This window comes from Paenibacillus profundus (genome assembly GCF_021369635.1).
Classification (GTDB): Bacteria; Bacillota; Bacilli; order Paenibacillales; family Paenibacillaceae; genus Paenibacillus_B; species Paenibacillus_B profundus.
Genome location: NZ_JAJNBZ010000004.1, coordinates 230,686 through 332,500, shown reverse-complemented (window position 1 = coordinate 332,500; position 101,815 = coordinate 230,686). Strand labels below are relative to the sequence as shown.

The following is a 101,815-nucleotide window of genomic DNA, read 5'->3' as shown; positions in this document are numbered from 1 at the left end:
TTGTTTCGCCTGAGCCGTATGACTTCGCTTCTGCGCTTGCTCTTCCACAAGCGCGCCATCCTTAATAGTGATGATCCGATCACATAAATCCAATACACGTTCGTCATGTGTAACCATGACCGCAGCCTTGCGTCTGGCCTTTACTTCAGAAGCAAGCATTTCCACGACCGACCGTCCTCGCTTGGAATCTAAGCTCGCAGTAGGCTCATCGGCCAATATAACCTCAGGATCGTTCATTAACGCACGCGCAATCGCAACGCGCTGACGCTCTCCTCCCGACAGCTTATCAGGATAGTGATGAAGACGATGCAGCATGCCGACATCTTCTAATAATTGTACAGCTTTTCGCTCGGCTTCCTTCGCGCTCTTCTTACTCAACCGGGCCACTAGCAATAATTGATCCACAACGGTTAAATACGGAACCAAATTAGAAGTCTGGAACACAAAGCCGATATGGTCCAAACGGACACGATTCAGCTTCTGCGTTGTAATTCCCGCAATATCCGTCCCATTAATTAAAATGCGTCCGCTTGACGGCGTGAGCAGTGCCCCTGCAATCGATAAAAAGGTGCTTTTCCCCGAGCCAGAAGGGCCCACAACGATAATGTCCTTTGGGCATATCAGGATGTCGCTTCGGACTTTTATATTGTAGAAAGAGAACATGAACCGAATATGAACGACAGATTACAAATGAATGAAATGGATTGTTCAGCGGAGTCTTCATATATTGTTGCAAATGCTTTGCACCCGCTCCGGTTATGACTTATACTCTGGGTACTATTTTGCAAAGCGAGGACAATCCGATGGCAGTAACGATTATTCATGTAGCTGAAAAAGCAGGCGTGTCTCCATCTACCGTATCACGTGTCATCTCGAATGATTCGCGTATTAGCCAGAAGACGAGCCGCAAGGTGCGCAAAGCAATGGAAGAGCTGGGGTATCACCCGAATATGCTTGCGAAGAGTCTGGTCACGAAGACAACGAACAATTTAGGCATCGTCCTGCCTCGCCCTGCGGATGAGGTGTTTCAGAATCAATTTTTCTCCGAAATTATTCGCGGTATCGTTACGAAGGCAGCTTCCAGCCGCTATGATGTGCTCATGACTGCCGGAACAAGTCAGATGGAAGAAGAAAAGGCGGTCGAACGGTTAGTGCATGGCCGAAATGTGGATGGCATCATTTTATTGTCCTCTCGCAGAGACGATCAGATTATTTCCTTTTTACGGGACAAGCAGTTCCCATTCGTGCTGGTCGGCCGCAGCGATCAGTATTTGGACATCATTTCGGTGGATAACGATAATATTGCTGCATCGTATGACATTACACGCAGGTTGATCCAGTTGGGTCACCGCAATATTGCCTTTGTGAGCGGTCCATTCAATTTGACGGTATCGAAGGATCGGCTGGATGGATTCAGCAAAGCATTGATGGAGGCGGGAATCCCATCTCGCGAAGAGTACATATTGGAAGGCGAATTCACTCAGGAATCGTCGGCACAGATGACGGAGCGAATCTTAAAGCTGGAGGAACGTCCGACAGCCATTGTTGCGATCGATGATGTTGTCGCATTCGGCATCATTCGTTCATTGCGAAGCAACGGCTTGCGCGTACCGGAAGACTGCAGTGTGGTTGGCTTCAATAATACGTTGTTGTCTGAAATGTGCCTGCCTCCGATCGCCAGTATCGATATCGGTATTTATCAGATGGGCAGTTCGGCGGTCCAAGCGCTCATCCAGCGTATTAAGGGCGATGGCTTCGAGCAAGCTCGGATCATCATTCCACATCAGCTCATATGGCGCGACTCGGTAATAGCGTTCAATTCGGATTCGTAAGCAAGGGCGATGACCCGTGTTCATGTTAAGTTAAGCGATTAATCAATTATTTTTGGTGAAATAGAAATGTTTGGCGGGAAAAGTTATCAATAAAAAAAGCGATGGGACATCCCGGCCTCACAGCCGAATGCTCCATCGCTTTTTCAGTTCATTCTACTTTTACAATGTGATATTCAATTCGATTCCATCCGTAGTGTTAGGCAACTTCAACCACAGCTCACCGCGCTCGGCTTCATAAGCCCAGCCCGAAGCTTGCTGTGCCAGCTGCGCAGCCTGAACCTGCTCACCCGATCCAGCAACGCCCTTCGGAGCGGCCGCAAGGCCGATGATGCGGAATTGGACGCTTGCCCGCTGCGAATCGTAACCGCGAGTTGTATACTTCGCCGTCACGTTCAGCGCTTGCTCGGACTCTGTCGCTTCGATAAGCATCTTATTCCATTCCCCGTCTTCATAGGAAAATGTCAAGCCATCATCTTCGTACCATTCCAGACTGCTCGTCCCGCTTCTGCCCTGCAGATAGATGGATGCCGTCACGAACTCATCCGCAACCGCCTCATCCGCATACTGGCGAACCGGGCCTTCCAACAGAATAGCGCCTGCGCGGATAAAGATCGGCAGCTTCGCAAGCGGCGCATGCACATGAATGTGCTGCTGGCCCGCATAGCGCTCCCCGCTCCAGTAATCCACCCACTCGCCTTCCGGCAAATACACAGATCGCCATTCCGTATTCGGGCGGTACACCGGAGCAACGATAACTGAATCGCCCACGAGGAATTGGTCGTACAAATTATATACTTGTGGATCGTTCGGATATTCGAGCACAAGCGGACGCATAACCGGAAGCCCCGTTTTGGAGGCTTCATAGAACCAATGATACAGGTAAGGCATCCATTGGTAGCGCAATGAAATGTATTGCCGGCAAATGCGCTCGATCTCTTCGCCGAACGACCAAGGCTCCTGACGCAGCGTATCAATGGCACTATGATTGCGGCAGTACGGGAAGAAGACACCCATCTGCATCCACCGTGCCAGCAGCTCGCCGCTTGTATGATGGGCGAAGCCGCCGATATCCGGTCCCGCGAACGGAACGCCGGACATCCCCAGGTTGAGCACCATTGGCATCGCCATCGACATATGCTCCCAGAAGCTGCGGTTGTCGCCTGTCCATACGGCTGCATAGCGTTGAATACCACTGTAGCCTGCGCGCGTCAATACGAACGGACGCTTGCCGTCGAGCAGTGCCTTCAGTCCTTCATAGCTCGCCTGGGACATGCACATGCCGTACAGATTGTGCAGCTCGCCGTGGGTCTTGCGATCGCCTTCGTTGCCGTGCATGACATTGACGTCCATCGTCTTCGTCTCATTGAAGATGGCCGGCTCGTTCATGTCGTTCCAGATGCCGTCGATGCCCAAGTCCGTATAGAAGCGCTGCTTCTCCGTCCACCAATCGCGCACGCGCGATTCAGTGAAGTCCGGGAACGCGCTCTCTCCCGGCCAGACCGGACCGGTATATATGTCTCCTTCGGCCGTTTTGCAGAAGAAGTTCTCGTCGACGCCTTCCATATAGACGGCATACATCGGATCCTTCTTCACGCCCGGATCCACGATCGGAACGATATGGAAGCCGAGCTCGCGCAGCCGCGCCATCATCTGCTCCGGATTCGGGAAGCGGCTCTCATCAAATGTAAAGACGCGATAGCCGTTCATATAATGAATGTCGAGATGGATGACATCGCAAGGGATCTCCTTGTCGCGGAACGTATGCGCCAGATCCATCACTTCTTTTTCATCCATATAGCTGTAACGTGATTGGTGATATCCGAGCGCCCACTTCGGCGGCAGCGGCATGCGTCCGGTCAGCTCACTGTAGCGGACGATAACTTCCTTCATGGTCGGCCCCTCAATCCAATATAGATCAAGCTCGCCTGTCCAAGATTGAATCATCGCCATGTTCGCATAGGTACGCGTATCAAATACGGTCTTGCCCGGGTTGTCCAAGAACAATCCATAACCGTTGCCGTTATTCAACACCGTCAGGAAAGGAATGGATTGATATAAGGCTTCCATTTCCGGCACATGAGGGGCGTATACATCGGTATTCCACATCGTATAGCGCTCGCCGCGCTTATCCAGAAATCCTGTCTTTTCCCCGAGGCCATAAATATGGTCATCTTCACTCAGCGAAATAAATGCCGTATAGTCGCCTACAGACTCCCGATTTCGCTGCACACTGAGGATGTTCACCTGTTGTTCTCTGTTGCGGATGGACAAGGAACCTGTCTTCCGATTCATTTCAACCGTTGTGCTTCCGCTAACAACCGACACCCGCTCTTCATCGGCCGTCCACTTCAACGGCTCTTGAGTACGGGTCTCCGACGCTATAATCGCCGGAGTCGTCTTCCAATTCGGCTGCTGTCCGCAGAATGTCTTGATGCGAATCGAACCGCCGTCTACCGATGTTATGGCCAGATTAAAATGCTCTCCCATAAGCAGAAGCGCATTATTCTGTTCTGTAATCTGTGTAATCATCCCAAGCTGCACGCCCGTGCTTCTCTCTGTATGCTGGCTTGCATTCTCTGGGTGTATCGCTGCACTTGTGTCTAGCATCGTAATCCCTCCTGCTCCTACTTCTTTCTAATTTAATCCCATTCCAGCTCCTACTATCCTTTGCTCGCCCCGGCTGTAAGTCCTTCCACGAGGAAGCGCTGCAGGAATAAGTACAAAAGCGCAATCGGAATGGCTATCAACACGGCACCGGCCGCAAACATCGTAAAGTTGGTCGATGCGTTGTTGACCATATCCCAAAGTCCGATGGCAAGCGTCCACTTTTCTTTCGTCCGCAATACGAGGCGGGCAAAGATGAAGTCGCCCCACGCGCCGGCGAAAGTGGTAAGACCAACGTATGTGATCATCGGCTTGGAAAGTGGCAGCATAATTTTACGAAATACGGTCCAGTGGGAGGCTCCATCAATGCGAGCCGATTCCTCCAGACTCTTCGGAATGGTATCGAAGAAACCTTTCACGACAAACGCTCCTAACGGAGCTCCCGCCGAGTACACCAAAATCAAGGCCATATGCGTATCCAGCAAATTAAGCTGCATCAGCAGGATGTATATGGCGATCATGCTCATAAATCCAGGGAACATGCCGAGCACCAGCATCCCCGACATCAAATTTTTGCGTCCGTAGAAACGGAAGCGCGACAAGGCATAAGCGGTCATGACGACCAGAATAACACCGAAGATCATGTTAAAGGTCGCTATCTTTAATGTGTTCAAATACCAGCGGCCATACTGGTATTGGTCCGATGTGAATAAGCTGATATAATGCTCAAACGTCGGGTTTTTCGGAATTAACGTTTCGCTGTAAATAGACGTTCCCGGCCGGATGGAGGACATCAGAATCCAAATGGTCGGATAAAAGACGCTTATTGCAATGATGATTAACAGCAGGTAGCTAAATGTGAGACGCAGCTTTGAATTTTTCTTTTTCCCTACACTCATTGGATGAGATCCTCCTCTCGGAATGAACGTGTACGGCGATAGCTCCATATCGATAGCGAGGCCACAATAATGAAGATAATGATGCCTATGGCTGCCGCCATATTGAACTTGTTGTTATCCAGCGTCAACTTGTACAGCCAGGTGACAAGCAAGTCGGTGCTGCCCGCATATTGGTATTCGCCGTTAGGCGGGTTCCCGTTGGTCATCAGGAAGATGACGTTAAAATTATTAATATTACCTGCAAATTGCCCAATTAAAATAGGTGCTGTTGAGTACAGAATCATCGGCATCGTGATGGAGCGGAATTTGTGCCATGCCGTTGCTCCGTCAACATCCGCAGCTTCGTACATATCTTTCGGAATCGTAGTCAATATGCCGATGACAAGCACCATCGTAACCGGAATACCTACCCACATATTGACCATAAGCACAGTTACTTTGGCCCAGAACGGATCGGACAGCCAAGGCAGCTTGCCTAACCCGAAATAGCTCAAGTATTGGTTGATTGGACCGAATTCACCGTTAAACATGTTGCGCATAATGAGAAACGACAACATTTGCGGAATCGCATACGGAATAATAAAAATAGTGCGCCACATCGTCTTGAAACGAATTCCCGCCTGCTGCACCAACAGCGCTACTAGAATACCGCCAAAATAACAAGTGACGGTAGCCAAGATGGCCCAAATGATCGTCCACGTCAATACGCCGTAGAACGTGTCACTCCATGATCCAAGCTGCAGCAAATCTTTAAAGTTCTGCAAGCCGACCCAATCGACCAGCTTCGCCGGCGGAATATGCTCAGGCGCCGAATAGTTCGTGAAGGCAAGCAAGATCATGAAGATGATCGGCATAATCGTAAAGAACAATACAGCCGCTGTCGGCAGAGCCAAAAACAAATAGGCGAATTTGTTCTCTTTCACATATTCCAAGCTCTGCAGGAAACGATTCGGTGTATCGCCCCGTTCACGCAGACGTCCGACTGCAAAGGCGTCCTTCACAACTAAAATGTACATCCAAATAAATACAAACAGGACAACCAGGGTAATTAAGCTGCTAATAATGAGGTGGATGGAATGATCACCAGCCACCATCTTGTACAGCTTGCCGACCTTCTGCATTTGGGAAGGCGTCTCGCCGAGTGTGTATAATCCCCATAACGCACGCGGCAATTGATTGATTAAATAGTAAAGCCCCAAGGCTTCACACAGCATGAGCAGAATACCTTTGAGATACTGACGGTTAAATAGTTGCCCTAGACCCCAGAACATACCGGAAAGAACGGCAGCTTTACTGGCGTATTTCGCATGTGTCTCACCTGGCGTCGGCCCTGTCTGATGAAGTGCAGATGGCGCATCACCCGAAGAAGCCGATTGTCGAGTGCTCATAAAGGACTCTCCTTTCTCCATATCCAATATCGTTATGTCACGACGTCCGACCAATTTAAACGACCCGGGCAAGCGATTGCTCCCCCGGGCTTTTTTCTCTCTTTATTTATAGGAAGTTAATAAAGCTGCCTTCCATTTTTGATCATGAGTCAAGTTGACCTGTTTGGAGCACGTACTTTTATTTATTGGCGTCTTTAATTTGCTGTACGGCGTTGTCAAGCGCTGCTTTCGGATCTTTTCCTTTGTTCAGCACGTCTGCAAGGCCTGCCGCCATCGGGCTCCACACACTGCCCATCTCTGGAATAGCCGGCATTGGGTAAGAGTTCTCGAACTGCTCTAATACCGCAACGGTGAACGGATCGTTGGCTACTGTTGGATCGGCTGCCGCTTCTTTGTTGGAAGGGACAACGCCGTTCAATTCGAAGGCTTTCAGCTGAGCGGCTTTCGTCGATGCATATTCTGCGAACAGCTTAGCCGCGTTCGGATATTTCGTGTAAGAGTTGACATACCAAGCTTTCACGCCGGAGAACGTCTTGGAAGGCTGGCCATCGATGCTAGGGATCATTGCTGCGCCGAGGTTGATGCCTGCTTTCTTCAAGTCCGGAATCGCCCATGGTCCGTCGATATTCATCGCCAATTGACCGCTGGAGAACAAGCCCTTTTTCACATCGCCCGTTACATCGGATGTCGTCAATGGAAGCACCTGCTTAGCAAACTGCTGCAGGAACGCCGCCCCTTTAACCGCACCTTCGTTGTTCAAGCCAATGTCCGCTTTATCGCTGCCATTGTTGCCGAACACGTAGCCGCCTGTTGTTGCCAGATACATGTAGTCATAATAGAAGTTCCCAATTTCCCACATGTACGTGTACTTTTTGTTAGGTATGTCGTTCATTTTCTTGGATAGTTCAACAACCTCTTCCATGGTCTTAGGTGCCTCTGGCAGCAAGTCTTTGTTATAGAACATGATGAGCGTTTCTACAGAACGCGGATATCCGTACAGCACGCCATCAAAGGATGCTGCATTAACTGCTAATTCGGAGTTCGCTTCACGTGTCTGTGCCTCATGGAAATCATTCGGGAACACGAGACCAGCCGTTACCGCTTTACCCAGGTTGTCATGCGGGAAGACTACGATATCCGCTGCAATGCCGGCAGGACCGTCATTGACCAGCTTATTGACTTGGTCAGGAGCCGCCACTTCTTCAAACTTGACGGGAACGTTGTACTTCTCTGTGAATTCCTTGGCGATAGCCTCGATGAAAGGACGGCTTTCTTTACTCTCCCATACGATCAAGCTTGCTCCTTCTTCGGGAACCAACTGATCGCTTTCCGCTGCCCCGCTGTCCGTCGCCGTGTCTGTCGACTCCGCAGCATCTGTCGTTGCTCCCGCCCCGCTCGTCGAATTATTGCCGCCGCCGGAGGAACAAGCCGTAATTGTAAATACCATCATGACCGACAAAAGCGTTACTACCCATCTCTTCATGTGTGAATCCCCTTTCAATTGTGCAAGTTTGCTGATTTCAAAGCGTGCAAAGTTGAAGCTGAGGTACCATGGTGCAAAATTGTGCCTAGATCTATGCAAACCTTTGCACAAATAATTAAAAAAATAAATCCTTTCACACAAAGGCCTTGTAAGCGGTTGCGTATATGTGGATTATACAATTCAACTTTTATCTTGTAAACCGTTTGCACAAAAAAATATTTTATTTTATACTGTGATTCATACTTGAGAACATTTATAGTAAGTGAGGTTTTCCCGATGGCAGTAACCATAATTAATGTGGCCGAAAAGGCTGGCGTCTCGCCTTCTACGGTGTCGCGCGTAATCTCGAACGATTCGCGTATCAGCCAGAAGACAAGCCGCAAAGTACGCAAGGTCATGGAAGAGCTTGGTTACCACCCGAACCTTATGGCCAAGAGCTTAGTTACGAGGACAACGCACAATATCGGCATTGTTCTCCCCCGCCCCGCAGAAGAACTGTTCCAGAATCAGTTCTTCTCCGAAATTATTCGGGGCATCGTGACGAAGGCAGCTTCCAGCGGTTATGATATTTTGATGACCACCAGCACCAATGAAATAGAAGAATGGAAAGCGGTAGAGCGGCTCGTTCAGGGGCGCAACGTCGACGGCATTATTTTGCTCGCCTCTCAACGAGAGGATCCGAATATATCGTTTTTGCGGGAGAAAAAGTTTCCGTTCGTGCTCGTTGGGCGCAGCGAGGATTACAGCGATATCACTTCCGTGGATAACGACAACATTGCAGCCGCGCAGGCGATAACTCGCCATCTAATTGAACTCGGTCACCGCCGTATCGGCTTCGTCAGCGGGCCATTCGAATTGACGGTATCGAAAGACCGGTTGGACGGATATAGCAAGGCCTTGCTCGATGGGGGCATTCCGTTCCGGTGCGACTATGTTTTTGAAGGCGCATTCACGCCTGACTCGGCGATGCAAGTCACCGAGCAAATTTTGAAGCTTGAAGAACGCCCGACCGCCATCATTGCAATCGATGACGTCGTTGCCTTCGGCATCATTCGCTCGCTATGGAACAACGGGCTCCGAGTTCCGGAGGATTGCAGCGTCGTCGGATTTAACAACACATCGCTGGCTGAGATGTGCTTGCCGCAGATTTCGAGCGTCGATATCGGCATGTATCAAATGGGCCAATCTACGGTTCAGGCTCTAATCCAGCGCATCAAGGGCGACGGGTTCGAGCAGGCTCGCATCATCATTCCGCATCAGCTTATATGGCGAAGGTCAGTGACGTCTCCCGATTCCGAAGCGTAAACATCAATCGTTCGTTCGTCAGTCTGCAAGCAGTTCGATATAAGCCAAAGGAGAGGACATTATTATGCTGCTCGAAGCCATTTACCATCGCCCTAAACAGAACTGGGCATATGCTTATGACCACAAAACCATTCACGTTCGCATCCGCACGAAGAAAAATGACGTAAATCGTGTCACCGTCTATTACGGGGATAAGTTCAACAGCTGGGAGGGAATAGAGAAGACCATCTCTGTTCCGATGACGCGCCTGTATCAGGATGAGCTGTTCGATTATTGGCAAGCGGAGACGATTCCTCCATTCCGCCGTCTCGCCTACGCGTTCAAGCTGGAGGATGCGCATGACTCGGTGTGGATGACCGAACGCGGCTTCCAACGGGAAACGCCGGAGCCGACGAAGAGCTGGTTCGAGTATCCGTTCCTGAACCCTGCGGACATCTTTGCGCCGCCGGCTTGGGTGAAGGATGCGGTGTTCTATCAAATTTTCCCGGAGCGCTTTGCCAATGGCGATGCCAGCAACGATCCGGAGGAAGTGCTGCCTTGGGGCGGCGATCCGAAGCCGGACAATTATTTTGGCGGCGACCTGCAGGGGGTTCTGAACCACCTCGATCATTTGGAACAGCTCGGCGTAACGGCGATATACTTCACCCCTATTTTTGAAGCGACAACGAACCATAAGTACGATACGAAAAACTACATGAAGGTCGACCCGCACTTCGGCACGAATGAAAAGCTGAAGGAATTGGTGCAAGTGTGTCACGACCGCGGCATTCGCGTGCTGCTCGATGCGGTATTCAATCATTGCGGCCACACGTTCCCGCCGTTTGTTGACGTGCTCGAAAAAGGCGAGCAATCCGCCTACAAGGATTGGTTCCATGTCCGTCAGTTCCCGCTCGAGGTGATTGACGACGTGCCGACCTTCGACACGTTTGCGTTCACGCCGATGATGCCGAAGTTGAACACGGAGCATCCGGAAGTGAAGACCTATTTGCTCGATGTGGCGCGCTATTGGATTGAAGAGGTCGGCATCGACGGCTGGCGGCTCGATGTCGCCAACGAAGTGGATCACCAGTTCTGGCGTGAATTCCGCCAAACGGTTAAAGCTGTTAACCCAGACGCTTATATTTTGGGCGAAATGTTCCACGAGGGCATGATGTGGCTGCAGGGCGATCAGTTCGATGCGGTGATGAACTATCCGTTCACGTATGCAATGCATGACTTTTTTGCAAGCGAATTGATTGACGGACTCGGATTCGCGCAAGCGATCCAGCATCAGCTGGCAAGCTACCCGCTGCAGGCTAACGAGGTCATGTTCAACCTGCTGGACAGCCATGATACGCCGCGTCTGCTGACGCTGTGCGGCAACGACAAGCGCAAGATGAAGCTTGCTGCGCTGTTCCAGCTCACGTTCTTGGGCACGCCGTGCATTTATTATGGCGACGAGGTGGGATTAGACGGGGAGCATGATCCAGGCTGCCGCAAATGCATGGAATGGGACGAAAAGCGGCAGGATGCCGGCCTGCTGCACTATTATCGCAGCATGATCGCGCTGCGGCATGCGCACTCCGCGCTGCGGACGGGCAGCTTCCGCTTCGTTCATGCAGAGGAGAACGACCGGGTCATTGCGTATGAGCGGGCAGATGCGAATGGGCGCTGGCTCTTCGTGCTGAACGGATCTGAGCAAAGCCGGACGGTAATTTTGCAGATTTGTGAAGGTGTATGGCAGAGTGTCAGTATCGATGACAGGCCTGATTCGGGTGAAATACTGGCGGGAAATAACAGGGGCTTGCAGGTAGAAGTCGAGGGTATGGGCTGGCGGATATTGAAATTGAAGCAGTAGTTCGCACTTCGCAAGCAATGGAGGAGCACTCTATCTAGTTCAATTGGAAATATTATGATATAGTCATAGGAACACAATAATGGCTTATGGGCGGTTGGCTAATCTCCTGCAAAGGAGGTGATGCCAGTGAGCGTATTTGAAGCATTGAGTCTAATGTTCCTTTTCGGAATGTTCATTCTTGCTTTGCTCACTTACTTAAAGAAAAAGTAGACCGCCCTGTCTCAAAGGTCTGCGGTCTACTTTCGCACCTTGTAAAAAGCCAACCGCTCTTCATGCGGTTATTGTGGGAAGAAGGTCGTAGTTGACGTTACGATCTTCTTTTTATTATACGCAAATTGTATCATACATATTCTTACTGTTCAACGGTGTGGTCTATCGCGTGAAAATCTTTCACAGATTCAGAACTTACTCTATCGTATTTGCAATTTCCAGCAGTTGCTCGTTGCTATAGAGAGGGGACGTCGTTCCATTCGTCTCTTTTCCAGAGAACAGCACATAGGTGAGCCCATTATGTCTCCAATACAAAGCACTGAAAACTTCATTGGCTTGATCCCAAGTTTGAGCTTGATTGTCAAGCTTGCGGTATTTCTTGCCTTTCGGCCCTGTGTCATGCTGGGAATTGGTTATCGTCAACAGGAGATTAAGCCCTTGCTTGGTGTTGAGGTATGATATTTCGATCGCATCGAAATTCATCTGGGTATGAAATACTCTTGCTGATTTGTCCGTTACTTCAAAGGGGACTTCTGGCTGCATTACCGTAAATGGAACTTGCTTCACAGCATCCTTGATGGGGAGCGCATTTTCGGGTATGTTGTGTGCAGATTCGTTTGACTCCATATAGTTATTTGGTTGCTGATCGATGCTCGTTTCAGTAGAGGCTTGATAGTGGTAGCATCCGGATAAAATGATAAAAGGAAGCAGTAAACGAATTCTCAATGGCCTCATGATAATCACCTCAAAATAACTGCAACACACGCTTGTATGCCGATTATAAATTAATAGTGGCTCAACCCTAAAATCAATGCTTCGGAGACGATTTGTCCGGGCAGTGCTATTCGATGTCGAATGGCCTCTTAGGATGCATCATGATCAAAAGGGGACTTTTTAAACAACCGAAATAAGCAAAGGAGAGAACATTACCTGCTGGACAGCCATGACACGCCGCGTCTTCTGACGCTGAGCGGCAACGACAAGCGCAAGATGAAGCTGGCCGCGCTGTTCCAGCTGACGTTCATGGGCACACCGTGCATTTATTATGGCGACGAGGTCAGATTGGACAGGGAGCATGACCTAGGCTGCCGGCCTGCTGCACTATTATCGCAGCCTGATCGCGCTGCGGTACGCGCAATCTGCGTTGCGCACGGGCAGCTTCCGCTTCGTTCATGCGAAGGAGAATGACCAGGTCATCGCGTATGAGCGAGCAAATGCAGACGAGTGCTGGATTTTCGTGCTGAACGGGTCCGAGTCAAAACGGACGGTATGTTTGCAGATTTGTGAAGGTGAATGGCAAAGCGTCAGTATCGATGACAAGTCTGATTCGGGTGAAATGCTGGCGGGAAATCACAAGGGCTTGCAGGTAGAGGTCGAGGGTCTGGGCTGGCGGATATTGAAATTGGAGCAGTAGTTCGCACTTCGCACGCAATGCAGGAGCACACTACCTAGTTCAATTGGAAATATTATGATATAGTCATAGGAACACAATAATGGCTTATGGGCGGTTGGCTAATCTCCTGCAAAGGAGGTGATGCCAGTGAGCGTATTTGAAGCATTGAGTCTAATGTTCCTTTTCGGAATGTTCATTCTCGCTTTGCTCACTTACTTAAAGAAAAAGTAGACCGCCCTCCAACCAAGGTTTGCGGTCTACCCTTTAGATTGTTCACCTAATTAAGCCAACCGCTCTTCATGCGGTTATTGTGGGAAGAAGGTCGTAGTTAGCGCTACGATCTTCTTTTTATTATACGCAAATTATATCATACATATTCTTACTGTTCAACGGTGTTCCGAAGTGCAACGACTGTTCAATTTAGACTGAGCGCTTCATTCAACAGCCGTACGAGCTCGGTCTCGTCCGTAATGACGGGAATGCCCAACTGCTCTGCCTTGGCCAGCTTGCTGCCCGCCTTCTCCCCGGCGACGACAAGATCGGTCTTCTTCGATACGCTGCCTGTCACCTTCGCACCGCACGCTTCCAGCTTCTCTGTCGCTTCCTCACGCGTCATCAGGTGCAGCGTTCCGGTCAGCACGACCGTTTTGCCATAGAAGAACGAATCTTCGCTTACTGGTGCAGGCTTCTCTACTGCTTGCGGCTCTACGCCAAGCTCAAGCATCCGGTCGATGCTCGCCCGGTTCACAGGATCGGCGAAGTAAGTCACGATGCTGTCCGCTACGATGTCACCCACATCCGGAATAGTGATTAACTCCTCGGTTGTGGCTTGCATAACGCCCTCCAGCGTCCCGAAGTGATCCGCAAGCGCCCGCGTCGTCGACTTGCCCGTATTCGGAATGCCGAGCGCGAACAAGAAAGCTGCCAGGTCGCGCGTCTTGCTTTTATTCAGCGCCTCCAACAGGTTGTTCGCCTTCTTCTCTCCGAACCGATTGAGAACGACCAACTGTTCGAAGGCGAGCGCGTACAGGTCAGAGGGTTCATGCACGTTCAGCTCATCATGCAGCTGCTCCGCAGTCATGACGCTGAACGTCTCGATGTCCATCGCATCACGCGATGCAAAGTGCGCCAAGCGGGCGACGATCTGCGGCTTGCAGTTCAGCTTGTTGTTGCAGAACAAATGCGCGCCGCGCATTTCAAGCGTGTATCCGCAAGCTGGGCACTCCGTCGGATACACAATTTCTTCGCCATCCTCTTCATCTGGCACGCGACCGAGAATTTCGGGAATGACATCATTCGAACGGCGGATGAAAACACGTGCCCCCAGAGCATGCTTCAGGTTCTTCCGCTCGATGTCGCCGACATTGTTCAAGGTACAGTTCTGCACGGTCACCCCGGCCAGCTCAACCGCTTCTACACGCGCGACCGGCGTGATTTTACCCGTACGTCCGACTTCCCAATTGACCGACTCCAGCACGGTCGTCGTCTCTTCTGCCTCGAACTTGAAGGCAACGGCCCAGCGCGGGAATTTATCCGTGTAGCCGAGCACCTCGCGCGTGCGCATATCGGTAATCTTCACGACTGCCCCATCGATCAAATAATCCAAGGATGGGCGCTGCTCCTGCACGCGATGCAGTTCCTCGCGCACCTCTTCTATCGTATCGAAGTACGTAATGTACGGATTCACCTTGAATTGGTTCGACTTCAGAAATGCCATCATTTCTTGATGGGTGGTGAACGTTACGTCATCGGAGTAGCCAACATTATAGAAAAAAGCACTCAGCTTCCGCTGCGCCGTTACTTGCGGATTCAAGTTGCGGAGCGCTCCCGCCGCCGCATTGCGCGCATTTTTAAGCGGCTCAGCCGCTGTCTTATTATAGGCATCCAGCACAGACAGGTTCATAATGCCTTCGCCCTGCACTTCAATCGTGCCGTCCTTGTACGGAATCGTCAGCGGGACAGAGCGGATCGTCTTCACCTGCGGCAAAATCGCCTCGCCAACGACGCCGTTCCCGCGCGTCGACGCCTGGACCAACTGGCCATCCGTATAGGTCAGATTGACGGTCAATCCGTCATATTTCAACTCCACCACATAAGCGGGCGCAGGAAGAGGCTCTGCCTCTGGATTTTTCGTGTTGTAGTCTTGAATAAGGCGCAGGACCCGTTGATGCCACGCATACAGATCGTCTTCATTCTGCGCCTTGTCCAAGCTCCACAGCCGCGACAAGTGACGGTGCGGATCGAATCCCTTCAGGATCTCGCCTCCGACCCGACTCGTCGGTGAATCGGACAATACAACCCCCGTTTCTCGCTCCAACGCGACGAGCTCGTCATATAGCTTGTCATACTCTTTATCCGAGATGACAGGCTCGTCGAGCGTGTAATAATGATAATTGTAACGGTTCAGATCCGCCACGAGTTGTTCCATACGGGAATGTGCATTCGACACGGAGGGTGCCCCTTTCTTACTCATATCTACAAAGTCACTTCAAGGTCATCACCAGGATATTCTACCTGCTGTTCATTTATACTTTCGTAACCGGCGCAAATGCCGCCAGGAGACGCTTTACACCGACAGGCGCCGGGAAGGCAATCTGCAGCTCCGTATCGGTACCCGTCCCTTTGACGGAGACGATGACGCCGACGCCCCACTTGGCGTGGGACACTTTGTCGCCAGCTTGGATGCTGCCGTCTTGCGCTCCATCCTGCTTCTCCTTGTCGAGCGAAGTCGTGACAGTGACGCCACTGGCGGCCGGTGCCTTGCTTCCTGGAGTGGATGTGCGCCATCCGCCCGGCGCCTGGCTTGACGCGCCTGTGCCGGACGCTTGGTTCGCTCCTGCGCCTCCGGCGTAGCCGAGACCGCGCCCGCCATAGGAGGCGGAGGATGCATTGCGGCCGTAACGGTCGCCCCCGCCGTAGCGCGTGCCCGACGGAGATGCGTCTTCCATCAGTTCTTCCGGCACTTCCCTGAGGAAGCGTGACGGCGGGTTCGCATTCGTCCGGCCGAACAGTGTGCGCGTTCGTGCACACGTCAGGAAGAGCTGCTGCTCTGCGCGCGTAATGCCTACATACGCGAGACGGCGCTCTTCTTCCAGCTCCTCGTTGTCGCTGAAGGCGCGGCTGTGTGGGAAGACTCCCTCCTCCATACCGATGATGAAGACAACAGGGAATTCCAATCCTTTGGCGCTGTGCATCGTCATGAGGATGACCGCGTCTTCTTCCTCTTCGTCGGTATCATTCACCGAATCGATATCCGCAATAAGGGCCAGGTCGGTCAAGAACGACACGAGCGACTTGTCGTCATTGCGCTGCTCGAACTCCTGCGTTACCGACAGGAACTCCTCGATGTTCTCTAGCCGCGCCTTTGATTCCAGCGTGTTTTCCCGATGCAGCTCCAGCTTGTACTCTGACATTTCCAGTACTTTTTCCGTCAATTCCGTAACTGACAAATATTCGACCATATGATGCAAGCCATCGATCATCGCCCGGAATTCACGCAATGTGCCCTTAGTCTTCGGAGCGATGTCCAAGTCATCCATATTCGCTATGACTTCCATGACCGACGTGCCTCGTGCCGACGCCGCGTCGGACAGCTTGGCTAACGTCGTCGCCCCAATGCCCCGCTTCGGCACATTGATAATACGCTCCAAGCTGATATCATCGTTCGGGTTAGATATTAACCGCAAGTATCCGAGCAAATCCTTAATCTCTTTGCGGTCGTAGAACTTGATGCCGCCGACGATCTGATATGGAATTTCGGACTTGATGAGAATTTCCTCTATTACCCGGGACTGGGCATTCGTTCGGTACAAAATCGCGTGATTGCTGTACGATGTGCCGGTCATCTTGTTCTTCTTAATTTCCGCCGTCACGAAATAGCCTTCATCGTGTTCCGTATCCGCTTGATAGACTTTAATCTTATTTCCCTCGCCGGAATCGGTCCACAACTTCTTCGGTTTACGGCCCGTATTCTGCTTAATGACTTCATTCGCCGCATTCAAAATATTCGCGGTAGAACGATAGTTCTGTTCGAGGAATATTGTGGTTGCCTTCGGGTAATCTTCCTCGAAGTTCAGAATGTTCGTAATGTCCGCCCCGCGCCAACGGTAGATGGACTGGTCACTATCCCCCACCACGCAAATATTATGATGCTGATCTGCGAGCATGCGGCACAGCATGTACTGCGCGCGGTTCGTATCCTGATACTCGTCAACGTGAATATATTTGAACTTCTTCTGATAAAAGTCGAGCACTTCCGGCACTTCCTTGAACAGATGGATTGTCGACATGATCAGATCGTCAAAGTCGAGCGAGTTGTTGCTCTTCAGCCGCTTCTGGTACAGCTTGTACACCTTCGCGACGATACCGTCGAAAAAATCGCCAATCTTCTGCTCTAGCCGTTCCGGGGAGACAAGCTCATTTTTCGCACTGCTGATGGCCGCTTGCACTGCCCGGGGCTCAAACTTTTTCGTGTCAAAATTCAATTCCTTCATACAGCCTCGAATGACAGATAGTTGGTCCGCCGAATCGAGAATGGAGAAATTAGACGTATACCCGATTCTTTCGATATCTCGGCGCAGAATGCGCACACACATGGAGTGGAACGTCGACACCCAGATGTCCTGCCCTTCCGGACCGACCAGCTTAGCTACCCGATCCTGCATTTCGCGGGATGCTTTGTTCGTAAATGTAATCGCCAGGATGCTCCACGGCGCGGCTTTGCGCGTAGCGATAAGGTAAGCGATACGGTGCGTCAGCACGCGCGTCTTCCCTGATCCCGCTCCCGCCATAATAAGCAGCGGCCCTTCTGTCGCCTCTACCGCGCGGCGCTGCTCCGGATTAAGGCGCTTAATCGCATCCTGAATGTCAATACTTGCTCGTGAAGCTCCCGTTTGTGCACCTGATTCTAAAAATTCAAACATAAGTGCGCAATCTCCTTTCTGTTGGACAAGTAGAACAGGCATGATCAATCCGTGTCTAGGGATGTGCCGATTCTGCTAGATGAATCAGCAATAGATTTGTTCAATGAAAAATAACCTGACTGATTCATCGCTGATCCAAAAATAAATCTATCCTCTCGGCTGGTATGCCGATGTCTCATTCTTGTGTTCAATCATATTTCCTATTTTAATGGCGCTACCTTCACGGCGTCTACCGTAGCTAAGGCCGCATCCAAATCTTCATATACTATGTTACCCACCACGACCGTATCTGCCGCTGCGGCTGCTGCTCGTGCTTGCTCCATCGTGCGGATACCGCCACCGTAGAACAGCTGAGCCTGACGAAGAGCACGCTTAACCTCGCTCACCCGCTCCATATCGCCATACATGCCGCTATATTCGACGTACACGATGGGGAGACGCATTAGCTTGTCCGCTATTTGCGCATACGCGACCGTTTCAGCGATTGTTATACTCGCATCCGCCTCCGTAATCTTAGCCGCCGTCGCGTCAGGATTTAATATAATGTAGCCTTCTGGTATTAGCAAATCCCACGGAATCATGTAACCATATTGCTGTATCGCACGCTGATGCTGCCCGATGATCCAATCCGGATTCGGTGTATTCAGCACCATTGGGATGAGGTACGCGTCGAATCCCGGCACCACGGCATCCAGATTGGACACCTCCAGCACGACCGGCAGCTCATATCGCCGAATGCGCGCCAACAGATCCACCGTATTCTCAAACGTCACCCCACTCGACCCGCCGACTACGATTGCATCCGAGCCGGACATACATATCCTGTCCAGTGCTTCATCGCCAATTTCTTTATCTGGGTCCAATTTGAACACGTGCCGCCACGAGTCTATAGGTATAACAGGCGTATTCAAGGTTGTGTTCCTCCATGTCCGTCGCTCTTTTACGCATAATGCAATACACATGCCTCGATCAATATTGCTACATGCGTAAAGGCTGCATGCTGTTCAAAATTGCATGTCTCCGCCAAAGAGCGTTCGCTTCATTTATGCTCGTATATATAGTGTACCAAAGTTAAGTCTAAGGGTGCACGTAGGGGGTGTCAATGAAGAGAAGGATGAATATATAGGTTGCCTACAATAAAGAGAATGTATGTTCTTATTGTAATAAAAACGGGAAGAGTTGTCACGGTGAAAATGATGGAGAAGTGTATTGCGTTTGCGATTTGAAATACACAATGCAGAAGGATGCAATGACCGCATAGATTGAAGATTAGAGTACACGGACGACAATGACGGCAATAGCAATCCACATGGCTGAACCGAGTATTAGCGCGATAACCCAACCGCGTCCTACTTCCGTGTGGTCTGTTTCCATATCTTTTTCATGTTGGCTCATGATACAACAACTCCCCAAAGCGTGATGGTATTCACAGTTTGGGGAGAAAAAAGTTTAATTTATACCTTTTTCGTACAAGTATTTTAGTAGGCATTTTTATTAATAAATCCGTTCATAATTGTCTTCCAAATAATTTTAATATCAAATAATAAAGACCAGTTTTCAATATAGAATATATCGTAACGAATCCGTTCCTCAATTGAAGTGTCTCCGCGTAAGCCGTTGCTCTGAGCCCAGCCAGTAATGCCCGGGCGGACATGGTGCTTCACCATATATTTCGGAATTTCCTCTTTGAATTGTTCCACAAAATACGGACGCTCCGGTCTTGGACCAACTACGCTCATATGTCCGAAAAGCACATTGAAGAACTGAGGAAGTTCATCCAAGCTGGTCTTTCGTAAGAAAGAGCCAAACTTCGTACGACGCGGATCATTTTCCGTTGTCCACACCGTGTCTGATGTATTCTGCTTACTCACCTTCATTGAACGGAACTTGTACATCATAAAGTGACGCCGGTTCAATCCAACCCGCTCCTGCCTAAATATGATTGGACCCGGGGAGGTTAACTTTAGCCCTATCGTAATAACAAGCATAACTGGCAGCGTTATGATGATGGCCACTAATGAAAACGCAATATCAAAGGCTCGCTTGAGCACCCTGTTTCGCAGTACATCGAGCGGAATGTCACGCACGTTAATCATTGGCATACCCGCAAAGTTATCAAAGTATGGTCGTGAAGGCAGATAGTCGAAGAAGTCTGGAATGATAAGTGTGCGCACTCCTGCTTTTTCACATGTCTCGATAATGTCCGGGAATTTATGATGTGCGTCTAACGGGAGAGCAATAATGACTTCGTCGATCAACTTGTCATTCAGCACCTGCTCTAACTCATTCAAAGTCCCTAGGATTGGTTCATACCGTTTCTCTTCAATGGAATCCCACTCTGCCCGATCATCTAAAAATCCAATAACCTCATAACCCATTTCCGGGTAATTCCGCAAATTCTCATAAAAGCGTTTCCCCAGAGTCCCTGCCCCCAGGATAATAATGAATTGCTTGTTATACCCTTTGTGGCGCAAGGAGCGCAGCATAACTTTAACCGTATATCGATAGACGGTAGTTCCCGCTGTTGCAGTCCCTACGAAGACAGCCAGGAATTCACGGGATATATGGATTTGTTTGAAAAAGAACAACAAACTAAGCAACACGAACAAGCTAATCGCATGCGTTTGAATGATGCGAACAAGCTGATCCGAGAACCGCTTTTTCCGATGGAAATGATATAGCGAAGACATGGTGCCAACAACTATAACGGTTGCCGCGTATACCACTCCCCAACCCATATAAGTCCTATAAGACAATGAGCCATCGTTATCCAACCAGCCGCTATCGAATTTTACCCACCAAGCCAATCCGAATGCGATCGCGATGACGAGAATATCGAAAATCATATATATTTTCGACAAAAACTTCTGATTTTTGCGAATCATGTATAAGAACCTCATTTTACCGTATTTGATTAAGACCATTATACTAGAGATTCATACTGTAAGGGAATGGTTGTTATTTATTTGTTTGCGGTCTCCGAAAAATGGCCAAGCCTTTCGCTATCGCGTTCAATGTCAAAGCTGCAGCCAACTTTGCACCCATACCGGCATACATCAGCGCGTTCACCCAAAACGGATATTGCTTTTTGAAATGTTTATTGTAAAGGACATATATCGCTCTATGAAATTCATACGTGATTTTAAAAGGTTTATTCCGGCTGCTTGCCCGCTTATAGTGAACAATTTTCGTCTTTGGATAGTAATAGTTGACCCAGCCCGCCTGCTTTATGCGGTAACACCAATCAACATCTTCCCCATACATAAAAAAGTCTTCATCCAGCATTCCGACCTGCTCGATAGCCTCACGTCTCACCATCATGAAGGCTCCAATCAGACAATCAATCGGATAAGCCTCATCAGGATCTAAATCTTCACGGTGGTACGCATTGATTCGTGGATTCTTGGGGAACAGTTTAGATAATCGAGACACATAGAAGAAGGTTGCAGACGGTGTTGGAAATCCGCGTCGGCAGGCTTTGTCCAAAGAGCCATCAGGAAGGACGACCTTACACCCTGAAGCCCCCACCTCAGGATGCTCATCCATAAAGCGTATCATGATGTCGAGCGTATCCGGTTGAATAACCGTATCGGAGTTGAGAAGTAGAACATAACGCCCCTCCGCTACACGCATGCCTTGGTTGTTGGCTTTGGAAAAGCCAAGGTTGTCTTCATTGGCGATGAGTTTTACTTGAGGGTATTGCTCTCCAATGACTTGTACTGAATCATCGCGTGAAGCGTTGTCGATTAGGATGACTTCAGATTGAAAGTCCGTTACCGACTGGTAGACGGACTCAAGGCAGTTCAAAGTCAACTGCTTCGTATTATAATTGACAATGATAACGGATAGATCAATCATTTAAGTATGTCTCCTCTAATCATCATAAGACGGAGTACGAGATTGTCCAACGTAGACTGGCGGTATAGAGGTGTTGATAAGACATATTTCGTTCTTTTCAAAAATCCTCTATCAGGAAGCAGAAACCGGTGTAACTCTACTTTTAACTCGGGAGGGAGACGTTCTCCCCAGCAACACTCAAACTCTCTGGCTTGGTTCCACAATACTTTTTGAGCTCGATGCTTCTTGTAGCTGCTCCATTTTTTTACCCACTTATCAACAAAACCTTGTTGTCCACCAACAACATTATTTTGGTGCTGCCGGTAGTATATACTTGGATTTTCATCATAAATGACTTTACCAAATGCAGAAACGACTAAATATACCCACCAGTCATGCATGACGATGTTTTGAGGACATGGAACTTTATGCCTCATCATATCAATTGCTGGACGATTTATCATAAGCGTGGCACCAACTGCGATATTTTCTATCAAAGCATTTAAAAAAGAGGGCCCTCGCTGTGGAGCAGGGGGCCAACAATTGAGCGGTTGCAACGTTTCATCCACCATTAGGGTAGGAGTTAGGTGCATCAATGGTATATCGCCAGAAAACTCACTTAAAGAACATAAGCCCCTCTCCAACTTATCCGGCATCCACACATCATCCTGGTCACAGAAACATACGTAATCCGTATCATCATGGGTATAACCAGATAGGAGCTCAAAAAAACTCGCGATAACTCCAATGTTCTTTTCATAAAGGGCTTCAATTTTATTCGGATAGTTAGTTACATATTCATAAATGATTGCCGTTGTACTGTCAGATGAGCCATCATCTCGTATAGTAATAAAGAAATGAGAATGAGTCTGTTCCAGTAGGCTATCAAGCTGCTCCGCCAAGTACTTTTCCCCATTATAGGTCGAAACAAGAATCTGAACTTTGCCATGCTGCTCCCCCATACTCATTCACTTCCAATTCTAATGTTGGTTCATATAATCTTTCAGTGCCTCTCTCCAATGACGAATTGGTGCGAGGCCATTGACTCGTATTGCCATTGGTTCCATAGCTGAATAACGAGGCCGTGGTGCTGGACGTGGAAATTGTTCCGTCGTACATGGCTCAACCTTGACAGGCATTTTTGCCTCTTCAAAAATGGCTTGGGCAAATTCATACCATGTGCATATTCCGGTGTTAGAAGCATGATATATACCATACTTTTCAGTCATTACTAGTTCCTCTAAAAACAATGTCAAATCACACGTGTAAGTTGGCGAACCCCATTGATCATTTACTACTTGCAATGAGTCGCGTTCCTCGCCTATTTTCAACATCGTCTTGACGAAGTTGTTACCTGAAGCTCCGTACACCCAGGACGTTCTTACAATAAACCAACGAGAACATAAGGATTGTACCAATTGTTCCCCTGCCCGTTTCGATTTTCCGTACACGGTCAATGGATTGGTATTGTCATATTCATAATAGGGACTAGAGGACGTGCCGTCAAATACATAGTCTGTGCTAATGTAACACATTTTGGCCTTTATACGTTCTGCAGCAACGGCGATGTTTCTAGTTCCAATAGCATTAACTAAGTAGGCATTATCTTGATCCGTCTCCGCATTGTCGACCGCTGTATAGGCTGCACAGTGAATAACTGCGTCGGGTTGTATTTCATCAATTACATTGTTGCACATTATCGCGTTTGTGATGTCTAATTGTACTCTTCCTAGTCCAACTACATGGTGTCCTTTTTCAGAAAAAAGGCGGACTACGTCCGCCCCTAATTGCCCATTAGCGCCTGTTACGAGTATGTTCATTCTTACTCCCCCAGCCGTTTCCCATATTGTTGTTCATAATACGTCTGGTATGCTCCCGACTGTATTCTCTCCCACCATGTCCGGTTATTTAAGTACCAATCAATTGTTTCATTAATCCCCGTCTCAAAAGTATGCTTAGGCTTCCAGCCGAGTTCGGTCGTTATCTTGGTCGCGTCAATTCCATAACGACGATCATGTCCGAGTCGGTCTTCAACGTATTTGATTAAGGATTCTGGCTTACCCAGTTGTTCAAGAATCGTTTTAACAATGTGAACGTTACTTCGCTCATTATTTCCGCCAATATTATATACTTCACCAGTAACGCCCTCATGAATAACCAAATCGATTGCACTACAGTGATCTTCTACGTGCAACCAATCCCTAATCTGTAAACCATCCCCATATAATGGTAATGGTTTGTCGCATAACGCATTCGCTATCATTAATGGTATTAACTTTTCTGGAAACTGATAAGATCCATAATTATTAGAACAACGGGTAATATTCACTGGTAATCCGAATGTTTCGTGATAGGCCCGAACTAATAAATCACCACTTGCTTTACTAGCAGAGTATGGACTGTTTGGAGCAAGTGGAGTTTCCTCTGTAAATAACCCTGTCTCGCCAAGAGTTCCATACACTTCATCTGTCGAAACTTGAATAAATTTCTTCACGCCACTTCTTTTTGCGGCATTGAGAAGTACCTGTGTTCCTAATACGTTGGTTCGGACAAACGCTTCTGGTTCAAGAATAGAACGATCCACATGCGATTCTGCTGCGAAGTTTACTACAACATCAACGCCTTGTTCAAATACGGTATCCATTACATCTTTGTCTGTAATATCAGCCTTTACAAAGGTGTAGTTTGGATGATTCTCGACAGAAGTTAGGCTTTCCAAATTTCCTGCATAGGTTAAGGCATCAACGTTAACAATCCGATAACCTGGATATTTGTTTAGCATATATATGATAAAATTACTGCCGATAAACCCCGCACCACCAGTAATAAGCAACTTCATATTCACATTCTCCCATACTCAAAAGTTCAATTCTGCCTCTGTCAATAAGGGATGATTCTTATCTTTATCCGATAGGACAGGGTGTGTCACAGGCCATACAATACCTAGAGTAGGATCATTCCATAAGATGCCCCGATCATGTTCAGGAGAATAATATTCATCAACTTTATAGAGCACCTGTGTATTGGGAACTAATGTACAAAATCCATGTGCGAACCCATTGGGCACCAATAACTGATGTTTATTGTATTCGGTTAGTATTATCGCTTCCCATTTACCGAATGTAGGCGATTCCCGACGAATATCCACAATCACATCATATATGGCCCCAGACAGCACACGAACCAACTTAGCCTGTGCCATAGGATTCAACTGATAATGCAATCCCCTTAAGACACCTGGCTCTGTAGACAAGGAGTGATTATCTTGTATAAACTCATTTGTTATTCCTACTGAATAATATTTATTTTCATTATAACTCTCCATAAAAAAACCACGGTGGTCACCATGGACCACCGGTTCAATTCGCAATGCACCCTTTAAGGATAGTGGAGTGACCTTCACTATTACTCTACCTCCTCATAGCTTTAATTTTCCAAATTCTTCACCAAAGACAACATTTTTAGCTAATTCATTAGCTCGCGACAAAGAAGCATGTGTGCCCGCATCTGTCCACCAGCCCTGCAAAATATCATAGGTTAACTCATTACGTTGAATATAGGCATTATTAACATCGGTTATTTCTAGTTCACCACGTGCTGAAGGCTGCAAAGATTTAATGATGTCAAATACGGTATGATCATACATATAAATTCCTGTAACAGCCAAGTTGCTCTTGGGATCTTTGGGCTTTTCTTCTATAGACTTGATATGATCACCCAATAATTCCGCTACTCCAAAACGCTGAGGATCATGTACTTTTTGCAGCAGAATTTTAGCACCTGATGACTGTTCTCTAAAGTTTTGAACGTACTCTCCAATAGTGTCTTCAAATACATTATCCCCGAGAATGACAAGCATCTGATCGCGCCCGACAAACTGTTCGGCTAAACCTAATGCTTGAGCAATCCCCCCTGCTTCGTCCTGAACTTTATAGGTAAAGGAAACTCCCATTTCTGTTCCGCTACCTAAGAGGTTTACGACTTCCCCCATATGTTCCTTACCAGTTACAACAAGGATATCGTGTATACCTGCACTCATGAGCTTGTAAACAGAGTGAAATATCATAGGATATCTGCCAACAGGAAGCAAATGCTTGTTAGTAACTTTTGTTAGGGGAAAAAGTCGAGAACCCGTTCCACCTGCAAGTATGATTCCTTTCATTGATGATCACCACCCTTAATCTTAATTTTAAAATGCACCTAACATATTAAGCACTCATTTACTAACTATTCTATCAGTTATAGATTCAATTTGTTTATATATACTTTTATAATAATCATCAGTATAATGACAAGGACTGAGGCTCCAAATGTGTGCTTGATCTGCCAACCCTTCGTGAGATACTACATGTATTCCAGAGGCATGGGCTTTAATAAATGTATGGTATCTATTGAACATATTATTAACATTTTTAATCATCGCCAATTGATTGTTAGGAAATTCTATTATCTCGTAGTTACTTACATACTTCATTGACCAATAAGCTTCACATAAAATAATTTTATGGGGAGGAACAACTTTTAGAGGTTCTTGGAAAAATGACTTACATGGTCTCTCCCACAATAAATGTGTTGATTCTATAAACCTCTTAACATGTTCACAACCTTAAATTGGGTTATTAAGTCAGATTTTAACAACTCCACAGATCTCGTTATATATGATTCATCAATACGGAATAAGTCAAAACGTTCGTCAGTAAAATCCAACAATATGTCGTCAAAATCCTCGGCTTAATCTGCAAAGTTTCTTTAAATACTTGTAGTCTAGATCCATAAAAAAAGGTATATGGATATCTGCCTCAAGCATGATGGAACATGGCCTCATAGAACGATTAATCTCAAATGGCTCCCCAGCCTCAAAGCTTCAAGGCAATACTCTTCACTTTGTTTACTATCATATCTATTATATATGCCGCGATAATGAATATGAACGGCATGATATAAGCGCTATATCTAGGATGGGCCAAATAGAATGAATTTAGATAAACAAAATATATAACGATTAATAAAATCAAAAATATAGAAAAAAACATACTATTCTTTCTGAATTTATATAATCCAACTGATACTCCGATTGCTGAAAATAAAACTAATAATAACTGCATCCCTTTGACTATCGACCTATTTATGTCAAATATTTTAATGTCATAAAATGGTTCGCTCAGAATTTTAATTGGTTTATAAATTAAATAGCTATAAAAAAATCCTTTAGGATTATTATTAAACCATTCTTTTATCCTAGCATCAGCAATTTCACCTTTCTCCTTAAACTGAAAGTATCTATGCTTATATTCTCCCATGCTACTCTTATTATTTAAGTATTTCGCAATATCATCCATCTTAGGTTCATTGGGATAACCTATTCCTTGATATGTTCCAAGTAATTTTGTATCTCCTTGATTCCCGGTAAACGGCAGGAATTCACCTACTATTTGGTAATTCCTTACCCACCATGGTGTCATAAAAAGAACAACTATCACAACTGCAAATAATCCTCTACTTACAATTAACTTAATAGGCAGCTTTTTGTGTAAATAGTATGGAATAAAAGCAATTGGCAATAAGCCAATTGTAGGTTTGAATATTATTCCTATCAAGTATAGTGACAACAAAATTAAAAAATCATTATTTTTTTTACTATCGCAAAACCTTATAGAATAATATACAAAATAAATCGTAATACAAATAAATGGTGACTCTGTTAAAAACATATTATCTAAGGACACATGAGGAAATGATAATGCTAATAAAAATGCTGCAATGTATCCTGTGTGTTTATTAAAGATCCTATTACAAATCAAATACAGTCCAAATATCGACAATAGTCCTATAAATATAAACGGTAGTCTTGCCATTAATAAACCTAATTCAGTATATCCTGTAATACTAAAAATTAGGCTCAGTAAGAAAGCTAAGCCCGGCATCATAAATACAGTAGATTCTGTATTCCCATCATACATTATACGGCCTGTTTTCAAAAACTCTATTCCAGATATTACGTATCTAGAATCATCGCTAAAAAGAGTCATGTTATTCTGGTAATTAATCAAAACAAATAATCTTATTAAAAAACCAACTGTTAAAATTAATAGAATTGACTTGTTTTTAGACATATAACCTAGCAATTTATTTAACATATGAGCTTTTCACCTGTCTTATTATTTGAAAATGATATCCAAATCTTCCATTCTAAAAAAACCTTTCCCACTTTTTTCGGGATTTAGCTTTATTGCAATTTTAAAATACTTATATTTCGGTAATATATTAGATTTAAAAGAAAACGATTCTATTTTGTTTGTGTGGCTCTTATCTTTGTTACGTGGATTCCTTAACTGGATGGTTTTAACGCCATTCTTTAATCTGGTGTTATCATTATAAAACATAAGAAACACATTCGCGTCAGTCCCATATGTGCCTGCAAGTTTAACATCCACTTGAATAGCTTTAGCACTATCAGGAATACTAGCAGGGGAATAATATTTACTACTGGGCGGAGAACCAAAAGCATTGTCGAATAACTGGATGTAAAAAGGGACTTGACCATTTTCCCATTCAACAATATACGTTTTTTCACTAGTTTTTTCAAAAATATTTTTATCTAAAGAAGAAAATTTATATTTCAAAAAAGATTCATATACACTTGACAGATCAATTTTTTCTTGTGCTTTAGAGTATGTATATAACGAAAAAGACCCACTAAACATCAAAATAACTATCGCAAAGATTATCAAAGCCCTGTTCTTTTTAATAAAATGACTCATTCTCTTCCTCCTATCTCTGCTTATTTTGATTTCCATTACACTCTATTTTTTTTTCTAACAGAGCTATTGCTTGACTAAGTTCCTTTATTTTTTTAGACTTTCTTGATTCTGCAACAGTTAGTTGGAAGTTTATAATTAGGCTTGAAACCAGGCCCCAAAAGAATAACGCATTAATTGGTGTTATTATTCCCATCAAATTTGCCATCGCATTTATACTGTTTGGAAAAACACATAAAAATATAATACTTATACAAATAAATATCCACAGCAATGAGTACTTCAATTCTAATTTTTCTTTTCTAATCATATTAATAATGAAAACAAGAGTAGTGAGACAGCCAAGAAGTAGTAACATTTGAAGTTTAGCTTCCATGTAATAACTCCTTTTTTTTTCTGTTTCTTGTTTTTAAATAGTCGATAATGATAGCCAAGCTTACCTTTACCATATAATATATGGATCTAGAAGGGCTAATCGAGGATTTACCTTCAATTCTTTCATTCATTATTACAGGGACTTCACCAACCTTATATCCCATTCTGCATAAACTTACTATACTCTCTGGCTCAGGATAATCCATAGGATAGTACTTGCACAGACAATTTATTACTTGCTTATTAATAATTCGAAAACCTGAAGTAGGATCAGAAATATTAGTTTTAGTGATGCTTTTAATTAGTTCGCTCAAAAATTTTATTCCGATCCTTCGAACTGTTGAAGATTGAAAGCCTACATTATTAATAAATCTTGATCCTATTACCATGTCATATTCTTTTTCGAGCATAACACTACAAAGGGTCTCTATGTATTTCGCATTATGCTGACCATCTCCATCGAATTGGATGGCTATATCATAACCATTATCTCTAGCATACTTATAGCCTGCTTGTACACAACCACCTATTCCTAGGTTAGTTGGAAGGTTTAATACATTAAACCCTTTCTCTTTACATAAGTTAATTGTATCATCGGTTGAACAATCATTAACAATGATGTAATCAAACCCATTAACATTGTTCAAAATATCCTCAATTACTCTTACAATATTTTTTTCTTCATTATATGCAGGAATAATAATAAGCTTCTTCATGCTCGTAACTCCTATCCCCTTATATTAATTATAAATATACCTATAACGATCACTATAAAACCAATAACCTTTTGTAGTGTTATTACTTCATTAAAAATAACAGTACCTACAATGAATGTCATGATTGCTACTAATCCATTTAATATCGGGTAAATATAACTCAATTCATTCTTTTGTATTATTATCATAAATATGCTAAAACTAGCGATATAACAGAACATTCCAACAATAGTTAAGAAACCTATACCCAAATGTATACCTGTGTTTTTTATATCAAATAGCAAGCTATTTTTGTCCAACTTAACTAATGACAATCCTAATACAGTTAGTATTAAATACAGCACATATAGAAGCAAAGTATCTTTACTCCTTCACTTTAATATTTTTAACCAAATTATCGGTCCAGCCCCTTAATTTTGGACACTTCAGGAGATAAAAAGGACTTCTCTTACTAAAGCGCCAGTTTAAATGCTCTCACTTCGTTTTTTTCGAGTTTCGCAAGAAATTCCGTAGGAGAATAGCCGTACAAACTCATGTGGATTCTCCGGTTGTTGTAAAAATCCATAAACCGATCCACTGCGGCAAAGGCTTCCTCGAAGCTCATAAACATATGGCGCTTAAAGCATTCACGTTCTAAAATGCTGTGAAAGGACTCTACATACGCTTTTTTGTTCGGAGTTCGATTAGGTGTACGTTCATGGATCAGTCCGTCTATACCTTCGAAAAACTCTCTAAATTTGTTGCTTTTAAACTGTGGCCCATTATCCGTTCGGACGACTAGCGGCGTCTCTTGTACGAAGATGTTCCGACTCAACGCTTTCTGGACGGTGGCCAGGATATCCTTGGTGGTACAGTCTTTTCCACAGTGGTATCCTACAATCCTGCGATCATAAACATCGATCATATTCGCTGTGTAGAAGTAGCGCTGCAGGCCAGCCACGTAACCGTATTTCACGTCCAATTGCCACAATTGATTTGGCCCGGTTACCTCCATGTTGTTAGCTAGGCGGTGCGGACGGATTGCTTTCGGGGTTCTAGGCTTGTCTAGGATCCCCATCTCTTTACACAGACGGCATACCTTTTTCTTGTTAATCTGAATGTGATGCTCACGACGTAATCGTATCGTTATCTTATGGTAGCCGTAGGAAGACTCTTCGCCTTCCAGTATAGCTTCTTAATCCGCCAGTCGAGCACCTTGCTTCCTTTAAACGTAAAGGAGTATCCAGGTACTGGACGCCCCCCGCTAGAGGAACGCTTTTGCTTCGGGCCAGTCTTACGCTGATGGTAGTAAGTCGAACGAGAAAGGTTACAGACTCTCAGCACCTTCTGTACCGGATAACCTAATGCGATCCATCTTCGGGCCACTTCCATTGGATGTGCGGATGCTTTTTTTTTACAAGTTCCCGAAGAATGGCGATCTCCATTTCCTTCTCGCCCAGCAATTTGGCAGCCTGATCGTACTTTTCTTTCCACTCTTCTGTCGTCTGTGGTGGACTTAGGTTATCTATCTTTTTCTTTTTGCTCATGGTCATCTCCACCTCATCCCGATATTGCTTCACCCATTTGTAAAGCGAGTAAGGGGAGATGCCACGCTTACGTGCCGTTAGTGCCACGTTTCCCCTATCCAGCGCCTCTTCAACCACCTGAATTCGGAGTTCGTCGAATTTGCTGTGTTGGACTCTCATACTCGTAACCTCCAGCTAAGTTTATTGTACAGCGCTTAGTCCGGAAGTGTCCAAGGGGATTAGGGGGCTTAATAGTTATAAAAAGAAAGTGAATAACCCAAAAATAATCTTGTTTATGAGCTACTCACTTCTAGTAAACCTATCTAGACCTTAATTAAATCTATTTCGTTTAGTATAGTAGATTGATAGCCGCTCTGATTTTTAACACGATTTGCTGCTTTCATAGATAGTTTCAAAAAAAGTTCTGGTTCCATGTATAGCAATTTAATGCTTTCTGCCAAACCGACATAATCTTCTTCTTCAACTAGCAACCCGCACTGTTCATCAACAAATTCTGGGATAGCTGCTACTCGATTCGTTACAGGTACCAGGCCAGAAGACATTGCTTCATCACGAGAAACTCCTTGTGAGTCCATTCTTGTTGGAACCATGAATACTCCGTATTGTTTATGAATTTCCGCAATCTCTTCTTGCCTCAAAAACTTCTCTTCTATGGATACATTTTTATATCTCATTAGCGGCTTAAGTGTGGATTGGAACAACTCCCCTTGTCCAATAATCTTAAACTCCAACTCTTTGAAAAATGATTCTTTAGCTAACAATTGGATAGCTTTTACTGTTAAATCATTTGCATATTTACGGTTAGCAAAGGGTCTAATGGATAGTATTTTTTTTCTTAACTCTGGATCCTTCTCAGAATAACTAAATAGTCTATTATCGATATAATTATGAATAACACTGTACTTTTCTTTAGGCAGAACTATATTAATATCCTCGAATACTTCATGTGCAAAGTAGTTTGAAACAAACACAAAGTGGAATGAATATTGGCCACTCAAAGCAAGTTTGAATATATCTTTCCAAAATGCTAGGCGCTTTTCCGATTCAGCTTTAGCCTTATTTAATTGTTGGTCAGAGCTGTAATTATACTTTCTTCTCCACCATGGTTGAATTTCTGAACCATGAATCCATACAATTATTTTCTTGTCCACTACACTATTTTTAATACATCCCCAAATATTATCATTCAAAAAATGTATTAGAACTGTATCGTATGAAGCATAAAAAAGATTATTTCGCAATTCTTCGAAATAACCGCTTGCGACATCAATGCCTCCAAACTCCGAATATCCTTTGTTGTATTTTTCATTAAGTTTAAACACATCTACTAGTTGGCCTTGATTCTTGTACTCTATCAAGCGTGAATGGATAAAGGCATAACGATATAAATCTTGATAGTCAGGATAATTATCAGCTATCAACAATACATTCGATTTGTTTAGATAACAACCTGTATCTACATTAAATTGACCAATGATTAACTGTTTGATATAACACTTTCCTGCTTCTGCTACCCTAAACCCGAACTTCACGTATTTAACAGCAGAATCTATTGATACAGAAATTTTACGATTGCAAGGTTTAATAATATTCCTTAATTTATTTTTTTTATGGTCATAAAATACAGCGACTATATCTAAGGAAAAACGTGATTGGAAATCAACATCCAAATACATGTCCATCATAGAATCAAAATTGAATTCTTCTATAAAAAAGTAATTATCCATATATATATATTGATGCCCAGTAACTAATTCTGATTGAATTGCCACTGAATTGTTTTCTAAATTAAGGGATATCTTTTTAGACTTTCCAACCACTTTCACTATGTCATAAGGTGAAAGAATTGTGTTAGCAGATAGAAATTCACTCCCCTTAATATTACTTACGACCTCTTCAACGGCTGAGATGCTCGCACCTTTATCTAAGATATAAATGTCATCTACAATCACACATTCATCATTTATTTCATTCATGCAATAATTATATTCATCTACAGATAATGCTACTTTTTCTAAGATTGCATCATCAATAGAGTCAATAAAGGTAACTAAGCGATCTTCAGATAAGAGATTAGACTGAATAAGTGATTTTCTAACACTTGCTTGATCTATCTGCCGATACTGGTGTCCTTCATTCTGCTTCTTTATACCACTTTCTTTATTAGAATAGTAAGTTCCTTTCGTAATAACGGAATTATCCGAGTATTTTAACGCAAGAAGTAGGTCTGTAATATAGTTTTCCCCATAGTAGTCTATATTAGAAAAGAATGAGACATAGTCATAATTCTCTTGAATTCCAGCAAACTCCTTGGATAAATTTTCCCCAACAAAACTAATAGCCGAAGTATTGGAATAATCATCTATCCGTTTCGTGACGATAAATAAATGCTTTGATTCGTATTGTTGTCTTTCAAACTGCTTAATGGCGCGTGCAATTTCCTCGTCGGTAATTGCTGATACAAATATCGCTACATGAGGTTGTACTATTTCCAAAGCATTTGTATAGACTTTATTAACAAGATAATTCAACCTCTCTTGATAGGTATGATCCTGTAAAACTTTTCTAAGGCCCTGTAATCTGAACTTTTGATAGTATTCTATATCATCAAACTTTTTAATTTCATCTTTCAGACGCTTCCCATCATCCGTACAAATTACTAAATCACCGAAGAAATTACGGACAGCTTTTGAATAATTGCTTACTGTCACAGTGTTAGATGCAAGCAATTCAAAAACTCGACGTGCACACATGCTTTGAGATTGCTTTACTGAATTCATGTTGATATTATAACGATATCCTTTATATGCTTTATCAATTTCATCAGGCTTTAAATTGCCAACTATATAACGCTTATATGATTTTGGGAATGAATAATTAGAATCATTATTATAATAATTTCGGTCATAAATATCTATTACGTTGTTCTCGGTAATTGCGTCAATAAAAGTCTCTAGATCACGTATTCTTTCAGGGTAGCGCTTGTAATATGCTCCAGCGAAACAGTACTTGTCCTGACGATCATAATATTCCAACGGATTATGGAACTTGGTTTGCGCAGCAAACGGTAATAAATACACACGTTCATGTTTTAATATTGATTTATATTTTTTGATGCAATCAATATCAGTTGTAAACACAAAGTCTGCATATTTAGCAGTCGCAAGAAATGTATTGTAGTGCACAGGGTCTTCCTTATTCCAAAAAACGATTGGAACATCATTACTTCTTAAATAATTCAGCAGCTCAATTAACTCATCACTAATATGTGCAACCTGTGTGTTCCAAAGCCCCTTCATCCCTTTCCAAGCTGATTCTAGAAAGAAGAGATCTGGTTTAAATTCCTTAATCTCAGATAACCAATTATTTGGTGTCACTTGCATTAGTTTGCATTGCGGATCATAGGAATGAAAAGTAAAATCATCCATAATACATGCAATTTTCATATCTTGTAAATTTTCAAAGTTACGTTTATATTTTTTTGTTACGAATGTCATACCGTTGTTGTAATATCCGCCATCATCCCAGTCAATATCCATTTCCTTCATAATCTTGGTTTTAAGATTATGTAATTCTTTAAGTTTACGTTCTATATACCCAAGATCCATTGTACAGCCTCCGCATTTTGTTTCAGAAATCATTTGGAATTCTCTTTTTGTACTTCCAATAGTTCAAAGTTAATTTCCCTAACTTAGCCTTACTAAGCAGATCATACTTTTTAGATACGTTAGCGTATCTCGCCTCCAATTGATTGTATTGGAATATCGAATCTTTATACTTGGATAAGGTTTCTTCTTCGCTCTTAATCCGTCTCATAATAGTTTGATTTTTTTCCATTATGATACCTTTAGACTTAGATAAACTTAATGTAAGCTCTTCAATTTTCTGATTCAAACTAGCAATGTCATTATCCTTATGATCTTTAGGCAATTCGGTAGATTTTATCTCTAGCGTCTCGATTTGTTTTTTTAACGCAGTATTTTCTCGCTTTAGTTCTTCGAGTGTAGACATTACTTCTCTATATTGTGTATTTAGTTTAACTAATTTATTGGATTTCTCAGAAAGATTATCAACCAAACTTCTTTCAATAGCATAAAATTGTTTTTCTAGTTCCCTCACCATAATATCATTATCTACCGATGGCCTTTTCCTAGGACATTTTTCAGCTACTACCCCGATCCACTTTCCAAAAAACTTTACCTCAAAGACTGAAAAGTATGGAGCTAGGTCGTCTAGCAAGTTGAATAGATAATAAGTTTTCTTATGATCAATATAATCATTTATTCCAAATGGTACTGTTATGATCAGTGTGCCGTCTTGTTTCAAGAATCCAGATATTCGCTCTAACAAGGACTCCGATGAAGAAAAATGCTCTAACACTTCTGAAAGAATAACCGTATCAAACTGGTGCTCTGAATTGTAATCAAATATACTGGATGCTTCATAGGTTACATTTGCCTGAACAGATTCAGATTGGTTGCTTAATGAAGCCTTCGCATATTCAATTGCTTCAGGTTCTATATCGATCCCGACCGCCTTTTTTCCTTCTCGCGCTAAAATAATCTCAGTTATCCCTTGCGAACAGCCTATATCCAGGACATCCTGTCCTTTTGCTTGAGAGCATATCCAATGGATCCCCTCTCTTGTTTTTCTGGCGAAAACTTCTCCTTTACTACCATGATACGCCTCAGTTACTTCATCTAATAACTTCATAGATTTCTCCTTTACTGCTGCGTTTATATTGATAGATGTTTCCGTAATTGATCACTTCTAGGCCGGATCTTAACTGTGACTTTACTATATTCTTCGTATCTAATAACATTGGGGTTCGCATTCGCTTTGCTATCTTATTATGGTTTAATTCCATAAATTCATTGTGATCTGTTAGTACTAATATTAGATCCGCAGCTGTAACAGCTGTTTCTTCATCTACAAATTCTATATGGGAGACATGGGGATCATATATTGAGACCTGATATCCTCTTGCTTTAAGCAACTCAATGATTTCTAATGCAGGGGATTCACGCATATCATCAACGTTTCCTTTATAAGTCACACCAAATACAGCAACCTTCGGGCGATCGATCCCCTGTAACAATTCACTAGATAGTTTAACAACAAATTCCGGCATGCTGTTGTTTGTATCTCTAGCAAGTTTAATAATGTTTGCATAATCAGGTGACTTTGCATAAATAAAATAAGGATCTACCGCTAAACAATGTCCTCCAACACCAGGCCCCGGGCTATGGATATTAACCCTCGGATGTTTGTTAGCCATGTTAATGACTTCCAACGCATTTATATCTAGATCGTAACAAATCTTCACCAATTCATTCGCTAAAGCGATATTTACATCTCGAAAGGTATTTTCCATGCATTTAGACATTTCTGCTGTCTTCGCTTCCGTCCTAATAATCTCCCCTTGTACGAATGCTGAATAAACTTCCGCTGCAGCTTGTATACATTTCCCAGTAATGCCACCCACAATTCGATTATTATGGATTAATTCTTTCAGGATTTGTCCAGGGAGTACCCGTTCAGGGCAATGCGCAAGATAGATATCCTCCCCTGCCGTAAAACCATTATCTTCAAACAACACTTTAACATAGTCGTCCATAGATCTCGGAGAAATGGTAGATTCCACGATGATAATATTCCCTTTTTCCAAGTATGGGATAATGGATTGACAAGCGTTTAATACAAATGACAAATCACAGCTCATATAAGAATCATCATTATTATTTGGAGTAGGAACTGCAATAATAAACACGTCAGCCTTTTCAGGATGTAAGGAAGCCTTAAACATCTGAGAATGAACAGCATCTTTGATCAATTCTGAAAGCCCTGGCTCTTCAATATGTATGGAGCCATTGTTTAATGTCTCAACAATGCTCGCATTTACATCCACTCCAATAACTTCATGTCCATGACTAGAGAACATTGCTGCAGTTGGCAAGCCAATATAACCAAGACCTAGCACACAAATTTTCATCAGTATTCCCCCTACATTCAAGCCTTTGCTTTTATGATGTTTTTTAGAAATTCCAGATATTCTGACGACCTTTTGACCCAAGAATTATCGTATATAAAGGTTCGATTAACTTCAGTATGCTCATTCGATTGAGATAATTGTATAATAGCCCTCTCAAATTCTTGGTACTGGGAGTAAAACTTCAACCGATTATGTTTGAATTTATCAATTTCTTTCCAGTATGAACTTACAACTGGTTTATTTAACGAAATATATTCATATAATTTCACTGGATCAACGGCCTTTATAAGTTCATTTACCTGAAACGGTAATAACATTATATTTCCTGAATAGATATAGTCTAAAACCTCTTGGTGTGGTATGGCTCCTAACAATATGATGTTATCTGACAACTGATCAGGTTTATATTCACATGGGCCAATTAAATAGATCGAGTATTCAGGATGCTGCTCAGAAAAAAAAATAATGGTCTCCCAATCGAGCCAATGACTAATTGTTCCTATATAAACTAAGTTAGGTTCAGATAGAACCTTTTTTTGAGGTAATTTATTAAACGTAGCCTCATCCACTGCATTTGGAATGTTTGTAGCGGGCAAACAGCAATCTGGATTTCTCCGTTTCAATTCAAGCAATAATTGATGAGAGCTTGTAATAACTGCATCTACTTGATTCAGAGTAATACTTTCTTCTTTAATCATTCTATCTCGAAGTTTATCTATATAAAAAAAGGGCATGTTATCCATACATTCGTATATAAGAACAGCATTTTCTTTCATACTTTTTGAAATGTATCGATGCTGCAAGGGAGCTGTTAGCACAATGACATCGTATTCACGATGCTTTAACACCTTTTTAATATATCTAATATTTATAATTTCAATAACCTTCAGCTTCAGCGAAAAGGGTACTACATATGAATCTATAATATTTAGATTTCCTTTCTTCACCTTATGAACAATGCCCTTGCCAAACGGTGTTAATGAAAGATAATCGACCTCAACATTTTGTAAAGATAAATACTCTGCTATAAAATGAGGCCTCTGCTTAATCCATTTCCAATTAACAGTAGAGAAATATAGAATTCTCATCTTTCACCTCCTTGCAACACCAAACGCCATCAACATTTCATACACTTTCACTTACTCTTTGATGCCTCCTGGTATTCTTTAATCACCTTTTCAGATGCTCCAATCCTCATTACTTGTCCGTGTTCCATCCAAAGTACACGATCACATAAACTTTCCACTTGTCCTAATGAGTGTGATACAAATAACACTGTGGTCCCACCCTCCATCATGGAGCGAATCTTCTTTTCTGATTTTTCTTTAAAGTTTATATCCCCAACTGCCAACACTTCATCCACAATTAGAATCTCAGGTTGTACCACTGTAGCAATCGAGAAACCTAATTTAGCCTTCATGCCAGAAGAGTAATTTTTCAATGGGGTGTGTATGAATTTACCTAGATCAGAGAATTCAACAATTTCGTCTAGCTTTTCATTAATGAATTTTTTGGAGTATCCCAGTAACAATCCATTAAGTTTAATATTTTCAATACCTGTTAATTCACCATTAAAACCTGCGCCTAGTTCTATTAAGGGTGCTATACTCCCCTTTCTAGTAATCGCCCCGGTAGTAGGTTTTAAAACACCGGCAATAATTTTAAGAAGCGTACTCTTTCCAGCACCATTATTACCAATGATTCCAAATACTTCTCCTTTATTAACGGAAAAGCTCACATCACGAAGTGCAAAGAAATTTTCATATCTAATTTCTCTCTTTATCTTTTTAACAAAGAAATGTTTTAACGAATCAACTCGCTCTGTTGCAAGTCGATATCTCATCGTTATATTAGATACCTCTATAACTGTTTCATTCATAGTATACCTCTGTCTTATAAATGATAAATAAAACGATCCTGTGTCTTATAGAAAACAAACAAACCTAGAACGCCATATATAAGCATATATGCAATACAAATTAAATGCGACATAAAGTCAGGAACTACACCATACATCATAACGTCTCGAAACATATTTACGATTGTATACAAGGGATTTAACATTATTAACGGCATATACTTTTCAGGAATAATAGATGCTGGATAAAAAATTGGTGTCATATACATAACAACCATTAATATTATGGAATAAAAATGCTTCATATCTTTAAAAAACACATTAATTGCGGCTAGGATCAATCCAATACCGGCTGATATGATTAACAAATAAAACATAGGGAAAAGGAACATTAGGTTAACCCATCGAAATGAGAGTCCGGTAACTAGCATTACTGCCCCAAGCGGAACTAATGCCACAAATGTTGTAATAAATGACGAGCACACACGCGACAACGGGAAGAAGTACTTTGGAACATATACTTTCTTTATTAATTGACCGTTCGCATAAATAGAGTCCATTGCAAAATTTGTAGACTCAGAGAAGAATTGATAAACAATTCGACCAATCAGTACATAAACGGCGAAATGCGGAATCTCATGTTTAAATAATGTTGCAAACACAATACTTAACACGACCATCATCAATAGAGGATTTAACATGCTCCACAAAATCCCCAATACGGAGTTACGGTATTTTAGCTTTATATCTTTTCTAACCAACTCGAAGAACAGATCTTTATATTTAAATAGATTACTTAGATATTGATTCATTTTATCTCCCTTAGCTATATTTTATAGTATCGTTTTTCATCGAATAAGTACTGAGTTAGAGTACAAGCATATGAAACTAGAAAAGGAAGTAGAAAATTGTCGACTTATGGATACAACGGCTCCAAAGCCAAAAAAACGCCAAAGGCTCCAAAGCGCCTTGGTTGCTGCTTGGAGTCATTATCTTGTTCTTACTTTGGTCCACATTTAAAGTTGCACTATATTATCGGACGAATATCAGACTATGAGCAACCAATATGTAGCAGCACTTTTCTCAGCTAGTATTCACAGCCATCGTAGTTAGCTTGGAAACGATTCAATTGGTCTAGTCACAAAGATACATTGTCCCTACTAGAATTCTTATTACCCGCTAGTTTCACGTTATCAATGATAATAGCAGCATCGATAGTATTTGGCAGTGAATATGCTGCTTATCATGTTGATGTATGGCATATTTCTTGTCGCTTCATCCATTATAGCGCAAGATGATGTCGTAAATCGAACATTAAATCTAGCAGGTCATGATAATTTCTTTCATCTTTGTGTTATTTTAGATAATTCTATTGGTTAGGGGATGGGCCAACTGTTACACTGTTTGTAAAGTGGCTTGGTGTCACAACGACAGAGTCAGGAGGTGCTTAAATGCTGTTATGAGTGACACTAATGCTGAACATCTTACATCTGTCTTCCAATATGCGAATACATACGCCGGATTTCTTTGGCGAATCTCCGCCACGGTGCAATGTTAATGACATCGGATTTCAACCACTTCCATAGCCTTTCGACGCATATTAAGTTCAGGGCTATAAGGTGGTAGAAGCACCCTCGTAAGTCTTCCGTTCATTTCACTCCAAAATGGTTCCAGCATCTTTGCACGATGGGTTCTCAGCTTTCCTTTTTCAAACCACCGTATGCTGCTCGAATCACATTTCGTCTTCACACAAAATGTGATCAATTTCGCCGTTTTCGTATTTTTAAGCTTGGAAACGTGGTTTCGACAGACTCATTTTTGATATACCCGGAATAGAATACTCTTGCCCGAACTCACGGTTGATGTACGCTCCGATGATCTCCAGCGTCCAGTTACACTTGGCGGTGAACACGACCTTATGAGGCAACGAGTCAACAATGGTCTGCTTCAACTAGGTCTGTTGTTCCTCCGTTAATCGTTTTGGCGCTCCAGTTGAGAATTTCATGATTAAACCGCCAATTCCGTGTTTTCAGTTAGTGCGGATATACTCTTGAATCGTATCCACCCTTACACCACAGTGACATTAAAAAAAGAATTGGCAACAGCATGAAGCCACGCATCGCTCGCATCTGAACCAATTCCCTTGTCCGATTTTAAAGGTTTTCTGGAAATTCATAGAATCTAAATATGCTCGAAGTATGGCTATTAGGAAAGATCCAGTTGCATTTCAGTGAAATGGAAGTTTTCGACTACCTATGCTATTATTATTATCGTAATTTAATGCAAAGGAGAATAGAACTTTGTCTACATATGGCTATGGGGCTTCAAAGCCTAAGCAAAGAAACGACAAAAACGACAAATTCCCTCTTATTCATTGGGGAATGTTAATTACTCTTATTTTGTTCTTGTTCTGGTCCCCATTTCAGTTTGCTTTGTTTAACGGACAATTGACGTACTTTGAAAAACCAATATACTGGTCAGTCCTTATCGCTTCTATTCTATCATTCTTGGCGGCAGGATTCCTGCTTCAATTCAAAAAAAGAAATAATGAATCCGACATACTTACAACTATCGTATTCTTACTACCTATAACCTATGGAGTTTCGTCATTTTTTGCAGCTTCCAGTTATTTGGCGGTAAATGCTGTTTTGATCATGTTTACGTATGCCGTTTTCTTCACCCTTACCTATTTTATGTCTGGGGAAGGAAGATTAAATCGTATCATCCAAATCACATTAACGGGCACCGCCTATGCAATCGTCTGGTTCGGTCTGTTGAATTGGCTTGGAAACGGTAAATTTGCCGCTGCATTCATTGGATGGTTTTCAAGGCTTAATGCGGACGGTTTATATCAGCAAGCGATATGGATAGACGCAAACGGTCCGCGTCTTACCTCTGTGTTCCAGTACCCAAACACTTATGCGGCCTATCTAATGGCATTCTTATTTGTCGCTGTGTTCTATTTGACCTCAACCCGAAAGGCTGTAAGTCAGGTGGTTCATGGCTTTATGCTGGTACCTATTATCTTATCCATCTTTCTGACGCTCTCCCGCGGTGGCTTGGTTCTGCTGCCAGTCGTGTTTATCATTGTGTTGTTATTTGTAAAGCCAGCACGGCAGCTGCTATGGATTTTACATTTGGCGATAAGCGGTGTGGCAACGTTTATAGTATTGAATCCCGTTTCGGAAATCGGTATTCAAGCTCAACTGAACCCAACGGAGACTTCCTCCTTGAAAGGCTGGATGTACATCCTTGGAGCATCCGCTGTGTCTGCTGCACTGAGTTGGGTCATTCAGAGGTTTGTTGCTCCTTGGCTGGAGGGTAAGCTAGAGAACTTCTCGGCCAAGAAATGGGCGAATGCTCTCATTCCTGTCGGCGGCACTGTTGCAGTAGCCTTGCTTTTATTCATTTTCATCGGGACTAGCGCGAAAAATATGTTGCCAGAAAGCATTTCTTCCCGTTTAGGCTCAATTAATTTTCAACAGCACAGTGTCTTAGAACGTATAACTTTTTACAAAGACTCGTTGAAGTTGGTGGCTGATTATCCGCTGCTTGGCGCCGGTGGCGGCGCATGGAGCGCGCTCTATGAGAAGTATCAAAACAACCCTTACGAATCAGCGCAGGCACACAGTTATTATATGCAATATCTTGTCGAAGTCGGAATTATTGGTTTTGTCGTTTTAATCGCATTTTTGGCATTCGTATATTGGAAATACATTCGATCTTTCATTACGGCAAATGAAGAAAAACGCAACAGTTACTTTATGTACTTCATTCTAGCTACTAGTATCTTGATACATAGCGTTATGGATTTTAATATGAGCTATGTATACATTGGCATCCTCGTCTTCATGAGTCTTGGAGGTATGACAGCCTCGGTAGAATCGAAACCGTTTGAGAAACTCAAACCTAAATCGTTCCGGATAGCCATGACAAGTATCCTTGGCGTCGTTGGGCTTGGACTGTTTATTACGTCGCTACTATTCTTGCAAGCTTCCAGTTCCTTTACAAAAGCACAAGAAACTGTGTCTCTAACGAACGATTTTAATAAAACAATGGTCCATTTGGAAAAAACGATGAACATCCGGCCCACGGTTCCGGAATACGCCGATTTTAAAGCTTATCTGTTCCAACAGATGTATCAACTACAACAAGACGAAAAGTTTTTCACTATTGCAGAACAGACCTTAAAAGAAGCTCTGAAAAAGGAACCCTATAACAAACAATCTCTGCTTAAACGTCTTATTGACGGTTACGAAATGAAGGGTATGGAAACGGAGTTATATGAGGTTTATTCTGAACATGCGTCTAGCTTCCCGTGGGATATGGTATGGTACGATAAATATATGGAGGCTGCCCTGCGTCAAGGTGTAATTGCAAATAATGAGGCACCTGATAAGAAAAATGAATATATGGATGAAATCATTGCCGCATTTGAACATGTCAAAGCAGGAGTCGAGCATTTGAAGACGCTCCCTGAGGGGCAATTGCAAGGTAACGAGTTCTATGTCACTTCTCGCATGGCAATGAATGCAGGTCGGGCTTACATCATGAAGGGCGACCCAGGGCAAGCTGCAGAAGCGATGAAACCTTATTTGCAGGAAGACTTAAACGACGCCAATAATAAGGAGCTTGCACGCTGGTACGTTGCGGCAACCATGCAGCAAGGACAGGTCGACCAAGCATGGTATGATAAGCTCGTAGCTGCTGATCCTTCTGAGAAAGAACAAATCGAGCAAGCAGCGGCGATGCGCTTTAATGCAGAATAGCTCTTAAACCGAAAGACCCTAATCTCGATGAAAATTGAGATTAGGGTCTTCTTCATTCACATTCTGCACCAAAATCACTCGTTGGTCACTTCATTAGTACGACAGGTACGGCTGGCCGATGCTAAGATGATCGTTCACTGTTACAGGTGCAGATGTACTGTCATATCACAATTTATTCCGTTCCCTCATACTGCCCAATCATCCGTTTCATATAGACCAACAAATCACTTTGCAACTCCGGACGTTGTAACGCATAATGCAGCGTCGTCTCAATAAAGCCAAGCTTCTCCCCTACGTCATGACGATGTCCATCAAAGTGATACGCCAATACGGTTTCTTCCCGCCCTAATTGGGCAATCGCATCGGTAAGCTGGATTTCTCCGTTCACTCCTGCCTCCTGCTGCTCCAACAATCCAAATATGCGCGGTGTCAGCACATACCGCCCCATGATGGCCCAGTTCGACGGGGCCTTCTCTTGCGCTGGCTTCTCAATGAGTTGCTCCGCTTTGAGAATGCGTTCATGAATAAGCGATCCGGCAACCACACCATAGCGGTATACCTGTTCCCACGGCACCGGTTGGACACCAACGATGGACGATTCGTATTGCTCATACACTTCAAGCATTTGCTTCAAGCATGGCGTATCCGCTTGGACGATGTCATCGCCCAGCAGCACCGCGAACGGCTCATTGCCGATAAACTTGCGGGCGCACCAAATGGCATGCCCCAGTCCGCGCGGCTCCTTTTGACGAATGTAGTGAATGTCCGCCAGCTCTGACGGCTTTCGCACCTCTTCCAACAGCGAGAGCTTATCCTTCTCGCGCAGCATGTGTTCGAGTTCAAACACGTTGTCGAAATGGTCTTCAATCGCCCGCTTGCCCTTACCGGTGACGATAATGATATCTTCGATACCCGATGCAACGGCCTCTTCCACAATATATTGAATAGTCGGTTTATCCACTATTGGCAGCATCTCTTTCGGCATCGCCTTCGTCGCTGGGAGGAAGCGTGTGCCGAGTCCCGCCGCAGGAATGATCGCTTTCCTGATTTTCATGTTTACCTCCATATCCATCAGTAATCCGTTCCAAGCACTCCCTGTAAGTATACATGAATCTAAAGACTATCTGCACATCGATCTTATGCATCTCTTCCGAATTGTATGTAGCAACAAGCCGGAGTTATTACATTCAAAAAAAAGCAGAGCTCCGACGTCCGGAGCCCTGTTTCACCACTCTATACGTTTACAAGCTACTGATTTCCATACAGCCAAAACATCAAAGTTTCTACATTACTTAAAACCACCTGCTTGTTCGTCCTCCTTCCCTACTATTTATCACTCTCTATATCACTTCCCCGTCTTCTTCCTCCACTCATCCAGCTGGCGCTGAATTTCGCCCAGCACCTTGTCGATACCCGCCTGCTTGCGCTTGTCGATGTACTCCTGCAAGTGCTGCACTGGGTCGACCGTGCCCGTATCTAGGCCAGGGCCGTATTGGTCGTTCACAGCTTGAATGTTGGCCATTTCCGTCAAGACGGGCTGCGGGTCGAACGTGAAGCCGAGAATCGGCGAAGGGCGGGCGCTCTCGTTCTCCTTGATCGTCTGATCGCGCACCTCCTGCGACTGCCCTTCACGCAAGAACGCTTTAAACGTGTTGCCGAACACCCACGTCTGGTTCGGGTCATACCCGCCGCCTTCAATTGGCTTGACGGTGTGCTCGTTCACTTTTTCGTAGTGCTTGCCCTCCACCCCGAACGAGATAAGGTTGATAAGCCGCTCGTCCTTGTTCAGCAACTCGAGGAACATGAGCGCCCGTTCCGGATTTTTCGAATTTTTGCTAATCGCCTGCATCGATTGGATAATCGTATTCGTGCCGACATACGGCTCCGTCAGATGGACAAGCGCAATGTCTTTGCCGCCGAAAGAGGCCTTCTCTTCGATATCCCGTCCCGGCTTCAAAACATTATGGAAGACAGACGCGATCTTGCCGACCTTCTTCAAATCATTCACACTCTTCAGGTTCGCCGCATCCTGGTTAATAATCCCTTTTTTGAACCAACCGTGCATCAATTCGGTATATTCCTTATACTCCGGCGTCTGAATGATGTCGACCGCCTTCAATTCCTTGTCATCCTGATAAATACCGATAATGGCATGATTGTTAATGAACTCCAAGCGATTGAAGGAGTTTTTCATAACCTCGAAGGAACCGCCGCGTGTCAGCGCGAACGGGATGATGCCGGGTTCCCCGGTTCTCACATCCGTCAAAAACGGCTCCATGTCTTTGACTTGCTTAATAGAGGCCGGATCGAGCTTGTACTTGTCCGCATACTGCTTCTGTACGATGAATCCTTCCCGGTTCGTAATCGTCTGGTAGTTCAATATGCCGTACGTCTTCCCATCCACCTTCAGCGCTTCCCAGACGACGCCTGGCAGCGTCTTCTTCAATTCGGGCATATGAGTGTCGATTAAGCCGTCCAGATCCAGAAAAGCCCCTTTGCGCGCGTTCTGCGCATAGTCGAACATCCAGAACGAAGTCCAGGCGATGTCAAAGCTCTCGTTCGACGCGACCATCGTGTTCAGCTTCTGCGCGTAGCTGCTGTTCTCGATTGGCTTCAGCCGAATCGTCGCTTGAATTTCCTTCGTCGTTATGTCGTTGATCGCTTGCTCGACTGTCTTCAAGTCCCGCTGCGTGTTCCACTGCGGATAGTACCAAGTCAACTCGACTGGCTCCAACCCGCCACTGCCGGCCGATCCAGAAGATGTCTCGCTGGACGTCCCCTTGGCGTCACCTTTATCAGAAGTAGCTCCACCTCCGCCGCACGCATTCAACAGCAGCGTAAAGAGAAGCAGCATAACACTCCATATCCTCCATTTTCCGCGTACATGTTTCCCGTCTTGCCTCTGCATGTTCATTCCCCCATATCATTAACGTTCTATACTTTTAGAGGTCGTTCAAAAAGCCATTTTGATCACGAACTTTTAATCTCATTAACCCTTCATGCCATTAACACTTAACATAAGGAACGAATCCAGCCTTCACCTTATTCCTTCAAGGAACCAATTGTAAGCCCCGCCACGAAGAAGCGGCGGAACAGCGGGAAAATAAACATCATCGGTCCCGCACCCACAATCGCCAAGGCCATGCGCGCCGACATGCTCGGGAACTTCGACAGATCAACGAGGCCGTCGACGTATTGCGCATTGTTCGCGATAAATTCAATCGAGCTCATCGTGCGGTACAACAGCAGCTGCAGCGGCACCCATTGCTCGTTGTCGATGAACAGCAGCCCGAGCCACCAATCGTTCCAATACGCGAACGAGATGAACAAGCTGACCGTCGCCAATGCTGGCGCCGACAAAGGAAGGATGAGCTGAAAGAACATGCGCCACTCCCCGGCCCCGTCCATTTTTCCGGATTCAATCATCTCGTGCGGCAGCTTATCCATGAACCCTTTCATAATGAGCACATAGAACGGGTTCAACAAATAAGGAATAATGAGCGCCCAGACCGTATCCTTTATGTGCAAATATTTCGTCACCAGCATATAGAACGGAACCAACCCGCTGCTAAATATCATCGTAAAAAAGACGTAGAACGTCAGCATGCGCCGATACCGGAAGTCTTTGCGCGCCAGCACATAGCCCGTCATCGCCGTCAGCAAAATGCTGGCCAGCGTGCCTGCTATCGTCACCAGAATCGTCACGCCATAGGCGCGGATCAGATCGACCGGATATTGTAATATGACCTCATACCCTTGCATGCTGAACTCCTGCGGAAAGAATGAGTAGCCTGATAAAATAAGCTCCTCCTCTGCCGTGAACGAGGCGGACACTACCAGCCACATCGGCGCGATAATCGCGATGCTAAGCACAAGAAAGATCCCGTGTATTACACCTCTTGACCAACTCCATTTCCGTTCCATCCTGCCCTCCCTTTCCGCGCATCGAAAATCAAAATCCGAAATTTAAAAACCGCCATTCATACTGCCTGCAATCGTCACCTTACTTACCACATTGAGTTATCCCGATTAATCCTCCGCACGAGCGCGTTTGCGGAAATAACCAAAACAAATCCGACAACCGACTGATACAATCCCACCGCAGCCGTCATGCCGATGTCGCTAATGTTTTTCAAGGAGCGATACACATATGTGTCGATGACATCCGTCGTCGAATAGAGGAAGCTGGAATCGTTCGGAATGAAATAGAACAACCCGAAGTCCGCGCGGAAGATTCCGCCTACCGCCACAAGGAACAAAATAACGACGAGCGGCATCAGCATCGGTATCGTAATCTTGGTGGCCAGCTGCCATTTGGAAGCGCCATCAATTTGCGCCGCCTCATAGTAGCTCGGGTGAATCCCCAATATGCCTGTAAAATAAATAAGAGCGGACAAACCGACCGATTTCCATATATGGAACAAAGGCAAAATGAGCGGCCACCATTTCGGTTCCTGGTACCAGGCGACGGGTTGTTCGCCCATAGAGAGCGCCAGCTGATGCAGCAGCCCTTTGCCCGGTTCAAAGATGGCTAGCGCGATGTAGCCTACCACAACCCATGACAGCAGGTGCGGCAAAAAGAGCACGGTCTGGTACATCTGGATCCGCCGTCCCATAATCTCTCGCAGCAGGATGGCAAGCAGCAGCGCGCAGACCGTTGTAAGCAGGATGAAGGCGCCATTGTACAGCACCGTGTTGCGGGTAATGATCCATGCTGTCTGTGAAGTAAAGAAGAAGGTAAAGTTGTTGAATCCATTCCAATCACTCCCGAAAATACCTAAATCGTATCGATAGCTCTTAAAAGCAATGACCAATCCAATTAAAGGGAGATAGCTGAAGATGAGCTTGAACAAAATAGCCGGAGCGCTCATGACGAGGAGCGAGCGCTGCCGTTTCATCATTTTCCATTCATGCTTCCATTTTGAAAATCGTTTCGCAGGCTGCATCACATTCAACATTCCTCCTTTTTCGGCGTTCACGCCAAGCTAAAGCCTCATCTCCAATGTAAAAAAGCGGGCTAGGCCCGCTCAACCGTTCATATTAAACTCGACTCCTCAACCATACTGCTCTATTCGAACTGAACTGCTCAATTCAGCTTCGAGGGTATAAAAAGCATCGTCACCGCGCCTTACAAAGCATCTGAATCACTCAAGGCTTGAATCGCTTGGCGGGTGCGGCACTGCTTAGGCGTACCGCCGAACTTTTGCTTGAATCGCTTGAAAAAGTGACTCTCCGTCCGGTAGCCGACCTTCTCCATCACTTCTGCAATCGTCAAGCTGTCGTTCATAAGCAGCTCCATCGCCCGCTGCAGGCGAACATCATGCAAATAATCCAAGTAGCTTATACCTGTGCCCTGGCGGTAGACACGGCTAATATAAGCAGTGCTCAATTGCAGCGCATCCGCCACCGCAGCCAACCCGAAATCGGGGTTCGCCAGCTCCACCCGTGCCAATTCCTGCATGGCAGCGACGATCGCTTGTCTGCACCGTTCCTCCTCCTCTTCTGAAATAGGTCGGCTTTGCTCCAACCAATGTGCCAGCACACTACGGGCTTGCTCTAGATCTTCAGCCTGCTGCACCTCTGTTTTCAAATTACGCCATTGTATAAATCCCGACTCCGACTCTTTGCCGTAGCTAGGCCGTTCCTGCCAGACCGTGAACAGCTCCAAGGCAAGCAGCAGCAGCGCCGAGCGAACCATATCCGGCACACAGCCCCGGGCCGTATCGAACCAATCCGCCAGCGCATCGTCCAGCTGCGCCTGCCGGTTCATCCGCATTGCCTCGCATGCTTTCGTCGTGCATCGCGTGAGATCACGCTCCTTCACCTGCATCGTGAAGCTGCTCGTCGCATGATGACGCAGCAGCCCGGAATGGATGACGACACCCGGTCCGTAGACGAACCGGTACGTCCAACGTTCATCCACCTGTTGCTTGGCGTCAGGCACCTCCTCAATACTGCCGACGACATCACTGATCGCCACGGTGACCAAGACCTCTTTAAAGCGCCCATCAGACGCCGCCTGGCTCTGTTCTGCTGCCGACACAAGCTGCCGCTCTGCCTCAAGCTCCGTTCCAATAGCCGCTGCGGGAAAGGAGAACCAGAGCAGCTCCTCGCCGCTCCGTTCCGGCACCGAAGTCATGCGCCAACTGTCAGGCAGCCTCCGGACAATCTCTTCCTTCACCATCTCCAAGAGATCTTCATCCTCGACCGCTGCTTCATGTGTGTCAGCATCCGGCTTCGTGACCGAAATGCGCGCGAACAGATAAGGACCATCTGCAATTTCATGACATTCACGCTTCTCCAGCCACTGTTGAAAGTCGGCCGCATCGCCGCGAATATCTCCGGCAATCCACTTCCTCAGCTCTGCCTGTACGGCCAGTGGCCGATCCTGCTCGACGCGGTTATGCAAATGCTCCAGTCGGGACATCATACCGCGGTACATCTGCTGCAGCCTGGAGAACTCATCTTGGGTCTGCGAACCTCCTCGAGGAGACAGATTCCATTGTTGCACGAGGCGGGATAACGGACGATATAGCTTCAACGCAAACAAATAAGAAATGACAACCGAAGCGAGCAAGGTTCCCCCGCCCACGGCCACGAAAGTAAAGGCCAACCGATCCATGCGCGCAACAATTTGCCGATACGGCTGCATTTGATACAACGTCCAGCCGTAAAATTCCGTCGGCGCATAGCGAATAACCATCTTCCCCTGATCAGAAGAATGGACGAAGGAACCGGATTGGCCTGGATTATGGTGGACGTCCTCGTACGCAAGTGCAAAGGCTTCGTCCGTTCCGTCACGCAACCCCTTCCGATCGCGGTCCAGCCTTCGTCCGTCTTGATCGAACACGATGCCGTCCGGGGTGCCGACGAAAAATTGAGAGCTTTTAGAAAAAGGCCCGCTGTTGACAGACAACTGCTGAAACAACCAGCTAGGGCGGATAAACAGTAAGATGGAGCCAGGCTCTGGGTGCGTGGTATTTCGGTAGGCAACAGAAAAATCAAATAATCCATACAGCAAGCTATCGATTTGTTCAGTTGTGCCGGAGGCATTCGGAACCGAGAAAGGCATCAGCTTGAAGGAGGCGGGATCGGACAGGGTCAATTGCTGCAGAACAGCGTCCCTTTCACCGCGGGCGTTTTGTTGAATGACGGCGCTCGTGGAGAATAACTGCTCAGACGGCCCGTTATATATCGCAATCGATTCCAAATACCCCGTAGCGTTCGCGATTTGTTCCACCTTGCGCATCTTGGAGGCAATTTCGATAATAGATAGCTCTTCCCCATGCATCAGCGTGTACACTTCCGGGTCAACGTATAAACTCATAATTAAATTTTTAAGCGTGTCCCCCATGAACGTGAGCTGCGCATTGAACTGCTCCCTTTCCTGCACATATGCTTCCTGCTGCATGTCCAGCGCAGAGGAGTGAGCGACGATATATAGAGAAATGGTCGTAAACACCAAGGCGCATGTGACCAGGACGACCAGCGTGCGAATGAGACGATGCTGATATAGACTGCGACCTTTTGTAATCGCTTTCAATTTATGAGGGAAATTCCATCTCTTCACCACACACAACTCCTTATCTCTAATTGCTCCTATCATCCCCTTTGAAGTCTACTCTTGTTGATTGCTGTCACGTATTGCTGAAAAGAACCAAATATTCATGTAGTCTCATTTTACACTCCGATCGAGATCCAGTCTACGGTATCCTGCACCGCTTTCCTTCACTGCAACCTCAACCCTGTTCCCATTCCGAGGCGCTAACGCTTCTTATTATGGGGATGATATTGCCGGTATTCGCAGTTCGATGCTATTCATCCCTCTTTCTCCTCTGCTAAGAGAAAACGAAGAGCCGAATAACGGGTTCTATCTCCGGAGCCCCCTTGACTACCCCCGCATTGGATTTCGTACAGTCAAACAGCCACATAAACCTCCTAACGGCGGGTTCCATTGGAATTCATACAGTGGTTTGGCACCCATTCCGCAGCAATCACTGAAAAGCAGCCAGATCCGCTGGACAAACTACAGTCCAAGCGCCATTTAGCCGTCTCTTCCTTATATTCCACTGTACATTTTCCAATAGGATTCACTTCTGTCGCATAAACAATGTAACTCACCCTATCTAGTTTAGTCCGTTGTTAACGAAAGCACACAGCCTTGCCAAGACTCACAGCAATCGACTTGAGACATTCCATCTGTCAATAAGCAAAGCATTGATTCTTCAAACGAAATGTTCTGCTCGTGCAATAGCTCGTTCAGGCTGAAGGGGATTCGCTCCATCCGCCTCTTTGCTTCATTCTCCCCTTCCATCAGGAGACGGCACGCCCGCCCAATGACTCCTCTGGTTCCACTGCCATCACAAGCGGCCGCTTCATGACTTGATATACGAAACGACACGTGCCTTATCCTCAACGTTATCCCTCCTGACTGTAGGGGAGAACGGACATAAGGGCCATTGCACGAAAGCCAACAACGTATTCTCGTTTGAAAAAGAAAGGGCGGCTTCCATTCTGAATAAAGGGGAGAGTGAGGCAAAGGATGGAACAGGCATACCTTTTCCGGGAAGGGTAACGAGAGGAAATGAAATTCGTTTTGTCGCTTTACAGAACTTAAACATTCCTTAATGGCACAACAAGAACCCGAATGAATGTGCAGTCTCACTCATTGCACTTCCATTCGGGCTCCCATTTTCGCATTCTATTTACTCATGCTGCGCTATTCTTACTTCACCAATTGCCCGCGGGTCACGCCGAGCTGATTCGTTGCTTTCAGCTTGCGCCACACTTCAGTGCCGTTAATCTCGCCGCGCAGCGCACGTCCGTACAGGTCAATGACCTCGTGCACCTGTTCTGTCGTCTCTTCCAGGAATTCAACGCGGTATGAACCAACGCCAAGCTCAAGGAAATGCGTCAAATATTCCGCACCAGACTGCTCGATCGCGTTGTAGACCGTGTTGCGGCAGCCTTCATCCACCCGGACCGGGTGGGACATGCCGATGCGGTCGCGCAAGGAGACGCGGTGCTCTTCGCATGGACGGCCGCAGTTCGTGTAATCCGTTCCTTCGCTCAGGAACGTGCAGTATACGCAATGCTCCGTATGGAACATCGGCATATGCTGGTGAATGACGATTTCTAGCTTCGCTGTATCTGCATGCTGCAGCATATCCACCATCTGCTGAATGTTCAAGTCATAGGAAGGCGTGATGGTATCCAATCCTGATTGAGCGAACAGCTCCACGGCCTTATGATTGGCCACGTTCAAGGAGAAGTCGCCAATCAGCGTTGGGAACGGCTCGCCCTTGGCGGCCGCTTCCTCCTTCGCCTGCACGTAGAAGTGCAGCGCTCCCGTGTTCCGAATGAGCACAGCATCCGGCTTCAATTTCAAAATATTCCGGTGGTAGCCGTTCTCGTTCGGCATATGAATGCGCGGCGTCACGAGCGCAATTGGCTTGCCTGCAGCACGGCATGCTTCGACAGCTGCCGGGAACTGCTTGATGAACTCGAAGTCCGCATAGATTAACGCGGCTTCCGTCTTCACCGCAGCCTCCACCTGCTCAAGCGAGCGGCACAACGCCGTTAGCTGCGCGCCGCCAAACGGCACGGCGACATGCTCGTTCACGGCATCGCCGTACACTTCGGTGTCGCGCTTCACGTATACCGGCGGCTTCGGACGCTCGCCAGCCAACTGATCGACCGCGTCGCGGCGAATCGCGTTCAGCTCGCGCATCGGTACGATGACGTCGCCCTCAAGCGCCGCCTCCAGCCGCTCCAGCTGGTACACCGTTCCGCCCAAGCGGCCGAACTGCTCCTCCAGCAGCGCCGAATCCATCGGACGCTTCTGCGCCACGTCGAGCTCCAGCTCGGAATCGACCTGCACGGTCGTTCCCTTCTGTACGTCGGTCCACCATGTGCGCAGCGGCTCGCCAGCGCGGCCTTCCACGCGCACATGCACCGGGAACACCCGATACGGCTTCTCCGTCTCGAATGTCGCGCGCATGCGCTTCTCCAATGCCGGGTCGCTCGTCTTCCAGATGCGATCGCCGACGTGAACCCGGCGCAAGTCCACATCCTGCCGCCCCGGCACGATGTCGACGAGCCAGCCTTCTTCCGCCTCGCCTTCCACCTTCACGCCTTTGCGGCGCACGTCATATACGCGTCCGCCTTCTTCCTTCTTCGTCGGATCGCCCGCATCGAAGCCGATGCCGTCGCCACGCTTCAGCGGAGCTTCCAGCTTGCAGACGACACCATCGCGCAGCACCTGCTGCACCGTGCCGAGATAGACGCCGCGGCTCTTCGGGAATGTCCCGTCCACGAGCTGCTTGTTGTTCGTCCCCTTCAGGAAGCCGTGCGTAAAGCCGCGCGAGAAGCTCTGCTGCAGCTCGCGCACGTCTTCCTTCGTCGGCCCCGTCCAGCGCCCGTCGAAATAATCGTCGATCGCCTTGCGGTACTTGCTCACCACGTTCGCCACGTATTCGGGCTGCTTCATGCGGCCTTCGATTTTGAACGACGTTACGCCCGCTTCAATCAGCTCCGGCACGATGTCGATCGCCGCCAGATCCTTCGGCGACAGCAGATACGTCACATCTCCCATCGGGTGATGCTCCCCATCCACCATCATGTCATAAGGCAGGCGGCAGGCCTGCGCGCATTCCCCGCGGTTGGCGGAACGTCCGCCCCACATCTCCGAGGTCAGACACTGTCCGGAATACGATACGCATAGCGCCCCGTGCACGAACACTTCCATCGGCAGCTGCGCCTGCTCGCCAATCTTCTGAATCTGCTTCAAATTGTTCTCCCGGCCGAGCACGACACGCTCCATCCCATAAGGCTTCGTGAACTCCGCCGCCTCGGGAGACGTAATCGTCATCTGCGTCGAGCCATGAATCGGGAAATCAGGCGAAATATCGCGAATCATTTTGACCAGACCAAGATCCTGCACAATGACCGCATCCACACCCGCATCGACGCAAGCCTCAATCAACTCTTTCGCGTCCTCCAGCTCATTTTCGAACACCAAAATATTAAACGTCAAAAACCCTTTGACCCCATAGCTGTGCAAATAAGCCATAATGTCAGGCAAATCATCCATGCGAAAGTTATTGGCGCGCGCCCGGGCATTAAATTTCTCTACCCCAAAAAATATCGCATCCGCGCCGTTCGCCACCGCCGCCCGCATACAATCCCAATCGCCGGCCGGCGCCAACAGCTCTATATCTCCACGCGTTATCCCCTGCTTTATTGTAGTCATGCTCATCCTCCAAGCTAAATTCCTCAGCGCCGCAGCATGAGCTGCGTATCTATCTCTTTTTTTCTGCTGAAGATGCATAAATTAGTATAGCGATCTTTGCGCCGAAACTCCAGTAAAGGCTAGAACTTCCTGATGCTCTCCTGAAGCGGGCCAGCGGGCGATCAACAAAGCGCCCTATCGGACAGCCACTCAAGCCTTCCGAAGCGGGCGCTTCCTCTCTTTATTCCGTTTCAATGATTGCCCAATGCTGTAAATAGGCTGTTTCTTATTTGAAAGTAAAGGACTTGGTTGCCTGCTTCAAACTGTCCATCAGTTCAGTTGTCATAGACGCATCATAAACCGTATACAGAACTGTATACACGTGACCGTTATCGGCGACTAATTGCATGCGGGTCGTATACGGTGCGTTAATGTCCACGTCTCTGCCCGTCAACTCGACCAGATAGGCCGACTTCCCCTGCAGCGTCGTCTTTTCCTTTTTCACAAAGTGAACCGCATCATCTTCTAACAGTACTTCTTCCCAACGAGCCAACGCTTCATCTACCGTTCGCGCCTCTTCGATATAGATGAAGAAATTGCTGTTCGGCAACGAGTAGCTGGCAATTGTGCCTTCGTCGAGCTTTTCCTCATAGCCTTCCATAACATAATAGTTGGCGTCGTGCAGCCACCATTCAGGTATTTGCACAGTAAAGCCGAATGGCTTCCCGTCACGCTGCACAGACTTCTCCCAAGACATCAGCCAATTTTCCCCCGAAGGGAGCGCGTTCAAGTCGTCCTGCTTCTCCTTCATCTTGCCGTCCACACGCACCGAGGCGAGAATGCGGTCACCGACTTTTCTATCTTCCGCATTATCCTGTCCATAGAAAGACACCATATATTGAACGCCCTCATCCATCGCGATGAGATGCATGCTCAAGCTCCAATCCTGCTCATTATAGCGGTGCTTATATACGTTCAGTTTGGCTAAAGTCCCGTCTGCCAAGGAGATGTCCTTGGTTTCGACCAACTTCACATATTCCGGCTTGTACAGCTTCTTCAAGTAAGCTTCATGCCGCTTCACCAAGCCGTCCGGCGTCATTCCCTGTTCCGCCGTTCCATAGTAATATTCTACACTTTTCCAGTCTCCAGCACCCGCTAACACGCGCGGTATCCCATACTCTTTGTACCAGTCCACTGGAAAATCAACAGACAATCCTTCTCCCCACAGCTTCATATGACGATAGCCATCCTTAACCGTGCTCACATTCGTAATCATACCCTGTCCTGCTGCATAGCTCGGACGGAATGTATTCAAGAAAGGCTCATATTGAAGCAGCTGCTTCGGCTGTTTTGCCGCATCATCGAAAATCCGCACGACGTACCGTTTGCCATTCGCGCTAAGCACCCGCGCCAGATACATCTCATCTCCGCCATCAGAGACGCCTTGGGCATAAGCCACCCCTTCCAGCTTCCCGGTGCGCTGATATACTAGATCTCCTGCATAAATCACTTCCGTCTGCAAATGTTCCATTAACTGCTTCTCGGTCGCCACGCCTTGGAACGCACTCGTCAGATGTTCCAACTCGCCTGAATTCCAGTCCGTCACTTCCACTTGCGCCACGACAGAACTGGATTCATTGCCGAGCACGACCACACTCTCTGTTGGCGATGTCACCTCATAGCTCCAACCTTGCGGGAGCACCATGGACCACAGGTAATAGGAGTCTCCGATACGCGGCGCCGTTGCGTTCACATGAATCGAAGCGGCAGCCAACGGCTCAGGTCGCTTCCAGCTCAGCACCATCGTCTGGTCTGAATCCGTCTTGCAGGTTGCCCCGAATGCTTCCGCTATCTGCTTAAGCGGCACCATCGTCGTTCCATTCACCAATTCAGGCGCGACCAGAAGCGTTGTCAGCTTCCCGTTCAGCATAGCCTGCTTCTGACCGATTCTCATGCGGATGGAAGAGTGGTCATTGGTTAACGTTACCACATCGCCCGTTTCCAGCTTAAGCGACGCATCGAACGCGCGTGTAAAAATGCTCAGCGGCACCATCGTCGTGCCTTGCTTCACATAAGGCTTCACGATCGTGATCGCTTCTCCGTTCAGCGATGCATTGGTGCTGCCCGTCTTAAAGCGCAGTTGATCCTGAATCGCCGCCGTTGCAGCAGCTGCCGACACCGGAGATGCCGTCAGCCCCACTCCTCCCGTTACCATCGCTATCAGCGTCAGAGCCACAATGGCTGAGCGGATGCATTGACGCGGCCTTTCTTCGCGGAACGTCGTCGGCTCCATAAAAACACTCCCCCTAGAATAATTCCAGTTATAAAAAGTGTTGTATTTACCTGTCTTATTAGCGATTCTTTTTATTTCTACGCTTTTTGGCAATTCCCTGCTCAATCCGCGACTTCTTTGCTCTGTTGCTCCTCAGACTTCTTCACGGGCTTTTCTTCCGTCAACGTTACCGTCCGAGCGACGAGGTCGCCGCCCGACTGCATCATTAGCTTCACCTGCTGGCCCGGAAGCTTCAGCTTCAGCGCTTCATGCACATCCACGATCGTCTTTACAGACTTGCCGTTAATGGAATACAATACGTCACCAGCTGCTATGCCAGCCTTCTTCGCCGATGCGCTCTGCACGGTCGTCACCTTAATTGGATCATCCGATGGCAGCCCGACATACGCAGCCCAGCTTTCCTCCATTTCTACACCGAGTGAAGCCCGCTTTATCTTCCCGAATTTGAAAAAGTGCTGTACAGCCATCTTCACGGTGTCGGCAGGGATGGCAAAGCCCATATTTTCAATGCCAACCGCAGCGAACTTCATACTATTAATGCCGACGACCTCGCCTTTCATGTTCACAAGCGGGCCGCCGCTATTGCCCGGATTTATGGCTGCATCCGTCTGAATCAGCTTATAGCTGGATTCTACTGCACGATCGGTTCCGCTAATAATGCCCGTCGTCGCCGAATTGCGCAGCGTGAAGGACACCGGCGTGCCCAATGCTACGACCGATTCCCCTACCTGCAATGCCGCATCAGGCTGTACGAAAGAGACCGGCTGCAAGCCCGTTACAGCAATCTTCGCGATCGCCAGATCGCTTTCTTCGTCGGCGAACCATTTTGTGACCGGATATGATTTTCCGTTCGGCGTCACGACCAGCGGATGCACCAGCTCCGAGATGACGTGCGCATTCGTAACAATCCACCCATCTTGACGCACTACGACGCCAGTGCCGTGAGCCAGCCAATTGTCCGAATTATCCTCCGCATCCCGGTGCTTTCCAATGATGGAGACGACCGATGGACTGACCTTTTTTACGATGGCTGGAATATCATTTGGCGCGTAACGGTATGTCTTCGTCTTGGCATCATACATCCCTTTGCTCCCCGTCATTTGCTCGAACGCATCCGCCTCGATGTATACCTTGTCTTTCACCTTCGTTGCTTTCATCGTAACTGAATTTGACGCTTGCCCGGACACACTCGTGACCCCCAGCGTCAGTCCCAGCACGATACTGATCCCCACGCGCCACGTCCGCCGTCCGATGCTGTTCTTACGCCGCTCTCCCATTTGTTTGCTCCTTCCTTGCTCTGCAGCCTCTACTGCTCTACATACCAATATTGATGATATTCCCCTATTACGCAAGCGAAAAAAAGGCTCTTTGATGAATTCCCACCAAAGAGCCTGCCTGTTCTGAACTTTCTTATGTATCGCGCAACTTGACCATGCCATCTTATCCCGCGATGTAATAATGCATGTTTAAACTAAACTACCTCTAAATATAGAATCGTGGAGGGATGCCCCTACCAACCCTGAATCATGATCCAGTCTGCAAACAAGAACACAAGCAAACTGACTACGGCAAAGCCGAGTGCTAATAAATTACGTTGGCGCTGCTTCACTTGACGAATAACCGCCCACACCAGGATGATCGTAAACACGATCATGAATATGTCGAACAATTGAAATAAACTTTCAGTTTGTTGTGCTCCCTCGGCCAGAAACATGGTGCGACCTCCCTCTACACGCGCATTTTACCTATCTGAGTCTATGTTATATTTACCCAGCTTCAGATGCAAGTCAAAATCATTATATTTAACAAGATTGTCACCAATTTTTCACGTTTTATGCTTGATGCAGCCTGAATTCGATGACTGATGTCATAGATAAAGGGATAACGCTTACTTTCAGCCATTTCATAAGCAATTTCGCGATCATTTATTAGAAAGAGTAATACCTTTTTTTACCTTACCTTATTGTGGGCCTTCTGTAAATATGCTACGATGAGCTAAAGCTTAATTCATACTATTTATATCGGAATTAATCAGATTAGAATTTAGATGAGGAAGCGAGGGATTACCTATGGCGTATGAGCCGGTGTGGATGCAGGACCCTTCGAAGTTGAATAAGTTTGAGTTTGTCAAAATGGAAAAGGACGGACTGGATGTCATCCGCGACATTATTGAGACGTATGCGCTGCGAGGCTACGAATCCATTCCCGAAGACGACAAAGGCCGTTTTAAATGGGCGGGCGTCTACGAACAAAAGCCAAAGGATGGCTATTTCATGATGCGCATCCGCATTAATTCAGGAATTATGAACGTGGCCCAAGCTAGAGCGTTGGCGGATATTGCCCAACTGTATGGGCGCAGTCTGATGGATGTGACGACGCGGCAAGCGATTCAATATCATTGGCTGCGCGTGGAGGACCTCCCAGATATTTTCAAGCGGCTGGAAGACGTCGGCTTATATTCCTATGAAGCCTGCGGCGACTGCCCTCGCACGATTGTTGGTAATCCCCTTGCTGGCATCGATCCAAATGAGTTAATGGATACGACCGCGCTCGTGAACGAAGTAAACGACTTTTTCCTATTGAATCGTGACTTCTCCAACCTTCCCCGCAAATACAAAATGTCCATCTCCGCCAACCTTTACAACAATGCGCACGCGGAAATTAACGACCTCGCCTTCACTCCAGCCGTAAAAGAGATCGACGGCGAGCAGGTGCTCGGCTTCCACGCCCATGTGGGCGGCGGGTTATCAGCGAAGCCGTTCTTGGCCAAGCCGCTCGATATGTTTATTCGTCCTGAGGAAGTGCTCAAGGTGGCAATCGGCGTAACGACGTTGTTCCGTGATAACGGCTTCCGGGAGAAGCGCCATCAGGCGCGGCTCAAGTTCTTAATCGCTGCCTGGGGCGTCGAGAAATTCCAAGCGCAATTGGAAGAACTGATCGGGAAGTTCCCGGCACGTGGCGACGATAAAACGCTTGGCTGGCAGGCTGCCTATTTCGATGGCGTTCATCCGCAGCATCAAGCGGGGCTGCATTACGTAGGACTTAATGTGCCTATCGGGCGCCTGAACGCGGAGGAGTTCCATCAGTTAGCTGATCTGGCTGAGAAGTACGGTGACGGCACCCTGCGAACGACCATGTCGCAAAATATAATAATAACAGGGATTCAGGAGAAGCATCTGGATACCGTGCTGTCGGCTCCCGTGCTGCAGCGGCTCACCCCGTTCCCGAAGCCGTTCATGAGCCGCACCGTGTCCTGCACGGGCAACGAGTTCTGCAACCTGGCCATCGTCGAAACGAAAGAGCGCGCCCGCCGCGTTGCCGAGTATTTGGATGCGCGCGTGCCAGAGTTGAACGAGTTCATCCGCATCCACTTTATCGGCTGTCCGAATGCTTGCGGGCAGAAGCACGTGGCAGACATCGGCCTGCAAGGAGCGCTGGTAAAGACAGAGCAAGGCATGATCGACGCCTTCGATATCGCCGTGGGCGGTATTCTCGGTCCGAATGCCCGCTTCAATACGACACTGAAAGGCCGCGTGAAGGGAGACGACGTCCCGCATGTGTTGGAGCAGCTGCTGCTCTACTATAAGCAGGAACGCCATGCGGGCGAATCGTTCCATACCTTCTTCCTGCGTGTCGGAGCAGATTCCTTCCAAGCGAAATTAACGGAGGTGCTGACCGCAACGGCCTCGGCGTCTTAGTCAATTCGTGACAACTGAAACCGTATATTACAATCATCACCTTTCAATGCATCCTTATTTATGGTATTATTTCTATAGAAATTCGTTTTATTATAGTCATACATGAATAAACTAATAAAGACCGCAGATGCTGGAACATCTACGGTCTTGCAATAGATTGCCCTTAGGGCAGTCGACTAAGATTGACAGAAAGTAGACCTCCTGGCCATCTAAGCTCAAGGGAGGTCTACTTCTTGTTATGGAAGGACAGCAGAGCAATCACTAACAATCCGAATGCGATCATCAGACTGAGTGATTCATACACTGTCATGGCAGCACCCCCTTTCTGGGAGATGTGCCGACCACCCTTGAGAGCCTATTCTATTGCATCCATATTATACCACACGCATCTATCGATATGGGAACGTATTTTCCTATTCCTCTGTATATAAAACTAATAAATTCTTTCAATAGCAAAAAACCCCTCTTATCCGACTAGCTATCGGATAAGAGGGGTTTTTTCATGCTCTATTATTATAGCGTCAGCTCGATTTCATCATACGCGCGAATCATGACATCTGCCTTAGTCGGCTTGGTATCGAATTGGCGCTCCTCATCGATGAACACCTGCAACACCGAGCCCGCGCTGTGGCCCATCTCCATATCGCCGACGGAATCGCCGATAACGGCCACTTCATGCGGCTGCAAGCCGAGCTCCCGGCAAGCGAGCTCCACCATATCCGGATACGGCTTGCCATGCTCCACGCAATCGTCGCCAATAACAGCAGCGAAATAGTGGCGGATACCCATCTTTTCCAGATGCTGCTCTGACGGACGCTTGTCGTCCGCTGTCACTACGGCCATAGGCAGACCGAGCTCGCGGCAACGTTCTAAGAACGGCACGACGCCGGATATCGGCACGATGTTCGCACGCTCCAGCACTTGATCGTTCGCATACTCGAACACTTCCGTCACACGCTGAACCGCTTCGTTCCATGGCACGCCTTCCTTATACAGCAGGTATGTGGCAATGCCTATCATTTGCGAAGGCGAGCCCATCGCGAGCGGCCCTTGGCGATCATGCTTGCGCACGGAGCCGTCCTCTTCAATGTACACGCCCAATATATAACCCGGCTGATCCGGTAATTCGCCGCCTTCTTTCTTCAGCTCCCGTTCCAATCCCGAAAGCACCGTCTCTGCCCACCAACCCCACAGGCTAATAAATTGCAGCAGCGTCCCGTCCTTATCGAACAGAATGCCGCGCACCTGTGCGCTGCAGCCGCCGACGTTCATCTGTACCATCCACATCTCCCTTTCCCCGGTTGATGGTATCATAGTTCGGCGCACGGAGCATATTTCCTGCTTTCCCGTACAAGATTATTCGTTATATTTTTAGGCGTCCAACCGCTCCGTCCGTGTATACGCGGCGGCTGACACCATCCACTTGGCATATGTCTCTTGCTGAACCGTCACTAGATAATCATCCAATTGCTGGCTCAGCATGACGATCTCATCATCCGTGAAGCTCTTCTTCTCGTTCACCGCCTGCACCAATTCACGTCGAATTCGTTCAATTGTCTGCATCAACGCTTCTTGCGTGCGTTTCCCCGATAAATGAGCGATATTCATTAGCTAGGTCACCCTTTCCGGCTGGAAACGGTCTGACGACAATTCGTTATCCAGATTCTGTATTCTGACCTAGTATAACCCATGTTTCTCGAAACCTCGCTTTTGGATTCTCTAGAAAACTCAATAATTATACTAATCTGTAAAATAAAAGAACACCCTTCCTGAAGGGCGTTCCATGGAAAATTTCCGCTACGGTATAACGAAATGTTTTACCACTCCACTACTCCGCCGCCGGCGCCCGCGAACGCTTTAAATACGTCAGACTGCACAACCGTCTCGAACAGAGGATAGACAAATACGGCAACACCCAGTGCCATAACTGATAAATTGCTCCACATTTTTTTCATTGTAAAACCTCCTGATGGATATTTTTCAGCGCATGAAACGCTGCTCTTACCTTCTGCAGTAAACCGTATAGCTGTTCGATGTTTTCATTCTTTGCTCTGATCTCGCCTAATAGCCGATCAAACAGCAGTTCAAAACAACTATGAGCGTTATTTTTCCTATCTATCTTAAAAAACAAGGTCGCGCTTTTTAGCAAACAATCAACGGATTCTTCTTTCCTGTTCAGCCTATAATAGTAGTCGCTTTTTAACTTGTAATAAAAAGCTTGATCGGAAATAACGAGGGGATTTAACCGAGTAAGCTCGATATAATCCTTTTCATTTGCAATAAGCCGATCGATCGCTTTAAAGTTGTTCTGATGAAGATACAAATCGATGAGCTCGCATATGATGTATATTTTTCCGGGGTTTCTCATCAGACAGCCTTGCAACTGGTTAGTAGCCAAAGCAAGCCTTCCTTTTTTTGCATTCAGTTTTCCCCGCATGAACTGTACATTTTCTAAAACAGCAGGAAACGAGTAGGTTTCATATTTATTGATATTCGCTTCAGCCATATCGTAATTGCCGATAAAAAAGCAACAAAAGCTGACCAAGAGAACAGCATCCGCTTTTAATTTGCTTTCCGTAACGTCCAGCTTTTCGACATAATGGAGCGACTCTATCGCCTCTTCGTATTTATTCAGGTGGTAGGCATGAACGCCCAACTTGTAATAAAGCTTAATTTGTTCTTCGATCGTCAAGAATTGAACATAATTCAAAATACTTTTTCCGGTGTGATATGTAGTTTGCAATTCTTCATACTTATCTCGTTGAATCAGGTATTCCTGCAGCAGCGCCTTAGCGTAGTATGTTTGGATGCCATGTGAACGCGTATAATCAATGATAAGCTTGTACAAGGCTAATCTAATGGCTAGATTGTCTTTGACCGTTCCAACAAAGGTGTATAACTCTTCTACCAAATCGTAGCTGTCTTTTCGCTCGTCTAGTAAATAGCGGGAGGCAATGCGGGTACATAATGAGGGCGCGCTGGTGACGGATTGTCTTAAGATGGACATAAGCACGTCGGCTCTTTGTTCCACGGAGAGATATAACTCCACAATGTCTGCATAAGGAAAGTCAAGGGCGCTCGCGAGGGCCTGCATCGTTTTGAAATCTGGACGCTTCGTTTCCCCGTTCTCAATCTTGGAAATAATCCCTTTTCCTACGCCAGATCTCTCTTCCAGCACGGTTAAAGTTAAATTGGCTTCCTGTCGGCGTGTTCTGATGAGGTCGCCAATAGATGTGAACTCTAGCGACTCCGTTCTCATTCCCTCACCCTTCCAAATAACACTTATCGACTTTCCATTACATTTTACCACATATTCCCTAATAAGTGAATAACCATTGCTTAATAACTTGCAAGTTTCCACCCATCTCCATACGACTGTGCAGGCCTTCCAACTGTTCAACGATAATCTGTTCCTTAAAGAAAGTGCCCCCGTGAATCATGAAGATCACAAGGGCACCTATGCTTTTAGCTCGCCAAGCTCGTTAACTCAAGCGCTTCCGGCAATACTTTTTTGGCGGCATCCAGCCACGTGCGCGCCTCAGGTCCAATGCGGAATACACGGTTAGAAGGATTGTTCACAATTCGAGATAACTCAGAATAGATAGGGTAATCCTCCTCTAAGGCACTATATACACTATGGCGTGCCGGCAGGAGATATTGCGGATATTGGCCGTCAGCATGAGGCCGCAGGGCTTGTTCCACCGTATCCGAAGCGGCCACGACATTCGCTAGCTCTTTGGCTAGTTCGGGATGGGATGTCTGAGAGTTCACACCAACAGCATCACTGTAGAAGAGCGGAATGTCTTGTGCGGCCGATGACGAAATCGGTTTAAACCTTACCTGATCTGCGTAAGAACCCATCCGCATCATCGATTCGCTGTAGCCGATAAAGGCTCTGCCGCTGCCCTGCGCGAACCAGGAGGCTCTTGCATATGCGTCGCCATCCTCCGGATAATATTGCGACTGATCTACACCTGCCATATCGATTAGCAGCCTCAAGCCGCGAATGGCCTTCTCATTCAGATGGTCCAGCGGCGGAAGAACGTCATATTTTGTATAACGGTTGGTTACATCGATAAGCGCTTCCAAATACATGCTCGCCTTGGTCGTGCCTCCAGACATGTCGATCAGCAGCCCCTTATTTGCCGGAGGCGGGATTTGATCGGAATGATTGGTGCCGACTTGCTTGTATAGATCATAAATATTATTTACTTGCGCCATTTTCAGATCATCTTTCCGGTAAAAGAGCAGGTTCGTGCATAAAATTTGCGGAAGAGCATACACTTTCCCGTTTCGTTTCGCGCCCTGCAGCGCAAAGTGCACAAAATCATCCGCCTGGTCGATTTCATTGCTGCTGAAAGGGAGCAAATACCCTGCATCCACGAAATGGCTGAGGAAAATCGAATCTAACACGAACACGTCCAGATCCTCAGGCGGTTCCGTTGAATAGGAATCCCAAGCCACAAACTCCAGCTTGACGTCTGGCTCCTTCCGCTCCCACTGTTCGAGAACGGCCGCTTCAAACCGGGAAGAATCAGGCACGTAGGGATACACCGCTACCTTCAACGTAATATTCGCAGGTACGTTGAGATGGTCCGCTCCAGCCCCTGCCGGACTGACGACAACAAGCAACAATGCCAGCATAATCATCATATTTCTGTAAATGATTCCTTTAAAACTTTTCATGCCGCTATCACCCGCCTCTATTAAAATGCAAATCACCATTTAACTTGATAGATTTCGAGTCAACGGAAAAAAGAGATAGATTCATCCGCCAGGGCGTCCGCGATCCACCGGGGATGCATCGTCAACATATTATCCGGCAGCGCATCCAATTCAAAATATTGCACATCCAAGGTTTCGTCCCCTTCTCTGACCAGCGTTCCTCCCACCACCTCACAACGAAAGTACGTCGTCACAAAATGGCTGACCTTCCCGTTGGGATACGAAAAAACTTGGGAATCAGGGTTCGAATATACCCCGATCAACCGCGTCACTTTTACGTTCAGGCCGGTTTCCTCGGCGATTTCCCGAACGATCGCTTCCTCTACGGTTTCTCCCAGCTCGACATGACCCGACGGAATCCCCCAGCACCCATTATCTGCACGCTTCATCAGGAGAACCCTGCGGCGTTCATCCATAATCATGCCCGCCACCCCCGGCTTGATGTCATCCGGCCAAGGAAAAGCCGGGGCCGTCCAAGGCTCCAAGCGCACCTCTTGATCCCATAAGCTGCGCAAATCGGGAATGATAGCATCGGGTTTGCGAAAATCCCGCGCAGATGGAAACTCGGAACGTGGAGCGCTTGATACGAGAATTGCCGATATGCCCATCCGGTGTGCGCCAACAATGTCCGTATCGGGAGTGTCACCTATCATGACTGCGCGGGACAAGTCCTCCACATATTCAAGCGCCTGCTGGAACATATAAGGAAATGGCTTGCCCACAACGTCCGGGATTATTCCCGCAGACATCTTGATAGCTTCAACAACCGTTCCGACCGCCATCATAGGCCCTTCTGGACCCGGGAATATCCTGTCCGCATTGGTGGCAATGCATTTTGCGCCCTTAACAATTCGCGTCACGGCTCCCTGTATCTCCCGGAGTGTAAGTTCATCACTCCAGCCGACGACAATAGCTTCGGCGCTGCTCACATCAACAAGCTCAAGGCCTGCCTGACGGCATTCCCATTCCAAATGCTCGTCCCCCAGCACATATACAGAATGGACTTGCTGCTCACTTAAATAACGCGCTGTTGCCCATCCCGATGTGACGACTTCACCAACGTTCGCTTCAATCCCGAGGCCGTTCAACTTAGCCGCGACTTGCTCGCGCGTCATGCAGGGATTGTTGGTCAGAAACCGAACCGTCTTGCGTTCGGTCCGAAGGCGTTCGAGCGCTTGAACTGCACCCGGCAGGGCCTCGGACCCAATATAGATCACGCCATCCAAATCAAACAAGAACACATCAAATCTATCCAGCAACACGTCATTCCTCCTTACGTTCACTCTGCCGGTTTGCCATGAGGTTATCTCCCGACTCTGATCGGGAAATCGGTGCTCACGCGTCTTTGACTGCCCGATAAATGAGGAAGGGAGGATAATCCCGCTCCATTTTCCATTGTTCAAACTGACTCGCTTGCTCTATTTCTCTTAATTCATCCGGAGGGATATGCCGTAAAGTAGGCTCCAAACATTCAATATTTTTGAAACCAACCTCCTGCAGGAGCTCGTGATACATCTCTTTAGGCCAGTGGAAATCATGAAGAATCATATCCTCCCGATCCGGAAGATGGAGCCATTCTTGCCGCGCTTCACCATGTTTATATTTTCTTCCCGGCTCCCCATTGCGGAACGTCGAAAATTCGATGCCCGTCGAATCCGGATGCGTGTCCAAAATCGCGTAGGGTGCGCCCGGGGCCAATACCCGGTGAATCTCCCTCATAATTCGCTGGATTCGATCTTGGCTGCTTGTATTGATGAACACATAGCAGGTCATGGCGCCATATACCGAATTATCCTCCAGAAATACTAATTGATCATTTTCGATTCGGTGGTAGTCCACCTGAGGGTGGGAACGTTTTTGAACGGCAATATCAAGCATATTGCTTGATTCATCCACGGCAATGACATTCAAATCCATGCTCTCTGCCAGCCGGTAGGCTACTTTTCCGGGTCCGCACCCATAATCCAGCACCCGCTTCCCTCCGGGAACGGAGCTTAAAATATCAAACACAAATCGAAACCCCAAAGTCTGCTCCAGAATGTCATTGTAAGCCTCGAACTGATTAGCTACGACCTCTTGCTTCCACGACGTCTGCATCCAATTGCCCCCTTATCACTGCTGGATATGCTGCATATTTGATATAGACAGATTAGGCCACTTGTTTTGCAACAGCCTCTGATAGACCGGCCACAAAGCATGGAACACGGAAGCATCCACCGGTCTCTTATAAGCTACAGATTGGTAGAAGCTGAACAGCAGCAATACCTGCCGCCAGTAAGCAGGCATGTCCAGCGTCTCAATATCCGGGCCTGATAAGGTGATTTGGTCTTCTCTCAGCAACGATTCATACTCCAGTATGGTCTGAATATAAGGCCACTGGCTTCCCGAAGGCATTGCGGGAAAAGTGTCAACGCTCTGATTGTCATGCGTCTCAGAATGAGCCTCTTTCAGCACCTTCTCCACGACATGATTATCCGGCTGATATATATGTACCGAACCGACCACATGATAATAATCGCCCAACTCCAGCTGAAGCTCCCTGGCAAGCAGCTCCTGCATGAACGTGAATGAAAAAACATCACTGACCATGCCTCGAAACGCATCGTTCGCACGCATGTAGGCGACAGTATACAACTTCCGCTCCCGCACAAAAAATTGGAGCCCAATCGTACAGGAAACATCGATGTTTGCTGATTCCAGCGATTCATTGGCATCGAAAATCTGGATAAAAGCCCGCTTGGAATCCGGGTCATCTTGACCCAGTAAATGCGCGATTCGTTTCCATTGATTCACCTTGTCAGATCCGAAACGAAAAATTTTGGGGCCGTAAGCCGTTCCTGTAAGCGTGCGGCCATTCATAGAATAATCGTTCATTTTCCGATTGTAGTAGCCGATATAATCCAGATCGTCCCTGCCCGACAGATACCACAATGCTTCGGCAAAATTGAATATGATATTCGTGCGGCGGCTCGATAAATAACAGACGCGCTCCACGGGATTCGCGAGGGCAAATTGATAATTCAGCCTCTCGCGGCTCTGATGACCGCGCGGCGCATTAGAGAACTGCGGTTTGTTATAAATTTCGTCTAACGTAGCTATATAAGAATCGTGAAAATGGTCGAAGCGCACCAACCTCTCCTCCTTCTATTCCGCAATGCTAAACATTTGTTCGAGCTTGGACAGGTAATCTTTTTCTTCTTGATAGGAAATGAACGTCACATCGGCGACTTTACTGAGCCCCCTGATTAAGAATGCATAATCCTTGTTCTCCTCTAGCAGCAGAATGATAGGCTTGCCAAAGGCAGAAGCCCAGCCGATTTCAATATGCGTGCCTGGAGAAGCGGGCGATCCGGGAAATGCAACGAACAGATCGCAGGCGCGGATTTCCTCGAAGTCAATGGCCGTACATTGTTCAGGCGTCATGAAATCTTTGCCCCAGCCTTCGCGCTTATGCGCATTATGAACAGCATAATTTCTCGCTTCAAAAAAAGAGATCAGCTGGATCAGTCTTTGCTGCTCGCTTTCTTGCATGCAGCCTGTTTCGGCATCCACCAAACTTTTGAATGGTCCCGCTAAAAACAACTTCTTGATACCCGATTTGTTCACGATACTCATCTCGCAGCTTCCACCTTTCAAATTTGGCTATACATTGACGGCCAATGATTGATTTATCGTCCCCTAGCTGTTCATTTACGGCTCTAGCCGGCGTATTCTAGCCGCCGATTCACGAATGTCATTCCCCCCGGTTATCTCCGAAATGACGGCTACGCCATCCGCGCCCGCTTGCATGACCGCCGCGGCGTTCGCAGAAGTAATCCCGCCGATTCCGGCGAGAGGCACATCGATTCCCGCTGCGCGCATCTGCCGAATGATGGACACGCCCTGCACTTTATGCGCATCGTCCTTGGAGCGGGTAGGGTATATTGGCCCGATTCCCAAATAATCCGCTCCTTGTTCCACGGCGAGCCGCGCCTCCGCAACCGTATGCGCCGATACTCCGAGGATTTTATCGCCGATCTTCGACCTAACACGATCTGCCTGTTCATCATCCTGACCAATATGGATGCCATCCGCGCCGAGCTCGAGCGCAAGTTCGATATCATCATTGACGATAAATGGAACGCCGATCCTGCGGCAGAGGGCTTGAATCTCCAATCCCAATTGCCTTTTCCTGTCTCCGGTCAGCGCGCCCGCTCCCTTTTCGCGATATTGAAACAGCGACACGCCTCCCGCTAGCGCTTCTCGCACTACATATAACGGATCCAGCCGGCAATTGACGCTTCCCATCACCATGTAGAGCCGCAAGTATGAGCGCATCCGTTCCGCTGGAATTCGGCTCACGACCGCACCGCCCTTCTGCGGCCGTAAGCCCAGTGGTTGGTCGGACCATGACCTTGGCCGATGCCAAGCGTATCTTCAAGCGCCGCCTGAATGAACGCGCGGGCTGTCCCTACGGCATCAACGACAGACGAGCCTTTGGCCAGCTCTGCCGTCAGGACTGAAGAGAAGGTGCATCCCGTTCCATGCGTATGCCGGGTATGAACCCGCTTACCATCCAGCTCGGTGAAGTGTTGTCCGTCATATAGCAGGTCCGTCACCTGCTTATCCTCCTCGCTATGACCGCCCTTAATGACGATATAGCGGGGACCGTAAGCACCGATCCGCTTAGCGGCTTCACGCCGATCTGCCATTGTTCGGATGGACATGCCGGTTATGGCCCCGGCCTCGGGAATATTCGGCGTCACGACGAGAGCAAGCGGCAACAGACGCTCTTTCAATGCTTCCACCGCCGCCTGCTGCAGCAACTCGGAGCCCCCTTTGGCGATCATCACCGGATCGACCACGACCGCTTTCCAGCCGAAGTGCTCAATCCGATCTGCCACGGCCGCAATAATATCCTTGCTAAAAAGCATGCCTGTCTTGACCGCATCAGGCGCAAGATCGGACCCGATCGCGTCCATTTGACCGGTCACAGCTGCGGTAGGAAGCGGGTACACGGCCTGAACGCCCAGCGTATTCTGCACCGTAATGGCCGTAATCGCGGACATCCCGAACACGTCCAGCTCTTGGAACGTTTTGATATCCGCCTGGATCCCCGCGCCGCCTCCACTGTCCGAACCGGCAATCGTCAGAGCTTTATATACGTTCATTGCGCTTCACCTTCCTTTACGGAGGACGGCAGGAATTCCCGCACTTCCGTATTTGCCGTCAGAGAATCCCTGTTCAGCCTAGATAGTTCGTCGATAAGGGCGATTTGGAAGCTCCCCGGTCCCGCAGCTTCCGTTCGCTCTGCAGCCCGGTAGGCGGCAGCTCCGTAAAAAGCAAGCCCTGCAGTTCCTGCCAGCAGCAAATCCCGTTCCACAGCGGCAAATGCCCCCAGCACCGATGTCAATAAACATCCGGCACCCGTCACCTGCATCAACAGACGATGGCCACCCTTCACGATGCAACCGGTCTGTCCGTCAGTAATGACGTCTTCCGGTCCCGTTACAGCGACGACCGTACGTAGCTTTCTGGCAGCTCGGGCGGCTAATTCCACTCTCTCGTCACCCGCTGATTGTCCGGCATCCACCCCTTTAATGGCTCGGTTTTCTCCATTCAGGTGCGCTACTTCGGCAGCGTTGCCCCGGAGCAAGGACACCTCCACCTCGCGTAGGATACGCAAGGCAGACGCCGTCCGAAACGGTGTCGCTCCCGCCCCTACCGGATCGAGCAGCACTGGGACCCCGTGTGAGTTGGCAGATTGCCCAGCAATAATCATCGCTTCTACCAGCTCCTCAGAGAGAGTGCCAAGATTCAACACCAGCGCTCCAGCTATCTTGGCCATATCGGCCACTTCCTCGCGCGCATACGCCATCACCGGCGAAGCGCCCAGCGCCAGCAATCCGTTGGCCGTAAAATTCGTCACCACCACATTCGTCATATTGTGTATGAGCGGCTGTTCCTTGTGAAGTTTATCAATGAGAACGGATACTTGGTGTAAGGACATGATCAATCCAACCTTCCTTTAGGGCCGGGAGCCTGCAGAGGCCAGATGATAGTCATGAGATTCATAGACTGCTAGCGTTTTCCTAACCTTTATAGTGGTTGTTCAACAAGCCTCCTTTTGATCACGCGCTTATGAAAATGATAGACGGATTATGATTGACTGAGTTTACAACTAGATTGAACGATTGCAGGAAGGAAACAGAGCACAACGCAACATAAGCAAGCATTTTCCAGACTCCGATAGACTTGTGGCACAAGAAAGCTTGTTATAGCAAGGGGAAGTAAATAGTATTTTTACAACAAAAAACACATGCGAACAGCATGCGTCGTACATTTACATGTTCGCTTCCTACGCTGGCATTACCCAACAGGTTCAATCGGTCTACAACAGACTAGTTGTACTCTCAGCTTGCTTCAGCAGGCTCCCGCTAGTTATTTTTGTTAATTTTCTACTTTTGTTCTTTCTTATTTCATATTATAGGTTAAATTTGTAAAATGCAATGACATATTTGGAAAGGAATGCGATCAGAGTCTCCTTATTGGAAAATACACTATTTTTATTGCACAAAATACAGTGGATGAGACTAAGGATGATAGGAGTTATTGTGCATTCGTGGCCCCTCAATCCTATATCGATTCCTCCTTTGGTTCACTCTCCCAATGATTCAGATTGTTCCAATGAATAGCTCTGCAGGGATTGACTCATACATGCAATGAATGGGGCTAGTGGGCAGAAGAGTTTCCTGGACGAGAAAGATCGACTTCGCACGATTGTTGGATCAAGCCAAGCATTGAGAGATGCATTCGTAAATGGACGGTCTGAACAAGGCTCTTCTCCCCTTCATTCAGAATGGCAGCCCCCTTTCCTTTTCAAACAAGAATGGGTTGTCGGACTACTCGGCAAATGGGCCTTATGCCCATTCTCCCATACCGTCAGGAAGGATGACGACGGGGAAGAGATACATGCCAATTTGAATATACCCTGCCATAACCCAGCCGCTCATGATGGCAGATAACCAGAGTCGTCCCTGGCCGTGGCGCCTCCTGAAGGATGGGGAGAATGAAGCAAAGGGGCCGATGAAGCATAGCACCGTCAGTCTGAACGCGCCATGACACGAGCGGAACATTTCGTTCATGATGAAGAATCAATGAAAGTATAACCCCCTCAGCAAAAAAACCGTCGCCTGCCCACTCGGCAGACGACGGTTCATCGTCAAGCTGTGCTCAATTGCATGTTACGCGTCCTTTGTTGCTGCGACGAGCGACTTCTCTGTCCGCTCGCGGTCGCGTTCAAGGACAGGCTTCAAGTAGCGTCCGGTGTAAGAGGCATCTACCTTCACGACGTCTTCCGGCGTGCCTTGGGCAACGAGCGTTCCACCGCCGTTGCCGCCTTCCGGACCTAAATCGATGATATAATCCGCCGTCTTGATGACATCGAGATTATGCTCGATGACGAGCACGCTCTCACCGGAGTCAACGAGGCGGTGCAGCACCTGCAGCAAGCGGTCGATATCAGCTACGTGCAGACCGGTCGTCGGCTCGTCCAAAATATAGAACGTCTTGCCAGTGCTGCGGCGGTACAGCTCAGCTGCGAGCTTCACCCGCTGCGCCTCGCCGCCGGACAACGTCGTCGCCGGCTGGCCAAGCTTCATATAGCCAAGGCCGACATCCAAGATCGTCTGCACCTTGCGGTGAATGCGCGGCACGTTCTGGAAGAACTCTACTCCATCCTCTACCGTCATTTCAAGCACATCGGCAATGTTCTTGCCTTTATACTTCACTTCCAGCGTTTCACGATTGTATCGTTTGCCTTTGCATATCTCGCACGGCACATATACATCCGGCAGGAAGTGCATCTCAATCTTAATAATCCCGTCTCCGCGACAAGCCTCACAGCGGCCGCCCTTCACGTTGAAGCTGAACCGGCCCTTCTTGTAGCCGCGAATCTTCGCTTCATTCGTCTGTGCGAACAGATCGCGAATATCATCGAACACGCCGGTATAGGTGGCCGGGTTGGAACGCGGTGTCCGCCCTATAGGCGATTGGTCAATTTCGATTACTTTATCGATATGCTCCAACCCGCGAATTTCACGGTGCTCGCCTGGACGAACCTTGGCTCTGTTCAGATCGCGCGCCAATGTCTTGTACAGAATCTCGTTCACCAGTGTCGATTTCCCCGATCCAGAGACGCCCGTGACTGCCGTGAATACGCCAAGTGGAATTTTCGCATTGACGCCACGCAAATTATTCTCCTTGGCTCCGCGCACTTCGATCCATCTTCCGTCCAACGCCCGGCGCTCCAGCGGAACCGGAATGAACTTGCGCCCGCTTAAGTATTGGCCGGTGAGCGATGCCTGATCCGCCATAATTTCCTTCGGCGTGCCTTCAGCAACGACCTTGCCGCCATGTATTCCGGCTCCCGGACCGATATCAATAATATAGTCAGCCGCAAGCATCGTATCCTCGTCGTGCTCTACGACAATCAGCGTATTGCCCAGATTGCGCATATGCTCCAACGTCTCAATGAGGCGGTCGTTATCGCGTTGATGCAGTCCAATGCTTGGCTCGTCCAATATATACAATACGCCCATCAAGCTGGACCCAATCTGCGTCGCGAGACGAATCCGCTGTGCCTCGCCGCCGGACAGCGTTCCTGCCGCACGGTTCAGCGTCAAATATTCAAGTCCGACATTCACGAGAAATCCGAGGCGCGAATTAATCTCTTTCAAGATGAGATTGGCAATCATCTGCTCCTTCTCGCTCAGCTCCAGACCAGAGAAGAAACGCTGTGCTTCCCCGATCGACAGCGATGTGACATAGGCCATGTTCTTATCATTCACGGTCACCGCCAATATTTCCTTGCGCAAGCGATGACCTTTGCATACGCTACACGGCTTCGCGCTCATAAACCCTTCGATGTACTCGCGGATGCCTTCCGAGGCCGTCTCACGATAGCGACGTTCCAGGTTGTGAATTACGCCTTCGAACACAACGTGAGCTTCCTTCGAATGTCCGAAATCATTCTCGTAACGGAACTTCACCTTCTCGCTGCCCGTGCCATGCAGCAGCTTCGTCATCTGATCCGGCTCGAGCTGCGCTATCGGAATATCGGTCGGAATGCCGTAATGGTCGCAGACCGACTTCAGGAACTGCGGATAGTAGTTCGAAGTGCTCCCGGCCCATGCTTCGAACGCTCCGTCATCAATGGTCTTCTCCTGATTAGGAATCAACATCTCGGGATCGACAATCATCTTCATGCCAAGTCCGTCGCATTCCGGACAAGCGCCGAACGGACTATTGAACGAGAACATCCGCGGAGATAATTCATCCATGCTGAAGCCGCAAGTCGGACAAGCCAGATTCGAGCTGAATATGAGTTCTTCTTCGCCGATAATATCGACGAGCAGCTTGCCGCCTGACATCTGCAGCGCCGTCTCGATCGAATCTGCCAAGCGAGCTTGAACATCATCCTTGACGACGATCCGGTCAACGACGACTTCGATGCTATGTTTGCGGTTCTTGTCGAGCTCAATGCTCTCCGATACTTCGCGAATCTCGCCATCTACGCGTACGCGCACGAAGCCCTGCTTCTGGATGTCGGCGAGCACCGTCTTATGCTCGCCTTTGCGTCCGGAGATGACTGGCGCCAAGAGCTGCAGCTTGGTCCGTTCTGGATAAGACATGATGCGGTCCACCATCTGCTCGACCGTCTGCGACGTAATCTCAATCCCGTGCTCCGGGCAATGTGGATGCCCGATGCGGGCGAACAGCAAGCGCAAGTAATCGTAAATTTCCGTGACTGTTCCAACGGTGGAACGCGGGTTGCGGCTTGTCGTCTTCTGGTCGATCGAAATGGCTGGAGATAAGCCGTCTATCGAATCGACGTCCGGCTTCTCCATCTGTCCTAGAAATTGGCGTGCGTAGGCAGAGAGCGACTCCACGTAACGCCGTTGGCCTTCCGCATAAATGGTATCAAACGCTAAAGACGATTTTCCCGAGCCGCTTAAGCCCGTCAGAACGACGAACTTATCACGAGGAATCGTCACATCTATATTTTTCAGATTATGGGCACGCGCCCCTTTAATCACTATATGTTCACTCGCCAATGGGTTACCCTCCTTTTCGGGTTCACTCGAACCTCATGAAGCCTTCCGAATTGTTATTCCATCGCCCGTAGTTCAAGCAGAGCGTCACGCAGCTCGGCCGCGCGTTCGAACTGCAAGTTCTTGGCTGCATCTTTCATTTCTTTCTCCAAACGCTGAATCAGTGATTGGCGGTCTTTCTTAGACAGCTTCTCCACGGACTTGCCAATATCATACTCACCCTTCGATTCAGCTGTCTTCGTCGCTTCAATGACGTCGCGAATCTTCTTGCGAATCGTCTGCGGCGTAATGCCGTGCTTCTCATTGTGCGCAATCTGTATGCTGCGGCGGCGTTCCGTCTCCTTGATCGCCTTCGTCATAGAGTCGGTCATCTTGTCAGCATACATAATGACGTATCCATCCGAGTTGCGCGCCGCACGTCCGATCGTCTGAATGAGCGATCGGTCCGAACGCAAGAAGCCTTCCTTATCGGCATCCAGTATCGCAACTAACGACACCTCCGGCAAGTCCAATCCTTCCCGCAGCAGGTTAATGCCTATCAGCACATCGAATACGCCCAGGCGCAGATCGCGAAGCAGCATCATGCGCTCCAGCGTCTTAATATCAGAGTGCAGATAGCGTACTTTAATACCGATTTCCTTCAAGTAATCGGTTAAGTCCTCTGACATCTTCTTCGTCAGCGTCGTCACGAGCACCCGTTCATCTTTCGCCAAGCGAATGCGGATCTGCTCGATCAGGTCATCGATCTGTCCTTTCGTCGGACGCACCTCAATGACAGGGTCAAGCAGTCCAGTCGGACGAATAATCTGTTCGATCATTTCCGGACAGTGCTCTATTTCGTATGGTCCCGGCGTTGCCGATACGAAAATGGATTGACCCATCTTCTGTTCGAATTCCTCGAACTTAAGCGGCCGGTTATCCAGCGCAGACGGCAGACGGAAGCCATGCTCCACGAGCACTTCCTTCCGGGCGCGGTCTCCGTTGTACATCCCGCGAATCTGCGGCAGTGTTACATGCGACTCGTCAACAACAATCAGGAAATCATCTGGGAAATAATCAAGCAGCGTATACGGAGTCGCTCCGGGTTCCCGGAACGTTAGCGGACCCGAGTAGTTCTCGATCCCGGAACAGAAGCCCATCTCCTGCATCATCTCGATATCATACCGCGTCCGCTGTTCTAGACGCTGCGCCTCCAGCAGCTTGCCCTGATCACGCAGCACTTCCAGCCGTTCTTCCAATTCACGCTCGATATTAACGAGCGCCACCTTCATCGTCTCTTCAGCCGTAACAAAGTGAGAAGCCGGAAAGATAGCGATATGGTCGCGTTCACCGATAATTTCTCCCGTTAATACATCAATTTCCGTAATGCGCTCAATCTCGTCCCCGAATAGCTCGATGCGCACCGCATGCTCACTCTTCGAGGCCGGGAAGATTTCTACAACATCCCCGCGCACGCGGAACGTCCCGCGGACAAAGTTCATATCATTGCGCTGATACTGAATGTCTACCAGCTTCGACAATATGACGTTGCGCGGCTTCTCCATTCCGGTACGTAGAGACAACACAAGATTTCCGTACTCAATCGGAGAACCTAAGCCATATATGCAGGATACACTCGCTACGATAATGACGTCCCGCCGCTCGAACAGCGAACTCGTCGCAGAGTGGCGCAGCTTATCAATCTCTTCATTGATGCTCGAGTCCTTCTCGATATACGTATCCGAAGAGGGAATGTACGCCTCCGGCTGATAATAATCGTAATAACTTACAAAGTAATCTACCGAGTTATTCGGGAAAAACTCTTTGAACTCGCTGCATAACTGCGCCGCGAGCGTCTTGTTATGCGCAATAACGAGCGTCGGCCGGTTCACACGGGCAATCATCTGGGCAATCGTAAACGTCTTCCCTGTTCCCGTGGCACCGAGCAGAGTCTGAACCTTCTTTCCTTGATACACACCCTCTACCAACTGTTCAATAGCTTGGGGCTGATCTCCTTGAGGCGCAAATTCCGATTCTAGCTCGAACGTCTTCGTGCTGATTTCCAAATCTGCCATCACTTCACCGCACTTTCCGTATTCAGTTCTTACTTCTATTATTACCATCTTGCGAATGGTTCCTTAATCCTGATTTCACCTGAAGGGTATTCATTCATCTAGGTCCCCCGACTCAAAACGCATGCAAAACATGACGGGGTGGATCCCTCCCTAAACTTTACCCAATCTTCACCCGATAAAAATAGGAGACAGCGCAAAAATTAGAGAAGCGGATGCGCCATCCAAAATGACCGCTTCTTCAGTTCTTTTTATACGTGGATAAGGACGGTTGCGCTCCTGTCTAGCCCAAGTCCTTAATACGTTCAAAATAGGAATGTTTGTTCCCTTTTCATTATACTCCTTTCATGGATTGGATGCAAATGGGAAATGTATGTTTAACGGGAGAGGATTAACTTATGGATAAAACGACGGTAATTGGCATTATCGCAGGATTAGCCGCATTAATCGGCGGCTTTTTGTGGGAAGGAGGCCAGATCAGCGGTTTATGGGAGAAGACCGCTGCACTCATCGTATTTGGGGGCACGATTGCAGCGGTTGTCGTCAGCTTTCCGGGCAAACGTCTGCGCAACATCCCAAGCGCACTCAAAATGGCTTTCCGGCGCAACCCGACAGACGCGCAGAAGCTGATTGACGACATCGTGGCGATGAGCAATATTGCCCGCCGTGAAGGAGTTCTGGCCTTGGAGGGCCATGCGCAGAAGCATGAGAACGGATACTTGCGCGATGGCATGATGATGGTGGTGGACGGCACAGATCCAGAGCTAATCAAGCAGATGCTTGAGCTTGAAATGGATGGCGTCGAAGAGAAGCATGACGGCTATGCCAAAATATTCGAAGCTGCCGGCGGCTATGCGCCTACTATGGGAATTATCGGAACGGTCATGGGGCTGATTCACGTGCTTAGCAATCTCTCCGATCCTTCAGCGCTCGGTCCTTCCATTGCAGTCGCTTTCACGGCTACTCTGTACGGGGTCGCAACGGCCAATGTCATCTATCTTCCGATCGCGAGCAAGATCAAATCGCGCAGCGAGGGAGAAATTCGCTTAATGGAAATGATGGAGTACGGCATATTGTCTGTCCAAGCGGGAGAGAACCCGCAAATTGTGCGCAAAAAGCTTGGCTCGTTCCTGCTCGCCGAAGATTCGTTACAACCGCTGAAGATGGTTCCGGACGCAAAGCGAGGGATGATTCATGAGACGCAGAAATAGAAAGGGCGCCGCCAAGACGGAGAGTCACGAGCGCTGGCTTATCACCTATGCCGACTTGATTACGCTGCTCATGATTTTTTTCGTCATCATGTACGCCATGAGCCAAGTGGATGCGGATAAGTATGAATCACTTTCCGAGACGCTTCAGCTCTCCTTCCGCAATGCCGATTCCGCCCTGCCGAAGGGGTCTGGCATCCTGGACGGCGGTTATCTGAAGACCGGAGAGACCGGCGCCCTCGACACCGCTCAAGACGGTGGTTCGGGTGACATGAAGGAAGAGCATGCAGTTGCGATTGGAACGATAACGAACAAAGATTTAGCATTTCGCAAGCAGGAAGAGGAATTGAAAAACTTCATGAACGTCATTCAGCAATATGTGGATGACAACAAGCTCGGCGAGCAAATTGAAGTGTCGGATATTCCGAAAGGGATTGCAATCCGTATGAGCGACAAGCTGCTGTTCGACTTGAGCCGGGCCGATCTGAAGCAGAAAGCGATGCCGACGATGGACAAGCTCGCCAGCTTGTTCCCACAGCTGAATACGACCATCAGTATTGAAGGGCATACAGATAATCTTGCCTTCGCGCCAGGCGGACGATACAAGGACAACTGGGAATTGTCCGCAGCACGCGCGTTGTCTGTGCTTCGTTTCCTAGTGGACGAGAAGAAGCTGGATCCTGAACAGTTCCAAATTGCCGGATATGGTGAAACCCGCCCCGTTGTGGATAACAAAACGGAAGAGCACCGCCAGCAGAACCGAAGAGTCGAAATTATCGTTCTACGCAATATGGTGCAGTAATTCAGATTATTACGCCATCAGTCCTATCAATCACATAATGTCTGGAAATACACAGTTTATGCACAATGTTAACAGAGTTATCCACGTTATGCACTGATATATCAACAGTTTGTTAACAACTTCTGGACAATTCAGACTGTTTCGTAATCAGTTATCCACAATTCACAGCAATTATCTATATTTTGATATAAAAAGCTCACATCCTGCGTTGGATGTGAGCTTTTTTCATTTATATCGAGGTGTCCGTCGTTGCAGTCGGCCGGTGAGCTTCTTCATGTTTATCCGCCCTATCGTTCCCTGTGGATATTCCTTGCTCATCTTGCTTCGGGCCGAACCCCTGCTTCAGCTTCGCCCATGGTGCAGCGAGCAGCGCGAAAAAGGAAGGCTGCCTCGTTACTGCAACAAAGCTGACGCTATTGTCCGGTGCCAGCAGCACGCCCAGCTGATGATGCTCTCCCGCATACAGCGCACGCTGCAGGAAGCGGACTTCTCCGTTCGCATCGTACACTTCAAGCTTGCAAAATGCCGCATTTGACCGCAGCGCCTGATGCAGCTGTTCCTTCGTGCGCACGGAAATGCCATTTGCCTTCGCGATGACCTCGCCGATGCGGATGCCGAGCTCCTGCGCCGGGCTGCCCGGCAGTACCGCCAGCACGCGCAGACCGCGCGCATCCTGTGTGAAGACAGGGCTGCGTTCACTTTCCTCGCGGCGGCTGTACCAGATGAGCGCTTCGTGCAGCACGAGCGCGGCGATAGCAGCAACCGGCACGAGCGGCGACCACCATGTCGCTGCCAAGCCGAGCGCGAGCAGCACCGCCGCGTAGGCGAACAGGCGCGAAGCGCTGACCGCCGCCTTCTCTTGCGGCAAGCGTGTGAACGTCAGCTCGGAGAAGCCGATCATGACTGGAAATGCAATAAGCGTCCAGCCCTGCAGCCAGATATCACCGCCGAAGAGCGGCGTCCAAGGCAGCGGCGTTCCCGCTGTCGCTGTCGGAAAGAGCAGCATGAGCGGCACCGGCCAGAGGCTCTGCATCTGATATGCGCCGACGATGCGGCCGCGCTTGCTCTCCATGAACAGCGGCCCGGCCATCCTTGCTGCTTGCTTGCGAATGAGCCAAGCTTCCGCGGCATGCAGCAGCGCAACGAGCACCAGCAGGCCAGCCGCATCCATGTCACGGATCGCTGCGATCATCGTTCCGCCCCATCCGTCCACCGTCCAGTCTGGCGCAAATACGCGCAATCCGAACTGCAGCAAGGCAAGCACACTGGCAGAATAAGCGAGACATAAGAAGCGCACACGCACAAGCAGCAGCAGCAAAGCGACAATCCACAGCGCAATAACAACCTCGCGGGTTACGGTAATTCCGAGCCCGATGGCGGCCGCCGATACGATGAGGCCCGCTATGAGACCACCAAGCCACGCATGCCATGTTTGCTCCGCCCAACTATGCATCTTGACGGAGAACAGCCTTCGTTCCAGCGTCACCTGTCTCCGATAGTACATCGCAATGAGGATGATTGCCAACCAATAAAATGGCGACAGCAGCCATTGCAGCAATCCTTCTGCCAAATGAACACCGATTTCCGCTAGGAGGTCCACTTCACCCGCTCCTTTCCACAACCCAACCTGTCTTACTCTCATGTATATCAACGTTATGTTTCAGCACTATGCAACAAGGAAACAAAAAAAAGGAAGGTACAAGCCGAAGCTTGCGACCTTCCTTATATTCGACAGACTTTACCGAATTTCCTTCTGCAATGTGTCTACCGCTTTATGCAATTGCGCATCGTTCTTCGGATCACGCATTGCCTTCATAATCGCTTGCTCGAGTTGTTCTCCTGTCTTAGCGTCCACCGAGCCGGTGACCCCCAGCTTGTGATCGCGCTGGAATGCCTTGATCGCCGTTTCCGTCTCCTTCGAGAAGTAGCCGTCCTTGCGTCCAGGCTTATAGCCGAGGCCATCCAGCATAATTTGAACGTTTTTCACGTCCGCATCATTCATGTCGAACTTCAGCGTCCTATCTTTAGAAATCGGAGCCACGTAATAGAAATCAGGCTGCTGCACCGAAATATCCGGTTCGATGCCTTTCTGGTGAATCCAGTTGCCGTTTGGCGTCAGCCATTTGGCAATCGTAATCTTAATCAATCCGCCATCACCGGAATCGTAGCTCGTCTGAACTGTGCCTTTACCGAACGTATGCTCACCGACCAGCTTAGCGCCTGCCGATTCCTTGAGCGCACTGGCCATAATCTCTGAAGCGCTGGCGCTGCCTTTATTCGTTAGCACCGTCACTGGATAAGATTTCACTCCAGCTGCGCCTTGGGAATTGTAACGATCGCGCTCTTTGTTGCGATTTTCAATCTGGACGATCGGTTTGCCCTTCGGCACGAACAACTCCGTCATCTTCTGCACGATATCCAGCACCCCGCCCGGATTGTTGCGCACATCAATGACGAGTCCCTTCATGCCCTGCTTCTCCAGCTTCTCCAGTTCCTCTTTAAATCGCTCGAATGTGTTCAGAGAGAACTGGCGAATCTCGATATAGCCGATTTTGTCTTCCAGCATCTTCGGATAGACCGTCTCCATATCCACTTCGTCCCGCACGACGAAAAGCTCTATCGGCTTGGATTGGCCGGCGCGCTTAATCGTAATCTTCGCCTTCGATCCTTTTGGGCCGCGAATTTTCGCTACGGCCTCGTTCAAGTTCTTGCCTTCCAGACTCTCGCCATTCACCGACAGCAGGACGTCCTTCGGCATAACTCCCGCCTTCTCAGCTGGAGATCCTTTAATCGGCGACACCACCGTCACTTCGCCATTCTCCATCGTAACTTCCGCGCCAATTCCGGTAAAGGCGCCTTCAATACTGTGATTGAACTGCTCCGCTTCCTCTTTCTCCATGAACGTAGAATAAGGATCGCCGAGGGAAGTAATCATGCCGTGTACAGCTCCATTAACCAGCTTATCGCGATCGACCGACGTAAAGAACTTGTTCTCGATAATTCCCAATGCTGAATTAAGCTTCTGCATTTCTTGCGTCGATAGGCCACTGCCCGTCGCGGCAGCTTGTCCTCCGCTTGCAAATATCGGCAAATCCACAGCGGTCAGCGTTAACGCGCTGCTTACCAGCATCGCCGCTCCCACAAGCAGAGCGACGGTACGCCCTTTGAACGACATATAAATCACCGCCTTCGTCTTGTCCGTATGCATAAGCTCGGGGCCATTCAACCTTCGGTTTATACAACCGGTACCTTATAAAGCATCTTGGTGCAAATGGAATCAGAAAATATTGCTTTCACATCATGCAGGTGCTGATTCATCACCCAGAAACCGTACGCCCTCAGACGAGGACGGCACAGCCGTTTCCACGTGACACTCACTATTATATGTCAAATATTCCGCAATTATTTTAAATAATCCTCTGGGTCAACACGTTCACCGTTCAAGCGAACTTCAAAATGAAGGTGATTGCCTGTGGCGCGCCCAGTCGCCCCGACTTCCGCGATTTTGTCACCACGCTTGACCGTATCGCCCTTCTTAACCTTGATTCCACCGTTCTTGATATGACCGTATAAAGACCAAAGCCCGTTCCCATGGTCAATAATAACACAGTTTCCGTAGCCACTCCACCATTCTGCCAGTATGACGGCTCCGTTTTCTGCGGCATAAATCGGCGTTCCACCCGCTACGGCCATGTCGATACCGCTATGGAACGCGCCGCTTTTGCCATTAATCGGATCTGTACGAGAACCAAATTTCGATGAAATGTAATAATCGGCAGCGAGCGGCACCCCGAGCTTACCGCCAGTATACGTATATACTCGCTGCGGACTCTTCTGCGTCGGCTTCGGCTTGTTCAAGCTATTCTTCTTCCGGATTAAATCCGCGCGCTTCTGCGCGAATTCCATCAGCAAGCGTTCCTGCTCCTCGCTCGCCTCATCCGATTCATCAATCTGTTCATTGTAGCTCGCAATCATGACTTCTTTTTCTTTTTCCTTCAACATCAGGTCTTTCTTGGCGCTGTCCAGCTTGGCATATAACAGCTTGACCCGCTTCAATTCCGTCTCGATTTCCTGCTTCTTCTGTACGACGAGCTGCTTATCACGCTTATGCTCGGCCAATATTTCCTTATCCTGCGCCGCAATTGATTGCAAAGAATCGATTCGGTCGAGGAAATCGGAGAAGCTCGTAGCACTGAACAAAACATCTATGTAGGATACGAATCCGTTCGTATACATAAGCCTTACGCGTGTATCGAGCAGCTTCCCCCGGTCTTCAATACGGTGGTTAACCTCTTGAAGCTCATGCGCCGTAGTTTCCAGGTTCGATTCCGACGTATCGATTTGCGTGGCGACGGAAACCATCTCATTTGCTTTCTTATCGATTTCGCTCAGCAGCATATTCATATCCTTTGTGGTCTTGACGACCATCTTCTGCGCTTCTGCCTTCGTCGATTTTGCTTCCTGCTGCTTCAGCTCCGCTGCGCGCATCTCGCTCTGCAGCTGCTTCAGTTCCTTATTAACCTTATCCAATTCGGACGCTTGTCCAGTGGATGGCGGCACCATCGAGAAAAGAATTGCAAAGCTTGCAAGCAGTGCTATCCATCTTTTTTTCCCGTACTCTTGTTTCAACGCGGCTCCTCCTCGAACTTAGACTTTCAAAAATTTACGGATGGAGATCGTGCTTCCCCACATGCCGATGACAATTCCCAAGCCAAGCAAGGTGCCGCCGATAAGAAGCCATACGTCCTGCAGCGGGACCAGCTTAATCATTAATAAACCGAACTCGAAATGCGTGATCAATTGCTGATATCCGTAGAACAACAGTCCGAGTGTAACGGCCGAACCGAGAATGCCCAAGAGCGCTCCTTCTATAAAAAACGGTCCGCGGATAAACATATTCGTCGCCCCTACCAGCTTCATAATGCTTATCTCGCGCTGCCGCGCCATAATCGTAACTTTAATTGTGTTCGAAATGAGGAACATGGCCGTAACCGCCAAGCCTGCTACGACGATTAACCCGAAGTTGCGTACTGTCTGCGTAACTTTAAAGAGCGATTCTACCGTACCCTTGCCGTATTGCACTTTCCAGATTGGTTTCGCGCTGTTCGTCTCATTAATGGCATTAATCTTCTTCGCTACCATAGCGATCGCCGTCGGCTCGTACACTTCTACCGTAAATGAATCCGGCAGCGGATTCGTTTCCTTCGTATAGCCGCTCAACAGATCCTTGCCATCTTCGCCCAAGCTTTCCTGCAGCAGCTTCATGCCTTCTTCTTTGGGCACGGGAATGACCTTGCTCACTTCGGACATGTTGCCGATGTCCGTCTCCACCAGCTGTCTCTGTTCCTCTGTAGTATCCAGCTTCATAAACACACGAATTTGCACCTGATTGTCTATTTGGTTCGTAATGGTGTTCACATTAATAGATAAGAACATGAACACGCCGAGAATGAACAAAGAGATGACGATAGAAATGACGGAAGCGAATGACATCCAGCCGTTGCGAAAAACACTCTTGCTTCCCTCTCTGAAGTGGCGGGCCAAGTTGTTAAAAATCATAGCCGTATTCCCCCCGCGCTTCATCTCGAACGATATGACCATGCTCAATAGCGATGACGCGTTTGCGCATCGAGTTCACGATATCTTTGTTATGCGTCGCCATGACGATGGTCGTGCCGCGAAAATTGATTTCCTCCAGCAGCTTCATAATTCCCCACGATGTCTCCGGGTCCAAGTTCCCCGTCGGCTCATCCGCTACGATGACAGATGGATTGTTCACGATTGCTCGGGCAATCGCGATCCGCTGTTGTTCCCCGCCCGACAGTTGAGCCGGGAGACTCGCTGCCTTATGCTTCAGACCTACCAGTTCAAGCACTTCCGGTACGCGGCGCTTAATGACCTTCTTCGGCGCCTCGATGACCTCCATTGCAAAAGCTACATTCTCATATGCCGTCAGCTTCGGCAGCAGCCGGAAATCTTGGAACACAACCCCGATATTGCGTCGGACAAACGGAATTTTGCGATGCTTCAGCTTGCCGATATTAAACCCGCTGACGAAAATTTGCCCCTTGGTCGGAACTTCTTCTCTATAGATTATTTTCATAAAGGTCGACTTCCCTGCTCCCGAGGGACCAACCAAATAAACGAATTCATCCTTTTCGATACATACAGATATCCCACGCAAAGCATGCGAGCCATCCTGATACGTCTTCCATACATCTTGCATTTCTATCAAATTATCACACCCTATGTTTTAAAGATTAGCCTCTATATATTCGACACCCGCTCAACAATTCCTTTAAAAGAAAGCGAATTTCAACATCTTTTTACTCTCTGCACCAAGTTCGACATGGTCATATTACGGAAAATGTCGATCGAACCATAAATGAATCCTTCAGGTTTATTACGATTTTTAATGGTCATTCTAGTTATGTTACAATCTCAATACTTGCATTAGCGGGATCAACTAACAAACTAAATAGTAGTAGTAACAACTAGAAAGGAAAGGTTGATTCGAATGAAAAAAAAGAACTAGCAAAGTCTATGGATATTCACCCTCACATCGATAAAAAACAGCTAAAAGGAGTTCTTTTATACTGTGGAGTTTTTAACATGGATAGAATGATTAATCCTCCGTCGTCTGCAATACTGAAGATTGGGATTCAGACGGTATTTTGGTCATATACAGGAGTGAAGGATTTCGCCTCTTTCTCTAGATTGGATGAGATGTCTACGGTCAAACAGATAACACCTGATTACCCTCCTACCTTTTTGACAGTTGGGGATGTCGATCCTCTGGCGCCACATTCAGCAGATCTGATAGATGTTCTAACAAAGAATAATGTGGAGGTGGAAAGTGTTTTATTTGACGGGACCAATCCCGAATTAGGACATGAGTATCAATTTGATTTTACTTCCCCGCATGCTGAACAAACGTTAGGGAAAACAGTTGAGTTTTTAAAAAAACACAGCAGATAAGTATAGTTTATGAGTACAAAATCAAGGGTGAAAAAGCCGTCTTGTCCACCCCGGTGAGCATCCCGATCGCTTTCCAAGTAAAGTTTGCCTAACCCCGCGCATATAGTGAAAAAAGATTGATTTTTCACTTTTTTAATGCAGGAGGCATTGCTTTGAAAAAAATACATGCACTGTTTATCATCCTCGCCTCGCTTCTGTTAGCCGTTACCGCACTGTGGGGATGGGGGCATAGCTACGCCTCACAGGCTACGATACCGCCTCAGGTACGAATTTCATCATGGGATGTCAGTGGACAATCTATTGAAGGATTCCGTCAGGAGCTGAGCGAGCGTATCCAACAGCTGGAGCGTACTCCGTTCATTTTTACATTTGGGAGCTCTGGCGTGAACCCAGTCAAGACGACACTATCTGAACTCGGGGTTCAATACGACGCCGGCGAAATCCTGATCGCATTGCAGCGACTACAGGAAGGCTCTCTCCTAGATCGTATCAAAGCAAGATGGAAATTCCCTAAGGAATGGACGCTTCGCTTTCACTGGAAGGAAAATGTATGGAAGGAACGCTTGACGCCAGGGTGGGAAACGAAGTCGTTCGGGAAACCCGTCAATGCCGTGCGGAAAATTGCAGATGGCGATCAGGTTCAGTATACGCCTGAGAAAACGGTATATCGCATTGATCGCATGCAGATGGAACAGCTTATACGAGCTGCTATCCCGCATACTTGGCATGAAGGGCAAACGATTGCGATTGAAGTTCCGCTTGTCGTGAGCGAGCCGCCGGTGACGATGGCATCATTAAAGGCAGAAGGCATTGAACGGAAAATCGTCGAGTTCTCGACTAGCTTCGTGCAAGCGGAAGACGGGCGGACGCACAACGTCATGTCAGCGGCGAAGACGATTGATGACATGGTGTTGAAGCCAGGAGACGTGTTCGACTACGACAAAGTTATCGCGGAAACGGAGAAGAAGTACGGCTTCAAGGAAGCTCCCGTCATTTATAACGGCAAGCTCGTTCCGGGAATCGGGGGCGGCATCTGCCAAGTGTCGAGCACGCTATACAACGCTGTGCTGCGCACCGGACTCGAAATTGTCGAACGGCGCAATCATTCCCTGCCGGTATCGTATTTGCCGATTGGACTCGATGCGACCTTCTCGCAAGGATATATTAATTTCAAATTTAAAAATACGACCGGCAAGCATCTGCTCATCCGTACCACTGCTGAAAATAATCGTCTCTCGATTAAATTTTTCGGCACGATGGATTCAAATGTATCTTACAAAATGGAGACCAAGACGGTGAAGGTGTTGGAGCCTGCGATTAAATATGTGAAAAATGCGGATCTGCCGGTCGGCGGGCACGAAACGTTGCAGCGGGGCAAGAAAGGATATGTCGTCGAATCATACCGCATTAAGCTTATGAACGGCAAACAAGTCGAACGCCAGCGTATCGCAGTGGATACGTATAGACCGCAGCCGACGCTCGTTGCCGTCAATACGGGAACTTCGGACCCGCCGGCCAATCCTAAGCAAGAACAAGGCCCGATTTTGGAGGATGGCGTCAACGGACCTGATTTCCAGTAACCATTAGAATAACCCCTTGCTTTTTCCGAACCTTGTACTATATTTTTAGAAATATATTGATAAGGGGTGTTCCTATGCAGCCTGTTCTGGAAACGGAAAGACTAACATTGCGGCCGTTCGAGCTTCGCGATGCCCATCACGTGCAGCAATTGGCCGGACATATTGATATTGCGAAGACCACACTCTCCATTCCCCATCCCTATCCAGACGGCGCCGCCGAAGACTGGATTGAATCCAGACAAGAGGCGGCCCGACTGGGCAGCGGTTATGCGTTTGCCATTATCCACAAAGACAATGATTCGTTAATGGGGTGCATGGGCATCAACATCGCCAGCCATCATCGGCGGGGGGAATTGGCCTATTTTGTCGGAAAGCCATACTGGGGGCAGGGCTTTGCTACGGAGGCGGCACAGCGTGTTATGGCATTCGGCTTCGGGTCCTTGGAGCTCCACAAAATGTGGGCTGCGTCAATGACCAGCAATCCGGCCTCAGCCAAAGTGATCGAAAAGCTCGGTATGAAGCAGGAAGGAATGTTCCGTGAGCACGTCCTGAAATGGGATCGCTTCGAGGATTTAGTGTATTACGGCATGCTTAAATCGGAATACGAAGCTTTGGAAAGATAGTTTACGCTCGGCTCATTAAAGAGGATATTTGTTGATCCGTATGTGTCTCATTAACTTCTGCGTTACATATTTGCTGCATACTCCTCACAGACATTGTCTTTTACCAAAATAATTGAATGAACGCTTAACTGCTCATACCTGTTTTGAATCCCTGAGTCGCGGGGAGAGTGAAACAAAGGCGCTCAACGGGACTTGCACATCAGCTGTATAACCGGATACTAGGACAAGCTAAAATGCAAAAACATGCTGCGACACGGCATCGTGTCCGCGTAATGCAAAAAACTCTACGATATCGAGTCTTGTCCGCGCAACACAAAAAGCCCTGCGGTATTACGGCCATGAACGGCCAATAATCCGAAGGGCTTTTCGCTGCCGACGTTGAACCAATCGGCATTTATTCGTCGTGCTTTGCAGAATTTCTGGTGACTGCCACTTCTACCGTAAAGAGCTGGGCATCATCTTCGATGTAGGCTGCAATCTTCCGAAGAAGATTGGCGGCGTCGGAACCATTCAACGAGAGGTTATACTTGAAGCTGACGGTATCGGCACTGGCGTTCACCTGTGCTTGCAGACCGGATTCCACAGTCTTCTCGTTCCGATGCATGTCCATAAATCTCTCTTGTCGGTACATGTCCATTGCCCGCTCTTGCTGATACTTTTCCATGGTTCGTTCTGGCGTTGGCAGTTCGGCCTTATGCAGCTCTCTTTTGCCGCACAGCTCTTCATAGATGTCTTGTTTTTTTAGCCACGCATAGTAGGAAGATGAATTGTTGAATCCGAAATTGTGCGCCATCTCAACAATGCGATAATGAAGGCGCAATGCTTTAATCGTCTCGATTCGCTGCTCCTTGGACAGCAGTTCGAAATCTTGACGAGACGGAAATTCCATTGGATCACCCGCCCCTATCTCCTAGTATATTCTACAACGCCGCTGAAGCTGTATGCACGCGGCTTTACAGATATATTACATCCTGCAGCGCAAACTGAAAAGCACATAATTTCACCGTGTATTTCTTTCAGTTGGTCAGATGCGAGTTAAAAACAAGAGAATGGCTGATACGCCATCCTCTTGTGGGTCACGCCCTACGCCGTCCTCGTGCTCAGAAGCTGCGGAAATACGTCGTCATCTCCCAATCGTGCACTTCCGCCGCATAACTGTCGTACTCCCGGTATTTTTCCGAGACATACTCTTGCATCGCTTCCTTGCCCATCACATCCCGGACAAGCGCATCTTGCTCCATATGCTGCAGCGCTTCGTACAGATCGCGTGGATATGCAGCCCAATTGGAACGCTCTTGCTCTGCCAGCACGTGAAGATCTCCCTTCGCTTCCTCCGGCGGAGCTTCCCGATTCCGAATGCCTTCCAAGCCTGACTTCAACATGATGGCGAACAGCAGATACGGATTGGCCGTTGGATCCGGCGGACGATATTCCACCCGCGTCCCGGCACCGCGTGCCGCTGGAATGCGGATTAGAGCGGTGCGATTGCTGCCCGACCATGTGATGTGCGTCGGCGCTTCATATCCCGGTAGCAGCCGCTTGTAAGAATTGACGATCGGATTCGAAATTGCAGCCATCCCCTTCGCATGGTTCAGCAAGCCGGCGACAAAATGCAAAGCCGTATCGCTAAGTTCAGTCCGCGACTCCGGGTCATGGAACGCGTTGCCGCCCCCCTTCTGCTGCAACGATTGATTGCAATGCAGCGCGTTGCCATTATGACCGCTCATCGGCTTCGGCATAAAGGTCGCATGCAGCCCATTGCGCATCGCCACTTGCTTCGTCAGCTGCTTGAACGTCTGCCAACGGTCAGCAATCATGAGCGCTTCACCAAAGCGGAAGTTAATCTCGTGCTGACCGGGAGCCACTTCGTGATGCGAGGCTTCCAATTGAAAGCCCTGCTTCCTCATCTCTTGCAGCAGTTCCAGCTTCGCTTCTTCTCCGCGATCCAGGGGAAAAGGGTCGAAATAACCTCCCTGGTCATGCGTCTCCGGCATCGGTACACCTTGTTCATCCAGCGGATAGAGGAAAAATTCGCCCTCTACGCCGATATGATAAGAATAGCCCATCTGTTTCGCTTCACTTATCACTTCACGGAGCATGCTGCGTGTACACCCCGGCGCACGATCTCCGTCTACGGTCCGTACGTCGCAATATACCGACGCAATGCGTGTGGCCTTCACGTGCCACGTCTCCACATGGAATGAAGTTGGATCCGGATGCAAGGCGAGATCAGAGCGATCTACGCCGCCGTACCCTTTGACCGATGAACCGTCAAACAACACTTTTCCCTCCAAAGCCGCTTTTGCCTCGTCACGATGCACGATGAGCTGCTTCATGGCACCGAACATGTCGGTAAATTGCAGACGAAGGTATTCTACAGCGTTGCGCTGCATTTCTTGAAAGACCCCGTCTGCATTAATAATGGGGGGCGCCTCTTCTTCCGAGCCTTGCTCCGGGGAGGCGTTAGGTGCTGCCGCTTGGCTTACCGGCGGTACAGAACGTTGCATTACGCATCCCTCCTCGTTCGCCGCTGTGGCATATCAGGAAGCGCGTTCACTGAAACGATGTCCTCCGATTTTTTTTGCGGTGGCGTCCAATACTGCTCATTGCCCGGCATATCGTCGAACCAGGCGGCATCAGCGGGGCAGTCGAGCACCATGAACTTACCGTAATTCCCATCACGGGATTGGTGATACTTCAGATACGCTTTCCCATCCTCTATCGCCAAGATTTCAATTTTGCCCGACGTGTGGCTCATGGATAACCGTACTCTTTTGCCTAATCCAGACGTCTTGGACTTCGCTTCCTCCACGAGACGGTATACGTCTTGAAGAGGCAACACGAACTCGCTGTTTCCCGCCACCGGACGGTTAATAAAGAAATAGTAGGGGGTCACGCCAGCCCAGGACAGCTTATCGAGCAGCTCGCCGAGCACGTCGGCATTGTCGTTAATTCCGCGCAGCACCGGCGTCTGGTTGACGACGATCGCGCCCGCTTGATGGAGCGCCTCGAAGCCGCGCTTGGCTTCCGGAGTAATCTCTCTGGGATGATTAATATGCGCCATAACATAAATGCGATTATCAGGGGTAGAAAATTCTCGAATCGTCTCTAGCAATTGCTCGTCTTCATAGATTCGCATCGGATTAAATACAGGCAGCTTGGAGCCTAGGCGAATAACCTTCACATGTGGAATGGCACGTAAGTGTTCAAAAATCATGCGCAGCTTGGGGGTGGCAAGAATTAAGCTGTCTCCACCGGTTAACAGGACATTGTTGATTTCGGGGTGTTCGGCAATGTAAGCTAGGCCCGGATTCACATCGGACATTGCTTCTTTGACATCGTTGCGGAATAAACGTTTGCGGAAGCAGTATCGGCAGTAGGCGCCGCATACTTCTGACACGATAAGCAGTGCGGTCGTGCCATACTTGTGCTGGCAGCCGGGAACGACGTAGTTCGTGTCCTCGTCTGAGGCATCCCAGCGACCGTACTCTTGAAGCTCGCCCGTATTCGGTATAACCAGCTTCCGTATCGGGTCATCGGGGTCGTTCCAATCAATTAAGTTCAAATAATAGTCGTTAACGCGGAATACAAATTTCTCTGTGATCTCCTTAAGCCGTTTCCTTTCCGTCTCGGGCAACTGAGTAATCTTGTCGATGTCGGTGACGTACTTCGGTTGAGGCATGGACATCCCTCCTTATGAAATTGGGTAAAAGCGCAAGCGCTTTAGTTAATTATACACAAGTTTACATATGTAGGCAAATGATGGAATTGTGAAAAGTGCGGAATACAAAAAGAGCAAACGCGTCAGCGCCTCACAGGACGCTATTAACGCGCATGCTCTTTTTCGTGCAGCAGGTTTCGATTCGATTCAACCGCTCTACTGGGAACGAGTTTTATTTCAGCGAATTCGCTGCTTCCTTCTCTTTCAGCCATGCGTTCGACTGCACTATCGCCTGTTCCGCCCGGCGAATAGCCGCTTCCACTTGAACCGAGGCGGTTCCGCCGAAGACGTTGCGTGCATTGACGACATTTTCGGGCTGAAGCACCTCGTAAATGACTTCGTCGAACAGCGGAGAGAACTGCTGGAACTCGTCTAGCGACAGGTCGAGCAAGTATTTGTTCTGCTCGATGCAATAGAGAACTGTCTTGCCAATGACCTCGTGCGCCTGACGGAACGGCATGCCCTTGTTCACGAGGAAGTCCGCAATGTCCGTCGCATTGGAGAAGTCTTGACGCACCGCTTGACGCATCCGGTCGCGGTTCACTTTCATTGTCTCTACCATCGGGGCGAACAGACGCAATGCGCCATCCAGCGTCTCCACTGTATCGAGCATGCCTTCCTTGTCTTCCTGCATATCTTTATTGTAGGCAAGCGGGAGCGCCTTCAGCACGGTCAGCATGCCGACGAGATGGCCGTACACGCGTCCGGTTTTGCCGCGGACGAGCTCCGCCACGTCCGGGTTTTTCTTCTGCGGCATAATGCTCGAACCGGTGCAGAATGCATCGTCGAGCTCGATGAATTGGAACTCGGTGCTCGACCAGAGTACCAACTCCTCGCACAAGCGGGACAAGTGCATCATGATAAGCGAGGCATTCGACAGGAATTCCACAATAAAATCCCGGTCGCTCACCGCATCCAAGCTGTTCTCGTAGACCCGCTCGAAGCCGAGCTCTTCCGCCACGAAATGGCGGTCGATGGCAAAGGTCGTGCCCGCGAGAGCTCCTGCGCCAAGCGGCAGCGTATTGATGCGCTTGTAGCTGTCCGTCAGACGCTCGATGTCCCGCTCGAACATGGACACATACGCCATCAGATGATGGGCGAACAGAATCGGCTGCGCCCGCTGCAAATGCGTATAGCCAGGCACAATCGTATCCAGATTGGCCTTTGCCTGCTTCAAAAGCGCTTCCTGCAGCTGTACCAGCAAGCCGGCGAACGTGACGACCCGCTTGCGCAAATACAAGTGCATGTCGGTCGCCACCTGATCGTTGCGGCTGCGGCCCGTATGGAGCTTGCCCCCGACCGGACCGATCAGGTCGATCAGCGTCTTCTCGATATTCATATGGATATCTTCATCGGAGACGGAATAATTCATGTCCCCGCTCTGGATCCGATTCATCACCTGATGCAAGCCTTCTTTAATCGTTTCGACATCATCCTGCGGCAAAATGCCGCACTTGCCTAACATCGTCACGTGGGCAAGGCTGCCTTGAATGTCTTCTTCCGCCATCGCTTTATCAAAAGTGATGGACGCCGTATACTGCTCCACCAACTGGTCCGTCTGCTTCGTGAACCGGCCGCCCCACAATTTGCTCACGTCGTTTCCTCCTCACCATGCGCGGCCCGCTGCCTTCCAATGAAGGCGACGGGATTGGGATTGTCGCTTAAGGAATAGCCTCCCGCGCATGTCTGTATGTCTTTCCGTTACACTTCCACTTTCACTTGCTCCAGCTTCGCTCCATGAACGCTCGTGCCGTGAACGCCGGAAGCTACCTTCAGGCGCAACGCGTGCAGATGGATGAAGCCGGTAGCGTCATTCTGATCATACGCTTGCGATGGATCTGCCTCCATCGTGGCGATATCCGGATTGTATAAGCTAAGCGGACTCTGTACACCCGCTCCAATGATGTTGCCTTTGTACAGCTTGAGACGCACTGTACCCGTCACATGCTTCTGGCTCTCGGCGACGAGCGCTTGAATGGCAAGCCGCTCCGGCGCGAACCAGAAGCCGTTGTATACAATCGAGCTGTACTGCGGAATGAGCGAATCGCGCAGGTGCATGACCTCGCGGTCCATTGTCAACGACTCCATCTTGCGGTGAGCCGTGAACAAGATCGTGCCGCCCGGTGTCTCATACACGCCGCGACTCTTCATGCCGACGAAGCGGTTCTCCACCATGTCGATGCGGCCGATGCCGTGCTTGCCGCCAAGCTCGTTCAACGTCTCCATCACCTGCAGCGGCGACATCTGCTCGCCGTTGATGGCAACGCAATCGCCCTGCTCGAACGCAAGCTCCACCATTTCCGCCTCGTTCGGGGCATCCTCCGGCGATACGCTCAGCACATACATATCCTTGCTCGCATCTGCGCTAGCATCGAACCATGGGTCCTCTAGCACTCCGCTCTCGAAGCTGATGTGCAGCAAATTGCGGTCCATCGAATAAGATTTCGCGGCGGAAGCCTGCACCGGGATGCCATGCTTCTCGGCATAGGCGATCATTTCCGCGCGGCCCGGGAACTGCGCACGGAATTCCTCCGAACGCCACGGCGCGATCACTTGAATATCCGGCGCAAGCGATGCCGCCGTCAATTCGAAGCGAACTTGGTCGTTGCCCTTGCCAGTGGCGCCATGGGCAATCGCGATCGCCCCTTCTTTGCGGGCAATGTCAACCATGCGCTTTGCGATAAGCGGACGCGCGATACTCGTGCCAAGCAGATATTGCCCTTCGTAGAGCGCCCCCGCCTGGAACATCGGATAGATGAAATCGCGCGCAAATTCGTCACGCAAATCATCGATATATACTTTAGAGGCACCGGTCGCAATCGCCTTTTCCTCCAAGCCGTCCAACTCTTCTTTCTGACCGATATCCGCTGTGAAGGTGATGATTTCTGCATCATATGTTTCTTTGAGCCAAGTCAAAATGACCGATGTATCAAGCCCGCCCGAGTAGGCCAGCACAATTTTGTTCTTCACTATCGTATTTCCCCCGTTCGCTGTTCGCAATTCTCATCCTGCTAGATTCATATCTCATCCCTGTTAACCCATCAGCGCGGCCATAATCGCCTTTTGCGCATGCAGTCGATTTTCTGCTTGGTCGAAAATAACGGAATGCTTGCCATCGATGACGCCTTCGCTCACTTCCTCGCCGCGGTGCGCAGGCAAGCAGTGCAAGAAGAGGTAATCTGGCTTCGCATAGCGCGTCAGCTCTTCGTTCACCTGAAAATGGCGGAACGCCATCTCGCGATGCTGCTGCTCCGATTCGAAGCCCATGCTCGCCCAGACATCCGTGTATACGACATCGGCATCCGCGATCGCTTCCTTCGGATCCTGCGTCACGAGAACATCGGAACCGAATGCTCCGGCCTGCTCCTTGCTTTGCTTCACAATGCCCTCATCTGGCGTATACCCTTCCGGCGAAGCGACCGCAATGTTCACGCCAAGCTTGCTTGCGCCCAGCATGAGCGAGTGTGCCATATTGTTGCCGTCTCCGATATAAGCGAGCTTCAGCCCTTGCAGCTTGCCCTTCTTCTCGAGCACGGTCTGGTAATCGGCCAGCGCTTGACACGGATGGTTCATATCCGTCAAACCGTTAATGACCGGAATCGTCGCGCCACGTGCCAAATCGATGACCGTGCGATGCGCGTACGTGCGAATCATAATGCCGTCCAAGTAGCGCGACATCGTCTGCGCCGTATCCCATACCGTTTCGCCGCGACCAAGCTGGAGGTCGTTCTTGCTGAGGAACAGAGCGTGCCCTCCGAGCTGGTACATGCCTACTTCGAACGAAACGCGAGTGCGGGTGGATGATTTTTCAAAAATCATTCCCAACGTCTTGCCCTTCAGCGGTTGATAGGTCTCGCCCGCCTTCTGCTTCCGCTTCAGTTCAATGGCGTAGTCAAGCAAATATTGGATTTCTTCTGTCGTATAGTCAGCCAACGCGATAAAGTCGCGCCCGCGCAAATTAATCTTAGTTTGTGTTGTCGTCATAATCCCACCTCCGGGGTTGTTCAAGCTTGAGTATCTATTTAGGTGAAGCTTCGAATGATGTCCGATAGTTTAAGGTCCGGCCTGATATCTATGAGAACGAGGCTACAGCAGCAGATCGCTTCGCCAAAACCGTGTGAATGATATCGACGGCTTCATCCATATCTTCCTCGGTCACAAGCAAGTTCGGCAGCAAGCGGATGACGTTCGGTCCGGCACTGATGAACAGCAGTCCGGCTCCCTGCGCTTCCGAAATGAGGTCGCTCACCGGCTCATGACACTCGATGCCAATCAGAAGTCCAATTCCGCGAATATCCTTGACACCGGGCACATCGCTCAGCTTCACGCGCAGCGCGTTCAACAGATAGGTCCCTTTTTCCGCCGCACGCACCGCGACCTTGTCTTCCAGCATCGTCTCCAATGTGCCGAGCACTGCCGACATCGCCAGCGGGTTGCCGCCGAATGTCGAGCCGTGGCTTCCCGGACCGAACGCTTCGCGCAGATGCTCCTGTGCCAGCATCGCTCCTACGGGGAAGCCGCTGCCAAGCCCTTTGGCCACCGTGAAAATGTCCGGCTTCAAGCCGTAATGCTCATGCGCGAACAGCGCCCCCGTGCGGCCCATGCCCGTCTGCACCTCGTCCACGATAAGCAGGATGCCATTCGCTTCGCAGAGCTGCGCGACTTCTGCCGCGAACGCCGCTTTAATCGGCAGCACGCCGCCCTCGCCTTGCACGATTTCCAGCATGATGGCCGCCGTCTGCTCGTTCACGGCATCCTTCAGCGCCGCGATATCGTTGAACGGCACGGACCGGAATCCAGCAGGCAGCGGCGCAAAGCCGTCCTTCACCTTATCCTGCCCCGTTGCCGTCAGCGTCGCCAGCGTGCGGCCGTGGAACGACTGCTCGAAGGTGATGATTTCGCTGCGTCCGGACTGCGCCACCTTCGCATGGTAACGGCGGGCCAGCTTAATAGCTGCCTCGTTCGCCTCCGCGCCGCTGTTGCAGAAGAAGACTGCATCTGCGCACGTATTTGCCGTCAGCAGCTCGGCTGCCTGCTCCTGCTGCGGAATGCGGAACAGGTTCGACACGTGCCACAGCGTATCCAGCTGCTGCTGCACTCGCACCTTGACCCGCTCCGGCGCATGCCCCAGGTTCGTGACGGCAATGCCGCTCATAAAGTCCAAATACATGTTGCCTTGGTCATCCCACAATCGGCTTCCCTCTCCCTTGACGAGCGTCATCGGGAAGCGCGCATAGGTTGGCAGCAAAGCATTTGTTACGGTATCATTTGGCTTTAACACCACTATCACCCCTTTATCATTCTTGTAGCAATTGTTCAAAAAGCCCTCTTTTGCTCACACTTATACGATTCTCGTGCCGATGGCTTCTCCTGCCATAATGCGCCGCAGCACATTCGGCTCGGCTCCGTCTGCGATAACGACTTCCTTCACGCCGCCTTCCATGCATTGCATAGCCGCGCGCACCTTCGGAATCATTCCGCCATATATTTCACCGTTTGCAATCATCTCTTCTATTTCAGATGTCGTGACGACAGGCAGGACAGCCTTGACGCCCTGTTCCGTCTTCATAATGCCCGGTACATCCGTAATGACCAGCAGTTGCTCTACACCGAGATAAGCGGCCACCGCACCGGCTGCCGTGTCGGCATTGATGTTGTAGCGCTGTCCGTTGTTATCGAGCCCGATGGGTGCGATAACTGGCATATATTGCAGCGCCATCACCCCTTCAATCAGTCCAGCGTCGACCTGCGTCACATCGCCCACATAACCGACCTCCGCAGCATTCGCTACCGGCCGTGCTTGAATCAAACCGCCGTCTGTGCCGGATAAGCCTATAGATGCAGCACCTATACCGTTCAGCCGCCGCACGATTTGCTTGTTAATCTGGCCCGCCAACACCATCTCGACGACATCCAGCACGGCCTCATCTGTCTTACGGAGACCTCCGATAAACTCAGACTCGATGCCTAGCTTATCCAGCATGCTTGATATTGCCGGACCGCCTCCATGCACGATAACTGGCATCGTGCCTTCTGCCTGCAGTTGTTGTAATTGTCCATAGAAGGAATCCGGCAATGCCGCGAGCGTGCTGCCGCCGCATTTCATGACGAACCGCCTCGTCTGGACGGACAGCGCCGATGATTTATCCTGTTCCGATACAGTACGCATCGTTCCGTCCCCCTCCTCACCTTTCATCACGAAGCATCTCACGATGTCATTCAACATCGAATCTTGCACTCGCCTGAGCCCTCAGGCTTTATGTCCGATAAGCCGCATTAATGCGGACGTAGTCATATGTTAAGTCACAGCCCCAAGCTGTCGCTGCACCCGTACCCATATGGAGGTTAACGTGAAACATGACCGTATCCCCCTTCAAGTAAGCAAGCGCCTCTTCTTCATCAAAAGCTACCGGCGTCGATTGGCTCAGCACCGCAATCGGTCCAACCTGAATGTCGACGGTGTCCACATTTACCTGCTGTCCGGAATATCCAATGGCCGCAATAACGCGGCCCCAGTTCGCATCCGCTCCGAATACGGCCGATTTGACTAAGCTGGAACCGACGATCGACTTCGCAATCGCGCTCGCCGCCTCATTCGAAGCCGCGCCAGCGATGCGCACTTCAATGAGCTTCGTCGCGCCTTCCCCGTCGCGCGCAATCGCCTTGGCCAGCTGCTCGCAAACGTATTGGAACGCTTCAGCGAACGCGCTCCAATCGGAATGGCTCTCCTGCAGCGTCTCATGTCCGGCAAGTCCGCTCGCCATCGCGAGCAGCATGTCGTTCGTGCTCGTATCGCCATCGACGGTAATCATGTTGAAGGTCGCATCGGTCGTGCGCTTCAACAGCGCCGCCAACACTTCCTGCTCAATGACGGCGTCCGTCGTGACGAAGCCGAGCATCGTCGCCATATTCGGGTGAATCATCCCCGAACCTTTCGCCGATCCGGCAATCGTTACCGGCTTGCCGTCAATGGTGACGACCGCGCACGCTTCCTTCTTCACCAGGTCCGTCGTCAATATCGCCTGCGCGAACTGCTCCGCGCCCTCACCAACTGCCGTCAAGCCTGCCGGAAGCTCTGCGATGCCCCGCTCGATGCAATCCATCTTGAGCGGCTCGCCAATGACGCCGGTTGACGCGACCGCAACGTAGTGCGGCGCAACCCCGAGCTGCTCCGCGAAGGCGCTGCGCATGCGGTTAGCGTCCGCTTCCCCCTGCTTGCCCGTGCATGCGTTGGCATTGCCGCTGTTCACCAGCACCGCTCGCAGCTTGCCTTCCGCAGCCAAGCTCGCTCTCGTCACTGCAAGCGGCGCCGCTTGGAACGCATTCGTCGTATATACCGCCGCCGCGACAGCCGGCACATCGCATACAATCGCGCCGATGTCGTTGCGCGACGTCTTCTTCAAACCGCAATGCAGACCGCTTGCCCGGAATCCTTGCGGAGTCGTGACCGATCCTTCTATAATCTCGAACTGGCGTTCCATAGTCATTGTTGCGTGTTTATGTTTTTCCATAAGACATCGACCTTCTTTTTTCAAAATGGTATAGGTTGGGTTACTCATGTTATCGCCATATGTCTCACTACAATTAAAATTAAGGATATACCGGCGTCAACTGCAGCCCCAGCGCTTCGTCCCAGCCCATCATCAGGTTCAGGTTCTGAATCGCCTGCCCAGCCGCTCCCTTCACCACGTTATCGATGACGGAAATGACCGTTACCCGCTTCGTGCGCTCATCCACCGCGAATCCGATATCGCAGTAGTTCGAGCCGAACACTTCCTTCGTCGCCGGCCATTGGCCTTGCGGTCGGATACGTACAAAGCGCCGCCCCGCATAATGCTCTTTATATAATGAAATAAAGTCCTGTTCTGAATAATTTCCGGTTAATGAAGCGTACATCGTGCACATAATACCGCGCGTCATCGGCATCAAATGCGTCGTGAACGTTACGGTGACTGGAGTCCCCGCCACTTCGCTCAACGTCTGTTCGATTTCTGGTATATGTTGATGCTTATTTACTTTGTACGCTTTGAAATTTTCGTTTAATTCTGCATAATGCACGCCTAAGTTTACGCCACGGCCCGCTCCCGATACGCCAGACTTAGCATCAATGATCAGACTCGCTGGATCAATCCAACCCGCCTTCACGGCAGGGGCCAGACCCAACAGCGTCGCCGTCGGATAACAGCCTGGATTGGAGATAATACGCTGGCCCTGTGCATACCCGCTATCTGCATACAGCTCACATAAGCCGTATGGCGCTTCCTCCAGCAGCTCGGCTTGCGGAGCTTCATGCTTATACCATGCCGTGTATACTGCTCCGTCCTTGATGCGGAAATCACCGGACAAATCAATAACAGTCAGCCCTGCATCGAGAAGCTCAGGCACAAGCTTGCCGCTAACACCAGAAGGGGTGGCCGTGAACACCACATCCGCTTTCCTTCGTATCTCCTCCGCATTCACGCCATCCAACGTATCGCACATAATTTCGTTCAAATGCGGGAATCCGTCCGCAATCGGCGCGCCCGCGCTTGAAGCGGAAATGACCGAAGCAATATTCACGTTCGGATGATTCAACAACAGCCGTATCAACTCCACACCACCATAGCCCGTCGAGCCGACGATAGCCACGTTCACCTTCTGTTCGTTTCCCATGCCGCTCTCTCCATTCCCTTTAGAGGTTGTTTAAAAAGTCCGATTTTGATCACGAAGTATCCCAGGATGTCATGCGGCATCGAATCTTGCATTCACTCTCGAAGAGCTTATGCTTCTGAAGTATGTTTCCTTCGGAAACATTTCAGGTGCTCATGTAGTCCCGCCTACACTCCGCTCCTCCTTCTTCGAGTTCGTGCAATCTTCTCGGTGCTGAAAAGCCTTCTTTTTAAACTCGTTTATCTTTTCTGAAAAATATACGCTCCAACTGAATAATTATGTATCATTATACGTCTCAACTTATATAAATACAATACTTTTTATATTTTTTTAAATCTCCTATTGCGACCTTTTGAAAATACGTCACTTTTCCACAACCTTGCTAATGGCACTTTCAGATTGACGGTGTTCCGCTTCATCCGCCCCTTTGCTTCATTCTCCCCATCCTTCAGGAGGCCGCGC

At 48.3% G+C, this 101,815-nt stretch carries 84 protein-coding genes and 2 pseudogenes (1 of these 86 cut by a window edge); 14 read left to right on the top strand and 72 right to left on the bottom strand.

Annotation, left to right across the window (positions count from 1 at the left end; genetic code table 11):
- A protein-coding gene (locus LQV63_RS08725; protein ID WP_233696402.1) for an ABC transporter ATP-binding protein crosses the window boundary here: on the bottom strand, positions 1 to 663 show its 5' portion. The gene continues 21 nt to the left of window position 1, outside the view; only the first 663 of its 684 coding nucleotides appear in the window; it begins with the start codon at positions 661 to 663; its stop codon lies off the left edge, out of view.
- 140 nt (positions 664 to 803) lie between these two features.
- Here LQV63_RS08725 and LQV63_RS08720 point away from each other — a divergent pair, with 140 nt between their 5' ends.
- Positions 804 to 1,832, top strand: coding sequence for a LacI family DNA-binding transcriptional regulator (locus LQV63_RS08720; RefSeq protein ID WP_019424819.1), 1,029 nt, complete (start codon positions 804 to 806; stop codon positions 1,830 to 1,832).
- A gap of 159 nt (positions 1,833 to 1,991) precedes the next feature.
- Here the strand turns inward: LQV63_RS08720 and LQV63_RS08715 are convergent, their stop codons facing one another.
- The 4 genes from LQV63_RS08715 to LQV63_RS08700 all read right to left on the bottom strand — a co-directional run bounded on the left by LQV63_RS08715 (position 1,992) and on the right by LQV63_RS08700 (position 8,206).
- The gene (locus LQV63_RS08715; protein ID WP_233696401.1) at positions 1,992 to 4,439 is read right to left on the bottom strand and encodes a glycoside hydrolase family 31 protein; all 2,448 of its coding nucleotides are present in this window, start codon (positions 4,437 to 4,439) and stop codon (positions 1,992 to 1,994) included.
- Positions 4,440 to 4,492: 53 nt separating this feature from the next.
- Positions 4,493 to 5,335 (bottom strand): sugar ABC transporter permease, encoded by an 843-nt coding sequence (locus tag LQV63_RS08710; protein ID WP_019424817.1) that lies wholly within the window; start codon positions 5,333 to 5,335, stop codon positions 4,493 to 4,495.
- Complete coding sequence (locus LQV63_RS08705) at positions 5,332 to 6,606, bottom strand: carbohydrate ABC transporter permease (RefSeq protein WP_407672902.1); 1,275 nt, start codon at positions 6,604 to 6,606, stop codon at positions 5,332 to 5,334. The genes LQV63_RS08710 and LQV63_RS08705 overlap by 4 nt, the downstream gene beginning before the upstream one ends.
- A 295-nt stretch (positions 6,607 to 6,901) precedes the next feature.
- Entirely contained in the window at positions 6,902 to 8,206 is a 1,305-nt protein-coding gene (locus LQV63_RS08700; protein ID WP_233696399.1) for a sugar ABC transporter substrate-binding protein, read from the bottom strand.
- A 276-nt stretch (positions 8,207 to 8,482) separates the two neighbouring features.
- Between LQV63_RS08700 and LQV63_RS08695 the strand changes: the two genes are divergently transcribed.
- The 3 genes from LQV63_RS08695 to LQV63_RS31740 all read left to right on the top strand — a co-directional run bounded on the left by LQV63_RS08695 (position 8,483) and on the right by LQV63_RS31740 (position 11,558).
- The gene (locus LQV63_RS08695; protein ID WP_233696398.1) at positions 8,483 to 9,511 is read left to right on the top strand and encodes a LacI family DNA-binding transcriptional regulator; all 1,029 of its coding nucleotides are present in this window, start codon (positions 8,483 to 8,485) and stop codon (positions 9,509 to 9,511) included.
- A 64-nt stretch (positions 9,512 to 9,575) separates the two neighbouring features.
- A complete protein-coding gene (locus LQV63_RS08690) occupies positions 9,576 to 11,348 on the top strand; it encodes an alpha-glycosidase (RefSeq protein WP_233696397.1) in 1,773 nt (590 codons plus the stop codon).
- 120 nt (positions 11,349 to 11,468) lie between these two features.
- Positions 11,469 to 11,558, top strand: coding sequence for a putative holin-like toxin (locus tag LQV63_RS31740; protein ID WP_254912210.1), 90 nt, complete (start codon positions 11,469 to 11,471; stop codon positions 11,556 to 11,558).
- A gap of 195 nt (positions 11,559 to 11,753) precedes the next feature.
- Here the strand turns inward: LQV63_RS31740 and LQV63_RS08680 are convergent, their stop codons facing one another.
- Positions 11,754 to 12,293 (bottom strand): hypothetical protein, encoded by a 540-nt coding sequence (locus LQV63_RS08680; RefSeq protein ID WP_233696396.1) that lies wholly within the window; start codon positions 12,291 to 12,293, stop codon positions 11,754 to 11,756.
- 195 nt (positions 12,294 to 12,488) lie between these two features.
- Between LQV63_RS08680 and LQV63_RS08675 the strand changes: the two genes are divergently transcribed.
- The 3 genes from LQV63_RS08675 to LQV63_RS31355 all read left to right on the top strand — a co-directional run bounded on the left by LQV63_RS08675 (position 12,489) and on the right by LQV63_RS31355 (position 13,182).
- A complete protein-coding gene (locus LQV63_RS08675; RefSeq protein WP_325175865.1) occupies positions 12,489 to 12,746 on the top strand; it encodes an alpha-amylase family glycosyl hydrolase in 258 nt (85 codons plus the stop codon).
- Positions 12,703 to 12,972, top strand: a complete 270-nt coding sequence (locus LQV63_RS08670; RefSeq protein WP_233696395.1) for an alpha-glucosidase C-terminal domain-containing protein — start codon at positions 12,703 to 12,705, stop codon at positions 12,970 to 12,972. The genes LQV63_RS08675 and LQV63_RS08670 overlap by 44 nt, the downstream gene beginning before the upstream one ends.
- A gap of 120 nt (positions 12,973 to 13,092) precedes the next feature.
- Positions 13,093 to 13,182, top strand: coding sequence for a putative holin-like toxin (locus LQV63_RS31355; RefSeq protein ID WP_254912210.1), 90 nt, complete (start codon positions 13,093 to 13,095; stop codon positions 13,180 to 13,182).
- A gap of 184 nt (positions 13,183 to 13,366) precedes the next feature.
- On the opposite strand, the gene ligA is transcribed toward LQV63_RS31355, so the two are convergent.
- The 26 genes and pseudogenes from ligA to LQV63_RS32005 form a co-directional block, all read right to left on the bottom strand.
- The gene (ligA, locus tag LQV63_RS08660; RefSeq protein ID WP_233696414.1) at positions 13,367 to 15,379 is read right to left on the bottom strand and encodes an NAD-dependent DNA ligase LigA; all 2,013 of its coding nucleotides are present in this window, start codon (positions 15,377 to 15,379) and stop codon (positions 13,367 to 13,369) included.
- Positions 15,380 to 15,476: 97 nt separating this feature from the next.
- The gene (gene pcrA / locus LQV63_RS08655; protein WP_233696394.1) at positions 15,477 to 17,873 is read right to left on the bottom strand and encodes a DNA helicase PcrA; all 2,397 of its coding nucleotides are present in this window, start codon (positions 17,871 to 17,873) and stop codon (positions 15,477 to 15,479) included.
- A 200-nt stretch (positions 17,874 to 18,073) separates the two neighbouring features.
- Positions 18,074 to 18,784, bottom strand: a complete 711-nt coding sequence (pcrB, locus tag LQV63_RS08650; RefSeq protein WP_233696393.1) for a heptaprenylglyceryl phosphate synthase — start codon at positions 18,782 to 18,784, stop codon at positions 18,074 to 18,076.
- Between the two features lie 358 nt (positions 18,785 to 19,142).
- Complete coding sequence (locus LQV63_RS31350; RefSeq protein WP_019424806.1) at positions 19,143 to 19,268, bottom strand: hypothetical protein; 126 nt, start codon at positions 19,266 to 19,268, stop codon at positions 19,143 to 19,145.
- A gap of 83 nt (positions 19,269 to 19,351) precedes the next feature.
- On the bottom strand, positions 19,352 to 20,758 hold the full coding sequence (locus LQV63_RS08645) for an undecaprenyl-phosphate glucose phosphotransferase (RefSeq protein WP_233696392.1): 1,407 nt from the start codon (positions 20,756 to 20,758) through the stop codon (positions 19,352 to 19,354).
- A gap of 73 nt (positions 20,759 to 20,831) precedes the next feature.
- On the bottom strand, positions 20,832 to 21,731 hold the full coding sequence (locus LQV63_RS08640; protein WP_233696391.1) for a glycosyltransferase family 2 protein: 900 nt from the start codon (positions 21,729 to 21,731) through the stop codon (positions 20,832 to 20,834).
- Entirely contained in the window at positions 21,728 to 22,672 is a 945-nt protein-coding gene (locus LQV63_RS08635; RefSeq protein WP_233696390.1) for a glycosyltransferase family 2 protein, read from the bottom strand. The genes LQV63_RS08640 and LQV63_RS08635 overlap by 4 nt, the downstream gene beginning before the upstream one ends.
- An 18-nt stretch (positions 22,673 to 22,690) precedes the next feature.
- Complete coding sequence (gene rfbD, locus LQV63_RS08630; protein ID WP_233696389.1) at positions 22,691 to 23,530, bottom strand: dTDP-4-dehydrorhamnose reductase; 840 nt, start codon at positions 23,528 to 23,530, stop codon at positions 22,691 to 22,693.
- A gap of 2 nt (positions 23,531 to 23,532) precedes the next feature.
- Positions 23,533 to 24,549: a dTDP-glucose 4,6-dehydratase gene (gene rfbB / locus LQV63_RS08625; protein ID WP_233696388.1), complete on the bottom strand. Its 1,017-nt coding sequence runs from the start codon at positions 24,547 to 24,549 to the stop codon at positions 23,533 to 23,535.
- Positions 24,550 to 24,567: 18 nt separating this feature from the next.
- Positions 24,568 to 25,113, bottom strand: a complete 546-nt coding sequence (gene rfbC, locus LQV63_RS08620; RefSeq protein ID WP_233696387.1) for a dTDP-4-dehydrorhamnose 3,5-epimerase — start codon at positions 25,111 to 25,113, stop codon at positions 24,568 to 24,570.
- A gap of 15 nt (positions 25,114 to 25,128) precedes the next feature.
- Positions 25,129 to 25,872 (bottom strand): sugar phosphate nucleotidyltransferase, encoded by a 744-nt coding sequence (locus LQV63_RS08615; RefSeq protein ID WP_233696386.1) that lies wholly within the window; start codon positions 25,870 to 25,872, stop codon positions 25,129 to 25,131.
- Between the two features lie 54 nt (positions 25,873 to 25,926).
- Positions 25,927 to 26,298 (bottom strand): annotated as a pseudogene (locus LQV63_RS32015) (DUF6270 domain-containing protein); the annotation flags it as partial.
- Positions 26,289 to 26,426: pseudogene (locus LQV63_RS32010) on the bottom strand (DUF6270 domain-containing protein); the annotation flags it as partial. The pseudogenes LQV63_RS32010 and LQV63_RS32015, both read right to left, overlap by 10 nt.
- Positions 26,427 to 26,566: 140 nt before the next feature.
- Positions 26,567 to 27,847 carry an ArnT family glycosyltransferase gene (locus LQV63_RS08610; protein ID WP_233696385.1) on the bottom strand — a complete coding sequence of 427 codons (1,281 nt, stop codon included), beginning with the start codon at positions 27,845 to 27,847 and terminating at the stop codon, positions 26,567 to 26,569.
- Positions 27,848 to 27,868: 21 nt separating this feature from the next.
- Positions 27,869 to 28,471: a hypothetical protein gene (locus LQV63_RS08605; RefSeq protein ID WP_233696384.1), complete on the bottom strand. Its 603-nt coding sequence runs from the start codon at positions 28,469 to 28,471 to the stop codon at positions 27,869 to 27,871.
- Between the two features lie 10 nt (positions 28,472 to 28,481).
- The gene (locus LQV63_RS08600) at positions 28,482 to 28,844 is read right to left on the bottom strand and encodes a DUF2304 domain-containing protein (protein WP_233696383.1); all 363 of its coding nucleotides are present in this window, start codon (positions 28,842 to 28,844) and stop codon (positions 28,482 to 28,484) included.
- A complete protein-coding gene (locus LQV63_RS08595; RefSeq protein ID WP_233696382.1) occupies positions 28,834 to 29,559 on the bottom strand; it encodes a glycosyltransferase family 2 protein in 726 nt (241 codons plus the stop codon). The genes LQV63_RS08600 and LQV63_RS08595 overlap by 11 nt, the downstream gene beginning before the upstream one ends.
- Positions 29,560 to 30,010: 451 nt before the next feature.
- Entirely contained in the window at positions 30,011 to 30,724 is a 714-nt protein-coding gene (locus LQV63_RS08590; RefSeq protein ID WP_267933962.1) for an IS3 family transposase, read from the bottom strand.
- Positions 30,725 to 30,899: 175 nt separating this feature from the next.
- Positions 30,900 to 31,244 carry a transposase gene (locus LQV63_RS08585; protein WP_233696381.1) on the bottom strand — a complete coding sequence of 115 codons (345 nt, stop codon included), beginning with the start codon at positions 31,242 to 31,244 and terminating at the stop codon, positions 30,900 to 30,902.
- A 143-nt stretch (positions 31,245 to 31,387) separates the two neighbouring features.
- Entirely contained in the window at positions 31,388 to 34,726 is a 3,339-nt protein-coding gene (locus tag LQV63_RS08580; protein ID WP_233696380.1) for a glycosyltransferase family protein, read from the bottom strand.
- Positions 34,716 to 35,798 (bottom strand): class I SAM-dependent methyltransferase, encoded by a 1,083-nt coding sequence (locus tag LQV63_RS08575; protein ID WP_233696379.1) that lies wholly within the window; start codon positions 35,796 to 35,798, stop codon positions 34,716 to 34,718. The genes LQV63_RS08580 and LQV63_RS08575 overlap by 11 nt, the downstream gene beginning before the upstream one ends.
- Complete coding sequence (locus LQV63_RS08570; protein ID WP_233696378.1) at positions 35,782 to 37,077, bottom strand: nucleotide sugar dehydrogenase; 1,296 nt, start codon at positions 37,075 to 37,077, stop codon at positions 35,782 to 35,784. The genes LQV63_RS08575 and LQV63_RS08570 overlap by 17 nt, the downstream gene beginning before the upstream one ends.
- 17 nt (positions 37,078 to 37,094) lie before the next feature.
- A complete protein-coding gene (locus LQV63_RS08565; RefSeq protein WP_233696377.1) occupies positions 37,095 to 38,165 on the bottom strand; it encodes a glycosyltransferase family protein in 1,071 nt (356 codons plus the stop codon).
- A gap of 47 nt (positions 38,166 to 38,212) precedes the next feature.
- Positions 38,213 to 38,956, bottom strand: a complete 744-nt coding sequence (locus LQV63_RS08560) for an ABC transporter ATP-binding protein (protein ID WP_233696376.1) — start codon at positions 38,954 to 38,956, stop codon at positions 38,213 to 38,215.
- A gap of 14 nt (positions 38,957 to 38,970) precedes the next feature.
- On the bottom strand, positions 38,971 to 39,747 hold the full coding sequence (locus LQV63_RS08555; protein ID WP_233696375.1) for an ABC transporter permease: 777 nt from the start codon (positions 39,745 to 39,747) through the stop codon (positions 38,971 to 38,973).
- A gap of 971 nt (positions 39,748 to 40,718) precedes the next feature.
- Complete coding sequence (locus LQV63_RS32005) at positions 40,719 to 40,847, bottom strand: winged helix-turn-helix domain-containing protein (RefSeq protein WP_407672901.1); 129 nt, start codon at positions 40,845 to 40,847, stop codon at positions 40,719 to 40,721.
- 388 nt (positions 40,848 to 41,235) lie between these two features.
- On the opposite strand from LQV63_RS32005, the gene LQV63_RS08545 reads away from it, so the two are divergent.
- The gene (locus LQV63_RS08545) at positions 41,236 to 43,704 is read left to right on the top strand and encodes an O-antigen ligase family protein (RefSeq protein ID WP_233696374.1); all 2,469 of its coding nucleotides are present in this window, start codon (positions 41,236 to 41,238) and stop codon (positions 43,702 to 43,704) included.
- A 172-nt stretch (positions 43,705 to 43,876) separates the two neighbouring features.
- Here the strand turns inward: LQV63_RS08545 and galU are convergent, their stop codons facing one another.
- From galU to LQV63_RS08495, 10 genes are all read right to left on the bottom strand, one after another.
- Entirely contained in the window at positions 43,877 to 44,758 is an 882-nt protein-coding gene (galU, locus tag LQV63_RS08540) for a UTP--glucose-1-phosphate uridylyltransferase GalU (protein ID WP_233696373.1), read from the bottom strand.
- A gap of 291 nt (positions 44,759 to 45,049) precedes the next feature.
- Positions 45,050 to 46,612 carry an ABC transporter substrate-binding protein gene (locus tag LQV63_RS08535; RefSeq protein WP_233696372.1) on the bottom strand — a complete coding sequence of 521 codons (1,563 nt, stop codon included), beginning with the start codon at positions 46,610 to 46,612 and terminating at the stop codon, positions 45,050 to 45,052.
- A 134-nt stretch (positions 46,613 to 46,746) separates the two neighbouring features.
- Complete coding sequence (locus LQV63_RS08530) at positions 46,747 to 47,628, bottom strand: carbohydrate ABC transporter permease (protein WP_233696371.1); 882 nt, start codon at positions 47,626 to 47,628, stop codon at positions 46,747 to 46,749.
- Between the two features lie 83 nt (positions 47,629 to 47,711).
- Positions 47,712 to 48,662: an ABC transporter permease gene (locus LQV63_RS08525; RefSeq protein ID WP_233696412.1), complete on the bottom strand. Its 951-nt coding sequence runs from the start codon at positions 48,660 to 48,662 to the stop codon at positions 47,712 to 47,714.
- Positions 48,663 to 48,832: 170 nt separating this feature from the next.
- The gene (locus tag LQV63_RS31735) at positions 48,833 to 51,274 is read right to left on the bottom strand and encodes a helix-turn-helix domain-containing protein (protein WP_233696370.1); all 2,442 of its coding nucleotides are present in this window, start codon (positions 51,272 to 51,274) and stop codon (positions 48,833 to 48,835) included.
- 561 nt (positions 51,275 to 51,835) lie between these two features.
- Positions 51,836 to 52,120: a hypothetical protein gene (locus LQV63_RS08515; protein WP_233696369.1), complete on the bottom strand. Its 285-nt coding sequence runs from the start codon at positions 52,118 to 52,120 to the stop codon at positions 51,836 to 51,838.
- 309 nt (positions 52,121 to 52,429) lie between these two features.
- Positions 52,430 to 54,955: a U32 family peptidase gene (locus tag LQV63_RS08510; RefSeq protein WP_233696368.1), complete on the bottom strand. Its 2,526-nt coding sequence runs from the start codon at positions 54,953 to 54,955 to the stop codon at positions 52,430 to 52,432.
- 265 nt (positions 54,956 to 55,220) lie between these two features.
- Positions 55,221 to 57,227 carry a stalk domain-containing protein gene (locus tag LQV63_RS08505; protein ID WP_233696367.1) on the bottom strand — a complete coding sequence of 669 codons (2,007 nt, stop codon included), beginning with the start codon at positions 57,225 to 57,227 and terminating at the stop codon, positions 55,221 to 55,223.
- Positions 57,228 to 57,328: 101 nt separating this feature from the next.
- Positions 57,329 to 58,504, bottom strand: coding sequence for a S1C family serine protease (locus tag LQV63_RS08500; RefSeq protein ID WP_019424776.1), 1,176 nt, complete (start codon positions 58,502 to 58,504; stop codon positions 57,329 to 57,331).
- A 233-nt stretch (positions 58,505 to 58,737) separates the two neighbouring features.
- Positions 58,738 to 58,941: a DUF2759 family protein gene (locus LQV63_RS08495; protein WP_019424775.1), complete on the bottom strand. Its 204-nt coding sequence runs from the start codon at positions 58,939 to 58,941 to the stop codon at positions 58,738 to 58,740.
- A gap of 355 nt (positions 58,942 to 59,296) precedes the next feature.
- On the opposite strand from LQV63_RS08495, the gene LQV63_RS08490 reads away from it, so the two are divergent.
- Entirely contained in the window at positions 59,297 to 60,925 is a 1,629-nt protein-coding gene (locus LQV63_RS08490) for a nitrite/sulfite reductase (protein WP_233696366.1), read from the top strand.
- 226 nt (positions 60,926 to 61,151) lie between these two features.
- Here LQV63_RS08490 and LQV63_RS08485 read toward each other — a convergent pair whose 3' ends face one another.
- The 15 genes from LQV63_RS08485 to uvrB form a co-directional block, all read right to left on the bottom strand.
- Complete coding sequence (locus tag LQV63_RS08485; protein ID WP_254912215.1) at positions 61,152 to 61,235, bottom strand: putative holin-like toxin; 84 nt, start codon at positions 61,233 to 61,235, stop codon at positions 61,152 to 61,154.
- A gap of 203 nt (positions 61,236 to 61,438) precedes the next feature.
- Complete coding sequence (locus LQV63_RS08480) at positions 61,439 to 62,206, bottom strand: HAD family hydrolase (protein WP_233696365.1); 768 nt, start codon at positions 62,204 to 62,206, stop codon at positions 61,439 to 61,441.
- A 90-nt stretch (positions 62,207 to 62,296) separates the two neighbouring features.
- The gene (locus tag LQV63_RS08475; protein ID WP_019424772.1) at positions 62,297 to 62,533 is read right to left on the bottom strand and encodes an aspartyl-phosphate phosphatase Spo0E family protein; all 237 of its coding nucleotides are present in this window, start codon (positions 62,531 to 62,533) and stop codon (positions 62,297 to 62,299) included.
- A 209-nt stretch (positions 62,534 to 62,742) separates the two neighbouring features.
- On the bottom strand, positions 62,743 to 62,880 hold the full coding sequence (locus LQV63_RS08470) for a hypothetical protein (protein ID WP_019424771.1): 138 nt from the start codon (positions 62,878 to 62,880) through the stop codon (positions 62,743 to 62,745).
- Complete coding sequence (locus LQV63_RS08465; protein ID WP_233696364.1) at positions 62,877 to 64,184, bottom strand: helix-turn-helix domain-containing protein; 1,308 nt, start codon at positions 64,182 to 64,184, stop codon at positions 62,877 to 62,879. The genes LQV63_RS08470 and LQV63_RS08465 overlap by 4 nt, the downstream gene beginning before the upstream one ends.
- A 206-nt stretch (positions 64,185 to 64,390) precedes the next feature.
- On the bottom strand, positions 64,391 to 65,611 hold the full coding sequence (bcmE, locus tag LQV63_RS08460) for a thiamine pyridinylase (protein WP_233696363.1): 1,221 nt from the start codon (positions 65,609 to 65,611) through the stop codon (positions 64,391 to 64,393).
- A gap of 59 nt (positions 65,612 to 65,670) precedes the next feature.
- Positions 65,671 to 66,912 (bottom strand): HAD-IIA family hydrolase, encoded by a 1,242-nt coding sequence (locus tag LQV63_RS08455; protein WP_233696362.1) that lies wholly within the window; start codon positions 66,910 to 66,912, stop codon positions 65,671 to 65,673.
- Positions 66,913 to 66,985: 73 nt separating this feature from the next.
- Positions 66,986 to 67,747, bottom strand: a complete 762-nt coding sequence (locus tag LQV63_RS08450; RefSeq protein ID WP_233696361.1) for a class I SAM-dependent methyltransferase — start codon at positions 67,745 to 67,747, stop codon at positions 66,986 to 66,988.
- A gap of 15 nt (positions 67,748 to 67,762) precedes the next feature.
- Positions 67,763 to 68,779 carry a thymidylate synthase gene (locus tag LQV63_RS08445; protein ID WP_233696360.1) on the bottom strand — a complete coding sequence of 339 codons (1,017 nt, stop codon included), beginning with the start codon at positions 68,777 to 68,779 and terminating at the stop codon, positions 67,763 to 67,765.
- A gap of 15 nt (positions 68,780 to 68,794) precedes the next feature.
- Positions 68,795 to 69,265, bottom strand: a complete 471-nt coding sequence (locus LQV63_RS08440) for a nucleoside 2-deoxyribosyltransferase (protein ID WP_019424764.1) — start codon at positions 69,263 to 69,265, stop codon at positions 68,795 to 68,797.
- Between the two features lie 75 nt (positions 69,266 to 69,340).
- A complete protein-coding gene (gene thiE / locus LQV63_RS08435) occupies positions 69,341 to 69,967 on the bottom strand; it encodes a thiamine phosphate synthase (RefSeq protein WP_267933960.1) in 627 nt (208 codons plus the stop codon).
- A 20-nt stretch (positions 69,968 to 69,987) separates the two neighbouring features.
- Entirely contained in the window at positions 69,988 to 70,800 is an 813-nt protein-coding gene (gene thiD, locus LQV63_RS08430; RefSeq protein ID WP_233696358.1) for a bifunctional hydroxymethylpyrimidine kinase/phosphomethylpyrimidine kinase, read from the bottom strand.
- A complete protein-coding gene (gene thiM / locus LQV63_RS08425; protein ID WP_233696357.1) occupies positions 70,797 to 71,639 on the bottom strand; it encodes a hydroxyethylthiazole kinase in 843 nt (280 codons plus the stop codon). Before thiM ends, thiD begins: the two co-directional genes overlap by 4 nt.
- A 1,234-nt stretch (positions 71,640 to 72,873) precedes the next feature.
- Positions 72,874 to 75,744: an excinuclease ABC subunit UvrA gene (gene uvrA, locus LQV63_RS08420; protein ID WP_019424760.1), complete on the bottom strand. Its 2,871-nt coding sequence runs from the start codon at positions 75,742 to 75,744 to the stop codon at positions 72,874 to 72,876.
- Between the two features lie 53 nt (positions 75,745 to 75,797).
- The gene (gene uvrB / locus LQV63_RS08415; protein ID WP_026011392.1) at positions 75,798 to 77,795 is read right to left on the bottom strand and encodes an excinuclease ABC subunit UvrB; all 1,998 of its coding nucleotides are present in this window, start codon (positions 77,793 to 77,795) and stop codon (positions 75,798 to 75,800) included.
- A gap of 395 nt (positions 77,796 to 78,190) precedes the next feature.
- On the opposite strand from uvrB, the gene LQV63_RS08410 reads away from it, so the two are divergent.
- Entirely contained in the window at positions 78,191 to 79,003 is an 813-nt protein-coding gene (locus LQV63_RS08410; protein WP_233696356.1) for a flagellar motor protein, read from the top strand.
- Positions 78,987 to 79,802 (top strand): OmpA/MotB family protein, encoded by an 816-nt coding sequence (locus LQV63_RS08405; protein ID WP_019424757.1) that lies wholly within the window; start codon positions 78,987 to 78,989, stop codon positions 79,800 to 79,802. Before LQV63_RS08410 ends, LQV63_RS08405 begins: the two co-directional genes overlap by 17 nt.
- 229 nt (positions 79,803 to 80,031) lie before the next feature.
- Here LQV63_RS08405 and LQV63_RS08400 read toward each other — a convergent pair whose 3' ends face one another.
- The 5 genes from LQV63_RS08400 to ftsE all read right to left on the bottom strand — a co-directional run bounded on the left by LQV63_RS08400 (position 80,032) and on the right by ftsE (position 86,037).
- A complete protein-coding gene (locus tag LQV63_RS08400) occupies positions 80,032 to 81,402 on the bottom strand; it encodes a PDZ domain-containing protein (protein ID WP_233696355.1) in 1,371 nt (456 codons plus the stop codon).
- Positions 81,403 to 81,540: 138 nt separating this feature from the next.
- On the bottom strand, positions 81,541 to 82,977 hold the full coding sequence (locus LQV63_RS08395) for a S41 family peptidase (RefSeq protein WP_233696354.1): 1,437 nt from the start codon (positions 82,975 to 82,977) through the stop codon (positions 81,541 to 81,543).
- A 227-nt stretch (positions 82,978 to 83,204) separates the two neighbouring features.
- Positions 83,205 to 84,431: a murein hydrolase activator EnvC family protein gene (locus tag LQV63_RS08390; RefSeq protein ID WP_233696353.1), complete on the bottom strand. Its 1,227-nt coding sequence runs from the start codon at positions 84,429 to 84,431 to the stop codon at positions 83,205 to 83,207.
- Positions 84,432 to 84,449: 18 nt separating this feature from the next.
- Complete coding sequence (ftsX, locus tag LQV63_RS08385) at positions 84,450 to 85,361, bottom strand: permease-like cell division protein FtsX (protein ID WP_019424753.1); 912 nt, start codon at positions 85,359 to 85,361, stop codon at positions 84,450 to 84,452.
- Positions 85,351 to 86,037: a cell division ATP-binding protein FtsE gene (gene ftsE, locus LQV63_RS08380; RefSeq protein ID WP_233696352.1), complete on the bottom strand. Its 687-nt coding sequence runs from the start codon at positions 86,035 to 86,037 to the stop codon at positions 85,351 to 85,353. Before ftsE ends, ftsX begins: the two co-directional genes overlap by 11 nt.
- 377 nt (positions 86,038 to 86,414) lie before the next feature.
- On the opposite strand from ftsE, the gene LQV63_RS08375 reads away from it, so the two are divergent.
- From LQV63_RS08375 to LQV63_RS08365, 3 genes are all read left to right on the top strand, one after another.
- A complete protein-coding gene (locus LQV63_RS08375; RefSeq protein WP_233696351.1) occupies positions 86,415 to 86,780 on the top strand; it encodes an alpha/beta hydrolase in 366 nt (121 codons plus the stop codon).
- A gap of 152 nt (positions 86,781 to 86,932) precedes the next feature.
- Positions 86,933 to 88,360 (top strand): VanW family protein, encoded by a 1,428-nt coding sequence (locus tag LQV63_RS08370; protein ID WP_233696350.1) that lies wholly within the window; start codon positions 86,933 to 86,935, stop codon positions 88,358 to 88,360.
- Positions 88,361 to 88,434: 74 nt separating this feature from the next.
- On the top strand, positions 88,435 to 88,983 hold the full coding sequence (locus LQV63_RS08365) for a GNAT family N-acetyltransferase (protein WP_233696349.1): 549 nt from the start codon (positions 88,435 to 88,437) through the stop codon (positions 88,981 to 88,983).
- Between the two features lie 394 nt (positions 88,984 to 89,377).
- Here LQV63_RS08365 and LQV63_RS08360 read toward each other — a convergent pair whose 3' ends face one another.
- The 10 genes from LQV63_RS08360 to argC form a co-directional block, all read right to left on the bottom strand.
- Positions 89,378 to 89,872, bottom strand: coding sequence for a hypothetical protein (locus tag LQV63_RS08360; RefSeq protein WP_233696348.1), 495 nt, complete (start codon positions 89,870 to 89,872; stop codon positions 89,378 to 89,380).
- A 211-nt stretch (positions 89,873 to 90,083) separates the two neighbouring features.
- Positions 90,084 to 91,490, bottom strand: coding sequence for a glutamine synthetase family protein (locus LQV63_RS08355; protein ID WP_233696347.1), 1,407 nt, complete (start codon positions 91,488 to 91,490; stop codon positions 90,084 to 90,086).
- Positions 91,490 to 92,665, bottom strand: a complete 1,176-nt coding sequence (locus LQV63_RS08350; RefSeq protein WP_233696346.1) for a KamA family radical SAM protein — start codon at positions 92,663 to 92,665, stop codon at positions 91,490 to 91,492. The genes LQV63_RS08355 and LQV63_RS08350 overlap by 1 nt, the downstream gene beginning before the upstream one ends.
- Before the next feature lie 211 nt (positions 92,666 to 92,876).
- A complete protein-coding gene (gene argH, locus LQV63_RS08345) occupies positions 92,877 to 94,298 on the bottom strand; it encodes an argininosuccinate lyase (RefSeq protein ID WP_233696345.1) in 1,422 nt (473 codons plus the stop codon).
- Positions 94,299 to 94,405: 107 nt separating this feature from the next.
- Positions 94,406 to 95,677, bottom strand: coding sequence for an argininosuccinate synthase (locus tag LQV63_RS08340; protein WP_233696410.1), 1,272 nt, complete (start codon positions 95,675 to 95,677; stop codon positions 94,406 to 94,408).
- Positions 95,678 to 95,737: 60 nt separating this feature from the next.
- Positions 95,738 to 96,688 carry an ornithine carbamoyltransferase gene (gene argF, locus LQV63_RS08335; protein WP_233696344.1) on the bottom strand — a complete coding sequence of 317 codons (951 nt, stop codon included), beginning with the start codon at positions 96,686 to 96,688 and terminating at the stop codon, positions 95,738 to 95,740.
- An 88-nt stretch (positions 96,689 to 96,776) separates the two neighbouring features.
- The gene (locus tag LQV63_RS08330) at positions 96,777 to 97,985 is read right to left on the bottom strand and encodes an acetylornithine transaminase (RefSeq protein WP_325175863.1); all 1,209 of its coding nucleotides are present in this window, start codon (positions 97,983 to 97,985) and stop codon (positions 96,777 to 96,779) included.
- Positions 97,986 to 98,045: 60 nt separating this feature from the next.
- On the bottom strand, positions 98,046 to 98,873 hold the full coding sequence (gene argB / locus LQV63_RS08325) for an acetylglutamate kinase (RefSeq protein ID WP_233696343.1): 828 nt from the start codon (positions 98,871 to 98,873) through the stop codon (positions 98,046 to 98,048).
- A gap of 88 nt (positions 98,874 to 98,961) precedes the next feature.
- A complete protein-coding gene (gene argJ, locus LQV63_RS08320; protein ID WP_233696342.1) occupies positions 98,962 to 100,215 on the bottom strand; it encodes a bifunctional glutamate N-acetyltransferase/amino-acid acetyltransferase ArgJ in 1,254 nt (417 codons plus the stop codon).
- A 79-nt stretch (positions 100,216 to 100,294) separates the two neighbouring features.
- Positions 100,295 to 101,356, bottom strand: a complete 1,062-nt coding sequence (gene argC / locus LQV63_RS08315; protein ID WP_019424739.1) for an N-acetyl-gamma-glutamyl-phosphate reductase — start codon at positions 101,354 to 101,356, stop codon at positions 100,295 to 100,297.
- Between the last annotated feature and the right edge of the window lie 459 nt (positions 101,357 to 101,815).

Coding starts and splice junctions, on each gene's coding strand:
- LQV63_RS08720 (WP_019424819.1), top strand. CDS start 804: ATGGCAGTAACGATTATTCATGTAGCTGAAAAAGCAGGCGTGTCTCCA.
- LQV63_RS08715 (WP_233696401.1), bottom strand. CDS start 4,439: ATGCTAGACACAAGTGCAGCGATACACCCAGAGAATGCAAGCCAGCAT.
- LQV63_RS08710 (WP_019424817.1), bottom strand. CDS start 5,335: ATGAGTGTAGGGAAAAAGAAAAATTCAAAGCTGCGTCTCACATTTAGC.
- LQV63_RS08705 (WP_407672902.1), bottom strand. CDS start 6,606: ATGTTCTGGGGTCTAGGGCAACTATTTAACCGTCAGTATCTCAAAGGT.
- LQV63_RS08700 (WP_233696399.1), bottom strand. CDS start 8,206: ATGAAGAGATGGGTAGTAACGCTTTTGTCGGTCATGATGGTATTTACA.
- LQV63_RS08695 (WP_233696398.1), top strand. CDS start 8,483: ATGGCAGTAACCATAATTAATGTGGCCGAAAAGGCTGGCGTCTCGCCT.
- LQV63_RS08690 (WP_233696397.1), top strand. CDS start 9,576: ATGCTGCTCGAAGCCATTTACCATCGCCCTAAACAGAACTGGGCATAT.
- LQV63_RS31740 (WP_254912210.1), top strand. CDS start 11,469: ATGCCAGTGAGCGTATTTGAAGCATTGAGTCTAATGTTCCTTTTCGGA.
- LQV63_RS08680 (WP_233696396.1), bottom strand. CDS start 12,293: ATGAGGCCATTGAGAATTCGTTTACTGCTTCCTTTTATCATTTTATCC.
- LQV63_RS31355 (WP_254912210.1), top strand. CDS start 13,093: ATGCCAGTGAGCGTATTTGAAGCATTGAGTCTAATGTTCCTTTTCGGA.
- ligA (WP_233696414.1), bottom strand. CDS start 15,379: ATGGAACAACTCGTGGCGGATCTGAACCGTTACAATTATCATTATTAC.
- pcrA (WP_233696394.1), bottom strand. CDS start 17,873: ATGTTTGAATTTTTAGAATCAGGTGCACAAACGGGAGCTTCACGAGCA.
- LQV63_RS31350 (WP_019424806.1), bottom strand. CDS start 19,268: ATGAGCCAACATGAAAAAGATATGGAAACAGACCACACGGAAGTAGGA.
- LQV63_RS08645 (WP_233696392.1), bottom strand. CDS start 20,758: ATGATTCGCAAAAATCAGAAGTTTTTGTCGAAAATATATATGATTTTC.
- LQV63_RS08640 (WP_233696391.1), bottom strand. CDS start 21,731: ATGATTGATCTATCCGTTATCATTGTCAATTATAATACGAAGCAGTTG.
- LQV63_RS08635 (WP_233696390.1), bottom strand. CDS start 22,672: ATGGGGGAGCAGCATGGCAAAGTTCAGATTCTTGTTTCGACCTATAAT.
- rfbD (WP_233696389.1), bottom strand. CDS start 23,530: ATGAACATACTCGTAACAGGCGCTAATGGGCAATTAGGGGCGGACGTA.
- rfbB (WP_233696388.1), bottom strand. CDS start 24,549: ATGAAGTTGCTTATTACTGGTGGTGCGGGGTTTATCGGCAGTAATTTT.
- LQV63_RS08615 (WP_233696386.1), bottom strand. CDS start 25,872: ATGAAAGGAATCATACTTGCAGGTGGAACGGGTTCTCGACTTTTTCCC.
- LQV63_RS08610 (WP_233696385.1), bottom strand. CDS start 27,847: ATGTTAAATAAATTGCTAGGTTATATGTCTAAAAACAAGTCAATTCTA.
- LQV63_RS08605 (WP_233696384.1), bottom strand. CDS start 28,471: ATGAGTCATTTTATTAAAAAGAACAGGGCTTTGATAATCTTTGCGATA.
- LQV63_RS08600 (WP_233696383.1), bottom strand. CDS start 28,844: ATGGAAGCTAAACTTCAAATGTTACTACTTCTTGGCTGTCTCACTACT.
- LQV63_RS08595 (WP_233696382.1), bottom strand. CDS start 29,559: ATGAAGAAGCTTATTATTATTCCTGCATATAATGAAGAAAAAAATATT.
- LQV63_RS08585 (WP_233696381.1), bottom strand. CDS start 31,244: ATGAGAGTCCAACACAGCAAATTCGACGAACTCCGAATTCAGGTGGTT.
- LQV63_RS08580 (WP_233696380.1), bottom strand. CDS start 34,726: ATGATTTCTGAAACAAAATGCGGAGGCTGTACAATGGATCTTGGGTAT.
- LQV63_RS08575 (WP_233696379.1), bottom strand. CDS start 35,798: ATGAAGTTATTAGATGAAGTAACTGAGGCGTATCATGGTAGTAAAGGA.
- LQV63_RS08570 (WP_233696378.1), bottom strand. CDS start 37,077: ATGAAAATTTGTGTGCTAGGTCTTGGTTATATTGGCTTGCCAACTGCA.
- LQV63_RS08565 (WP_233696377.1), bottom strand. CDS start 38,165: ATGAGAATTCTATATTTCTCTACTGTTAATTGGAAATGGATTAAGCAG.
- LQV63_RS08560 (WP_233696376.1), bottom strand. CDS start 38,956: ATGAATGAAACAGTTATAGAGGTATCTAATATAACGATGAGATATCGA.
- LQV63_RS08555 (WP_233696375.1), bottom strand. CDS start 39,747: ATGAATCAATATCTAAGTAATCTATTTAAATATAAAGATCTGTTCTTC.
- galU (WP_233696373.1), bottom strand. CDS start 44,758: ATGAAAATCAGGAAAGCGATCATTCCTGCGGCGGGACTCGGCACACGC.
- LQV63_RS08535 (WP_233696372.1), bottom strand. CDS start 46,612: ATGCAGAGGCAAGACGGGAAACATGTACGCGGAAAATGGAGGATATGG.
- LQV63_RS08530 (WP_233696371.1), bottom strand. CDS start 47,628: ATGGAACGGAAATGGAGTTGGTCAAGAGGTGTAATACACGGGATCTTT.
- LQV63_RS08525 (WP_233696412.1), bottom strand. CDS start 48,662: ATGTTGAATGTGATGCAGCCTGCGAAACGATTTTCAAAATGGAAGCAT.
- LQV63_RS08510 (WP_233696368.1), bottom strand. CDS start 54,955: ATGACTACAATAAAGCAGGGGATAACGCGTGGAGATATAGAGCTGTTG.
- LQV63_RS08505 (WP_233696367.1), bottom strand. CDS start 57,227: ATGGAGCCGACGACGTTCCGCGAAGAAAGGCCGCGTCAATGCATCCGC.
- LQV63_RS08500 (WP_019424776.1), bottom strand. CDS start 58,504: ATGGGAGAGCGGCGTAAGAACAGCATCGGACGGCGGACGTGGCGCGTG.
- LQV63_RS08495 (WP_019424775.1), bottom strand. CDS start 58,941: ATGTTTCTGGCCGAGGGAGCACAACAAACTGAAAGTTTATTTCAATTG.
- LQV63_RS08490 (WP_233696366.1), top strand. CDS start 59,297: ATGGCGTATGAGCCGGTGTGGATGCAGGACCCTTCGAAGTTGAATAAG.
- LQV63_RS08485 (WP_254912215.1), bottom strand. CDS start 61,235: ATGACAGTGTATGAATCACTCAGTCTGATGATCGCATTCGGATTGTTA.
- LQV63_RS08480 (WP_233696365.1), bottom strand. CDS start 62,206: ATGGTACAGATGAACGTCGGCGGCTGCAGCGCACAGGTGCGCGGCATT.
- LQV63_RS08475 (WP_019424772.1), bottom strand. CDS start 62,533: ATGAATATCGCTCATTTATCGGGGAAACGCACGCAAGAAGCGTTGATG.
- LQV63_RS08470 (WP_019424771.1), bottom strand. CDS start 62,880: ATGAAAAAAATGTGGAGCAATTTATCAGTTATGGCACTGGGTGTTGCC.
- LQV63_RS08465 (WP_233696364.1), bottom strand. CDS start 64,184: ATGAGAACGGAGTCGCTAGAGTTCACATCTATTGGCGACCTCATCAGA.
- bcmE (WP_233696363.1), bottom strand. CDS start 65,611: ATGAAAAGTTTTAAAGGAATCATTTACAGAAATATGATGATTATGCTG.
- LQV63_RS08450 (WP_233696361.1), bottom strand. CDS start 67,747: ATGCAGACGTCGTGGAAGCAAGAGGTCGTAGCTAATCAGTTCGAGGCT.
- LQV63_RS08440 (WP_019424764.1), bottom strand. CDS start 69,265: ATGAGTATCGTGAACAAATCGGGTATCAAGAAGTTGTTTTTAGCGGGA.
- thiE (WP_267933960.1), bottom strand. CDS start 69,967: ATGCGCTCATACTTGCGGCTCTACATGGTGATGGGAAGCGTCAATTGC.
- thiD (WP_233696358.1), bottom strand. CDS start 70,800: ATGAACGTATATAAAGCTCTGACGATTGCCGGTTCGGACAGTGGAGGC.
- thiM (WP_233696357.1), bottom strand. CDS start 71,639: ATGTCCTTACACCAAGTATCCGTTCTCATTGATAAACTTCACAAGGAA.
- uvrB (WP_026011392.1), bottom strand. CDS start 77,795: ATGGCAGATTTGGAAATCAGCACGAAGACGTTCGAGCTAGAATCGGAA.
- LQV63_RS08410 (WP_233696356.1), top strand. CDS start 78,191: ATGGATAAAACGACGGTAATTGGCATTATCGCAGGATTAGCCGCATTA.
- LQV63_RS08405 (WP_019424757.1), top strand. CDS start 78,987: ATGAGACGCAGAAATAGAAAGGGCGCCGCCAAGACGGAGAGTCACGAG.
- LQV63_RS08395 (WP_233696354.1), bottom strand. CDS start 82,977: ATGTCGTTCAAAGGGCGTACCGTCGCTCTGCTTGTGGGAGCGGCGATG.
- ftsX (WP_019424753.1), bottom strand. CDS start 85,361: ATGATTTTTAACAACTTGGCCCGCCACTTCAGAGAGGGAAGCAAGAGT.
- LQV63_RS08375 (WP_233696351.1), top strand. CDS start 86,415: ATGGATAGAATGATTAATCCTCCGTCGTCTGCAATACTGAAGATTGGG.
- LQV63_RS08365 (WP_233696349.1), top strand. CDS start 88,435: ATGCAGCCTGTTCTGGAAACGGAAAGACTAACATTGCGGCCGTTCGAG.
- LQV63_RS08360 (WP_233696348.1), bottom strand. CDS start 89,872: ATGGAATTTCCGTCTCGTCAAGATTTCGAACTGCTGTCCAAGGAGCAG.
- LQV63_RS08355 (WP_233696347.1), bottom strand. CDS start 91,490: ATGCAACGTTCTGTACCGCCGGTAAGCCAAGCGGCAGCACCTAACGCC.
- LQV63_RS08350 (WP_233696346.1), bottom strand. CDS start 92,665: ATGCCTCAACCGAAGTACGTCACCGACATCGACAAGATTACTCAGTTG.
- argF (WP_233696344.1), bottom strand. CDS start 96,688: ATGACGACAACACAAACTAAGATTAATTTGCGCGGGCGCGACTTTATC.
- argB (WP_233696343.1), bottom strand. CDS start 98,873: ATGCGTACTGTATCGGAACAGGATAAATCATCGGCGCTGTCCGTCCAG.
- argJ (WP_233696342.1), bottom strand. CDS start 100,215: ATGGAAAAACATAAACACGCAACAATGACTATGGAACGCCAGTTCGAG.
- argC (WP_019424739.1), bottom strand. CDS start 101,356: ATGGGAAACGAACAGAAGGTGAACGTGGCTATCGTCGGCTCGACGGGC.